Here is a 94,161-nt window from a genome sequence, read left to right on the forward strand (position 1 = left end):
TTACGCGCGCCTCTACAGCGTAAAGAATGCCGGGCAACGCGCGGAAGAACTTCTAAGACAGGTGGAGCTGTTTGATAGAAAGAACGACCTGGCGAGAACATTTTCAAGAGGCATGATACAGCGGCTTTCAATCGCGAGGGCGCTGGTAGCCGATCCCGATTTCATTTTCCTCGACGAGCCGTTCACAGGGCTTGACGTACATTCGGCAACGGTATTTCGCGACCTCCTGCAGATTCTCCACAAAAGGGAAAAAACGGTACTCATGATCTCGCACGATATAGGGATCTCCCTATCGGTTGCAACAAGGATTGCGATACTCAACGCGGGAAAAATAGTTTACAACGAGCAGGCGTCGGGAAAAGACGTCTCTTCAATGAAAAAAATATATCTGGAAAAGCTGGGCCTATGAAAGAGTTCTACCAGGTTACTAAAGCGATACTCATGAAGGATATCAAGACGGAACTCCGCTCGCGCGAATTTCTTGGCAACACCTTCATGTTCGCCCTCCTTGTGATAATAATTTTCAACTTCGCATTCAAGCTAACCCCCGTAAATACCCCGGAGCTCGCATCGGGGATACTCTGGATAGCGTTTCTCTTTTCAGGAACACTCGGTCTTGGGAGGTCGTTCCAGGTGGAAAAGGAGAATGAGTGCATCCAGGGGCTCGCCCTTACTCCGGTTGACAGGACTGCCATATACTGGGCAAAAACAGCAGGCAATATGATCTTCCTGGCAACGATACAGATAATCATCATTCCGGTTTTCATAGTCCTCTACAATCACAACGTAATGGAACATCCGCTTGAGATGATTACCGTGATTCTCCTTGGGGACTTCGGTTTCATGGCGCTCGGCACGATCATAGCCGCCATGTCTGTAAACCTGAAGGCGAGAGAACTCCTCCTCCCTGTGCTCCTCCTCCCTCTGCTAGTCCCCCTGATAATATTTGCCGCCTCGGCGACATCGGCGCTAATACATACAGGGAATCTGGATCTCTTTTATTCCAGGGCAAAATTGATGGCCGCCTTTGATATCCTGTTTTTTGTTGTATCTTCGCTGGTGTTTGAATATATTGTGGACGAATCATGAGTTACTTGGCAGGAGCATACGGAATTATCTGGCTGGCGATATTCGTCTACGCCTTCATAATAGACCGCAAGGTCTCCCGACTTGAGCGGGAAATCGAATCCCTTAAAAAATGATCCAGGAGATCCTTGATAAACCGGGATTCAGGAAGGGGATAGTCGCTCTTTCCGCATTCCTGATACTCTCGGCTCTCTACCAATCACTCATAGGCGCCCCCGACGCACAGGGAGAACCGGTAACATACCGGATACTCTACTTTCATGTCCCCACCGCAATTATGAGCTACCTTGGATTTTTCATTACCTTCGTAGGGAGCATCCTTTACCTGGTAAGAAAGGATATGAGGTTCGACAGGTGGGCGACCGCGGGCGCGGAGCTTGGTATCCTCTTCTGCACCCTCATGCTGTTGACAGGGATGATCTGGGGGAAGCAGAGATGGGGGGCGTGGTGGCTCTGGGAACCGAGGCTCACAACATCTATGGTTCTCCTCGTAATATATATCGGGTATATGGCGCTCAGGGGGATGGTGGAAAACGAGGCGACACGCGCGAGATACGCCGCTGTATACGGCATCATAGGATTCGTGGATGTGCCGATAGTTCACTACGCGATAAAGATGTGGGGGAGCATCATGCACCCTGTAGTGATAAAGGGACCGACTAATCCAGGCATGACCTTCGAAATGCTGATAGCCCTCAGGGTTTCGATGTTCGCCTTTATAGTGACTTTCATAATGCTCTACCTCCTTCGGTTGAGAGTAGAGACGCTTGACGCGCAGATAAGAAAGATCCGCTCTGACAATTCATAAGGGATTTCGCGTATTACTTTGTGATATCATCACAAACTATCCGGCATAAAGCCGACAAAGCTAATACTGGAAATGGAGAATTAAATTGACTGCAATACATATGCACTTGGCGTTGAATCATATGCCGCTGGCAGTACTCTTTATGGGGCTTGCGATGTTGACATACGGAATGAGCAAAAGGCATGGCATATACATCAGGCTCGGTTTCATCTTTTTCGTTGTAGCCGCGGGCTTTACGATCCTTGCATTCGGCACAGGCATAGCCTCCCATGACGTGGCGGAAAGTCTCCCGGGCGTTTCGCATGACCAGGTAAAGCCGCACAGGGATGCCGCAAAAATGGCAATGATGGTAATGATGACGCTCGCCGGTCTTATGGTGGTCGGCCATTATGTGCTCGGCTCAAAAAATGCCCCTCCTCCATGGTTCATGCATTTTTCCTTTATACTCGGTGCCATTACTCTTCTCCTCCTTATGAATGCAGGATTCATGGGTGGACAGATCCGTCACCCGGAACTAAGACCGAATTTCAATATAGGTGGACAGGGGATGTTCCTCGAGGGATTGCAAGGCTACCCTCCGGGATATACCGAAGAGGATATCGCCCTGGATAAACAGAAGAGAATGGAATTCCTCAAACAAGAGAAAGAGAAGGCGGAAAAAGAGGGTATGGGTGAAATGGATCACAGCCAGCACCAGCACGAGGACCACTCGCAACATCAGCACTGATCCCCCGGAAACTGTTTGGTACATCTTGATTAGTTGGTACATCAAGAGTTCAAAATAGGATGTTCTTCCCAACGGTTGGCATTAGCCCAGATGAAAGATACGCAACCGGCAGTATGAAACTCCAGTAAATAGCCCACTCGAAATCTTACGCTATCCGAAATATTTTAATCACAAATAACTATTATACAAACCGTAGGAAAAGTGGGAAGTGATCCAAATGAAAAGAAGGTATAAAAAAAGGGCGCGGTGTGTAAAACACCGCGCCCTAGAAAACGTTCTATAACTTCAATTAGAAGTTGTAGATGAACATTGCGTAGCCCCAGTCGGCTCCGTCAACAGCCTTGCTTCCTTTTCTCTCCTTAACAGCCGCGCCAGGTGTGAACATCGAGTAACCAACTACAAGCTTGGTCGACTCGGTGAGACCCTTTGCAACAGTTATGTCGATCTCGGAACCGGCATCGGTCTCCTTACACTCTGCGATAGGATCATCGTTGGCATCAAAGCACTTGGCGGGCATAAGAGCGCCTGTGCCTACAACGTTAAGCCAGTCGTCGGTTGCCTGTGCAAGTGAGAGCATGTGGTAGTCAAATTTAATTGTCATACCCATCTGCTTGGTCTCAAGCTTCACAGCGATATCGTTCATGTTGCCCCAGCTGAAGAAATCCATGTGACCGTAGTGGGCATGGTTCGTGTGGTTAGGGAATACGAACGTACCGTGAGTGTCGGCTGAATCCTTGGCGTCACCGCTACCGGTGTTGTATTCGATTCCTGCCCTGGTTCCTTCCATCGGGGCGAACCCTGCGGCGATCGACATGGCGGACGCATCCTGCGCAACAATCTTGGAACCATCTGCGCTAACGCCCCAGTCGCCACCCTGAAGGGCATACTCAATTGTGTAGTCGGCTGGACCCGCTTTACCGGCTACGCGTACACCCATGGTGCTAACGTTCCTGCCACCTGAATATTGTATACCGGTATCGGCGTCTGGTGCACCTGCATCAGTCATCTCGGTCTGCCACCTGAGGAAGTAGGCATCGAGATTAAGTCCGGCAACTTTCAACATTGCGTAAAGACCATCAAGATCAACATCAGAAGTGGAATTACCGCTTACATTGTTCTCATCCTGTTTTGCTTTGATGACGTCAACCTGACCGAGGTCGCCAAGATTAACCATCAGTTTGTAAGCGTCATGCGCGCGGGCGTTGTCCTGCCATCCGAGGTGGCCGAGGAGTCTCTGGCTACCGTAAACCAGCTCCTGCCTACCAGCTTTAAGAGAAACTGGGAGACCGGCAAGGTTGTTTACCTGGAAATAAGCCTGATGGATGTCTACAGCTTCACCCTCTCTGCCGTCCGATACGCTGTTGGGCTGTGATGTGCCGGTCTGCAGATCAAAGCCGTTGCTTTGACCCCAGTATCGTGAATCCTGCAACTGGACAAAACCCATTGCATCATCTCCGCCAGTCTTGAAGTTTACGCGTGTCCTCTGACCGGTGAACTCCTTATTGTCGGATGTTTTCGCGTTAAAATCGTAGTTGTTCTTCATTTCTGGGCGTACGCGAATCTCACCGCTGATTTCGACGTCGCCCGCCATCGCCGGTGTGTAGATCACACATACCGCTAGGCTGATCATGGTTATTAAACGTTTCATTTACCCTCCCGCAAAATGTTAAATAAATCTGCTTGAGCATCTCCCCTGAGACACCCCTTCTGTCCCTATACGTCGCTGATTATACAACCTTTACATGTGTAATGCAAAATAACAAATTTAAAAATTTTGTTTCGTTACATCCTACTTTTCCTTTGAATTAGCCAATAAAAAAGAGTATGTTATATGTTCACGAGGAGTGTGCTTCGGCTTCTCCCTTACTTGAAGGGGAGTCGGAATTGTTAGATGGTCGCTTAACGGAATCTTTAAAACCTTAGGAGGGGTTCCATGGGTCGAGAAACTAAAGAAAAAGTAGAAACTGATATCGGGGAAAAACTTACAAAAAGAGATCTGGCAAAATTTGAAGAACTTGTAAAGGAAGCGGGGGCGCAAAGAAAAAGCCTTACTCTCCTCATTGAATACATTCAAAACAACATCGAAAACGTGAACCAGAACGTGACCACGATGAAACAGCTTGAAAGCAAAATTCCTTATTTCAAGGAGTTTACCGATAAAATGTCGGGCAAATTCGAGGAATTACGGAACGTGGAGATTCGCCTTAAAGAGGTGAATTCTGGGATAGAGACAACAAACGAGTCGCTCCACTCAAATAAAAAGATCGCCGACGAGGTCTCCCTCATGGTTGAACATATCAAGAGCAAGATCAAAGGGCTTGGCCAGCAGAGGCTCCTTGTTGAAAAGGCGAACGAAGAGGCAGGAAAACTCAATATCCTTCTCTGGGATATGGAAGCGAAGGTTAAAAAGCTTACCGAAGACAACAAGCAGATAAAGAAAACCGAAGGGAGCATCGCGAAACTCGACGAAATGCTCGACTCGGTTTCTGCAAAGATGGACGCGGTAAACAACTTCAAATCGATGATGAGCGAATTCGAGGCAAAGAACAGGGAGTTCGCGAAAGCCGCTAAGGAGATGGACAACAAGATCCAGCTCCTCCTTGAACAGAAGGAAGAGATGTCCGGTTATACCACCGACATTGAGAAGACACGAGTCATGATGTCTAAACTTCATAACGATGCCGACGAGCTGTTGAGGCAGAACGCGGTTATCAACCAGATGAACAAGGACATCGAAGGGCTGACAAGGGATATGAACTCCATCAGGGTAGAGACAACCCACATCGCCCAGAAGGAAGAGATGGTCAAAAGGGTTGCCACCAAGGTAAGGCAGCTTGAGGAGATGAATTCCGACCTTGAAATAAACTTGGCCCGCGTACGCGAGGACAAGGATTCAATAGCCGCTACGGAAGAGAAGATAAACAAACTGAACATCTTCCTTATAGAGTCTATTGGCGGAAAGATGAAGATACTCAAGGAAGAGATGGGCGCTGTGGAAAACGCCCGAGAAAAAATGACCCGCTTCCAGCGCGATGCCGACGAATTAGACCTGAAAATTCAAAAGTTTAGGGAAGATTTCAAGGTAAGCGAAGAGGTGGAGAAAAAGCTCTCCAAGGTGGCCGAGCTTAATGAAACCGTGAACTCCCAGATAAACGACCTTTCATCCAGAAGGAACGTTATCGACCAGGTAGAAAAGAAGGTTAACGATCTCTCATCGATGGTGATAAACCTCGATGTGAAAATGGAGAGCCAGTTGCAGAGGAAAAACCTTGTTGACAAGCTCGAAAAGAAACTCGACGGCCTCGACTATCACCTTGAGGACGCTACCCTCAAGGTTGAAAAAGTCGGGAAGAAGATCGAGTTCCTCGAAAACCTCGACAAAAAGGTTGAAGACCTGCGCGAGCTAACAAGGGCGGTTGAAGAGAAAATACTCGACATTACACGCGAGAAGAACAGCATCGATACACAGGAGAGAAGGATCAACTCCCTTAATTCCAAGCTGACTGTAATCGAGGAATCGGTATCATCCAAGCTTGCTGAACTGCAGGAAGGGCAGTCCCTCCTGAACAACGTAGTCCAGACAAAGGATGAGATCCTGCCGGTGCTCGAAAAAGTAGATGCTCAGCTGAAGGACCTGAAAGGGAAGAGCGGACTCCTTTCGACAGCGGAAGAAAAGGTAAATAACGTAAACGAAAAGGTAAAGGATCTCGAAAAGAGACTGCAGACCGTACGCGAGGAAGAGGCTCTCCTGATTGAGACGGAGAAGAAAATAAACTTCCTCAGGAACCTGGTCGACAAAACGGACAAACAGATCGAACAGGTAAGCAAAGAGGAATCGCTTATACGCAAGTTCCAGGAGGATATCGCCGTTCTTTCAGGCTCCATAGACGAGCTGAAAACGCAGGAAAAGAAGATCTCCAAACACCAGGATACGTTCAACACGATTTCGGAAAAGATAAGGTCGCTCTCCTCAATGATGGGAGAGGCGGAATCGAAGATGGATATCCTCTCAACAAGGATGAAACTGATCAACAAGACAGAGCAGAGGCTCAACGACCTCAATATTCTTTCCGAGGACATCAAAACCAAGATCAAGGTATTGCAGTCCGAAGAGACGGTTATTGACAAGGCTTCTGAAAAGATCACTCAGCTCAGGTTCCTTCTTGGGGAGCTCGACAACAGGTACGGAACACGTGAATCCGCAGCGAGGCCAAAAGTAAGCGAGGCGTAATCAGGAAAGACTGATAGTTTTCAAGAAGGGCTCCTCCAAACGGGAGCCCTTTTTTTTCGGGGAGGAGTTTAGTTTCTATGAGTATAGGTGTAATTGGCGGGAGCGGTCTCTATGCCATGAAGGACCTTAAAATCCTTAAAAAAGAAAAAGTGACAACCCCTTTTGGCGATCCGTCTGACGAATACGTTATCGGAGAGATTGGCGGGAAAGAGGTAGTATTCCTTCCGAGGCATGGGACCGGGCACAGAATTCTTCCGTCTGAGCTGAATTTCAGGGCAAACATATACGGAATGAAAATACTCGGTGTTTCCAAGATACTGTCGGTATCGGCCGTTGGCTCTTTGAAAGAAGAGATAAAGCCGGGGCATATAGCTTTCCCGGATCAGTTCATTGACAGGACTTTCGCAAGAAACTCCACCTTTTTCGGCAACGGGATAGTTGCGCATGTTTCTTTTGCGGATCCAATATGCAAAGAGACATTGCAGGTTGTCGCAGAGGCGGCAAAAAGGGCGGGCGCGACCATCCACGTTGGCGGAACTTACATAAACATGGAAGGGCCACAGTTCTCCACAAGGGCGGAATCCCGCATGTACCGGAGCTGGGGGGCCTCGGTAATCGGGATGACAAACCTCAATGAAGCCAAGTTGGCCAGGGAGGCGGAGATCTGCTATGTGACTATTGCGTTATCCACAGATTACGACTGCTGGTACGAGGAAGAAGAAGATGTTTCGACAGAGGCGATACTGGAAGTTATCCACAGGAACGTGGCAATGTCGCAGAAGATAATAAAGGAGGCGGTAGGCTCGCTAGGCGAAAGTTGCGGGTTTGGCTGCCATAACATGATGGCAAATACGATAATGACGGATCCAACGAGGATACCGGATGAAACAAAAAAGAGATTAAATCCTATTATAGGGAAATACATAAAATGACAATTAGTTCTGAATTATTTCAAAGCGCAAAAAGGATCATTCCAGGTGGGGTGAATTCACCGGTTCGTGCGTTCAAATCGGTGGGACTTGACCCGATATTTATCAGCTCAGCCAAAGGGAGCAAGATGACCGATGTGGACGGCAATACCTACATTGACTATGTAGGGAGCTGGGGGCCGATGATAGTCGGCCATGCCAATGATGGCGTCCTGGAATCGATATTTGAGACAGCCAGAAAAGGGACTTCATTTGGAGCGCCGACCCTCTTGGAAACAAGGCTAGCTGAACTCGTGGTCAGCTCTGTACCTTCAATTGATATGGTAAGGATGGTGAACTCAGGTACCGAGGCTACCATGTCCGCAATTCGGCTTGCCAGGGGGTATACCGACAGGGACCTGATATTAAAATTTGAAGGGTGCTATCATGGGCATGGAGATTCGCTTCTCGTAAAAGCCGGCTCCGGGGTGGAGACACTCGGGTTACCAGATTCACCTGGCGTACCGGCGGATCTCGCAAAAAATACCATTACAGTCCCATTTAACAACCTTCCTGAAGTTGAAAAGGCTTTCAAGAAACATAAAGGGAAGATCGCCTGCGTAATTCTTGAGCCGATCGTAGGGAACATGGGAGTTCTTCCCCCTAAAAAAGATTTCCTTGAGGGGTTGCGAGATCTTTGCAGTGAGCATGGAACAGTCCTGATTTTCGATGAAGTTATGACAGGATTTCGCGTAGCACTCGGCGGCGCCCAGGAGCTTTACCGCGTAACTCCGGATCTTACCACTCTTGGCAAGATCATCGGAGGGGGGCTCCCGGTCGGGGCGTACGGGGGGAAAAGGGAGATAATGGAAAAGATAGCCCCCGCGGGACCGATATATCAGGCCGGCACCCTTTCCGGCAATCCGCTGGCGATGGCGGCAGGTATCGCTACATTGAACATTCTCAGAATCCCCGGAACCTACAGTATGCTGGAGACCAAGGCGGCAAGGCTGGCAAAAGGGCTCGAAAAAGCGGCGTCGGAAGCTGGGGTAAAGGTGAAACAAAACAGGGTTGGGAGCATGTTCTCAATGTTCTTTACAGAATCCGATGTGTTCGACTACGAATCTGCGAAAACTTCAGATACAGCCAAGTATGCAAAATATTTCGCAGGTATGCTCAAAGAGGGGGTATACCTCGCCCCTTCCCAGTTCGAAGCAGGTTTCATTTCGCTTGCACACACTGACGAAGATATTTCCGACACTGTTTCAGCAGCCGAGCGTGTACTAAAGACTCTTTCCTGATTATGGGAATTGACGGCATTTCCGGAAGGTAGTGCCGTCAATTTTTAGACATATTTCAGCAATCAAACAGCGCTGCTGTAAGTCCAAATAAAACAAATAGCTGACCGAACGGTCAAGCATGCGTATTATGTTTTGTTGTGAACTTGGTCGTTATTTTCCGGATTTTCAAAATTTGTGAGTCCCGACAATCCAAATCCTGTTAATATATATAAGAATATAATATATATAAAAGTAAAAGGCAGGAATTCTTTATTTGAGGTGGACTAACATGAAACTCAGCTACTTGGCTCTAACAATACGCAACGGGAAGAGTTGACGTGTTATCTTGTCGAGCCGCCCAATACCGAAAAATGAACCGTCCGGGCTATAAAGCCTTGCTAAATCAATCTGTTCACCATACCAGTTTATTGATGAGCCGTGGAAGAGGGTCTTTTCGTCATTTGAATTCAAATCGTAACGGGTTAGAAAGTCGAGAGGGTAATCGAGCGGAAGTAGCCATTTTGAGCGATCCCTTGGAAACTCTTCCAGAACAGAGAGTTTTACTGCAGTCTCAATCCTGAAATTGTGAGAGCTTACCCTTGTTAGCGAGCCCATATGGGCCGGGATACCGAGTTCCCTGCCAATATCTTCACAGAATGTGCGAATGTAGGTGCCGGTGGAGACGGAAGCGGAAAAAACCGCTCGATCCCTGGAAAATTCCAGGAGTTCAACTTTATGTATGGTGACAACCTTAGCCTCCCTTTCGACCACAATGCCGGCACGGGCCGACTCATATAGTCTTTTCCCTTCAACCAGCTTTGCTGAGTACATTGGGGGAACTTGCTGTATCTCACCTAGGAATCCTTGCATTGCGCTTACTAATTTTTCCCTAGTAAGTCCTTCGATCGGCCCCTGAACTGTAACTTTTCCTGTGGCATCTTGAGTATCAGTCTCTGAACCAAATATGATCTCAGCCTTGTAGGTTTTCGGCGTTCTATCAAAGAATGGAAATAGCTTGGTTCCAAACCCAATTCCAATAGGGAGTACCCCTTCCGCACAGGGATCCAGGGTTCCAAGGAAGCCCGCTTTCTTAGCGTTCAGGGTCCGTTTTATTCTACCGAGGCACTTGTTGGAGGTTTCCCCAGACTCTTTATAGAAATTGATATAACCGTCCATCTACTCTGGGCTTTCGTCGCTATCGTTACTATTAAGGTCATTTTCACCAGAAATACCCTCTTTTTCCTCAATTTTGTGGAATATTCGATTTATATGATCTGCCTCTTCAGGCAGGGTATCGAGAATGAAATGAATGTCTGGAAGCTTTTTGATCCTCATCCGTTTCCCTAGTTGGCTTCGGATAAATTTAGATGCGCTAACAATACCCTTAAAAGAGTTTTTCCTCTCCAGATCATTCCCAAAGGGGGAGATATATACTTTTGCGTGTTGGAGGTTTTCCGCAAGATCAACTGCAGTTACGGTAATAAAGCCGATACGTGGGTCCTTAACCTCTTCGCGGATAATCGACGCAATTTCCCTCTGCATCACCCCACGAACCCTTTCACTACGTTTAAAAGAGTACATTTTCACCTTTTCCTTTAATATCAATCGAGATTTCAGCGTGAGAGACCTCGGCCTCTGTTAGTCCGCCAATAAATTCAATAAGATGGGTCAACTGACCTTCAATATATGTTCTGTCGTTCCCGACCGTGGCCGCAGCGATATGTGCAACCTGGTGGACATCAAGTTCGCCGACCTCAGAGATGGCAATATTGAAGCGGTGTTTTACCCTGTCCTTTATACGGTTTAAAACGGACCTTTTCCCCTTGAGGGAGCTGTTCCCGCGCAGAACCAGGGTGATGGAACATGCGCCGATATAAAAACCGCCATTCTTCAGCAAGGGATACTACCTCGCGACATAGAGAAAAATATATAAAATACCGTGGTAATAGTGTTCAACCTAATTGGCTCCTTTGTCAGAATACGATAGCAGTAAGGATTTATTGCGAAAAAATATATATAATTCTATTTTTTCTGGAAAACCATTCGCCAATCGGTATCGTTTATCTTTGTAACTTCTATCACCTTGTTCCCCTCATTCTCCATTGAGCGGGGTACATTCTCTGTTGCAGGGTGATGATCGGTTATTATTTCGAGGATTTGGCCACTTTCCATCTTTTCAAGTGCCAGTTTCGACCTGACAAAGGTAAAAGGGCAGTGCTCCCCCTTAATATCAACCGTTTTATCTATCTTATATTCGCTCATAATATATTAAATTATATAGTGACCACTTGGTCAGCTTCAATAATGGCATCCAGAAGACCATCGTAGTTAATGAATTTTTCCGATTTAATGTTCCCGGCATATGCATCATTTTCGAGAAAAAAGCATCCTTTTCTATCAAAATTAGAAGGAAACACAGCATTTTGGGCCAATACGGTTTTCTGTCCTTCTCTATCGACCTTGATTGAGCCCAATAATGATGACTCAGGGTTCCTGATAATCAGCAATCTCTTTTTCATATTTTAAAATCACCATGGGCAACCGCACAATCCATACAGCTGTCTGGAAAGATGGTCACAATTATACCTTTATCTATAGATTCGGCCAGTTTCATTGCCGCCGCAAGAGCTGCGCCGGATGAAGTGCCAACAAGCATCCCTTCCTCCTTTTCGATCCTGGTAACCATATCATACGCCTCTTCCGTTTTTATTGAAACCTTCTCATCGTAGACAGAGGTGTCATAGATACCCGGGATGATTGAGGAGTCCATATGTTTTAGCCCCTCTATGCCGTGTAGTGATTCAGCTGGTTCAACGGCATAGCATTTGACAGATGAGTTCTTGCTTTTCAGGCCACGCGAAGTTCCCATGAGGGTGCCTGAAGTTCCGATACCTGCCAGAAAATGGGTGACCTTTCCTTTGGTTTGATCCCATATCTCATTTGCGGTGGTGTCCCTATGGGCCATCCAGTTAAACGGATTATTGTACTGATCCGGCATGAAGTACTTGTCCGGGTCTTTCAGGTAAATTTCCCGCGCCAAATTTATGGCGCCGTCGGACTGTTCCATAGGGTCCGAAAGTATCAAGGTGGCATCATACGATGAGGCCATTAAACCTTTGCGCTCTTTGCATACGTTTCCCGGTACCACAAGGTTCACCTCGAATCCGAGTATCTTTCCGATAAGGGAGTAGGCGACGCCGGTATTTCCGGAGGTCGAATCGAGTAGGACCTTCCCCTTTTTCAGCTTCCCGGATTTGATACCCTCCTGGATCATGCGAAGTGCCGGTCGAGCCTTAACCGAGCTTCCGGCATTATACCATTCAGCCTTTGCATAAATTTCTATATCCTTCCCTAGATCTTTCGTAATATTTTCGATTTTTACCAAGGGAGTGTTCCCGATCCGCTGAAGGATGGATTCATCAAACTTTGTGATTTTAGGTATAGGTGTCATTGTGTGAGCCATAATACTGTTTCCTAATTAATAATTATGTCCGCATTGTTGATAACTTTTTCGAGTTCGCCACTCAAAAAACTCTCAGGGGTAATATTTTCCAGCTGAAAGGTATCCCCACCATCTTCAACCAAAAACTTCGCCCCCATTTCGCTGAGCATATTTATATTTTTTGTTATGTCTCTAATGCCGACAGCGGCCTCATCGAGATTGCGCAAGGCATTTTTCCCTTTCTCCATAAACACCAGGTTAAGGGAGATATTGCTGTTTATGGTCAATCCTAGGCTCATTCTCAGTTTTTCCGCGAGATGGTTGGTCCCGAAGGGATACTCGTTTAAAACCACAAACACTTCTTTTTTCATATAATATATAAACCTATGTAAGAGCGATATACCTGTCTACATCATAAATCATCTTGGAGTGGTCGTATTGGCTACCATAATGAAACTTATCTGACCGCTGAACCTTGAGCTCATCACTGTTATGAGCGCAGACCGTTATTTTTGCGCCGTCATCGGCAAGCTTCAGGAACTTCTCGTTTGCGGAGTTCAGCACAGCCTCATACATCATGAAGATCTCTACATGAATGCCGCGCTTGAGGGCGGCAGATGAGATACCTTCCACGAGTGTACAATCCTGGCTGTTCGGTCCGCCGAAGAGAAGGAACCCTATACTTTTTACTTCACCCATCGCCTAGCTCCCGGGCATCCCGCAGAATTCGACATAATCTATCAACTCTTTAATTGTAGGCTTCTCTCCACAGATCGGACACTTTGGATCCTTCCTGAGATTCAGTTTCCTGAAATCGGTTTTCAAGGCATCGTATAGAAGGAGCTTCCCTATAAGAGGCTCACCTTCGCCGATTATCAGTTTGATCACTTCGGTCGCCTGCAATGTCCCTACTACTCCCGGCAATACCCCAAGGACCCCCGCTTCCTGGCAACTTGGGACCATACCCGGTGGAGGGGGTTCGGGATAGAGACATCGGTAGCATGGACCGTCGGGAGTTTTGAACACTGTTACCTGACCTTCGAATCTGAAGATGGAGCCATGCACGTTTGTTTTTCCGAGAAGGACGCAGACATCATTAACAAGATACCTGGTCGGGAAGTTGTCGGTACCGTCGACGATTATGTCATAACCTCCGAGGAGTTCCATCGCGTTGCTTGATTCCAGTCTGGTGTTGTGAAGTACAACTTCAACATCAGGATTCATGGAGGTCAGCTTGTCACGCGCGGACTCTATCTTTGGCCTGTCGATATCTTTTGTTGTATGGAGGATCTGCCTTTGAAGGTTGGAGCGGTCGACTACGTCGAAATCTAGAAGACCTATCTTCCCGACGCCGGCCGCCGCAAGATACAGGGCGATGGGGGAGCCTAGCCCGCCCGCGCCTATGAGGAGCACCCTGGCCTTCAGGATTTTCTCCTGGCCCACTCCCCCCACCTCCGGGAGGATGATGTGCCTGGCATACCTGTATATCTGGTCTTCGGTAAAATCCAATTTCGTATTCCTCTAAAAACCTGAAAGGTATCCTTCATGGTCCGCCAAGCCGCCTGCAATCGCAGGGATGATGGAAACAACATCCCCATCCTTAAGCGCGGTCTTGTCGGAATCGAGAAAACGGATATCCTCTTCGTTCACATATATATTTATAAATTTCCGAAGCTCACCCTCTTCAGAGTAGAGACGTTCCTTAATGCCTGGAAAATTCTTTTCGAGGTTTTCTATCGCCTCCTTGATGTTTGCCCCTTCAGCTTCCACTTCAGGTTTTCCACCGGTCACCTTTTGAAGCGGCGTTGGGACCCTAACCTTTATCGACATCTTTCCTCCATTCAATATTAATCCTAGGTTCTAACTTTTTCATATTCATCCAGCCTCGGGTGGATCTCCGGTACCGCCTGAAACTGGTTGTCGAGTGCTTCGAGAGTTTTTAGCCCGTTCCCCGTCACGCAGAGCACGGTCACCTTCTCCGGGTCGAGCCTCCCCTGATCGAGAAGTTTCTTCGCGGTAGCAACAACTACACCACCCGCGGTCTCGGTGAATATCCCTTCGTGGTTGGCAAGGAGCTTCATGCCTTCGACCAGTTCCTGGTCGGAAACGTCTTCTCCCCATCCGCCCGACTCCTTGATAACCTTTATGCCGTAAAATCCGTCGGCGGGATTTCCTATAGCTATGGAGCGGGCGATGGTGTTCGGCTTCTGAGGCTTGAAGTTCGTCCATCCCTCCTTTACCGCCGTAGTGACAGGGGAGCATCCGGTCGCCTGCGCGCCGAAGATCTTTGTCTTGGCGGAGTCTATGAAGCCTAGCCTCTCGAATTCCTTTAGCGCCTTGTCGATCTTCGTGATCAGCGATGAACCGGCTATCGGGACGACGACCTGGTCGGGCGCCTTCCAGCCGAGCTGTTCGGCGATCTCGTATCCGTATGTTTTCGACCCCTCGCCGTAATAAGCGCGGATGTTTATATTCACGAAAGCTATAGGGTACTTGTCCCCTATCTCGGAACAGAGCCTGTTCACGTCGTCATAGGAACCTTTTATCTTGATAAGCTTCGGATTGAAAATCTGGGTGGCAACCACTTTACCTGCTTCGAGATCCGCAGGAATAAAGATATGCGCTTCCATCTTCGACTGTGCCGCCAGGGCCGCGACGGAGTTCGCCAGGTTCCCGGTGCTCGCGCAACCGACAGTGCGGAAGCCGAGTTCCGCCGCTTTCGAGACAGCGCAAGCAACAACCCTGTCCTTGAAGGAGAAGGTCGGGTGGTTTACCGAATCGTTTTTTACGTAAAGATGCTTCATTCCCCACTCTTCGCCGAGGTTCTTCGCGTGATGAAGAGGGGTGAACCCGACGTTCGGTCCGGATGTCGGCTCCTCGTCCAGAGGGAGGAGTTCCTTGTACCTCCACATGTTCTTGCCTCGAGACTCGATCACCTTTTTGGTGAGGACTTTGGCTATTGCGTCGTAATCGTAAGCGACTTCCAGCGGGCCGAAACAGAACTCGCAAACGTGGATCGCTTTCTTCTCGTACTCCTTGCCGCACTCACGGCACCTTAATGCAGTAACGTATCCCATATCTCTTATGCTCCTACCATTGCGTCAGCAAAAAATGAAACGACATTTTGTTCCTTTTTCATCCGCGACGCAACATTTAATGAAGCCATCAGCACAGCGCCGGAGGAAACCCCCGCAAGGAGACCCTCCTCTTTCCTTATCTGCTCGGCCATCGACTGCGCGTCACGGGAGGAGACCTTCTCAACGGAATCGATTATATCCATATTAAGGACAGGGGGAATAAAACCAGCTCCGATGCCGTTGATGAAATGCATGCCGGGCTGTCCGCCGGAAAGTACGGAAGACTCTGCAGGCTCCACAGCGACGATCTTCACATCGGGATATTTTGCCTTCAGGCTCTCGCCTACACCGGTTATCGTTCCGCCGGTCCCTACGCCCGAAACGAACGCGTCTATTTTTTTGTTTCCCATCGCCTTAATAATCTCTTTCGCTGTTTTGTTCCTGTGTATCTCCGGATTGGAAGGATTGTTGAACTGGTCGGGATAAAAGAAACTCTTCTCTTTTTTGCAGAGTTTCAAAACCCTCTCCTTCGCACCTCTCAATCCCTTGTCTCCAGATGTAAGCTCTACTTTTGCTCCGAGCTGTTTGAGCATTTTTACCAATACGGTGTTATCGGTATCCGGCATAACTATCACGACGTCATACCCGGCGCGCCTTCCAAAGATGGTCAGACTGATACTGCTGTTGCCTGCGGTCGGCTCGATTATCGTGCCGCCAGGTTTCAGCGCCCCTCGGTTTTCGCCGTCCCTTATCATGTTCAGGGCGATCCTGTCTTTTACGCTTCTGCCCGGATTGCAGTAATCGAGCTTGGCGTAAATGGAAGCGCCGCCGATATTTACAAGTCGATTGAGCTTCACCATCGGGGTGTTGCCCAAAAGCTCCTCCAGCGAATCGTGTACCATTAAGGCCATCCTTGGGGTTAATTCTAATAAACCCGACTAAATGTGTCAAGATTAATTGGGCTAAATCTGTGTGATCTTATATGGAGATAAATTAAGAGCTGGTATTTAAACTTGAAACTTTAAAACTGATGTAGAGAATTTCACCGCAACAGTCATGGAAAATTTGCCAGAGTACAAACCAGGGCATACAATCGACATCATGATCGAAATAAAACTCGCGAAGACTGCCGGCTTCTGCTGGGGGGTGAAGAGGGCGATAGACCTGACGCTCGAAACATCGCGCAAGAAACAGAAGCCTGTTTACACGCTTGGTCCGCTCATCCACAATCCGCAATTAATAGAACTGCTGGAAAGTAAAAAAATACATACAATCAACGGCGTGCAGGGGTTGGACGAATCCGAAGTGATAATCAGGACACACGGGGTTACACCAGGTTTGCGAAGAGAGATAAAGGATTCGGGGCACAAGATAACCGATGCCACCTGTCCCCTGGTTGCGAGGGTTCAGGGGATGATAAAAAAATATTCCGGACTTGGATTTACCATCGTCATTGTCGGCGACGAAGGGCATGCCGAAGTTGTGGGGCTGAAGGGATATTCAAAAACTTCCGTCCATGTGATCGCTGGACCTGACGACGTTTCAAAACTTCCAGACTGTGAAAAAGTTTTTGTCGTTGCGCAGACGACCTGTGACCAGAAAAAATATCTGGAAGCTGTACAGAAGCTGAAAGAAAAATTCTCAAACGTCGAAGTGGGGGAGACCATCTGCGAGGCGACATATGAACGTCAGGATGAAGTGCTGAAACTTGCCGACGAAGTCGAAATGATAATTGTTGTCGGCGGAAAGAATTCCGCCAACACAACGCGTCTTGCCTCCATCGCAAAAGAGAAAGGTGTGAGGGTGCTTCATATCGAAACGGAGAAAGAGATAAGCGAAAAGGATCTTGAGGGTATAAAGAGCGTTGGGGTAACAGCGGGAGCATCGACACCGAAATGGGTGATCGACAGTGTTATTGAAAAGCTGAAAAGTATTTCAACTCCCGCATCGGGATTCATCGGGAAGCTTTCCGAAGGGATAAAGTTTCTTGTGAAGAGCAATATCTATTTGTCGGCAGGAGCGGTGTTGCTTGCATATACAAATTCCGTTGCGATGGGAATCGAATTGCGTGCAGACATACTATTGATCCCTTTCTCCGGGATACTTTCCACCTATCTTGTATACCAGTTATTGAACTCGTCACAACTTGTCTTGAGCAACAGGAAAAAATATCTCTATCATCTGGAATATAAAAATCTCTTCTGGGTTATGGTGGCGGTTTCATTTGTCACAGGTTTTTATCTCTCTAACCTGATAGGTGTTGCGGCAGTTATTATCTTCTCGTCTGTCGCACTCTTTGGCGCCATATATGGCTTTAGTGAAATTGGAGAAGGGGGGGTATCACGATTATCTCTCTTGAGGGCGATACCTGCTTCCAAAGGGATCTTCTCCGCGCTTGCATGTATTGCCTACACGGTAGCTATTCCATACCTGTCATCCGAGGAGAAGGTAGTCGTTTTGGTTCCCTTTCTTTTTACACTCGGTGTTGCCTATGTAAGGTCGGTGCTCCATGAGTTGAGGGATGTTTCTGGCGATCAGGTATTCGGGAAAGAGGTGATACCGGTTATTCTCGGCGTTGAAAAGGCGGGGCGGATGTTGCTTGGGGTCATTCTGTTTATAGGAGTGGTAATCGTTTACGGGATAGTCTCTGGGATACCCTTTGCTCCCTTGCTCGGGATGTCGGCAGGAGCGCTATACCTCCTCTGGTTTTTAGTTTTCGGAAGGGGGAAGGGGTGGCAGGCATCGCTTCGCTATGAACTCTTTCTGGATGGCCAGTTCTACATAATCGGAACAGCAACAATAATTGCGGGGTTGATTTAAAAAAGGGCTGAGACCGGATGTTCCACGTGGAACATTTATTCTGCGCGGAATTTGAAACAGCTCCTTCCTGCGATCTGCCCAGTAAATGTTCCACGTGGAACACTGCACAAATGCCCATATTATCGACGCCAAATCCTTCTTGCAGAAAGGAAGAGCCCTCTCTACAAAAATCCTGATCTTCTATAGTATCCAGAGCTTTTTCCATCCATTTTCGGCCCCTACTCCAAAGGATATTTTCGCCTTATATTTCCGGAAACAGCGGATTATTAATTACTTCAGGTTTTGCCCGTAAACAGATTTGATATTTTTGTTGCCGATAAAAATAACCGCTGGTACACTTCATCCCAAGTTGAAATTTACTATTGCCATATCGAATCAAAAAGGTGGGGTTGGAAAAACCACTACTTCAATAAATCTTGGTGCGTGTCTTGCCATGTCAGGGATGAAAACTCTCATTATTGACCTCGACCCGCAGGCGAACGCAACATCGGGACTAGGATTGCATATTGATTCCGAGTACAGCATCTATAGAGCATTGATGGGGGAGGGTGCCAGCAACGGCATCATCCGAAGTACAGCAGTCGATAATCTTCAGATAATATCTTCGGACATTAATCTTATTGGAGCGGAGATAGAGCTGCTCTCGATGGATAACAGGGAGTTCATGCTGAAAAAGGTTATCGAGTCTATTCCGGACGATTTTGATTTTGTTATTATCGATTGTCCCCCTTCCCTTGGGGTATTGACCGTGAACGGGCTGACAGCGGCCAACTCGGTTATCATTCCTCTTCAGACAGAGTACTATGCGCTGGAGGGATTGAAACAGCTGATGGATACGATCGAAAGGATAAGGGGGTCGTATAATCCTTCGCTGGAAATCGAAGGGGTGCTCTTTACCATGTATGATGGAAGGACTACCCTTTCCAACCAGGTTGTTCAGGAGGTTCGGTCGCATTACAAAAGCAATATTTTCAAAACGGTCATCCCGAGGAACATTAGGGTTTCGGAGGCTCCGAGTCACGGCCTCCCTATTACGATGTATGATGCGAAATCAAAAGGTGCTGACGCGTATATTGATCTGGCGAGAGAGCTTATAACGAAGCACAGGGATATTCTGGAAAAGTAGAAGAGGAGTAGAGGATTTGTCTACCAGGAAAGCTTTGGGAAAAGGTCTTTCGGCTCTTATGCCGACCCAGGGGGAGGTCGCCTTACGGGTGACCGAAGTCCCTATCGCACAGATCGTCGCGAACAAGTATCAGCCGAGAACGGTATTCAAGGATGATAAGATCCGGGAGCTTGCCGAATCGATAAAGGAGAACGGGATCATCCAGCCGATACTTGTGCAGAGGGTGGGTGACAAATATGAGATCATCGCGGGGGAGCGACGTTTCAGGGCTTGCAGGTATTTAAGGAAAGAAACGATACCGGCGATAATCAAAAGTGTTCAGAAGAGAGAGTCGCTGGCGCTTGCCCTTGTGGAGAACATCCAGCGCGAAGAGCTCAATCCCATCGAAGAGGCGAAGGCCTACAAAATTCTGATGGAGGAGTTCACGCTTACCCAGGAAGATGTCGGGAAGAAAGTCGGGCGTGACCGCTCTTCCGTTGCAAACACTCTTCGTCTCCTGAAACTTCCAAAAGATATCCAGCGAGACATCGAATCCGGCTCATTGACCATGGGGCACGCGAGAGCGATTCTCGCTTGCGAAACAGAACCGGCAATGATGGAGATGCGAAAACAGATCTTGAAGTATGGTCTCAACGTGCGTGACGTTGAAGCGAAGGCGAGAAAAAATAAGAGCGCAAAATCGAAATCCAAGTCTGCATCGCTCGATCCGTTTCTCAGAAATTTTGTTGAGACTATGCAAAAGACATTTTCCACAAAGGTGCATATCAAGCCGAATAAAAAAGGTGGCGGCTTAGTGACCATAGAATATTATTCGACCGAGGACCTTGAGCGAATAATCGAGAGCATCTGAACCGGCTCCAAAAATTTCTTTCATAATCTATTTCGGCTTCAATCGATCTCACCCAAACGTCTATAGCTCTCACTTCTCGTTTGGCGGTTGAGAAATCCGCACTTCTCTATTCGTTCCCTTTCAGCGTGGAGAGGGAGAATAAAGTTGGGACTCCGAATTGGGATTTGACATGAGCGATAGCCGATTATATATATTACCATACGATATTATATATATTACGATATTCGTTTTATATCTCTCCTCCATTTTTTCATAGTTCGTGACAAGCAAACACTATTTTATGTATTCTTGAGTGAGCGGTCTGGTAATAAATCGTAAAGGGGTGGTTCATTGAAATCTGCTGAGATTGGATCGGTCGTCTTTCCGGATATGGTGATGTATATCCTATCTCGACATTGGGGAGAAAACTCGGAGGCTTTATTGCGCTCCTGAGAATAGGTATGATACCCCTTTCTGCAGTAATTTTGGGTTCAGGATTCGTAGAGGAGATGGAATAGCATAAGGATCCTGCGAAGGGGAGTTTAACATGTCCGAACTTCGGACATCATATTGACGGGAGGCACGACGGAAGGTGATGGGGAGTTTAACTGAAATTACAGGGAGCATAGCCGGTTTCTTCTGGGGGACGCCGATGATTGTTCTTCTCGGCTTTACCAGTATCTATCTGACCGTTGGAATGCGTTTCATACAGTTCCGAAAACTGTTCCAGGCTTTTAAAATCCTTTACGGTTCAATTAACAGAAGCGCGGGGAAAAAGGGTGATATCTCCCCCATGCAGGCGCTGACCACCGCCCTGTCCGCGACGGTCGGCACAGGAAATATAGCTGGTGTGGCAACCGCAATAACGGCCGGCGGTCCCGGTGCGCTTTTCTGGATGTGGATCATGGGGCTGGTCGGGATGGGGACCAAGTTTGCAGAGATCCTTTTAAGCCTTCAATACAGAGGGACCGATTCCGAGGGGAGGATGGTCGGCGGGCCGATGTATTACATTGAGCATGGTCTCGGGAGCAGGAAGTTGGCTGTCATGTTCGCGTTATGTGGTGTTGCCGCATCGTTTGGTCCGGGGAACATGGTGCAGAGCCATTCAATAGCGGTTGCGGTAAAGGATCTCTTTGGCGTGGCGCCACTGTTGACCGGTCTGGTTTCGGCATTTTGTGTAGCGCTGATAATTTTGGGCGGAATTGTACGCATAGGCCGGGTGACCGAGGCGCTTGTCCCTTTTATGGCGGGATTTTATATTCTTGGCGGGTTGATCATTTTGATAATGAATATCGCGCAACTCCCGTCGGCTATCTGGCTGATTTTGGAATCTGCTTTCTCGCCGGTTGCGGCGACCGGCGGTTTTGCCGGGGCAACCGTTAAGGAAGCTCTACGTTTCGGTGTGGCGCGGGGTGTATTTTCAAATGAGGCGGGTTTGGGTTCAGCGCCGATAGCCCACGCGGCCGCAAAGACCGACAAACCGTCCGAGCAGGCTCTGATAGGAATGCTCGGTGTATTTATAGATACCCTTGTAATATGCAGTATCACCGGACTTGTGATAGTGGTCACTGGTATGTGGCAGAGCGAATTCAACGGCGCGGAGCTGACTATGAGGGCTTTTGATGCCGGTATGCCGGGGAGCAATTACGGTGGCAAGATTGTCAGTTTCGGCCTGATACTTTTTGCCTTTACTACCTTTATCGGGTGGTCGTATTACGGATTGCAGTGCGTTGAATATCTCCTCGGCCTGAAGACCGCTCTGGCGTACAGATGGGTTTTCGTTGGGGTCATCGTTCTCGGTTCACAGCTGAAGCTCGACCTGATCTGGAATATCGTTGATATTATGGTCGCGATGATGGCAATACCGAACCTTATCGCGCTTCTGGGAATGAGCCGGATGATCTTCAAGACAGTAAACGACGGGGAGGATTTAAGATAATCCCCCGATAGTTTTCAGTGAAACGGGAGGTTTTTGCCGGAAATTCATTCAAAGGGGGAGATTGTTCCCAAATGCTTTAATACTTTATAATTTTCTCAAGGCAAATGCGTTATAGTTGGTGACAATGCGCCATGATAGATGGCAATATGGCGACAGGGCATATAAAATAAATAAACAGAGCGAAAGATACTTGGAGACATGACGAAATGGGAATTACCGATTTCCTGAAAAGGAACACCGGTCCGGATGAAAACACAAAGGCCCATCTGAAGGAAATTTCGATAGGGAATACCGAGATAAATATACATATTGGGAAAGAAAAGACCCTTTTTTCCAGCACGATAGTTGAATTGGATATGGTGGGTGACGAGATACAATCAATTCTGATCGATACCCTTATCCCGGAATCGGGAAACGAACTCCTGAAGAAAAATCCTAATATTCTGGTAGCCTATTTTTTTCGCGGAGCATCATACAAATTTGAATGTAAATTCACCGGCATAAGGAAAGGAAAATACGACTCCCTTAAGCTGTCGGTGCCCACCAAAATTTTGAAAACCGGCGGTCAGAGCTATGAGAGGAGTTCCTTTCGGGCGGCGACGACCATGTTTGCCCCTATTCTGTTCACCATAAACGATATAGAGGAAAAGGCTTCCGATATAAGTACGGGGGGGCTGAGTTTCAATACCTTGCAGAACCTGGAGCTCCTTCATGCCACCGGTGAGGAATTCGATATTGATCTGAAAATACCCTCCCAGAATGTTGAAATGACGCTAGCCGCAAAGGTCTGCCTCTTTTTGCCCAGGGTGGTTACCGTGAAGAATCAGCGAAAAAACCGCTGCGCGTTGCAATTCACAAAATTGAGGCTACCGGAGGAGGAGGCTATCTCTCAATACATAATGGAGAGACAGCGCGAAGACCTCCAGAAAACAAGAGCGGAATAATTACTGCTCCTTTTCGGTTTCACTCCTCCTTAATATCTTCGTTTTCTTTCCTTGAGCGGTATTTTCCAAGTAAACTTCGGTTATGTTAAAAAAACCGTTTTTTACCGTCGCGGTTATCGCGGGGATAATATCCGGCGCGTTTGTTGGGTTCCTCTTTGCCGAATACTCACAACTTCCGGATATCAGGGGATTGCAGGAATTCAGGCCGCCGATTGTAAGCAAGGTATATTCGGATGACAACCAGCTTGTCGCGGAGTTCTTCGAGGAGAACAGGAGGCTTCTCAAATATGAGGATATTCCCAAATCCGCGATAGACGCCGTCCTGGCAATCGAAGATCACAAGTTTTTCAGCCATAAAGGTGTTCGCATCGTCAGTATCCTCCGCGCCCTTTGGGTCGATATCAAGTCGATGGGTTATGTTCAGGGGGGTAGCACTATCACGCAACAGCTTGCCAAGACGCTATTTCTTACTCCGCAAAAAACATTTTCGAGAAAGGTGGAGGAGTTGCTCATCTCTTTTCAGCTAGAGTTACAGTATACAAAGGAGGAGATATTAACTTTTTATTTCAACCAGATATATTTTGGCGAGCTGGCATACGGCCTTGAAGCCGCCGCTCAAACCTATTTCGGTCATGAGGCGAAGAGTCTTTCTGTCTCCGAGTCGGCGCTATTGGCGGGACTTCTAAAGGGGCCTACAATCTATTCCCCATATAAAAACATGGTGGCTGCGGTTTTCCGAAGGAATCTCGTGCTTCGAAGGATGTACGAAGAAAGTTTTATCAATGAGATCAATTATAAAATTGCAGTGGCGGAACCTGTAAGTCTTGTTCCGAAAGAGAGGAAAAATATCGCCCCCTATTTTATCGAGGAACTCCGCATGAGTGTTGAGAAGAAAGTCAGCGGCATCAGGCTTAGAAAGGAAGGATTCGAAATATTTTCAAGCCTTAATATCGAACTTCAGAAAATAGCAGAGAAGGCGGTTGAGAACGGTTTGCTTGCAATAGAATCAAGGGTAAGAAAGAGAATGGGTGGGGAGTTGCCTGAAAATTATCATCCAGTACAGGCCGCCCTGGTAGCGATTGAGCCGGCGACAGGTGAGGTAAAGGCTCTAGTCGGTGGAAGAAATTTCGGTGAGAGCGAGTTCAACAGGGCGACAATGGCGCTCAGGCAGCCAGGATCCGCCTTTAAACCGATTGTATATCTCACCGCACTCGAACAGGGGTATACGGCATCAAGCATTATCATCGATTCACCCGTTATATTTAATGAGGATCAGATAGGGATGAGATGGAAACCGGCCAATTACTCGAATAAATTTTACGGCCCGGTCACCATAAAAAGGGCGCTTGCCGATTCTCTCAACGTCGCTACCGTGAAACTCTATCTTGACCTTGAAAAAGGGAGTGTGATCGAAATGTCGAAACGGCTTGGAATAGACAGGGAGTTTAAGGATGATCCCACGCTTTCGCTCGGGAGCGGAGAGGTAACGCTTTTGGAGCTTGTCAACGCATATTCGACTTTCGCCAATTATGGCATCAAAAATAACCCTTCGTTCTTTAGGAACATAAGTTCGGAAAGTGGCGATAGGCTTCTTGAATTGGAGAAAACGTTTTTTGAGGCGATATCTCCTCAGAACGCATTTTTGATAACGACATTCCTGAAGGAGGTCGTACGGAGTGGAACCGGAAATATCGCTCAGGATGCGGGGGTGAATGTTGCCGCAAAAACAGGGACAACGGACAACTTTACCGATGCGTGGTTCGTGGGATTTTCCCCCGGTCTTGCTGTCGGCGTATGGGTTGGTTACGACAATGCCGGATCGCTTGGGGAGGGTGAAACCGGGGCGATGGCGGCCGGCCCTATTTGGACCGAGTTCATGTCATCCGCCCTGAAGATAATCGGCGATGATCCCTTTGAGATTCCAGAAACGATCATTGCGGTTGATGTAGATATCAAGACCGGGCTTTTGGCAAATCATGAATGCGGAGTTTCGGAGAGGCAATATTTCATAGTTGGGACGGAGCCTCGCGAGCTCTGCGGTGAAATAAATGGCGAATAAGTTAGAATTGAATAATATTTCTAAAGTATAATTTAGAAACTTTTTGAAGAGTATTTAATAGGAGAGAAGATGAAGTACCGATATTTCTGGATTTTTGCGTTTGTTGGCTGTCTGTTCATTTTTCCGCAGAACTCATTTTCCGAACAGGTTGGAAAAGCCGGATCAGGCTCGGCGGCTTCCGATGAAGAGCTTGGAACCGGCGAAGAGGTCGCATTCCTAAAAACTTCGCTTGGAACTATAGTTATCTCATTTTTTCCAGAAAAGGCCCCAAAACATGTCGAAAACTTCAAAAAACTTGCAAAAAAGGGATTCTATAACGGCACATATTTTCACAGGGTGATTCCCGGCTTCATGATCCAGGGGGGAGATCCGAATACCAAGGATGAAGATCGCACAAATGACGGAATGGGGGGTTCCGGGACGCACCTTCAGGCGGAGTTCAATGATATCCCTCACAACAGAGGGATCGTTTCGATGGCAAGGAGCAGGGATCCAAATTCGGCAAGTTCTCAGTTTTTCATCATGGTCGCCCGTGCCCAGCATCTTGATGGTCAATACTCCGTCTTCGGGCGAGTGAGAAGAGGGATGAAAGTGGTAGACAAGATAGTTAATGCAAAAAAAGATCAGTATGATAACCCGGTTGAAAAGGTAATCCTGGAATCGGTCACGATCCAGAAGATGTAGAAAATTCTATAATTTTTAAATTTTAGGCAGGGATATGGCAAAAAAGAAAAGTGAAAAACTAACCGACGGTAAAAGCGCTATTTTAAAAACTACACTAGGCGAAATTGAATTGGAGTTTTTACCCGAAAAAGCACCGAAACATGTAGAGAATTTTATTAGCCTCGGGAGCGAAGGTTTTTACGATGGTACCTACTTTCATCGCGTGATCCCCGGCTTCATGATCCAGGGTGGGGACCCCAATACCAAGGATGGTGATCGCTCAACCGCAGGATATGGCGGATCCGGCAAAAATGTCGACGCGGAGTTTAACGATACAAAACATGCAAGAGGCATAGTTTCGATGGCGAGATCGCAGGACCCGAATTCTGCAAGCTCCCAGTTTTTTATAATGGTTGCGGATTCCCCGCATCTCGATGGACAGTACTCGGCCTTCGGGAGAGTTACAAAGGGGATGGATGTGGTAGATAAAATTGTTTCATCCGAAAGGGACGACAGGGATAATCCTCTCGAAAGCATATTTATTGAATCAGTGACGATAAAATAAATACGGGTTCCGATTCCCTTTCAATAATGGAGTTCGAGGGTCATTGCCGAAACTTTTTCCTTTTTCAGGATTCCGCCCCACTCGGTAATGGCTTGAACTATTTTATCGAAGTGTGTCCCTTTTGGTGACAGAAAGTATTCCACTCTCGGGGGAGCTTCAGGGTAGATAGTCTTTATTATTATCCCTTCCCGCTCCAGCTCCTTGAGTCTTGTGGAAAGAATTTTCGGGCTGATCCCTTCCAGGGCGTTTTTTAGTTCGTTGAATCGTTTTTTCCCTGAATGTAATTCATGCAGAATCTGTATGCTCCACCTCCCTTCCAGTATGGCGACTGCCTTTTTGAAGTTGTCGGTTGAAGTATTTTCGTCTTTTATATCCATTTGTATTTGTTATTATATTCCCTGTTTATACCGGTACCAATAAGATACTATCGGCTATTATCACATAAACTTTGCAATTTTTGTCGATTTTTTTCCTGGTTTGATCCGTTCAACTATTCATAATCGAACCAGTGACACGCTATTTACTGTATCAATATTTCAAATGTTGCTATTCGATAAATTTTAATTGGGATTTTTCCAAAATATTTTTTGGCGAATGGTGCAAAAGCAGATGAACTGTAACATAATTTTTGTATAAATAGGCGTAAATCGAATAACTAACCGTTCGGTCAGCGAATATGCTTATTTTACTGTTTCCGCTTCGTGTTTCGGGTTTTTTATTTGGCGCTATTTTTTGGGGATTGTTTGATCCTGCAAACTCCGTCCCTAGATATTTTTCTATCGCTCCACCTTTTCAGCTATTCTTTACCAATGGGCGAGCAAGATTTTTCGACTTTCACAAACTTCACCGACAGCTCCGATTGGTCAAAGCGGATAGGGTCGGCCATATCCGAGATACGGTCAAAATGCAGAAGCGCAACCACAGAAAAGAGCGATCTTCTCCTGTATGCCTTCGATGCCACAAAACGTACACACCTTCCGGATTGTGTCGTCTTCCCGGAGGGTGCTGAAGAAGTTTCGGCAGTCATGAAAATCTGCTCGAAGTACAAAATCCCTGTCACCCCTAGAGGGGCCGGGACCGGTTTTGCCGGTGGCGCCGTTCCGATATCGGGAGGTGTCGTTCTGGTATTTACGAAAATGAACCGAATATTGAATCTCAACCGTGAGAGTCTTTTTGTGGAAGTTGAACCCGGGATTGTGAATGCCGAGCTGGGCGCACTCCTTGCCAAGGAGGGGTTGTTCTACCCCCCCGATCCCGCTTCGCTAAAAAGTTCCACTATCGGGGGGAACGTTTCGACAGGGGCCGGGGGTCCGAGCGCGGTGAAGTATGGAGTCACCGCGGATTATGTAATGGGATTAACCGCGATCCTCCCGAATGGGGATATAATCGAGACAGGAATAAAAACCGAAAAAGGTGTAGTTGGGTACAACCTGACAAAACTGCTGGTCGGCTCTGAAGGTACTCTCGGGGTTATCACAAAGATCCGATTGAAGGTGGTGCCGATACCTGAGAAGGTTTTCACTTCTGCCGTATTTTTTCCGGGGAGAAGGGAAGCGACTGATGCGGCAATTCTGATACTTCAAAAAGGGATCAGGCCGAGGACACTTGAGTATATTGATAAAACCGCGTTGAATTGTGTAACCGAATTCACCGGTTTGGTTCTCCCTTCCAGAGGGGAGACAATGCTCCTTATAGAAACCGACGGGAAAGAAGAGAACGCGAAAAGGGAGATGGATGATGTGGAAAAGATCTGTCTCTCCAGCGGTGCTGTAAAATTCGATCTTGCATCTACAAAAATTGAGGCCGAGAAACTTTGGGAGATCAGGCGCTCCATCTCCCCTTCACTGCGGAAACTGAGTCCGACCAAAATCAACGAGGATATTACCGTACCGCGGAACAGAATTGCCGATCTCATGGAGCGCCTTGATCGGCTATCGGAAAAAAGCGGAATACCAATCGTAAACTTCGGCCACGCGGGGGATGGGAATATTCATGTGAATGTAATGACGGATCAGAACAAGAAAGACGAATACCGTCTTGCGTTAGAAATAGTGGACGAAATATTCGATATTACGCTTGAACTGGATGGAACCATTTCGGGGGAACATGGGGTAGGGGTAGCGAAAAAACCTTACATAGCAAAGGAGCTTGGTAGAGGAACCATAGAGATCAGCAAGGCGCTAAAGAAGGCCTTTGACCCGGATAATATCCTCAATCCCGGAAAAATCTTCCCTTGACCAGAAATCTGTTTTCCTAAAGTTTTCCTTCCAATTAAATTTTACAGAGCCGATTTGCACCCTTCCGTATTAAACTATAGTTAGCAGGAGCGAGCCGGGAATGGCAGCACTGTTTTGCAATCGATTCCCGGATCTCTATCCATGCAGGAGGAGCAGTTTGGCAAGCGGGCAGGAGAACAAGAAGGAGCGCTTAACTCTGGCGAAGATAATTTCCCTCGACGAATGGAGGGAATCGCGGGGCGAAGGGAACCGCATCAATGCTATGCCGTTCAGGCTGATGCGGATGAAGGTAAAGAAGGTAGCCTCCGCCTCGGAAAGGGAGCGTGCTTTCCATGAGCCGGGTGGGAGGGAGTCGACGGAGCTTGAAAATATCCGTATCGCCAATTATCTAATAACCGTTGCAACGTCGGTAACGGATAAAAAGGAGAAGATACGCCTCGCGGAGGAGGCGATTTCGGTTTTTCCTCACTGTTCAGCCGCGTTCAATATCCTTGCCCTCGAGAAGGCCAGAGGCGCTGTCGAGAAGTTTGGTTATTTCAAGAAGGGTGTGGATAGCGGGGAATTTTTCACCCGTACAAATATAGCCGATTTCGGGAAGAAGTATTCTGAACTGGAAAGACATCCATACCTCATCTCATTGAAGGGGGCAGGGGATACCCTCTGGGAAATGGGGGAGCATGAATCTTCTCTCGGCTATTACTGGAAAGTTATTCGCCTCGACGAAAACGACAAGCTTGGCGCTGTGCAGATCCTTGCCGCTCGATTGCTGGAGCTTGGGAAGGGGTTTGTCCTGGATAAATTTTTATCTACAAGCTACGGGGATAAAGGTGTTGCGCTCCCTTGGGTAAAGGGGCTTCACTATTTTAAAGAGGGTCGTTTCGAGGAGGCGCACGATGAGATTTTGTTTGCCTTGAAGAACTTCCCCGGTGTTTTCCACTATTTATCCGGTGAAAAGGATTTGCCTAAAAAAATCCCGCCATACGAGGAGATATCGGGCATGATGCTCGATGCATGGGCCGGGTCGTTACTGAAGGAGTTGTGGCACGGTTCACCAGCGGCTTTGGCATGGCTCAAGGGGATACGGAAAAACCTTCATCATTAAAAAATCGAAAAGATATTCCGGAAATATATCTTTCGCTTACCGATTCAAGTTCAAAGCAGAAATGTTAAAGCCACAGTTCGCTATTTCACTACACGATATTTTATCTGCACAAATCCGAATTCATATGATTTCGTCTCTATCTTTCTAAGTTTGATATCGGCGGGCAGAGGACCGAACAGCCTCTGCTTTCCTTAATCATCGTCATCGTGATCGCGGCCCCGCTTGAATAGTCTGAAGTCATGTTCGTCATCGTCATCGTGTTCCCGGCTTTTTCTTTCGCCTCCTCGACCTTCCCCCTCATGTTCCCTTCCGGTAGGGTGGCATTTCACGCAGTTCGAATAATCCCTTATCCCCTCTTCGCGATGCTCTCTGGCTACGCTTCTTTCGGTATGGTCGTGACACCCGGAATAGCAGTCATATTTATCAAGGGATACCGGATGGCACGTTTCACATGTATTTGTTTTCCTTTTTGAGCGGTGCTGTATGGGGAACCGGTGTTCAAAATCGGCTGGTTTCCATTTTTCCGTGTAGTGGCATTTGCCGCAATTTTCTTTGGTTGGGAAATGTTTAAGAGTGAGCTTGTGGCAGGAGAGGCAGTCGCTCCGACGGTTCAATTCCCTGTGATCGAATTTAGCCGGCTTCCATTTTTTTGTGCCATGACATTTGCCGCAGTTCCCGCTGGTCTGGAAATGTTTAGGCGTCAGTTTGTGGCAGGAGAGGCAGTCGTCTTCAGAGCGGATCTTTCCATGATCGAATACAGCCGGTTTCCACTTCTTCGTAGAATGGCATTTGACGCAATCTTCCCTCGATTCCACATGCCGAGCCGGCAACTGGTGACATGTAAAACATGCGGTACCGGAGGTGAGTGATGAATGGCTGAAAGAAATTGTCTTCCAGTTCTTTGTACCGTGACAAAGTTTGCAGTCATCCTTTGAAGCCATATGTTTTAGCGGCAGTTTATGGCAAACTTCGCAACTGTCATTACTGCCGAGAGTTTTGTGATCAAAGGAGGTTACCTTCCAGTTCTTGGTTGTATGGCACGCTACGCAGGTAGCCGTGGTGATGACATGCTTTGCGGTTATCGGATGGCAGGATTGACAGTTCCCGTCCTTGCCGACAACGGCGTGGTCGAATTTAGCGGGTCGCCAGGCATCCATCACATGGCAGTTCTTGCAGTCCTGAACCTTGACGGCAGTATGTTTCTCACCGAGGCGGTGGCACTCAAGACAGTTGGTATCCTTGCTGATGTTTTGATGGGCTTCAACGGTCGTGATCTTGGCTGTCGTCCCCTTATGGTCTGTATGGCATCTCAGACAGCCGTCAGTCTTCAGGTGCCCGGTGAAGATCCCCTTTTTTTCTCCCCAGGCGGCATTATCGTGGCATTTTGCTGATGTGCAGGAAACTCCGCCCGGCTCTTCGAAGGTCTTATGGCAATCTCCACAATCCTGTATATTCGCATGTTTCGCATGAAGGTCACCGGGGGAATAGAACCTGTCCGGGAAGAGGGAGAAGGTAGCAAATATTATCAAACCTAAAAGGGCTATAAGAGAAAGAACCGATTTTGTATTCATCCAAATTTTCCTGCGTATTCGAAGTTGTGGTGAAAAGTAATTATTCTTTGCGTCTCTGTTACTTTTACATCAAACATAAATTTCTTTGCAAGAAAATATGCTTTTCATTTACATAATATTACAAATCGAGAAGATACTCAAAAAAGGTCGGAAAAACTCCAACAATCTGTAAACCCAGGTTTGGTATATAAATATCACTTTACCGCAATTTATGTAAATTGCGATTTAAGCAGTTCAGGTAGCCGGTTCATGGATGATCTTTGCAGGGTGGATCATTGCGGTCTGATTATATTGGATATCAGAATCAATAACCTAATGTATTTGGGCTGAATTCTACTTATAATACCTCGCATGGTTTTGGTGTTGGACAATTACGATTCGTTTACCTACAACCTCGTCCAGTACCTTCTGGAACTGGGGGAGGAGGTCAAGGTTTTCAGGAACGATGAAATAACCGTCGATGAGATGGAAGAGATGAAGCCGAAAGGGATAGTTATCTCCCCCGGTCCATGCACTCCAAAGGACGCGGGTATCTCGATTTCAGTGGTAACCAGGCTCAAAGGGGTATTTCCGATTCTCGGCGTCTGTCTCGGCCACCAGTCAATATGCCAGGCTTTCGGCGCGGAAATCGTCAAGGCGGATAACCTGATGCATGGCAAGACTTCGCAAATTACCCATGATGGCAAAGGGATATTCAAAGGGATCCCTTCACCCTTTACAGCCACCAGGTATCATTCACTTGTTGCCCGGCGGGATACCATACCGGACGAGCTGGAGATAACCGCGACAGTGACAGGGGAGGATGTCGTCATGGGGGTCAGGCACAGGGAATACAATATTGAGGGGGTTCAGTTCCATCCGGAATCGATTTTGACCGTTGAGGGGAAATCGATATTGAGGAATTTTCTTGGCAACTGTTAAGGCAGTAGGAGGGGAGGAGATATGGATATAAAAGAGGCTATTTCCAAGGTAGTCGGCGGTGAATCTTTGTCAGAGGAGGAGATGGTCGAGATCATGGAGCAGATCATGTCCGGTCTCGCTACCCCAGCCCAGATAGGGGCCTTTCTCGTGGCGCTGAGGCTGAAAGGTGAAACAATTGAGGAGATTGCCGGGGCGGCTATCGTCATGAGGGAAAAAGCGGTGAAGATCGCCCATCCCCATCTTTCGGTCGTCGACACCTGTGGGACAGGCGGAGACAGCTCGGGGACCTTCAATATTTCAACTACCGCCGCTTTCATAACAGCCGGTGTCGGTCTGCAGGTGGCCAAACATGGGAACCGCTCGGTATCCAGCCAGTCGGGGAGCGCCGATGTGCTGAAATCGCTCGGTGTGAATATCGAGGCCGATGTCGGGAAAGTGGAAAAATCACTCGATAAACATGGCATAGCTTTCCTCTTCGCGCCGCTACTCCACTCCGCCATGAAGCATGCGATAGGACCGAGAAAGGAGATAGGTATCAGGACCATCTTCAACCTCCTCGGGCCGCTGACCAACCCAGCGGGGGCCAAACATCAGGTGATAGGGGTGTACTCAGATTACCTCACGGAACCGCTCGCCAATGTCCTGAAAAGGCTCGGAAGCCAGCATGTTTTCGTCGTTCACGGTTCGGATGGCCTCGATGAGGCTACCCTCACAGGGCCGACGAAAGTCTCGGAACTGAAAGACGGCGTGGTAAAGAACTGGACACTAAATCCCGAGGAGTTCGGCTTTACCCTATGTAAAAGCGAGGATTTAAAGGGGGGGGACCAGAAGGAAAATGCCACTATTACCCTCAATATCCTGAAAGGTGTGGAGAAGGGGGCGAAAAGGGATATCGCTATCCTAAATTCTGCGCTTGCCATTGTCGCCGGAGAGGGGGCTCCCAATCTGAAAGAAGCTATCGCCCTGGCAAATAGGTCGGTTGACAACGGAGCGGCACTAAAAAAGCTGGAAGAGCTACGGGAAACCTTTAATTAGCGTAAAATCATCTGGTTAGCCGATTCCATGGATGTGAACGGCCTTAATATATTTGTAACCCGCTGAATTATAAGGCGCAATATTTAACGGATGTCAGGCATAAGTTATCCACAGACAAACTGTGGATAACTTTTTCGAATTCCAAATTTAAAGATAAAAACCGCAAATCTTGATCGTTATTTTCGAAAGATTTTTTCGTTTTATATCAGATTGAAATAATAGGACATATAACGCTGACCGATTGGACAGCAATATGTCAGTCTAGAATCACGGGCCAGAGGCGCTTTTATTTGAATTTGGATATTACGGCATTCAATATATAATATATAATACTATAAAACCGACAAAGATACCCAAATGAAATAGATTTGATATACTCGTAAAATAATCAGTGAGTTAACAATTAAAAGTAGAAGGAACGCCATTCCCGCCGCCGTTCTGCGGTATATACATCATATCCTACTAAAATACTAGAGATGCTAATACAGGTAGATGCGCCATATACGTATCGATTGCGTAGCAACGTTTTAGGAAAATGTAACGTATGTGCCTCTACTTCATAAAGTGAAGATAGCTATAGTATTGAAATCTAAAGCATTTTTCGTTGGCACGCCAGTTGCAACTTATCTATCACAAGACATAAGAAAGGCTGAAAAGCACAAACATTAACAAAACATCAGGAGGTTTCAAAATGAGAAAAGTAACTGCTTCAGTATTGGCTCTTGCATTGGTCGTTGTTCTCGGTGCAGGCGCTTCGCAGGCAATTGAGCTTCGCGGAAAAAATATACTGGTTGGCCAGGACGCATTCAGCTGGATGATTTACAACACCAGCACGAATCTTTGGGATAAATACTAATTCCCAAAGAGCCAGGCTCAACCAAGAAAATAGAATACACAACCAGCCGGAACCCTGGAATCGCATCATGACTTGCACATACGGGTTCCGGCATTTTTTTTATAAAGCGTCCTGAATCCGGGACCTCATTCCCCCTTCTCCGCCGAATAGTGCGAGATATTGATTCCCAATCGGGAGTACTGGTATCCCCACTTTTCCTATAGACTAGGTACAATGAAAAAGACCAAGGTAATTGCCACCCTCGGGCCGGCATCGAACGATTCGTCTACCATTAAAAAAATGATCCTTTCAGGAGCAGACATCTTTCGGATTAACGGGTCGCATACCCCGAGGGAGAAGATAGGGGGGATCACATCACTTATCCATTCCATTGGGAAGGAGCTTCAACGACCAGTCGCGGTGATGCTCGATCTTCAGGGCCCAAAGATCAGGGTAGGGGAATTTCCGGGTGGGAGCATGACCCTAAAAAAGGGTGACAAGGTGATACTCCAGACCACATTGAAAAAGGGGGACGGGACGTTCATACCGGTTCAATATCCCGAGTTCCATAACGACGTTGAGGCAGGATGCCGCATACTTCTCGACGACGGCAATCTTGCGCTCAAGGTTATCTCCAAGAAGGGGAAGAGAGTTGCGGCCAAGGTTCTTTTCGGCGGTGTTCTTAAAGACAAGAAGGGGATAAATCTCCCCGAAGTTTCCATATCGGCGGAACCGATCACCAAGAAGGATTACGGCGATCTCCAGGCGGGGCTGGAAGCGGGGGTCGATTTTGTCGCCCTCTCCTTTGTGAGGAGCGGCGGCGATATCGCCAAATTAAGAAAGAGGATCAACAGGACCTCGCCATCGGTCGAGATAATCGCGAAGATAGAGCGCCACGAGGCGGTTGCAAACATAGCGGAGATAATTTCCGAGGCTGACGGGGTGATGATAGCCCGCGGAGATCTGGGAGTGGAGCTCCCTGCCAGCAGGGTTCCGGTCATTCAACTCGATATTTTGCAGAGGTGTTTCTATCTTTCCAAGCCGGTGATTGTCGCAACGCAGATGATGGAGTCGATGATCACCAACCGGCGCCCAACACGCGCGGAGGTATCGGATGTGGCCAACTCGGTTCGGGCCTACGCCGATGCGGTAATGCTCTCCGCCGAAACAGCGACAGGGAAGTATCCGGTCGAGGCTGTATCGCAGATGACCGCCGCCGCTCTTGAGATGGAGAGGTACCAGCATTCGAAGCACAGGATACCGCCGTGGGAGTGGAGGCGCGAGATGCTCCCCCCGACCGATAGGGCGATAGCCTACTCCGCCTGCAGGCTTGCGGAGCTTCTGTCAGCGAACGCTATTATCGCTATCACCGAGTCGGGGCACTCCGTGAAGCGGGTTGCCTCCCCTCATCCGAACGTGCCGATCTTCGCTTTTACCCGGCACGAGGCGACGATGCGAAAACTTTCGCTGGTGCGTGCGGTCACCGCGTTCCATCTCGAATTCCAGAACGGATTCTATAAAACAGTTTCCGAGATCTTTAAAATCCTCAAGAAGAAAAGGTTTTTAAAGAACGGCGATAGAGTGGTTATCACGTCCGGCATACGAATGGGGGTAAAGGGGAGCACAAATCTTTTGGTAGTGGAAGAGGTGAAGTAGATATTCCCTATTGCGTGTTATCGATGAACCTGTCGATATCCTTTATCAGCTTGTCGTAATTCGGATTGAACGTAAGGCGGCGCAAAACATATTTATATTGGTTCATGATCCCGGTTTCGCCGTACCAGATGTCGCGCCCCCCCTGCCTACATTCCAATAATTTCTTTGGATTTTCCAGATAATGGATACAGTAGGCGTAATCACCGTATCTCCCGTAGTGAGGGTCATCAGGAGGAATTGTAATGGATACATGGGAGATGTCGGCTATATGCTCATCCGGAAAAAAACTGTTCACCGCGAAAAGGCGTAGATCGCCAAACCTCTGTTTCTTCGGAGATACCATATATACATATCCTCTGCTTTTCGGGGATGTCGCGCTTTTTTTGAAAAAGCGTATCGACTCCCATGGGTCGACTGTCGTATCGTCAAGTGAAATGACCATGAAAACGGGGGTATCGATCTCCTTCCCGCTCTGAAGAAGCATTTTCACTTTTCTGGTTACTTCGTATACCTGAGCGACTCCATTCATGCTTATTGATTCATATTTTGCGTAGTCGGCGTCTTCATGAGTAATCAGCCAACGCTTGTAAAAGGAGACCTTTTCCGCGAGCGGGGTAAATATTGAGTTGATCCTTACCGCCGGAGAAAAGAGGAATATCCCTTTGAACTCCCCTCTGTGCTTCAGCGCAGAGTGAATGGAAAGGGTGCCCCCTGTGGAGTAGCCTCCGATAAACAAGTTATCCACCCTGTTGCGAAGGCGATAGACGCCGTATTCGGTCGCCTTTAGCCATTCCACGTGAGAGGTGTTGATGATATCGGCGGGAACCGTTCCATGTCCGGGGAGGAGGATCGCCCTAACGAGAAAACAGCGGGAATGAAAATGTTTTGCTATGCTTTTTACAAGGTATGGCGAATCGAGAAATCCATGGATAAGCAGAATTCCATTCTTATATTTACCAGGAGCCTCCTGGGCGCATTCTTTACCAGGTAGGAGTTCGAAAGGTGAGACTGCATCCATTATCTTTTCAAAGTTTTCGTCATTTAGGTCAGTTCGTGCCTTGGCTATCATCCGCTCACTCTGCTCGATGTACTCCTTAAACGGCTGTTGAGGTTGCGAAGTGAATTTAGTGTTGAGTCCCGATTTGAAATACTGTTTCGGAGTGGAGGAGCATCCGGCAATGATCAATGCCGTCAGAACAAGGAATGAATAGTACCGCATACTGTTACATCGGCATTTTTGGTAAATCACTTGATTACCGAATTGTGATTTGCAGGTTTTATTCAAAGGTTAATTTGGCCCATGTAAATGTTGTGCCAGCAAGTTTAAAAAGAGGGTGTGTTTTACGCTTTGCCCGTGTTGTCGTCCACGAAGTAGAGGAGTGTGCCTCCAGCTATGATGAGGAGACCAGTCGCCATGATGCCGAGCCGTACGCTTCCGGTGAGAAGGCCGACCGATCCCATCAGTACCGGACCGAGTATCGAGGCGAGTTTTCCAAGCGCGTTGTAGAATCCGAAAAATTCACCTGCCTTCTCAGAGGGGATGAGTCTGGCAAAAAACGCGCGGGAGAGTGATTGCACACCGCCGATAGCAATTCCGATTGCTCCGGCCAGGAAATAGAACTCCCATGACGAGGACATGAAGTAGCCCCATATTACCGCGATCGTGTATATGGCAAGGCCGGGGTAGATCCCTTTTTTCGGGCCATATTTTTCACCGATAATTCCGAAGAGATAGGCGGCGGGAAAGCCTACGAATTGAGTGAGAAGTAGAGCCGATATGAGGGTATCGCTTTTAAGACCGATGTCGATACCGTATGCGACAGCCATTTTATTCACCGTGTATACCCCATCTATATAGAGCCAGTATGCGAGGAGAAAAACGAAAACTGTTTTATGCTGGCGTATGCTTTTGAACGTTTCTGCCAGATGTTTAAACGCGCTCTTTACCAGAGCCGCACTGTAAACTACACCTGTCCGCGGCTGTTCCGTTACGAAGAGGAGTAGGGGGATGGAGAATATGGCCCACCATATCGCCACGGAGGCAAACGACCACTTCACCCCTTCGGATGAATCGGCAAGGCCGAAAGTAGCGGGTGAGAGGACCATCGCTACGTTCAGAGCGAAGAGGAGCCCGCCACCCAAATAGCCGAGGGAGTAACCGATTGCAGAGACACGTTCCAGTTTATCTTTTGGAGAGACGTCGACTATCAGGGCATCGTAAAAAATGTTTGCGCCGGAGAATCCGGTGATTGCCATGATGTAGATGAGGAGTGCAATCTGCCAGTTTCCCTTGGCAATGAAAGGGAGCACGCCGGTCATGACTATCGCCATTCCGGCAAAAGCGAGAAGATGTTTTTTCTTGAACGAGCCTTTGTCGGCGATCGTTCCCAGCACGGGGGCGCATATGGCCACTAGGACGGAAGCGGCTGAATTGGCGGCGCCGAGCCAAAAAGTGCTCTCCACGGCATCGGCGTCCGCGCTCCAGTACTGTTTGAAAAAGATCGGGAAGAAACCAACTATGACAGTGGTGGAGAAAGCGGAGTTTGCCCAGTCGTAGAATGCCCACGAGAGCATTTTACGGTTGTCATTCGTGGAAGAGAGCATCGACACTTTTAGTCCGTTTTTCCCGGCAGTCCCAACATCGCATGATATTACCCGGTCAGGCTCAGGTTGGCAAAAAAGGTTATCGGGCCAAATCGAAAAGGACCCGGATAAAACTGCTATGCAGAAGCAGCTACTTTTTTGCTTCTCTTTCTGTCCTCTTCCTTCAGATGACGTTTCCTGATCCTAAGCGCGTCGGGAGTTATTTCAGCAAGCTCGTCGTCGTTAAGATATTCAAGGGTCTGCTCCAGCGACAGTATTCTTGGAGGTGTGAGCTTTATCATATCGTCGTTTCCGGCGGCGCGGGTATTGGTAAGCTTTTTTCCTCTGCATACGTTTACGACCATATCAACCGGTCTGTTGCATTCGCCGACGACCATACCTTCGTAAACATCCACGCCGGGGCCTATGAAGAGTTCGCCCCTGTCGGAAAGTTTTTCAAGTGAGTAGGCGCTCGTCTTCCCTTCGTCCATGCTGATAAGGACTCCGTTTGAGCGGGAAGGGATCGGCCCTACCCACGGAATGTAGTTATGGAAAGTATGGGTAATTACGGCGGTTCCCTTGGTTTCGGTTTGCAGTTCACCGTAAATTCCAAGAAGGCCGCGGGCCGGTATCGTGAATTCGAGCCTCTGCCTGTTATCCGGCATCGCTTCCATGTTTTTAAGTTCGCCTTTTCTCTTGCCGAATTTTTCTATCACCTTTCCGGCGAAATCTCCATCGACGTCGACAATGGCAAACTCCTCAGGTTCAAGTCGTTGCCCATCCTTTATATGCGTGATAACTTCCGGTTTTGACACGGAAAGTTCGTATCCTTCCCTCCGCATCGTTTCGATAAGGATGGAGAGATGCAGTTCGCCCCTGCCGGATACCTTGAAAGAATCCCCTTCGGTACCTTTTTCATATTTCAGGGCGAGATTGCTCTTTACTTCCCTTTCGAGGCGTTCCTGCAGATGCCGGCTGGTAACCTTGTCCCCCGACCTTCCGGCGAATGGGGATGTGTTCGGAGAAAAGTTCATTGAAATGGTCGGTTTGTCTACTATGACCGCGGGTAGAGGCTCCGGCATGTGAACATCGGCAAGGGTTTCGCCTATCTCGAATTCCTTGCACCCTGCAAGCATGACAATATCCCCAGCCAGTGCGAATTCGGCCTCTTTTCTGTTCAGTCCTTCAAACGTAAATATTTTCACAATAGGGGATTTGATTATGTTCCCTTTCAGGTCGATTCTTGCTATCTCCTGGCCCACCTTTACGGAGCCGCGGTTTATCTTTCCAATAGCCATCCTTCCGAGATAGTCGCTGTATTCGGCTGATGTAATAAGCATCTGGAATGTCCCTTTTTCATCAACTTCCGGCGGGGCGACCTTTTCCAGTATTGAATCTAGGAGAGGTTCCATGTTTGTTCCCGGTTTTGTATGGTCGAGCATTGCGAAGCCACCTTTTGCCGAGGAGTAAACTGTGTGGAATTCTAGCTGTTTGTCGTTGGCCCCAAGAGAGCCAAAAAGGTCGAATACCTTGTTCAGCACCCAGTCCGGTCTGGCATCGGGCCTGTCGGTTTTGTTAATGACCACTATCGGAGCAAGGCCGAGCTTCAGCGCCTTTTGCAAAACGAATCTTGTCTGGGGCATCGGGCCGTCAACGGCGTCTACCAGAAGGAGTGCGGAATCCACCATACCAAGAATTCTTTCCACCTCCCCGCCGAAGTCGGAGTGGCCTGGGGTATCAACAATGTTTATCTTCACGTTCTTCCACCGTATGGAAGCGTTTTTCGAAAAGATGGTTATTCCGCGTTCCTTTTCAAGGTCGTTTGCGTCCATTACGCGTTCGTTCACTTTTTCGTTGGCGCGGAAGGTTCCCGATTGTTTCAGAAGGGCGTCGATCAATGTGGTTTTACCGTGATCAACGTGTGCTATTACGCAAATGTTTCTAATCTGTTCCTTATGGGACATATATGTTGCTCCAATATGATGGTGTCTATACCAATAGTCTAAAAATAATTAATCGGGAAGTATAGCACTTTTTGAAGACGATTGTCGAAAAACGTTAGATCAGGTATCGCCTTATCCTTGGAATGAAATCGTTGATAACGATCGGTTTTGTAGCGAAGTCGTCGGCGCCCAAGCGTACTACTCTGTCACGTGTTTCCATATCGGAATTCGAGGTAAGAATTATGACCGGTGTATGGGCTGTATCGGGATTGCTTTTAATGAATTCAAGAACCTTCAGACCGTCCGTCTTCGGCATCTGCAGGTCGGTTATCACGAGGTTTGGTTTATGTTTGGCAATTTTTTCCATAGCTTCTTCACCGTCATTTGCTTCGAGTACAACAGTGTTCAGGCTTAATATTCTTCCGCGAAGGAGCGTGCGGATAAATTCCTCGTCATCGACAATAAGTACAACCGGTTTCACTTCAGGCAGTTTCGCGGTAAAAACGCTTCCCTTTCCAGGTTTGGAATCGATCTCCAGCACACCGCCATGCGCAAGCATGATGTCGTAACTAAGGGGGAGTCCCAGCCCTGTGCCTGTTTCACCGGCTGTACCTTCTGTTGATGTTTTCCGGTCGTAACTGAAGAGATGATTGATCCTCTCCGGTTGTATGCCGGGCCCGGTATCGGAAACGGCGATTGCGCAAGGATCCCCTTCCGGCACGAAGATCCTGATGGTATCCCCCTTTGCGCAGAATTTAATAGCGTTGGAAATAAGGTTTTGTATCACTTCCTGAAAAAGGGCTTCATCCGCGTATATGCGGGTACGCGTAGGAATTTCATGTTTAAGTATTATCCCCTTTTTCCCGGCGAGAAGTTCCAGATCGTGCGAGACCTTTAACGCAATAATTGAGGCGTCCAGAAACCGCAGTTTTGGCGATATCTTTCCGCTTTTAATGCGGCTCACGTTGAGAATTTCCTCTATGAGTTTTATCATGCTGTTTCCGCTTTTTATGGCCCGCGCAACGATATCCCTCGAAAAGTCATCCAAACCTGCGTTTTTGCCATCGTTCAATAGCTCAAGGAATCCGATCATTGTGGAGAGCGGAGAGCGAAGATCGTGCGCCACCAATGAGATGAATTTATCTTTTAACTTTGTGGCTTCTTCAGCTTCGTTTTTCGCGAGGCGCAATCTTTCTTCGTTTTTTTTCCTTTCGGTTATATCCCTTATTATCGAGATAACACCTTTTTTGTGTTCCTCGTATTCAACGAAGCTTGATTTGACCTCAACAGGAACGTCATTGCCGTTTTTGCAGACAAGTGTTCCCTCAAACAGCGATACACTACCCCCTTGGGCGTCTTTCAATGCTTTATCGGCAAGCTTGTACTGCTCTTTGGCGATGAAGTCGGTAAATTTTTTCCCTGAAAACTCCTCAAATTCATGCCCGATGATTTGAGCTAACTGCCTGTTCGTTTCGACTATATTTCCATCCGCGTCGGTAAGACATATCCCGTCCCGCGCGTCATGCACCAGTGTGCGGTATTTGTTTTCGGATACTATCAAGGCGTCTTCCGCTCTTTTTCGCTCTTCTGTAATTGCGGAAAGCTCCTCGGCGAGCATGTTAAGTCCCGTGAGGATCGCGTCGAGATCGTTTCCTTCATCGGAGGGAATTCCGCGCGCGTCAAGTTCGCCGGCGGCGAGACGGAATATGAGGTCGAGAATGTTGTCCATTCCCTTTTCCGATAGATGTTTTACCATTTTATCCATTCCTGAATCCTTCCAGCCATTCCAACGCGCTCTTTTCGGAGGTAAAAACCTTGGTGGGGATAACGGATTTTCCAAGGGATAAAAAGAGGTTTCCGAATAGGCGGCTTAATGTTGATTGAACCAGATAGGCTGAAGCAATGCCGGCTCTTGGTCTATCATCTCTTCCAAAATATTTTCGCACGTCCCTTGGAAATGTTTTCATGCTGCGGATATCGATAAGTGCCGGGTAAAGTTTTCCCTTTGATTTCTCAAAGATAAGTTCGATAAGTTCCCTCAAGTCGCTAACGGTGCCTTCAACATCCTGTTTGACAAGTATTCTAAGGATTCCGTCCTCCTGAAACCAGAAGATCGCGATCCTGGTTTTAAAAACCGAAATCCCTTCGGGTGGGGAGATTGAATCATGCGTCATTTAAAGACCTCCAGCCATTCGATCGCTTTTTCTTCAGATGTAAAGAGTCGTATAGGGTGGTTTGGCCTGTTGAAACCGATAAAGAAATTCCCTATCAACATAGATACTTTGGAACCTCCAAGCAGAGCGGCGGCAACTAAGGAAACGGCGCGTCCTTCGTTTTGATAAATGTTGCGCGCACTCTTCGTAATCGATCGTATATTGCGTCCATCGACTAGAATAGGGCATCTTTTATTTTCCTCAATATTCATCTGATTAATGAAGGAAAGCATCGCTTCCACGTTTTCCTTCGCCGTGTCTTCGGTCTCCTCCGCGCTGGGCAAAAAAGTCTGGCGTAAAATTCCATCTTCGCCAAGTGAAATGTTGGACGTTTTGGTGAGTATGTCCGGCAATTTATTCTTGTTTTTCATATGAATCCTTTCAACCAGTGTACCGCCTCCAGCTCGGAAGTAAAAATGCGAAAAGGCAATGTGGGTTTATTGAATTTCAGAAAAAAGTTTCCAATAACTTTTGTGGCTGGGGATGACGTTAGCAGTGCTACCGAAGACCCGAAATTGGCTACTTCCTCCCCCGCATAATATTCACGCGCTTCCCTTGTGATTGATTTCAGTTGGCGGATGTCTATCAGCACCGGGCGTTTTATCCCTCCGCTTGCCTTCCAGACAGTCGCTACATTTTCCCTTGCGTGTTCAATCCTTTCCTCGGCTCCCTTGTGGTCTACCATCCAGATTATTCCGTTTTCGTCGAGCCAGATGTCGACTGTGTCGGTAACATGCTTGTCATAAGTTGTCATATCGGTATTAGTTGTTGCTGCCGGATTTAAGTTCATTTTTTGCCTTTAGTTCTTCTATAAGCATGTTGAGAGCGGTAATTACGGCGTCAAGTTCGTCCCCCCTGGAAGAGGTATTGCCGCGAACATCGTAATTGCCGCTAGCAATATTGAATATCAGCATGTATATCTCCTCAAGTTTGGGATTGTTTGATATTCTTGTCTTATATTTCACTTTTAAATTCCTCTCAGCCAGATTAGCGCGTCTTTCTCCGACGTAAAGAGTTTGATAGGGTATGTGGTCCTGTTGACCCTCATGAAGAAATTTCCTATTAGCCTGGTAAGTGGAGAGTCGACCAGTATGGCGCAAGCTTTGGTTATTTTGCTGGCTTCTTCCCCCGCGTAATATTCGCGCGCTTCCCTTGAAATCGAACTCATGCCTCTGCAATCTATCAGGGCGAGAGTTTTGCTGCCTCCGCAGAGTTCCGCGCAGGCGGCGATATTTTCAATAGCATCGGAAAGGCTCTCTTTTGAGTTCGGAAGGTTTACTCGGCGGCCGATGCCGTCGTCGCCAAGCCACTGCCTGGCGGTACGGGTAGTTATTATTCGGCTGTTGACGTTATTCATGTTCATCCAGAGATATGTCTTTTAATCTTTTTCGTTTTCATATGAAAAATCCCTTCAGCCACCCTGTTGCATCATTTACGTTTTGAAAAATCTTCAGCGGGTAGCTCGGTTTGTTAAGTCCTAGAAAGAAATTCCCTATGACACGCGTTGTGGACGATTCGACAACTAGCGCCACTGCGTTACCCACGCGAGGCCTGTCGTCACTTGCGAAATATTGCCGAGCTTCCCTCGATATGGATTTAAGTTTGCGTATATCGATGCATACAGGCAATATTTCCCCGCCCCTGATTTTCAAAATGGTGCTGATTATCTCCTCTGCGTCCGCCAGGTCAACCTCGGCGTTTTCGTTTATATTTACGCGGCTGATATTGTTTTCATCTATACAGATGCAACTGACGCGCGTATTTATCGTATTCATTGTTTTCTGGGTAGTTGGTTGCTAAATTCATTAATCTGAATCACCGATACCCTTGTTTCAATTTGAAAGTCCCTCATATGATTATCCTATTTTTCAGTTTCCTGTTTTGCTTTAAGTTCTTCAGCCAGCATATTAAGGCCGGTGATAATTGCATCCAGTTCGTCCCCTTTGTTGGATACTTCTGCGCGAGATTCCAGATCACCTTCGGCAAGGTTCATAATGAGGTCGATTATCCGGTTGAAGCGGGGGTCATTCTGATTTATTTTTTCCATCTTCATTTGAGGAAGCCTCCCAGCCATTGGAGCGCCGCGTTCTCGGTGTAAAACAGTTTTGTAGGGATATTCGGTCTGTCAATTTTCAGGAAAAAATTTCCGATAGCTGATGTCAGCGGGGAGCCGACCAGAATGGCGCATGCCGGCCCCAGTTCCTGGGCGATGGATGCGTAATGCCTTCGCGCTTCACGGGTCGTGGATTTTATGTTTCTGATATCCGCAAGCGCGGGGTGTATTTTTTCAGGCGATAATTTCTTTACGGCGGATGAAAAGGCCTGGGCGTCCTCCAAGGTTTCATTTGAGTCAGGGCGGTTTACACAGCGGATTATCCCGTCATTACCAAGCCAAATGGACGCTATGCGCGTTTGGATGACTTCGGACGCAATGTTCATGGTATTTTCAGTTGTCATTTCATAAATCCTTTAAGCCATTTCATTGCCGACGCTTCGGTATGAAAAAGTCTGGCAGAAAAATCTGGCTTATTGATTTTCAGGAAAAAATTACCGATGGCGGAGCTCATCGGAGAGCCGACCAAAATTGCGCAGGCAAGACCGATATATTTTCCTTCCTTCGCGAAATATGCGCGCACCTCGTGATTTGTCTTTTTCACGTTTCTGATATCAATTAGCCCGACGGAATTGCCGCCTGGAGCAAATTTTTTCAAGGCGTCGATAAATTCCTTCGCATCATCCAGCGTCTGCTCCTCCCCGGGGAGAAATTGCGACCAGACGATGCCGTAGTCGTCGCTCCAGATTTTCCATACGCGAGTTTTTACTACCTCTTGCGTATCTTTTTCCTGGGCGGAATGAGGACTCATTGCATGCGCCTTTCAACTATTTCTCTTTTGATGGTTAGCGTTTTTGATATTGTAAAAATATTCTCTAACAAACATCCTTCAGATTTTGCCCGTTTAAAGATCTCGTTGGCAAATACCATCGCAGTATTCATTTCCATCATTCCATCCCCAAGAGCCAGTCGGAGGCTTTTTCTACGCTGTGAAAAAGCTTGACCTTATAAAGAGGGGTGTTTACCCGAATGAACATATTGCCGATTACCGCGGTTATGGGAGAGCCTACAAGAATAGCGCACGCGCCTCCGTTGGCCGCCTCGAAAACCTCCTTGCTTGCGTAATAGTCGCGTGTCTCCTTGTCTGTAGATTTAAGCCCCCTGATATCTATAAGAGTATGGTGTTTTTCATTGCCGGTGATAGATCTTATCGCCGATATCATTTCCCTGGCATTTTCAATCCGTTCTACGACTCCTTCTAATACCGTGTACCTGATTATCCCGTTATCATCTCTCCAGACCTTTCCGTTTCTGAGAACGATTTCAGTTTTTTCAGTTGAACCATTCAGCACGATAATTTCACCCTTCCGGATTCAAAATTATTTCTGGCAGACTGTTCATATGACTTCGAATCTTTCATGTCATGTTGTTTGGATTGTATCTTCTGACTGGAGGTCATGCGAAACTTCATTATATGAACCCTTTCAGCCATGAAATTGCGGAGGATTCGGATGAAAATAGTCTGAGCGGGAAAATCGTCTTGTTGATCCGCATATAGAAATTCCCGATTACTTTTGTTAGCGGGGAGCCGACGAGGATTGCGCACGCTTTGGTTACCTCAGCGGTTTCCGGTCCGGAGTAGTATTCTCGCGCGTTTTTGGTAATCGATTTGATATTTCTGATATCTACCAGCGCGACCCCTTTTTTTCCATCCATCAACCTTGCTCCAGCGGCGATATTTTCCATGGCGTCCTTCAATGCTTCTTCGGCGCCAGGGTGGCTTTCCATCCTGATGATTCCGTCATCTCCCAGCCAAATTCTTGTTGTGCGGCAGTGAACGTCAACAGCTACCATCATATTTTGAGGTTCCGTTTGTTTCTCACTATCGAAATGATAAGTATATTGCCTGATTAAGCATGCAAATGTTACATATTGTTTCAGAATGCTGTAAGGAACCTCTCCTCTCTTTCTTATAATATAGTTGCATTTTAGCAGTTTAGGAAGATTTAGGCATCCTGAGATTCATTTTGGGAAAAGAGGGAATTCGGTTACAATCTCTTAATACTACTTAAATTTTCACCTATTAACCTTTTTCAGGAGAAAACAGCATTGGAAAAACTTGATATCGAATCGGTTAGGTGGGGGCTTGTTCTTGCGTTACTGAGCATACTCATGGGGGTTTACCTCGGAATACATTTCGGGAAGAGCGAAGATGACATCAAGAGTTACTTGAAAGTAAAGGCCGCCGCCTCGACACATTTCGCCGACGATGAAGCGAAAATAGAAAATGCTGTCGCTGACGGCTGGAAATATCTCAAGCGTTCGCATGAACATTTCCAGGGCTTGGGCGCGATATCGATCGGGCTTATGTTTGTCATTGCGGGGAGCTGGCTTAAACCACTTTTTAAAACGCTTTTATCCATTGGTGTCGGTTTGGGAGGTTATATTTATCCCCTTTTCTGGTACTTGGTGGCCTACAGCGTTCCGGAGGTGGGGAAGCATGCCGCAAAGGAATCACTCGCTTTTATGGCGCAGTTCGGTGCGGGTCTTTTCACGGTTTCGTTTTTCTGCGTGTTCCTCGTGGTTCTTCTGTACGCGATTTTCCGGGATGATCTGCCGTCCTTTGTAGAGCCGCTCAGGGAATAGTTTCCGGTTATTTTCAAATTCATAGCCTCCGCCACAGGGCGGAGGTATTTTTCTAAAAGAGAGCCGCTTTTAAAGTCTCTATTGCTGTGCTTGAGAGTCCGGCCATTACAGGGGCAAAGAGGATCGTTATATTTGCGAACGATTCTTTGAGTGAAATGAACACCCCGTTCTCCTTTAGCCATTGAGTTCTATGCTCGGGAGTGCCAGCGGGATTTTCCAGATAGTAGATGGAGTCCCCCCTCAATTCGAAAATATATGTTGCGGGGACATACATGGAAAGCAAAAGCATGGTGTAAAAGAAACCCTTTACCGAAGTGTGTGCGTTAACTATTTCGGTCATCGCTTTTGCGTAGTTTCCGGAGATGAACATCTGTGAGGGGAGTGACGCGATCCATCTGTCCGCGAAATATATAGCCGCTACTCCAGCTACAAGAAGTGAAGCGCCAAGGTAGAGGAGAACCATCAGTCTTTTTCTCTGGATCCTCAGGTGTTCGATGATCCTGCTGTTGTCACCGTCGGTTTTTATAAGAACGGCGCAAAAGGCCGAAATAAGAAGAAATATCGCGAAGATCGAAATGCCAGACTGCAGTCTATTGATCATCTGTACGTTGACCTGCGAATATTTTTCAAGAGTGGACAGAAGGTTTTCGATAAGCGCGTATGATCTATAGGTTTGGGAATTTACATAAAAAAGAACAATCCCCGGCACCAGGATAAGCAAGAAGGCAAGGCGAGGTCTGCTGATGTCTGCCTCTGCCAGGGAGGCGTGGATAAAAATACAGCTGACAAAAATCGTTGTAATGAAAAAGAAGGTGACCGTAAGTTCAGAGAAATAGTATAGAAGGCGGTTTTTAAACTCTGTCGCGATTATCTCCGGGTCGGTTGCGAATTTTGCGAAGGTTGGTATGTCAATATCGTTGCCTATATTTGCCAATCTGAAGGATGGATCTGCAAGATTTATCGCCGAGGTAAAGATTGCATCAAGGATGAAGACCGTGATCGCGCCGAGCGCCGGGAGAAACATAACCGGCTGTCTGGAACAAAATGAATATAGTGATTTGAGCTGTTTCAATATGTTAATTCCCGGTACAGAAAAAAAAAGAATTCCCCAGCGACCCGCAGGCAACACACGGTGAAAATTATACCGAAAAGTGATTAATCTAGCAACTATGCAAAAATAGCAGTATTTTATAAATCTGAATTCATTGATAAAAGGGGAGTTCTTTTGAGTTTTAACGGTTTTGTATTCGTGCCGATACTGCGAGGAAACAGCTTTACTATTGAAAAAATAGAATTTATACTTTCATAAACGTTAGAGGTATATATTGAAGAAAAGTTATTCACAGCCCCCGGTAGGTTTAAAACTAGGTACGAAGGAAGCGGACGTCCTTATCGAGGAATATACTCCGCTGGTCAAGTTTATTTCACACAGGATAGCTGTACGCCTCCCCCCGCACATTGAGCTGGATGATCTGATAAGCGCCGGCGTCATGGGGCTGATAGATGCTATCGGAAAATTCGATCCTACCAAGGAGACCCAGTTCAAAACATACGCCGAAATAAGGATACGCGGCGCTATCCTGGACGAATTGCGCGCGCTGGACTGGGTACCGCGTTCCGTCCGCCAGAAAGGTACGGAGATCTCAGGCGCATATGCCATTGTTGAACAGCGTCTCGGGCGCCCTGCCGAGGATCATGAGGTTGCGGCGGAGCTAGGATTTACGCTAGAGGATTTCCACAAGCTTCTGGCCGACTCACAGGCGATGCCGATACTCTCCATAGAAGAGCTGGGCGGTGTAAACAAGGATGGCGAGAAGCGGGACATCATGGAGATAATCGCCGGGTCTACCGATAACGATCCCCAGATACTTGCAAGGCTCAATGAGGTTCGAACGATCATCGCTCGCGCCATAGACCAGCTCCCCGAAAAGGAGAGGCTCCTTGTTTCACTCTACTATTACGAAGAGCTTACAATGAAAGAGATAGGGGAGGTTTTGGGTATTACCGAATCCCGCGTATCACAGCTCCACACACGCGCCGTGATGAGGCTGAGGGGCAAACTTCTGAAATACATCAGCGATGATGACGACCTGCGCGATTAGCCAGGTTTTTCCTTTTTCTTTCTCCGATCTTCCCACGCAACATGACTTCCCGGGGCCGGTGATTTCCCTTCTCATGCCGAGCGGGATAGCCTTCATATAACGATAATGGAACGCTTCCCGATAGATAAAGTCGTGAATATCCTTCGCGAGGAGATCCCGAAGTACAAGGAGCCGATAGTCGGGAAGTACGCGAAGGAGCGCTCCCCGTTTAAGGTGCTGATATCAACTCTTCTATCTCTCCGCACGAAGGATCAGACCACTGCCCCGGCATGCGACAGGCTTTTCGCCGTGGCAGATTCACCGGAGAGACTGGCGGCGCTCCCGCCATCGAAAATAGAGAAGCTCATCTACCCGGTAGGTTTCTACAAGGTGAAGGCGCGGACAGTGATATCGGTTTGCCGGGTACTTCTCGAAAAATATGACGGCCGGGTGCCCGATTCACTCGACGAGCTTTTGACCATCAAGGGGGTAGGGCGGAAAACCGCCAATCTCGTAGTTACGCTGGGGTATGGGAAGCCGGGTATCTGCGTGGATATCCACGTCCACAGAATTTCAAACAGGTGGGGGTACATCAAGACCGCCGTGCCGGACGAATCTGAGTTTGAGCTGAGGAGGATCCTCCCGAAAAAGTTCTGGATCGAATACAACGACCTTCTCGTTACATACGGCCAGAATCTTTGCGTCCCGGTCTCTCCGTTCTGTTCGCAATGCAGGATAGAGCGGTATTGCAAAAAGGTCGGGGTAAAGAGCAGAAGGTGAAGCAAAACAGCTTCAAAATTACAAAGCCGGAATTAGCATGCAGGTTTTCAAATTTTAGGTTTATCATAAAGTGATAAAGGTCGGAGTTGTTCATGATTGATTACTACAGGATATTGGGTCTAAAGCCGGGCGCCTCGCTTGGTGAAATAAAGAAAGCGTATCACAGGTATGCCTTTCATTTTCATCCCGACAGGAACAAGGAGAAGGGGGATCTTTTCCTTGTTGTAAGAGAGGCTTATGACAAGCTTCTTCATATGGCTGGCGACGACGAGGAGAAAGTGAAAAAGGGAGAGCGGTCCCCTGGTAAAACGGAAAAAGAGCCGCATCATGTGGTTTCCAAGAAACCGAAAAAAGCGGTTCACAACATGTCGTTTGTCAGGGAGAAAATAAAGAAAAGAGCCTCGGTGAATTTTTACAAGCACCGCGTTCAGAAGGTTATCCTCGAGCATAAGCAGTGCGTTGTCTGCCGGGGTTATGGCGTTGTGGAGAACAGGTTTCATCTCGCGGAGAACTGCGAAATCTGCGGCGGTACAGGCAACCACAAGGCGATCCTGAAATAATCAGCGACACTTCACGTTCACTTTCAGCCTGTTTTTCACTCACCTTTGAGGTAGGAGATATTTTCCCTGCTAAACCGTAGAGGTTCTATCCCGAAAGATTTGATGTATTTCGTTTCGGGTACGACGTTCCCCTCCACCAGCATATCCGTCTGGTCCACCGTTGCGGGGAAGTGTGAAAACCGCCCAAGTAGCGAGACCACGGGGCGAACGAGACCGTAAGGAACTGGGAGTTTTATCCGCCGGTTGATACCCGCCCCGTCGCAGATCATATCGAGCAGTGTGCGATAGTTGAACCTGTCACGCCCCCCCAGATGGTAAATATTCTCCCCGAAGCCTCCGTTCTCCACTGCAAGGGAAAATACCCTCGCAACGTCCGTTACATGAACAGGCTGCATCTCGTAGCGGCCATTACCGAACAGTACGGCGACCGGGGAGCTTTTTAGGACGCCTAGCATCTGTGTGCAGAATTCGGTTGCGCCTGCTGGCGGTTTGCCGAAGATTAACGATGGCCGGAATATCGTCAGTGAGAGGCGAGTCGACATTAAAAATTCCTCACCTCTAGCCTTGCTGGACTGGTAATTTGAAACGCCGTTCATTCTCGCGCCGTTCGCGCTCATCTGAACCCATCTCGAAACACCCGACCTTTCCGCTTCGTAGGCAAGGTTCTTTACCGCTTCGAAATGGAACCTTTCGTACGTTATCCCTCTAGCAGGAAATTCGCGGATTATCCCCACAAGGTTGATAACGGCGTCGCAATCGGCGGTTTTTCCGGCGATGCTTTCGGGATGAAGAAGGTCGCCCGAAACGGTTTCTACCCCTTCGCTCTTCGGGAAGCGGCTCGTATTCCTCACCAGAAGGCGAACGTTATGTCCCCGGTTGAGCAGTTCGGCAACCAGGTAGGAGCCGACGAAACCGGTTCCCCCCGCGATGAAAATTTTCATATATTTTCCTGGAGTATAATGTGTAAACAGCTTTTATTTATTTTAGCACCGTAAAGGGTTAAAATCTCACCGAGGGACTATGGAAACAAACGAAAGACAGAATACAACCAGCAACGATATTGTGGATATAGTCGGGCTCCTCGAATCGGGCTGGCAGATATACAGGAAGAGCTGGAAAAAGTTTTCGGGAGCGTCGTTCCTTTTTCTCCTGATATTCATCGGCGCTTCGCTCATTCACGATTTCATCGGCCTTCTTTTCATGGGGCCGATGACCGCTGGAATTTTTCTTTTCACCGGCGAAATGATCGCGGGGAAAGATCCGCAGCCGTCGAGAGTGTTCGAAGGGTTCAGGTGGTTTTTGCCGTCGGCGATCGCGAATCTGGTGATCTCGGTTTTTGTCATTCTCGGTCTCTGGCTTCTTCTCATTCCAGGTTTCGTGTTTGGTGGGTGGTATCTTCTCACATACCTGTTCATCATCGACCGGGGATTTGATTTCTGGAGCGCAATGGAATCGAGCCGGAGAGTCGCGTTTCGGGACATGCTCGGGATGACGCTCTTCTATGTAGCGCTAGGGGCGATCAACGTAATCGGCGCCTTGCTCTTCGGAATCGGGATACTGATTACCTTCCCTGTTACGACGATAGCGACCTATCTCGCCTATGAGAAGATGGTAGGGGTGGAGAGTATCGGCAAAGGAGAAGAGCCTACCACGATGCCCGGTTCGGGTGAGACAAATTTTGCGGAACCTGTAGCAGAAACTAAGAGCAAGGCCGAGGGAGAAGAACAACCGGGGCAGTAGCTCAGTTGGGAGAGCGCAGCGTTCTCAATGCTGAGGTCAGGAGACCGAGCGAGAGTGACCGTTTATTCCATGTATTTCCATTATTAAAGATGGATCTATAAATTAATCTTGTCTTACTCTTTTTCAGGGACTTTGATTGCGTGGCGAAGCTCCTCTTCAGAAGGTGTTTCAAAAATGGTTTCGCAAAAATCAAACTGACCCCTTGTAACAGTAAGGGAGTAGGTATCCCCTTTATCCTTATTTCGAGCTGATACACGTTCCCACCTGGTAACTACATTTACTTGAAGATAATGAAGCTGTGGCATTGATCCAAATTCTTGGAGCGCGTTAATAAACTTTTTCCTCTGAGCCAGCGCAAAAAAACCAAGGTCCAAAACGATTTCAATTTTAAGTTTAATCAGCTCTTTGCATAAATAAAGAATTTGTGTTTCGCAACGGTTAACTCTCTCAATCATCCATTGGTATTCAATTGGGTCCTGTATATCTGGACCGTATAGATTTTGCATCCATTCATCAATGGAAAACCGGGCTGCCCCAATGTTTTTTGCCAGTTCAAAAGAGTATGTAGTTTTGCCGGAGCCGGTAGGCCCGCATATCAGGTGCACTCTAGTCATAAAATATTTCCTTTAAAGGGAAATCCGTTTGCCTGCCGTGATTCTATTTAAGGTATTTAGGATTATAAACAAAGCACACACAATATATAGCAAATAATAGTGATTGGCTGTTCGTTTAAAGAGGGGGGTAGTTTAGGGCGGGATGGGGGACCCGCCCTAAACTTTATATTGAGGGTGGCAGTTAAGTGTGCTTATTGACTTTGATTTCTATTAAATATTCGTCCTCATGATCTCCTGGTACGCTTCTATCGCCTTGTTGCGTATCTGCAACGTCATTCTAAAGGCGAGGTCGGCCTTGGAGATGTTGATCATCGTTTCGTGTATGTTCTTGTTCCTCCCAGATGCGAGGTCTTCCACCGCGCGGTCGGCGTTTATCTGGAGGTCGTTTACTTCCTGCAGAGAATCTTTCAGTACGTCACCGAAACTCTGCCCGCTCACTTTTTGTTCTCCCGGAGCGGGGAGTTTCAGGTGCTCGCCTAGAGGTTTGAAGGAATCAACTCTCAAATTCATTTTCTATTCCTACCTTGTTTCCGTGACAGCGGCCCTGATTATCCCGCCGCGTTTAGTCATCACTGTAATTGCCGCGTCGTACGCGATCTTTGTTTCTGAAAGGGTCGTTACTTCCTTGTCGAGGTCTACGTTGTTACCGTCTATCCTCCCCTGCGAAAAATCAATGGTCAGCTCCGGTTCCATCGAATTGAAATCCGGCTGTTGCGGGGAGATATGCTTTGAATGCGTAGCTTTTATCTGCAGAAAATCGGTAGAGGTGACGCTTTGAAGGATGCTTTCAAACTCGACGCTCTTCGCCTTGTAGCGGGGGGTCTCGGCATTGGCAATATTTGCCGCCGTCATAGCCGCTTTCTGCGAGTTGAAATCGAGGCTCTTCTTTACGACTTTCGGAGCCCTGTCACTAAATAGCAAATTGTTTATAAAACTCATAATTACCTCTGCCCGCTAATAGAGCAACAACTATGCCAAGTTAAAGCGGTATATAAATCAATGAGATAGAGGTTTATGGCTATATATCAGGTGACAGAATTTCCTCAAATTTGCGGACAAACCGTCAAAATGTGGTCGCTATCAAGGAGTTCAGATAATCAGATGTAAAAGGAGTCCTGCGAAAGAGAAGTAGATAATCAGCGAAGAAATATCGACCAGGGTGAGGACTATCGGTCCCGCGCCGAGCACGGGGTCGAGTTTCAGTTTTTGCAGAAGTATCGGGATGAGCGTACCTATGGTCGATGCGGCGCACATAGCGAAGAAGAGGGATAGACCAACGATTATCCCAAGTCCGGGATTTTGGTTCAGCCCCCACGCGATGAAGCCTATAAGTGTTCCGCAAAAGGTTGCCATAGCGAGGCCGACCCAGAACTCCTTGATGATGAATTCAAACATTCCGTCAGGGTCAACCTTGCCGAGCACGAGGCCCCTTACGACGATAGCCGAGCTCTGTGTGCTGACGTTTCCGCTCATGCCGGTGATAACCGGGATGAAAGCGGCGAGCGCGATGACATGCACCAGGGGGGCACCCATCATTCTGATTATCCCCGCCATCAGTATCCCCCCAGAGAGGGAAGAGACAAGCCACGGGAGGCGGTATCTTGCGGCGTTGATCCATGACCCGTATTCAAACTCCTCGTCGTTCGTACCTGCCATTTTCAGAAAATCTTCCGTACTCGCTTCGGTGATAACATCGAGCACGTCGTCGTGGAGAATTCGTCCCAGCAGTTTTCCGTTTTCGTCGGTAACCGCAAGGGAGATGAGGTCGTATTTCATAAAGGTGTTCGCAACCGCCTCCTCGTCGGCGGTGACTGTCACGGATATCGGATTCTTATCCATAATTTCACGAATGGCGATCTCCGGTTTGTAGAGCGCGAGTTTGCTGAGCGGAACAATGCCGACAAGTTTTTCTTCCCGATCGGTGACGAAAATAAAGTGGTACTCTTCTATCTCTTCGATCTTTGACCTTATAAGCTCGACTGCGTCGCCACATGTCTGGTCTTCCCGCAGGGAAACCATCTCGGTCTGCATTATTCCTCCCGCTGTCTCCTCGTGGTACTGCAGGAGGTGGCGCACTTCATGGGAGTCCTCCACCGGAAGGTTATCAAGAACTTTGACAGCCTCTTCCTCCGGCAGGTCTGCCACGAAGTCGGCCGCGTCGTCGGAATTCATCTCGCTCACGATGCCGGTGAGCTGTTCCGTGCTCAGTTTTTCGGTTAAGAGCTCGCGTGATTCATCGGTGAGGTCTATCAGAATTTCGGAAGCTACTTCTTTCGAGAGTACGTTGAAAAGCTTTACGGACTCATCCTCTTCAAGATGCTTCTCTATGATCTCAACGATATCGCCCGGATGTAGCTCCGCAACCAGCGAGCGGAGTTTTTCAGGGCGGTCAAGATTCGCGATAAGGATTGCGATATTGTCGTCATTGATCTCAAAGTCCGCCATTGGTTGATTATATTCCTTGCCAGCCTCTTAAATACAGCGGAAAAGAGAAAGGGACAGGTGCAATGAGGTAGTAATATCAATATGTTGCGCGCAGAAAGCGGGATATATAAATTTAAATATGCATAGGTTTGGCAACGCGTTCGTCATGTTGGCAAATATTATCGCTTTACTATGTGGTGCGGTACGTTGTAGAATTCCTGTTTTTATATCGAAATGGAGACCATAAAGACATGGCAATGATATGTGAAGTATGCGGAAAAGGGCCGATGTTCGGCAACAACGTCAGTCACGCGCATAACGTGACGAAGAGGCGTTTCAATCCGAACCTTCAGTCCGTTCGCGCACTTGTGGATGGAACTGTAAGGAAGATGAAGGTTTGCACCAACTGCATTAAAAGCGGGAAGGTGACAAAGGCTCCGAAACGCGTTATTCCTCTGAAGGTTGCTACGGAGAAGACCGCCGCAAAAAGCTGACCCTCAAAAAAGTTCATACCAGAAACGGGTAGACCCCCATATTTCCCTATACAGAGCGTATGGGGTACGTCTCCCATTTCCCTCCCATGAAACAGAGATAGATCCTTCCCGAATGCCTTTTAAAACAGGCGAGGGAAGTGATCTGATCTGTATTGTCTAAGCTATTTCATACGGATGAAAAGGGGTTGAAGGGAGCGTTATATCTACTCGGGAGCGTGGCGTGCTTTTATATCACTTTTACTTCAAGGCCGAACCGGGAGAGGTAGTAGGTCATCAGCGCGGCGATGTTTTTCCGGTTGATGGAGTAGTAGATCTCTTTCCCCTCCCTTTTGGTCTCAATGACGCCCGATTTTTTCAGCACGGCGAGGTGATGGCTCACCGACGGCTGTTTCATGGAGAAGTGGGTGCATATCTCCGATACGTTCATTCTCCGCTCCAGGAGGAGTTCTAGGATCTTCATCCTGTGCTTGTCGGCAAACCCTTCAAAGAACGCGCGTATCTGCGTGTCGATTTTCTTTTCAGTCTCTTTGATCTTTGCCACGTCGGATATGATACCAGAAGGGATGAGGCTTGTTACAGTTCCATTCCTCTTTCGGTTTTTTTGATAACTCCGACATCCTTCTCATTTCATACGCATTATGTGAATACGCCCCAGGCAAAAGCCTCTGCTACCAAGTAGGAGCTACTTCAGTTTGCTGGAGAGGGTGTTGCGGTTTATGCCGAGTAATTTCGCGGCGGCTATCTTGTTCCCCTTCGTTTTTTCGAGCGCCTTCCTTATCAGTTTCCCTTCAACCTCTTCCACGACGCGTTTGTAGATACTCTCTCCCCCTTTTTCGATCTCGCGCGCAAGCCAGACATCCAGTTCGGCGGGGGATTCCTCTTCCGGCGGTGAAAAGCTGGAGGGGAGAAGTATGTCATCGTCGGTCATTACGATCGCGCGAGTTATCGTGTTCTGCAGTTGGCGTACGTTGCCCGGCCACGCCCTTTGCGAAAGTTCATAGAGCGCGGTATCTGATATTTTCTTCCCTTCGCCGAATTTTTTCGTGAAGTAGCGAGCCAGTATTTCTATATCCTCGATCCGTTCACGAAGCGGGGGTACCTTTATCGAGATGACATTCAGGCGGTGATAAAGATCTTCGCGGAACTCGTTCTTCTCCACCATTTTCTTAAGAGGTTTGTTGGTCGCGGCGATGAACCGCACGTCGACTTTGTCAAAGTCATTTCCTCCGACGGGGGTGATCTTCCCCTCCTCAAGGAAGCGGAGAAGTTTTGCCTGCATGTTGAGCGGGGTGTCGCCTATCTCATCCATGAAGAGCGTTCCGCCGTGCGCTTCGCGCAAACGCCCCGGCCTCTCCCTGTCGGCACCGGTGAACGCGCCTTTAACATGTCCGAAGAGCTCGCTTTCGATAAGGTCCTTCGGAACGGCGGCGCAGTTCAGCGTGACGAACGGTTTTCCGGTCCTGTCGGAAAATTCGTGGACGTTGCGCGCGACAAGCTCCTTGCCGCTTCCGCTTTCGCCGGTGACGAGGACTGTGAATTTGGATGAAGCCGCTTTTCCGATCTTTTTGTAGAGCTTCTGCATCGCGGGGCTGTTGCCGATTATCTCGTAGTCGGTCTCGTCGACCGGCCTTGTGTAGGGATCGAGTTTGGAGGATGAGATGAGGAGCCTTCTCTGCTCCAGCCGGTTCAGGATCTCTTCTATCTCTTTCAGGTCGAAAGGCTTGACGAGGTATTCAAAGGCCCCTTTTCTCACGGCGCGGATGGCGTTCTTCATCGTCGATTCTGCGGTCATTACCACGCTTGTCCCTTTGGCGCCTTGCTGTTTTATCCATCCAAGCAGGTCGAGACCGTTTCCGTCGGGCAGACGGATGTCGAGGAAGTGTAGTTGGTAATGGGTTGCTTTCAGGGCGGTCTTCGCGTCCTCAACTCTTTCTACAGCATCGACGCTGAATCCTCTGCCGGTGAGGAATTTCGAGAGGACGAAGCGTATCGACGATTCATCTTCGACTATCAGTATTCTGCCGGCGTTTGGCATTTAGTCTTTCGAGTCGGAGGGATCCTCGCGTGATTCATGCCCCGGTAGAAGTTTTGAGCCTGACGATTTGGCGGATGTTTCGGCATGTTCATCTTCGATCTCATCCTGGATAGGTTCAGGCGGGATCTTTTTGAAATTGAGAAGTTCCTCGTCCTGCTGTTTTATGCGCCTGCTGAGTTTTTTGATCGTATGTCTCAGTTTAATCTGTTCTACAAGGGTGACCAGGGCGGTAATGATCGAGCCTATCGCGGCGGCACCGAGCACCGCGAAAGAAAACGGCATCGGCCCGATGGTTTTATCAAGGTAATATTTGATGATGACGCTTGGCTCCATATTCTGGAGAGCGAACAGAACCAGTACTATCAGGATAGCAAGTGCGAATAAAAATTTCAGTGCAACCACAAATTTCCCTCCATGTGGTTATCAGCGGGATACATATTGACCGAACCGGGAAAATTTCACCCCTTTTTCTTTCCGGTTCCAGAATCGCCTTTGCCACCTTTGGGCTCTGATTTTGTTTCTCCCTTGGGAGGCTCTATATCATCCTCATCCCGTTCTTTGCTTTTTTCTTCCTTTTTTGGGGCTTCCTTGCGTGCTGCGGAAGGCTTTGAGACTGGTTCATCTTCCTTCGAAAGGGCGCTTTTCGTTTTTTCCCATACGGAGGAAACTTCGGTTGCCATTACATCGCGCTCCGAAGCGGCCTGGATTTTCAGCGACTCAAGTAGTTCGTTGATCTTTTCGATTTCCGAATCAATACCGTTAATTTCTTCGATAATCATTTTTATCTGGTCGTTTTCAGCATTGACAGGCTGAGATGCCGCCAAAAGGTTGAATGCATTCTGTCCCAGCCGTGTGAAGGCATCCTCTTTTTTGTTCTTGAAACTCACCTCTCGCAGTTTTAAAAGGACTATATCCTTCTGTTCCTTTGTCTGTCCAAGAAGCAAGCCGCCTATTTTTTTAACGTCTTCCCACATGATATTTTTCTCCTATTCCTGTAGGGTCTTCAGGAGGTCTTGAGCCTCGCTTTTGAGCTTGATGATCTTTTCGAGCTTTTCAGGATTTGCCACAAATTTCGATTCGGCATCCTCCAGCAGTCCTATGGTCTTGATAACCTCTTTTTCAAGGTGTCTGAAATCAGCGATGGTCGCTTGAGAGGCGACTGATTTTGTTAAAGTATCAGCCGTTGGCAGACCCTTTACATCCCCGGTATTATAAAAATATGCCCCGGCCATCGCAAGAACCAGAATCCCGGCTATCAAAAGAACGGTAAAATTTATGCTATCTGAAGATGACCTTTCTTCAAGGTCATCCCCCGGACGCACGGAGTAAACCGGCCTGTCGTAGGTGGTTTTTTTCTCCCGCGGCGGATTATTTTTCCCGACAGTTCCCTGAGGCGGCAGATCTACATATCCGTAATCTTCGCTTTCACTTGCCATAGCGTTTATATTACAGTAAAAAACAGGTTCTTTCACTGATTTAATATTCGCTCTGCCGACAAAAAAAAGCTTGGAATTTTCTGGGTTTTAACAAAATTTTCGCCAATACCGAAAAAATCATTTCAGTTTTGTAAGCGTTTATTGAATCGACTTTTCGCGCGGCTTCTCTAAAATAATATGAAAAAACCGCTTTTTTGCGCGGCAGGTTGATATCAAATGCAATAGGTATTAAACTAATACCAATTAATTGACAGGAGGCAGGCAAATGGCTAGCAACCCAGACAGGGAAATGGAGAAACTTTCCAGGGCTATCGTAGAGGCGATACTTGCGTCTGATGATGTAAAAAAGTCTCTCGAGAAACTTCAGCACGTCGATAGCAGTACCTATAAAAGTTTGATGGTCTTCATGCTCCGTCTTGATTCGCTGTCGGATTTCAGAAATAAGCTCTCTTCGGATATTTCAGATATGGATGAGATGCCGGATCTTGAAATGGAGAAGGGGGATGAGATCGCCATTCCAAAAAAGAGGAAAGTGCGAAAAAGCGCCGACAAGGTGTTCCTCCCGGATATCATTGACGGAAGGATCATCTCCGGTAGCGAAAAGAAATTCCTCGATTTCCTCGCGGACAATTTCGATCAGGATACCTGGCTCAGGGAACACGGTCTGACCCTGGACTGAGAGCCCCCCTCAGGTTCGCAATTCACTACCCCGCCATGCAGGATAATTGCGTTTAAATATCTCCCTCTATGGCGGGTTGCCAGTTCTTGAAATTGTTATATGGTATGTTTTGGGAATCTCGCATCTCCGTTGCGCAGAGGGGATCAGCCTAATGCCAATTTTATTTTTGAAATAATCGCCTGTTCCGTGAACGGTCTCCTGACAATGTCGGTACTAAGCCCGGACAAGGTAGTCTCTCCGATCTCGTCTTCACCCTGCTCGGCCAGTATTAAAATCAGCACGTCACGAAATTCGTGGTTTTTTTTCGCCTGCTCAAGAAATACATATCCAGATTCGGTGGCAACAGGGTAATCGACGAAAACAAGGTCCGGGCGTCTCTCCTTGACGGTGCCGAACGCCCTTGAGCAGTCGTCCATTTCAATAACGTCAACTTCTTCAACTGCAAGAATGTCCGCAATGAATTTTCTGGATTCGGCATTTTTACTTATTATTATCGCAAACGGTTTCCTGTCGGGTATGACGATCCTGAAAACACTCCCCTGGCCAAGAACAGACTCAACTTCCAGATCTCCGCTATGCGCTTTTGTTATGTCTTTGCAGAGCGGGAGGCCAAGTCCTGTTCCTGTTTCGCCGGCAGTTCCGGCGGTAGAGGTCTTTTCCTCGTAGTTGAAGAGATTTTTACGCCTGTTTTCTTCTATTCCTATCCCGGTATCTGAAACGGCGATGACCTGCATCCCGCTTCTGCCCGGCTCAAGAAATATCTTTATCGTATCCCCGCGCTTGCAGAATTTGATGCTGTTTACGAGCAGGTTCTCTATGACCTGCTGTAAAAGGGCGGGATCACCAAATATCCTCGCGCCATGCGGGATATCTATCTTCAAAGATATTCCTTTCATCGCCGCGGGATCGCTTATCGTAAAGTTTATCTTCAGTACCATCTGGTACAGGTTGAAGAAACGCATTTCAGGTCTTAATATCCCTGTCTTTATTCTGTTGATGTTCAAGAGATTTTCAGTAAGTTCCAGCATGTTTTTGGTGATTGAAATGGAGTTCGCAAGGAATTTCTCCGTCTCCGCTTCGTTGCGGTTCTCTCCGACCATCCTGAGGTATGAAAGGAGCGTGCTGAGAGGCGCGCGGAGATCGTGGGCGACAAGAGATACGAATTTGTCCCTTAGTTTGGTGGCCTGTTCGGCGTTCTCTTTGGCGGCCCATAGCTGAAGCTCAGCTTTTTTTCTTTCAGTGATATCTGTAAAGGCTCCTATCTGGCCTGTCTGTTTTCCTTCGGAATTGAATACCGGCCCGCCTGACACGACGACTTCCCTTTTGCTTCCGTTTCTTCCAACCAGCGTCACCTCATAGCTGGAGATTATCCCCATCTCCCTTTTTTTGCTCTCTTCATTTATCCTTTCGAGGCTTCCGATTGTGAAGAAGGAGTGGAAGGTCTCGTTTTGCAGCTCTTCAGGGCTTTCTATCTCCAGCATTTCGCACATGACGTCGTTCACATATACGGTGTAACCATCAGTCGTTACGTTCCAGATGCCTATCGGGGCATGGTCCGCGAGCGCCTTGTACATCTGCTGGCTGTCTATGAGCGATGCTTCTGTCGCTCTGCTTTCAACCGCGAACTGGATGGAGTGGTGGAGGAGAGGGGGTGTGAGCATCCCTAGCACCAGGTAGTCGGATACCCCCATTTTTCTGGCGGCCAATTCGCGGCTGGTATCCTGTTTTTCAACGATCATCAGCGTAGGGATTTTCTGGTGCTCTCTTGTGAGCTTTTTCAGCATCGTGAATTCCTGTTTGCCGTCGACGAAATTCAGGATGATCAGTCCGACCCCATCAAGGTCGGGTTCCTTTGAGAAATCCTTGTAGGTGCGAATTCCGAGTTCGTAGGCTCCCTTTTTCATTTTCTTGAAAAGGGATGCTATCTTTCCATGTGCCAGTACAGTTTTTTCCAACAGAATAATTTTCATATCATTCCAGAGCTTTCAACATACATTCAGTTCACAAGCTTCTGCAAAGGCATCACGGTGAATTGTCGTGCAGTTATAGTCGATTTCCGGTTCCCCCCGTATCTATAGTAATTCCGCATCTTAGCAGATTGTTGATTTGAAAAAAAAGCGGACTGTTTCAGGGTACCTTTTATAAGTGGTGGATATCGGCTGTAATTTGTTCTTGTTGCGCGTGGTTTGGTTATTAAATAGACTAGCCTGAACCGGCGGAAACGGATTTTGCGAATGTTGCCGGTATTGTTCCATTTTTCAGGAGAAGATCCTTGACTGATATAAAAGGCTACCGGGTGAAGATAGACGAGCTCGACAGGAAGATTGTCGAACTTCTGAATGCGCGCGCCGAAATGGCGGTGGAGATAGGCAACATAAAGTCGCAGGAAGGAAAGGAGGTCTACGACGCCAAGCGGGAAGTAGAGGTGATGAAAAACCTCAAAAAGGCGAACAGGCTGATCCCCGATGAGTCGTTGCGCTCCATCTATCGTGAAATTATTTCCGCTTCAAGGTCGCTTGAGAAGAGGGATGTAGTCGCTTTTCTCGGGCCGGAAGGGACCTTTTCGCACGAAGCCGCGATTACGGTTTTCGGCAGTTCCTGCGAGTTCTTGCCGGTCTCCGATTTCGAGACGATTTTCAGCGAAGTGGAGAAGGGGAACGCCATGTTCGGCGTTATTCCGGTTGAAAACTCCATAGAGGGGATCGTCCCCCGCACGCTTGACCTCCTTGCGGAATCGAATCTCCTCATATCGGCGGAAATATCGATCAAGGCGAACCAGAATCTCGTCTCGAAGGAGAAGAGCATTTCGTCGGTTAAAAAGCTCTTTTCGCATCCTCAGCCGCTGGGTCAGTGCAGGAAATTCATCCTCAAAAACCTTCAGGGGGTGGAGGTAAAGGAGACTCCCAGCACGTCTGCCGCCGCGAAGCTGGCCTCGAAAACGAAAAACTCAGCCGCGCTGGCGTCTTTGACCGCTTCCCGTATCTACGGCCTTAATGTGCTGAAGCGCAATGTGCAGGATCATTCAAACAGCATGACCAGGTTCCTGGTGGTGTCGCGGCTCCCCTCAGGGAAGCCCGCCGAAGGGGTAAGGACCAGAACGTCAATAGCGTTCAAGCTGAAAAACAAGCCAGGTGAGCTTTACCGCGTGCTGGGGATTTTCGAGAAAAACAGTATTAACCTCACGAAGATCGCCTCCCGCCCGGTGCCGAGCGATACATGGGGCTACGTTTTTTATCTTGATTTCGAGGGGCACAGGGATGAGAAAATCACCGCTTCCGCACTTGATGAACTGGCGCAGATCGCCGATGACCTGAAAATATTCGGTTCGTACCCGATGGAGCAATAAGAAGAGGATGGATATGAAAGAGGAACTGAAGCGTCTTGTACCGCGTTATATATGCGATATAAACCCCTACGAACCCGGCAAGCCGATCGAAGAGGTGGAGCGGGAACTCGGGATAAAAAATTCGCTAAAGATGGCGAGCAATGAAAACCCTCTGGGGCCGTCGCCAAAGGCGGTAGCGGCGCTTAAAAAGGTAGCCGGCAAGGTTCACTACTACCCGGAGGGAGGCTCTCCCTACCTTCTTGCGAGCCTGGCAAAAAAGCTCTCCGTGGAGCCGGGGGAGATAGTGTTCGGAAACGGGTCCAACGAGGTGATAGAGCTCCTCATGCGCTGTCTCGTGACAAAAGGGGACAACATAGTCGCAAGCAGGCACGCTTTCCTTGTATACAGGCTGATAGCCCAGGGGATGGGAGCGGAGACGCTGGAAGCGGAACCTTCGGAAAATCTGGGTCACGACCTCGATGCGATGGCAAGGCTCGTGAACGATAAAACGAAGATAATATTCGTGGCGAATCCGAACAACCCGACAGGCACATATGTGAACAGGGCGGAGCTTGAAAGGTTTTTAAAGTCTGTTCCCAAAATACCGGTCGTGCTGGATGAGGCGTACTACGATTATGTGGAGGCGCGGGACTATCCCGACACATTGAGCATGAGGAAACAGTTTCCGAATATCATATCGCTCAGGACCTTTTCAAAATCCTACGGTCTTGCCGGATTGCGCATAGGGTACGGCGTCGCTGATGCCGGGCTGATAGGCTATCTGAACCGGCTGCGACAGCCGTTCAATGTGAACATGATGGCACAGGCGGGCGCTCTCGCCGCGCTTGGCGACAAGGCACACCTGAAGAAATCGCAGAAGGTCAATTCCACCGGGAAGAAACAGTTATACGGGGAGCTTGGCAAGGCAGGGATAGCATACGTCCCTACCGAGGCGAATTTCATACTGGTAAAGGTCGGAAGCGGCAGGAGCGTTTTTCAGAGCCTGCAGAGAGAGGCCGTGATAGTGCGGCCGATGGACGTTTACGGCCTCCCGGAATATATCAGGGTTACCATCGGGAAGAAGGAGCAGAACGCCCGCTTCATGAAGGCGCTTAAGAAAGTGATGGGGCTATAGGTTTCTGGATTGTATTGAAGATATTTTCTCCGACCTGTTATTGGGAATAGACGAAAAAAAAGGAGCTGCTGTTGGGAGAGGGCACCGACCTCTCAAGCCCACGCTAAAAGATTGGCTCCCCTATGCGCTTTAACCGGGCCAAAGCAGCTCTCATTTATTTTTCACCTATATTATATAACAAGTTGCGTCATATACGCTAGAAATATCGCGAGCCGCGATCTGGTGAAGAATCTCTCTACGACCTTTCATCCAGAAGCGAGAGTTTCATCTCTCTTGGTACGCATTTAATTCTCCTTTCTAGCGAGTGGGCCTCGCTTTTAGTCATCATCCCGCTTTTTTTCAGGAGCTTCACCGGGAGTCTCGTTCTTGTATATTTCGCCCCTTTCCCCTGATTGTGCGTCTCTATCCGTTTTTCAACGTCGTTTGAGACGCCGCAGTAGTAGGTGCCGTCGGCGCACTGCACGATGTATACGTACCACCCTTCCTCGCTTCCGCCGGTTTTAGTCTCTCCCTTTAGCCGGGTGTAGAGGAGATAGAGAGCTTCGAATACGGTTCGCTCCCGATTGTACGAGCGGGAAGGCCCCAGCAGAAGTTTTTCACACATCTCACCATTCACATCGGAAACGGCGACATATATTAGGCCGACAGGTTTCTCTTTCGAGCCTCCCCCCGGCCCGGCGATCCCGGTTGCGGAAATGCCGAAATCCGACCTCATCCTCTCCCTTACCCCTCGCGCCATTGCCAGAGCAGTCTCTTCCGAAACGGCGCCATGCTGTTTAATCGTCTCGCCGGGGATGCCGAGCGCCTCGATCTTCACTCTGTCGCTATAGGCGATGATCCCGCCAAGAAAATAGTCACTGCTTCCGGGGAGAGATGTAAGCGCCTCGCCTATCCCGCCGCCGGTGCATGACTCCGCGACCGAAAGGGTCTTCCCCGCCTTGCGCAGCATCTTTCCGACAACATCTTCAATATTTTCGTTGCCGTACCCCCAGATGCGGTCTTTGATGTTTGCCGTTAGAAGTTTTTCAGCGCTTCTCAGTCTGGTTTTTGCTTCATTCGCCGATTTTCCCGAAACGATGATCCGTATATCGGTCCTTCCAGCGTGGGGGAGAAAGGCAACTTCTGCATTTTCCAGAATGTTGTCGAGTGAGGTAATCTTTTTCATCAGCTCGGTTTCCCCGGCGACGGTTCGGAATGTTTTTTCAAGAAAATGATTCCCGCCATGCGGGATGATCTTTTTTCCATGCTGTTCGATCATACTCTTCATCTCGATCGGCACTCCGGGGAGGAGTAGGACTTTTTTGTTAAAAAAGAGTCCAGGCGCGACTCCGGCGCGGTTTTCCAGAGCGATGGCGTTATGCGGTATCTCGGCGTAACTTCTGTTCACCAGAGGAACCTTGCGCCCCCTTTTGCGGAAGAATTTTTCCACCTGTTTCTGAACGGTGGGGTTGTATCTGGTTTTTGATTTGAAGAGTGAGCAGACCGCGTTTTTCGTAATGTCGTCGTGTGTAGGGCCGAGTCCGCCCGTTACTATCAGAAGGTCGCACCCCTTCAGAGCGCGCCTTACGGCCGATTTGATGGCGTCCGGTTTATCGCCAACGGATAGGATTTCGTCGATATGATATCCCCGTGTGAAAAGGTAGCGGGAAAGGTAGGCGGAGTTCGTATCGGTTATTTTTCCGGTCGTTATTTCGTTGCCGACAGTGATTATCCGCGCTGTCTTCCCACTCTTTTTAGCCGGCATAAGACAGCTTCATTTGCGTACTTTATCTGTCCTGAATAAAAGCCACGTTATCGCCTATATCGATTTCCTTGGTGGAGGCCGTCACTATCGCGGTGGAGCTTTGGTCCCTTACGGTGACAACCATCGCTTTTCCGGCCCGGTTCTTAAATCCGAATTTTTCTTCGGGCCCCCCTTTTTCGAAGCTCTTCTGGATCGCGAAAACATCACCTTCCCTCACGCCGTGATCCCTCCCTACGTTGAAGTAGACCATATCGTTGATGGAGCCGAGCCTGTTATCAAGACCAACGGCGACTATCTTGCCCGAGATCTTCGCCTCCCTAACCGGCCTGTCTTCATCCATAGTCGGGAGGTAGACTTCGAACTTCGGGATTATGTAGTCTCCAAGTACGATCGAGCTGAACGCGCTCGTGACAACGCATGTGGCGGAGTGAAGTTTGGTATCCTCTTTTTTGAAGAGCCGCTCGAAAAATCCGGGCTTTTGAAGTTTCGGTTCGTTCACGTCGATTACCTTCATCTCCCCGATGATCGAAATAAGGTTGCCGAAAGGTTTTCCGGTGTCGGGATCCATTACTACCCTTATCTTTCTGTAAATGTAAAAAGAGTCGTTCTTTCTTACCCCTTCGGAACTTCCTTTGTCGATAAACATGATGTCATTTGTAGCCAGATCCTTCGTTCCGTCCTTTGCCTCCACTATCTGTCCGAACGGATTGTCGTGCACGCTTACGAAGCCGGCTGAAAGAAGTTCAACATGCCGAACGATAGGTTTTGTCTTTTTATGGAAAAGATTTTTCGGCAGTTTCGTGGTTCGTATCTCCCCGAGTATCGGAACCTGCTTTTTCGACTCCTTAACCTCTATCCCCTTTCTGCTTTTCAGTTCCGCGGCAAAATTGACCGACGATGCGGCCAGGACAAAGGCGAACCCAAGCATTATTTTTTTCATCCCTAGAATTATACAGGATTTGGGCGCATAGATAATGCGGGATGAATTTCTTAATAACCTCTTCAGAAAGGTGACGATACTGGTTTCATCGGGATTGACCCGGGAAATGGGTGCAGAAGTATTTCGCCTGGGGTTTTTCCAAAATTGAAGAGAAGAAGCGTATTTTGCATTAATGGATTGCTTGTATTTTTTCCCATGCTGTCATACGATATTGAGATGAAAAAAATAAGGGTCTCAGACCTTGCGAAGAAGAAAAAGATACCTGCGTCCCAGGCGGTAAAGATGTTGAAAGAAAAGGGTTTGACCAAGGTTACCGCTTCGACGCTAGTCGCGGCCGACGCGCTTGAAGGAGCGAACTCGGTGGAGAAAAAAGAGAGCGCGGTGATATCGCATATCTTTCCCCCTATCGGCACATCAGGCTCGCTTGCTTCGCAGGCGCTGCGTATAAACGAATTGAAAAAAGAGTCCGATCCAGGGAAGAGCGTTATGAAAGAGGCAAAGCCGAAGAAGAGCGCACCTAAAAAGGAAGCGGCTTCCGCTCCGACTGCGGAGAAAAAGGCTTTACAGCCACCTTCCGGGGGAAAACCGAAAATGCGAGCCGATATTTTCGCCGCGATAGCGGCTGTGGTAGCGATAATCCTCCTCGGATTGATGTATGTGGGGCAGAAGGCCGACCGCGCGGTGATGAAGGAGCTTGGCGCAAGCCTTTCCGAGATCAAAGAGACCGTAGCGGGGCTTGAAAAGGGGATCGCTGAAAACCGAAGCGCTGTCGAGGGAGTTGATAAAAAAATCGAAGCTGTCGACCTGGCTGTTCTTTCCCTTGAGGTTCGGTCGCAGGGGGCCGTTCTTAAATCACTCTCCGGCAACCTTAAGGATTCTCTCCGCGTCAGAACACAAACCTTGGCCGACGGTCTCGCCTCCTTTTAAGCCGGTCACTCTACTAAAATGGGATTCAACTGTGGAATAATCGGTTTGCCGAATGTCGGTAAATCGACACTCTTTAACGCGATCACATCTGCGGGCGCGGCGGCCTCGAATTTCCCTTTTTGCACAGTGGAGCCAAATGTGGGCCGGCTCCCTGTTCCCGATGAAAGGCTCGACAGGCTGGCAGAGATAGTGAAGCCTCAGCGCGTGCTCGCCACCCAGATGGAGTTTCTCGATATCGCCGGACTTGTAAAAGGTGCAAGCAAAGGGGAGGGGCTCGGCAACAAGTTCCTGAGCCATATACGAAGCGTGGATGCGGTCGCCCATGTGGTGCGCTGTTTTGAATCCGACGATATTACGCACGTCATGGGGAGCGTGGACCCGATCCGCGATATAGAGATAATCGAAGCGGAGCTGATGCTTTCCGACCTTGAGAGCGTGGAGAAAAAGATCCAGGCTCTTCGAAAAGGGGCCAAGAGCGGGAAGAAGGAAGATGTTGAATTCCTCGCAAAGCTGGAGCCTATTGAGAAAGGTCTTCAGGAGATGAAGCCTGCGTCAATGACCGGGGGTCTTGATATTCTCGACCAGCTTCCGCTGATAACCGCCAAGCCTGTGATGTATGTAGCGAACATGGGGAGTGCTTCGGATGAGAACGGCAAGCATGTGAATGCCGTCAAGGAGTACGCGAAGTCGAAGGGTGCGGCGTTCCTTTCGATAGTCGCCCAGGTGGAAGCGGAGATAGCCGAGCTTCCACCCGAAGAGCGCGCTTCATACAGAAAAGAGCTGGGGCTTAAGGATGCCGGCCTTGATGCCGTTATCAAGAAGGGTTATGAACTGCTCAACCTCATCACATATTTTACCGCAGGGGTAAAGGAAGTTCGCGCGTGGACAGTTCTTAAAGGCTCCACCGCACCGGAAGCGGCGGGAAAGATTCACACCGATTTCATAAAGGGATTCATCCGGGCTGAGGTGACCGCTTACGATGATTACGTCGCCTGCGGAGGAGAGCAGGGGGCCAAGGAAAAGGGGAAGATGCGCCTGGAGGGGAAAGAGTACATCGTAAAGGACGGCGACGTCATTTATTTCCGGGTCAACGCTTAAAACCTGTAAGTGCTTTAGTCGACAAGATCCAGAATCGTCAGTATCTGATAGATCATCGATCTTTTCTCCGGTTTCTGTTTCTTTATCAGTTCCAGAATTTTTTCAAGCTTGATATCGGGGAGTTTCTGGGAGGCCTTTGGATCCAGATCTGAAAAGAGAAAAAGTTTGTAGACCTCTGTGTTAAAGCCCCGCGCAATTTTTTCAATATTGTTAATGGTGAGGTTTCTTTCACCTCGTTCCACGGCCCCTATGTATGCGGGCTCTAGCCTGGATTTTTTTGCGAGCTTCTTTTGGGTTAATCCGTGGATCTTCCTTAGCTGCTTCATTCTTTTTCCAAAATTTATATTAAGTTTTTCCATGTTGTACATTTTTCTTTTGGGTGGTTGATGTTACTAAAAATATTTCATACGGCATCCCGACTGTATTATTTGGCAATTAACTTGGTTTCAAAAGCTGGAATTTTTTTTTATTGTAAAACAGACCCATTTTTCCCATTAGTCTATAGAGAATTGAATAAAATTAAAAATATTGGCAATATATATATATTTTAGTGTTGCATTTTAATACATATATGATGTATATTAACGGTTTGTATAACTGGTTATGTATATTTTCGGGGGTGATCTTGCGTTTCATGCTGGAATTTCGGCTATCGATTATTGCGGATCCAGTATTTGACTTTTTAATGAACGAGAACGGGAAAAATTAACGGGGAGCAACAATACCAATCGAATGAAAACGGAAGATTATCAAATTCTGTTTTCATTTTTTTTACATTAATGAAGATGAAATGTTTGTAAATACTGAAAACGAAGAAGAACCGGAAGAGTACCCATTATTTGAAAATAAAAAGGTGCTTGTTATCGATAACAGCTGGGTTCAAAGAATATTTTTGAAGCTGTGCCTGAAAAAAATAGGAGTTTCCATAACCGAGGCAAGCACTATCCGGGAGGGCATGGAATTCCTGGAAAATTTTCAGCCCGACCTGGTCTTATCCAATCTCGTAATGGATGAATTGGATGGATTTGACTTGTTAACCATGCTGAAATCTCATGAAAAACATTCAAGGCTTGATGTAATAATTATGGGCCCTCCGTTTGAGTTTGAACTGGAGGAAAAGGCGCTGAAGCTCGGGGCATTATCATATATCCCCAAACCGGTTGTCGCGAAGGAGATCATTACGCTTGTATCGAAACATCTGTCGAACGGTGAATTTTTTGGGGAAGGAAATGCTTGAGGCTCGAAAGTGACTGCCGATTTCCATATACAAAATATTTATTGAAGTAGATTTGACCGATTGTTTGGATTTGAATCCCGACCCCAAATGCTTTTTGTCTGACTAAAAATGTAAAGATGCTCGGCGCGAATCGCTAATTCTCTAATTTACAAATAGTTGCAGGTATAGATCTGTCAGGAATTCGTCATGAAAAAGTGAAAGAAGCGCTCCAATCGCCAGAAAGGGGCCGAACGGGATCTTGGTTTTTCTCCCCTTCCCGAGAATGATGATGCTGGTAATACCAACTATCGAACCGATGAACGAACCGAGGAAGATGGTGAAAAGGACCGATTTCAATCCGAGGAAGGCTCCTATCATTGCTATCAGTTTTATATCGCCCCCCCCCATTCCTCCTGGGACAAGCAGAGCAAGAATGAAAAAAAGCGCCCCTCCAGATACAAGGCCCCAGACGGAACTTTCAATACCAATCGGAAGGATCAGCCACGCGAATAATAGGCCGAGCGGTATGCCGGGGAGAGTTATTACATCCGGGATTATCATGTGGTCGAGGTCTATGAATGTGATCGCTATCAACGAAGCGGAAAAAAACATGTACACGATAGAGGCCGGAGTTACCCCGAACTGGTTGTATGAAGAGAGGAAGATGAGGGCGCAAATAAATTCCACGAGCGGGTATCGTGGAGATATCCCGGCTTTGCAGTCTGGACATCTACCTCTTAAAAGAAGGTAGCTGATGAGCGGGATGTTGTTCCACGGCTTTATCGATGCGCCGCAATTGGGACAGGATGAGCGGGGAGTAACGACAGACTTTCTCTCCGGCAGTCTGTGGATGACTACGTTCAGGAATGAGCCTACAGACGCGCCGATAATGAAAAAATATATCTGCATCAGACCGATGTTATAAAGGGGTGAAGTTGAGATCGGATTATCCCCTCTAAAAAAGTTTCCGTTTATTGATTGCCTTCAATATGGCATCGCTTCCGAACCCCTTGCCTGCCAGGAAATCATATAGACGTTTTTTTATATGTATCGGTGAAAGCCCATCCTTCATCCGGCTCATTTTTTTCTCGATAAGGCTATGTAACTGATTTTCCGTATCTTCAGGGTTCGAAAAGATCTCCGCAATCGCCTCATCGGCAAGTTTTCTATCGACCCCTTTCTTTATGAGTTTGTTCATTATGTAATTCGGCCCGACCTTCCTGTTGCGCGACAGCGAGCTTCCATACAGAGTTGCGAACTTCCTGTCATTCAGGTATCCGTCATCGACCAACCTGGAGATTACTTCTTTTATAGTATCCTCCTCAAAGTCCCTTTTCTTGAGGGCCTCGCGGATCTCAAGTATCGACCGATCCCTTCTGGCCAGAAGTCTATAAGCTACATTCATCCCTTTTTGAAAAGGAGACGACATGGCTACTTTTTGGATTTTGCGGTTTTGCCTGTCGTTTTCTCTTTCGGTTCGTTACCGTTGTCGGGCGTCTGCGGCTTCAGTTTCTTGGCGGTCCCAAGCCCCAGTTTTTCCCTCAATTGTGTTTCCAGCTTGGCTGTGAGTTCAGGATTTTCCTTGAATGTGTTCTTGGCCTGTTCGCGCCCCTGCCCGATCTTTTCGCCGTTATAAGAGTACCATGAGCCCGATTTTTCAATCGCACCATGTTCCACGCCGAGGTCGATCAGATCACCAAGAAGGGAGATGCCGGTGCCGAAAATGATATCGAATTCCGACTGTTTGAAAGGGGGAGCCAGTTTGTTCTTCACCACTTTCACCCTCGTCCTGTTTCCGATAACGTCCTCTTTTTCCTTGATGGCGCTGATCTTTCGGATATCAAGCCTGACAGTTGCGTAGAATTTCAGGGCGTTTCCCCCGGTTGTCGTTTCAGGGCTGCCGAACATTACGCCGATCTTCATCCTTATCTGATTGATGAATATTACGCATGTGGACGATTTCGAGATTATGCCGGTCAATTTGCGGAGCGCCTGGCTCATCAGTCTGGCGTGTAGACCCATGTGGCTGTCCCCCATGTCACCCTCTATTTCGGCGGCAGGTGTGAGTGCGGCTACAGAGTCGACTACAACAACGTCGCAAGCCCCTGAACGTACAAGGGTTTCGACGATCTCAAGCGCCTGTTCCCCTGTATCCGGCTGGGATATGACCAGGTTTTCCACATCTACACCGAGGTGTTTCGCGTATTCCGGGTCAAGTGCGTGTTCGGCGTCCACGAATGCGGCTATACCGCCGTTTTTCTGCGCGTTGGCAATTATATGAAGGGTCAATGTTGTCTTACCCGATGATTCAGGCCCGAAGATTTCGATCACTCTCCCCCTCGGTATCCCCCCTATTCCAAGGGCGTAGTCGAGAGAGATGGCCCCGGTGGGGATGACATTGTCCGCCGAGAATTTCGGCCCGTGATCCCCAAGGAGCATGACGGAGCCCTTGCCGAAATTTTTTTCGATCTGGGAAAAGGCCATATCAAGCGCCTTTTTCTTGTCTACCGGAATATCGCTCATTTCTCCCCTCCCGCGGAAAGTTTCATTTCTGCCAATTCTGTATATATTGCGCCAGTAGGATTCAGCTCGCTCTTCATCAGGAAGATCTGCTTAACGTCGATCTTCGCCAAACCTCTTTTGTGAAACTGACGCATTTTCATAATCAAACTGCTCTTAGCCTTGAAAGATTTTACCCGACCGAGGGTGATATGGGGGAAAAATTCTCGCTGTTCCTCCTCAAACCCGAGCTTCACCAGTTCCTTTTCTGCCAGTTCCGCCAAATCCTTCAACTTGTCGACTTCTCCCCCCAGCTCCGCGCAGACTATTCGTGGGTAATGCGGATTTGGGATAAGTTCCAAGCCATTTACAGCCAGAGATATCGGGCCTGTTTCGCGCGCAATTTTTTCAACAGTTTCAGTGATCTTTCCTATCCGTTCGCTTTTCACGTTCCCGAGGAATTTGAGTGTAAGGTGTAGATTTTCCGCATGGACCCAACGCACATCCGCTCCGGTTTTTGCCAGTTCAGCAAGCACCCCCCCCAGGGCGGCTTCGGCCTCTTTTCCAGCCTTTACAGCAACGAATGCACGTACCGTATCCATGGCATACTTTATCATTTCCGGCATTGAAATTTCTCAAACATGAAAAAGAAACTGATTTATGGAATCGGGATACCGCTCGTTGGGGTCAATAAATTGATTTATATTGTTTACCAGTTTGTTTAGTATTTGGTGATGGTATATTTCAGCAGTCGAAGAAGGCTCTTAATGGTTGGCGAGAGTATGGAGCTTGGCCTTGAAGTATCTTCCCGTTTAAACCGGTTTTTCGAGAGGCTTTCCATAAACCTCAAGATAGATTCCGTGAAGAACACCGAACGGGCTGTTCTGATGATGAAGTATTATGAGTATGATCTTGCCATTTGGCTTGCGTCTGAAACGAGGGGGGAGGACGTATCGCAGTTCGTAAAATCACTCGATGAAAGCGAAAACCGGATACCGCTAATTTTTATCGCACCAAACGAGAGCGCGGGGAACTGGGAGGCTGCAGGGCGCGTAGGCGCGGGGAGCCTTTTCACAAGGGAGACCCTGGACGGAATGCCGAAGGTAGTCGACGAGGCTATCCTTGAATACAGGTCGGGGGTCGAAAAGTATGACGCCATGAAAGATCTCCTAAAATCGGCTCAGGAGCTGAAAGAGGTCAACGATGAGATAGTCCATCAGTCCTCAAAGATATTAAGGAACAAGAAGGAGGAGGAGGAGGAGCGGAGGAAGCTTGAGATACTCCTCGATTTCAGCCAGGGGATTTTCATTCTCAATCTTGATAGGCTCATTGAGACATTGAAGGAGCGTCTCCCCAGCATTTTCGGCGTGGAGCTGTTTTCCATTTTCACGCTTGATGAAAACAGGCTCAAACTTCTGGCTTCCAACCATCCGCAGTCCGGCACCAGCATAAAATCCGAGGTTTTGCTGGAGGATTCTCCGCTGATGAAGGAGGCACTAGACAGCGGAAAACCTGTGCTGGTGAACGATTTCGCGCACTCCAGGTTCAAGACTGAAAGCCGCGCAAAGTATCGCGATAACTTCGCCATCTCCATACCGATCTTGATGGATGGCAAGCCTATCGGCGTGCTGAACATGAATGGCAATAGGGAAGGCTTCTTCGATCATCCCGACATCACGTTCATTCACCTCGGCGTCGACATTCTCGCAAGTGCGATTTCAAACGCGATGCAGCATAACCGGCTGGAAGAGCTTTCCATAACTGACGGTCAGACGGGACTATACAATAACAGGTATTTTTATCGCGTACTTTCCGCCGAGTGGGAGAAGTCGAGGAGGTATGACAGGCATTTTTCCCTGATAATCGCTGACATTGATTTTTTTAAAAAGGTAAACGACACATACGGCCATCTTTCCGGCGATCTAATATTGAAGGAGTTTGCTGACGTGCTCGTAAGCAAGGTAAGGAAGGCCGATACGGTTGCGCGATACGGAGGCGAAGAGTTTATCATAGTGCTTCCGGAATCGGATAAATCCGATGCCGCTTTGATGGCCGAGAGGATGAGGAAAGAGATAGAAGCGTCTACTTTCAAGGGTTGTGACAATGCGGATATAAAAATAACATCATCTTTCGGCGTCGCCGATTCCCGAATGCTGGGTTTGAAACGGGGAGAAGATGTTTTGAAGATGGCGGATAACAGGCTTTACATCGCAAAGAACGGCGGTAGAAATATGGTAGTTACCAGCGATAAGGAGAGCCCCTGATCCGGGGAGGAGTTATTTACTTGTTCTGGTAGAGGAGCTTGTTGGTTTCGGCAAGTTTCAGCGCCAGAGCTCGTGTCAGGTTACGGTAGATCGCCGCCATCAGCTCGGGCTTATCGTTTATCGATTTTTCCGAGATCTCGAAAAGTATTACATCGGAAATAGTTCTGGCCGAGGCGGTTCTGTTGCCCGATCCCTTTTCCCCTCTCATGGCAAACCCCATCTCCCCGACAAGATCGCCAGCCGATAGTTTCGTAATGGTTTTCTTTTTGGTCTCGGTGGAGGAGCTGATCTCAATATATATTTCTATCTCCCCCTTGATAATTACATGGAAGCAGTCGGGAACATCTCCCTTTGCGTACAGAAGGTATCCCGGCGGTCTGTTAACAGGTTTGACAGTTGAAAGGAATAAATTCAGGTCGCTATTGCTGAAATTTTTCAGGAATGGAACCGAATCGCGCAGCTTTTCAAGTTTGTCCAGGCTCATCTTCTTTCAGCTTTCTCCCACAGCCGGGTTTAGTCAGTTCAAACCGTTTTCCCATTCATTTAATTTAACAGTATTGGTCCCATGCAAAACGGGACGTGACATGGAAATTAAAATTTCTGCAATCCTGTTAATAGTTTAATGTTGTAAACTTAAAACCAGACACACGACTATTTTAACAGGGGAATTTAGGATGTCGATATTTTTTACTTTTTTAGCGTGTTACATAGCCGGTTCAATTCCGACCGCGCTTGTCGCGGGATATCTGTACGGTGGAATTGACATTCGAACTACCGGGAGCAAAAATGCCGGTGCTACCAATCTCTATCGCTCATTCGGGCTGAAACTCTATGTTCCGGTATTGCTTCTGGACATGTTCAAGGGTTTTGCTGCGACGTTGTGGCTCTCCGCTCTAACGGATCCCGAACCCCTTACTGCTTTGCAAATGCAGATATTTTGCGGTATAGCGGCTGTGTTTGGGCATATTTTTACGGTTTTTGCCAGGTTCAAAGGGGGGAAGGGGGTCGCGACCGCCGCCGGAATGATGCTGGCTCTCATTCCCGCGCAGGTGCTTCTGGCACTTGCGGTTTATCTGGTGATCACTTCTGCCACCCATTATGTCTCGCTTGGATCGATTGGTGCTTCCGTTTCCCTCCCGGTAATATTCTTTCTTGAATATGCTTTTGGAGGGAGTTCATATGAATGGGAGATATACGCTGTTTCAGCCGTGCTGGCCGCCCTTATTATAGTTACTCACCGCTCGAATATCGGCCGTCTTCTCCGCGGGGAGGAAAATAAAACCTACTTTTTTAAAAGGAATTCTGTCTGACCCTGAATAATAAGATATATAATATTAAACAATGATTCATAAACAGGAAATATCTGCCCTCGTTGTTGATGATGAAGAAGTTCTGCGCCAGATGGTGGCGAGGGTTCTAAAGTCGATGTCTATCAAGGCGGATAGCGCCGAGGACGGCCTGATTGCTCTGGACAAAATTAGCCACGGCAGATACGACTTCGTCATCGCGGACATCCGTATGCCCAACATGGACGGGATGCAGTTGCTGAAGGAAGTAAAGCGGAACTACCAAGATCTCGATTTCATCATAATGACAGCGCACACATCGCAATATTCATTTATTGACGTTGTGGAATCAGGCGCGAACGATTACATAACCAAGCCTTTCAGCGTCGAAGAGCTCAAAGCGAAGATCGAGCGCGTCCTCCGCGAAAGGCAGACCATCATGGAACTCCTCGACAAGACGAAAAAGCTGGAGCTGGCATACACCGAAATTCTTCTGCTCAAGGATCAGGAGGAAAAAATCTGCACGGAGATCAATTACGAAAAGGAATTTCTTCAGGTCGAAATAGAAAAACTGAAGAATGATAACGCCAGGCTCAACGAAAAAATGAAGCACCTCGGAGGTAGAGAAAAACTCTGATGAGGCGTTTGCCCAGGCTCGGAGTCTTTCATTGCGAGGCCTAGCTGAAAACCATATCTTCCATAACTGACATCGGAAAATTCTCCGATTCTGCCGCCAGGAGCGGGAAAACATGCGGCTTTGTTCCTACGCTCGGCGCGCTTCATGAAGGCCATCTCTCACTTATAAAAAGAGCAAAGAGGGAAAATGACAAGGTCATCGTTTCCATCTTTGTAAATCCGCTCCAGTTCCGAAGCGATGGATACAGGAAATATCCGAGGGATCCGAAAGGTGACGCGGAAAAGTGCCGCAAGGCGGGGGTCGATCTCCTTTTTGCGCCGAATGCGGAGGAAATTTATCCCGACGGTTTTTCGGCTTCGCTGGAGCTCCCCGCGCTCTTCAAGGTTCTCAAGTTCCAAAAACTCGAGTGGCATTACCGCGGAATGTTGCTAATAGTGCTAAAATTTTTCAATATCGTCCGGCCCAGACGCGCTTATTTCGGCATGAAGGATCCCCATCAGCTGGCGCTTATCCGCAAAATGGTCGACGATCTGAATGTTCCGGTTGAAATAGTGCCCTGTCCTACCGTAAGAGAGAGGGACGGTCTGGCAAAATCGTCGCGAAATCTGCTATTGACCCCGGAGGAGAGAAAAGCTTTGCCGGTAGTCTATCGTGCCCTGAAAAGCGGGGCCGAGATAATGGCGTCAAAGGGGGCAAAAGGCGTTGATTCCGCTTTTGTGATAATGCGTGAAATTTTCAGGAGCGAACCGCTTGTAACGCTCCACGGTCTTGAGATCCTCTATGCCGATACACTTATGCCTGTCGGTTCCGAAGCTCACGGTGAAAAAGTGCGCGAAGCATTCTGTGCCGCGACCGTTTTTGCTGGGGGGAAGAGACTTACCGACAACGTTCGATTCAAGATAAAGCCGATTTGAAAACGGTCTTTTATTTTATAAGCGGCCACGGGTTTGGCCACGCGGTTCGTTCGTCACTAGTGATCAGAGAACTCGCCAGGCTCGGCATCAGGGTGGAGATATTCAGCTCTATACCCAAAAGGATATTCGACAGCAAATTACACGGAGTCGACTACGGTTACCACCATGGCGAGATGGATATCGGAGTTGTGCAGAGTGATTCGATTTCAATAGATGTCCCCGCGACATATGAAGCCTGGTCGAAATTTATCGATAGCCGGGAGAGCTGGATCGACCGTTATCTTGGGCTGTGCGGAAAACTGAAACCCTCCGCGATAGTTTGCGACATCGTTCCGTTTGCGATACCGCTTGCCCTGAAAGCGGGGCTCCCTTCCATTCTCGTAGCCACCTTTACATGGGACGCCATTTTAAATTTCTATGCTGACGAGGACGCGCGCTTTGAAAAACTTTCGAATGAATTGTTGCGAATATATTCCGAGGCTTCTCTAATGATTAGCACACCGCTATCGTTCGGCTTGCCGAAGATAGCGGAATCTGTCACGGTCCCTTTGATCGGGGCAAAGTGTGAAGTTGGGGAGACTGAAATCCGTAAAAAACTCGGTCTCGATGAAAGGCCGGCCTTTCTTGTCAGCTTCGGAGGACTTGGCTTGAGCGGCATTGAACGCCTGGGGCTGAAAAGGATGAAAGATTACCAGTTTCTTTTTCTTGCCGACAGGAGCCAGAGTGATGGAAATCTGATCACCTGTGACAACGCCGCAGTTTCCCACGAAGAGCTGGTAAAAATATCCCGCGCCGTTATCACCAAGCCTGGCTATGGAGTGTCGACAGAGTGCATCTTGAATAGAACAGCGATGATCTATACATCAAGAGGCAAATTCGCCGAATACGAACCGCTTGTCGATGAATTGAAAAAGTACATCCCAATGACTTTCATTTCAAACGAGGAGCTCTTTTCCGGCGGACTGGCCCTCTTGCTTGTAAAGAGCATGGAATTCGTTCCCGGCCTACGCACAGATGAGGGGTCAGGTGCGAAAGAAACTGCTACTCAGATAAAAATGAGGTATTTATAACTTCTTCGTAATATTACATAACAGCAATGTAACATGATGTGAGTTCTATGCGCGGTTAATGATGATAATTTGGATTGATAACCTATTGTAATCGTATTGGTTATAGGCTATCGTAATATGACAATGTGTGTTCGCGGGGCGGTTTGTTTGGAAGTATTGGACTCCCTGTCAAACCTGATACACTATTATGTATGGAAGCGATGAGGCCAAATGACAAAACTTGAGTCTGCCGGAAAAAAGCTGGTTGTAACTTCTCTGGTTATTTTAATGACCGGTATGTTCTTCCTGATAATGGGGACATACGAAAATTTTGAGGAGAGCTATTCCAACCTGATAATCCCCTCGGCTATAATTCTCATCGCGTTATCTTTTTTCCTGAAGCATGTATTCGAACTCCTCGGCCTTATCCGTGAAACCGAATCGCATCTGCATCTGAGCGCCTCCGTGTTTGAAAATTCTGTTGAAAGCATAATAATCACAGATCCAAGAGGGAGGATCGTTTCAGTTAATCCCTCTTTCACCGAGGTAACCGGTTATACAGAAGCGGAGGTTCTCGGGAAAAATCCCCGGATACTAAGTTCCGGCAAGCATGAGATGGATTTTTATGAAAAGATGTGGAAGGCGATTCTCGACAAGGGGCAGTGGAGCGGTGAGATCTGGAACAGGAGGAAAGATGGCCTTGTATTTCCGGAACAACTCTCCATCACAGCGATAAAGGATAAAGGGGGGAAAGTTACCCACTACGCCGGAGTGTTTACGGATATCTCCGAGCATAAAAAACATGTTGAACTGATCGAGTACATGGCGTTTCACGATAATCTTACTGGACTTATCAACCGGCTCACTTTCTACGATCTCCTCCAGGTAGAGATAGCCCACGCAAAAAGGTATGGCTACACGACCGCGGTAATGTTCCTTGACCTCGACTATTTCAAAGAGGTTAATGACAACTATGGACATAATATGGGCGACCTGCTATTGAAAAAAGTCGCGAAGGATATTAGGAACTGTCTCCGTTCGGGCGATACTGTGGCCCGTTTTGGCGGCGACGAATTCACCGCGCTGTTGCCTCAGTTACGGAAAGATGAGGATTTCAAGCTGATCGCCTCAAAAATAGTAGACCTTTTCAAGAAACCTTTTAATGTAAACGGTTATGACCTCCGTCTTGGTGTAAGTATCGGCATTGCTATCTATCCGACTCATGGAGATGACGTCACTTCCATCATGAATAAGGCCGATGACGCCATGTATTACGTCAAGAACCATGGCAGGAACAATTACCGGCTTTACGACGACACCATTCCAAGGAAATCCGGCAACAAGATAAGCGTTTGATATTCCGTAAATTGGTGGACTAGACAGTATCAACTCACCAAAATTTTCCGATTCTCTCATAACTTCTCCAAAGACAATCGGCTATACTGTTCAACAAAAGGGAGAATAGGAGAATTTCCATGGCCCACAAGAGGCTTGAAACGTTAAAGGAGATAGTGCTTCTCCAGGACAAGATGGGTCAGTATTTTGAGGACAGCGCCTACTCTGTTCCTTCCATCATCAGAACATGGGCGCCGCCCGTAGATCTGTATGAAACGGAGGAGAGTATTCACATCATCGCGGAGCTTCCCGGTGTTGATGAAAAGGATCTGAAGATCGAGGTTCGTGACAATGTCATAACCATCCAGGGACAGCGGAAGTTTTCAACCAGAAGCGGCGAGAGTTTTATTCAGGTTGAAAGGAATTACGGCCCGTTTCAGAGGACTTTCCGGCTACCCGCATCCGTGCAGGAAGAGATGGTTGTCGCTGAATTCAAATTGGGATTATTAAGAATTAAAATGCAGAAAGTGGAGCGGCAGGGCCAGAAATTTATCAGGGTCAACGTTACGTCAAAAGGTTTATGAGCAGAAAACTAATCGAGAGTTGCCGAGAGTCGGCATTGCGCAACGAAAAGATATCCGAACAGGACGCGCTGGAGCTGATAACCCTCCCACGGGAACATATCATGGATCTGATTGCCGCCGCCGACGCGGTGAGGCGGAAGCATAAGGGGAACAGAATATCCCTCTGCTCAATTGTGAATGCCCGTTCGGGCAGGTGCGGCGAGGATTGCGCCTTCTGTCCGCAGTCGGTTTTCAGCAAATCGGAATCTCCGGAATACGCTCTCATGGGGGCAGATGAAATTGTCAGCGCCGCCGAGAAGGCGATTGGCGACGGTGCGCACAAATTCGGTATCGTCACGAGCGGCAAGGGGCCGGAAAAGAACAACGGCGATTTCGAAAAGATAATCGCATCCATCAGATCCATGAAACAGAATGTCGGCATTCACAGATGTGCATCGCTCGGAGTTATCGATTCGGAACAGGCGGTTGCTTTGAAGGAGGCGGGGCTGGATGAATTTCACCACAATCTAGAAACGGCAAGGAGTTTTTATCCCAAGATCTGTTCCACGAGGGACTACGACGAGAATGTGGCAACCATTGCCGCCGCGAAGAGTGCCGGACTCAGGGTCTGTTGCGGGGGGATCTTGGGTATGGGAGAGACCCCTGTCCAAAGGATCGAGCTGGCGTCGGAGTTGAGAGAGCTTGGTGTAGATTCGATACCGCTTAATTTTCTAAATCCGGTAGAGGGGACGAAGCTCGAAAAGAGCGAAAGGCTCAAGCCGCTGGAGGTTCTGCAGATAATCGCCGTATTCCGCCTTTTTTTGCCCGACAGGGATATAAAGGTCGCGGGGGGGAGAGAGGTTAATCTTCGAGACTTGCAGTCGTGGATGTTCTTCGCGGGGGCGAATTCCACGATGGTCGGCAACTATCTTACCACTACAGGAAGGAATGCCGAGGACGACGTCAGAATGGTAGAGGATCTGGGACTAGAGGTTGTCGGAAGGGGATAGGATACGCGCTTTTCCTTTCATCGCCGAATACGGTTTCAGGTGGCAAAAAGGGGAGCGTGATGTTTGGCGATGAGATCCGGGAACTCAGGGAGCAAAACCTCCTTCGCCAGGTAAAGGTTTTTGAATCGTCCGACGGCAGGGTAGGGCGTATCGGCGGAAAAGATTACCTCATCTTCTGTTCAAACGATTACCTCGGTCTATCACATTCCAGGGAGATCAAAGACGCCATCCATAAAGGATTGGAGGAGTACGGCGCTGGTTCCGGCGCGTCGCGCCTCGTTTCCGGCACGCTCACTCCCCACAGGATGCTCGAAGAGAGGCTGAGGGATTATCTCGGATTTGAGTCGGCGCTCCTCTTTAATTCCGGGTACGCCGCGAACACCGGCATCATCCCCTCAATTGCAGGGAAAGGGGATGTTATACTGGGGGACAGGCTCAACCACGCCTCGATCGTAGACGGATGCCTCCTATCGCGTGCCGAGTTCAAAAGGTATCCTCATCTTGATATGTCCGTATTGGAAAAACTCCTTTTGGAATATAAAAACGCAAAAACAAGATGGATCGTAACGGACGGCCTTTTCAGTATGGACGGCGACATCGCTCCGCTTGCGGAAATTTGCCAACTGGCTGATAAATATAACGCTAAAGTCTATCTCGACGATGCCCACGCATTCGGTATTCTTGGTAAAAATGGTCGGGGTACGGCTGAGCTACTTGGGGTGGAAGGGGGGATAGATATTCATGTCGGAACGCTTGGCAAGGCCGCAGGAGTAGCAGGCGCATTCGCGGGTGGCAGCAGGGAGATGACCGATTTTCTTATGAACAGGGCGCGGTCATTTATATTCTCCACCTCGCTCCCCCCTGCGCTCGCCCTCGGTGGGGCAAAGGGAGTTGAGCTACTTTCCGGCTTTTCGCACGGGAGGGAAATGTTTTTAAGTGGCGTTAAATCGTTCCATAATCTACTAGGTGTTATAGGTTTGGTTGCACCATCGAATAGTTATATAATACCGCTAGTTACGGAGGATGCCGGAAAAGCGGTCGAAGCGGAGAAAGTTTTTTGGGAACGGAACATTTATTTACAGGCAATTCGACCACCCACCGTACCGAAAGGCTCATCAAGATTGAGATTGACCCTTTCCCTGAATCAGACCTCTGAAGACAGGGAAAAGGTACTTGGTGTCCTTAAAGATAACCAGCATCTTTTTGCCAGATGAACAGGAGTAGGGAAGATTAAGAGAAAAAAGATATTGATATTCGACAAGGATGACAAAGCCAGGAATATCGTAAATATAATGTGCCACAAGCTGGGGCTTATAAATGTCATGGCCGCCGGAACCAAGGAAGAGTTCGATACTTTGATCAAACAGAATCTTGAGGCGGATTTAGGCATGGCTTTTGGCGGCGTAAAGCCTCTGCCGCGTGTCAAGGTCGACGCGATAATCATAGACTGGGAAACAGCGGAAAAAGGGCTGGTTACATTCATAAAAACATTCAAACAGAGATTTTCAGGGAGGTTCGGGTTTCTCGTCCTATGCGGGGAAAAGCATACCGAGAAATTTCTTCTTGCCTCAAAGGCGGGAGCGAACGCGTTTCTGAAGAAACCGTTTTCAATGGATCTCCTCAGGGAGAAGCTCGAAATGGTGCTCCTCGGCAAATCCGAGCCGATAGTACAGGGATTCAATCTGCAGGGTGCCTCTACGAAATCAAGCAAGCAGGGTTTCGGAGAAAGTCCTTTTTCGTTTCAGCAGGCTGTTGAAAAGAAAAAACCTGCCATATCCCCTGCCGATGCCGCTCAGCTTGCCAAGGATGCGGAGAACCTGGCGAAAAATGTACCCTTGGCGAAACAGAGGGTCGTTTCGGCTGAGGACTTGAAAAAGGGTGTCGGGGCAGGTGTTTCCTTCTATACGAAGGGTGGGGGATTGAGGAGCGACAAGGCGGTAGCCACACTCATCAACGGAAGGATAGACGGGCACTACCATCAGAAGGTGAACGTAATTGGCGGTGGAGAGAACTGTTTTTGGGCCAAGGAGCAGGAAGATGGCTTGGTACGCCTCGAATATCTCAATTCGCTAGGCAAACCCACCGGCGTTGAGGCTAAGAAGATTTCAAGGGACGAATTCATGCACACCTTTTTCCTCTGCGAAGAGGTCGGGTGCGCTATCCTCAAAAGGCTCGGCCAGTGGACCCCTAAGGAGCAAAACAAGTAAATTTGGCTGTGATAAATATTCCCCGATTGGTATAATGGCAAGATGAATAAAAAATCCTTTCTGTATCTGTTCTCGCTTGGGATTTTCTCTTTCTCTTTTTCCTGCAGCAGTCTCTTTTATCAGCCAAAGTCAGGTTTGATCTACAATCCCACCGATTACGGCTACCAGTATCAGAGTATTGATTTCCAAAGTCTTGACGGCACCAGTCTGCACGGATGGTATTTCCCGGCAGACAAGAAAAAGCAGGAGCTTGGCACCATTATCCAGTTCCACGGTAACGAAGAGAATATGACTAGCCACTTCTCTTCGCTGGTATGGCTCACGCGCGAAGGCTACAACCTCTTCACCTTTGATTACCAGGGCTACGGACAGTCGAGAGGGAAGCATAACCAGAAAAACCTGAACAATGACGCGCTCGCGGCCCTGAAATGGGCATACGACAAAAACATGGAAAGGGAGCGGCAGCTTGGAAGCGACATGAAGTTTATAGCCTACGGACAGTCCATAGGCGGAACGGTGCTCCTCCATGCCGTGCCACAGTTCTCCAACAAGAAGGAACTTAGCGCGGTAGTTTCCGAGAGCGCCTTCTATTCATACAAAACGATCGCCAAGCAAAGGCTTGCGGAGAGGCGCGAGACCTGGATTCTCCAGCCGTTTGCATATCTTTTCGTATCGGACAAATACTGCCCCATTAAGAGGGTCAAGGAGATATCTCCCACCCCCCTTCTGGTGATTCACGGCAATTCGGATGAAGAGGTCCCCTTTTCACACGGTGAAAAGATCTTCGAAGAAGCCGGGGAGCCGAAAACATTCTGGGCCGTTCCGGGCGGGATGCATATCGACGCAATGACTGAAGGGAAGCATGGCGGAAAATTCAGGCAGCAGCTTTTGGAATTCTTCGCCGCTCTGTAAACGCGGTACCGTTCACCCCTTTTCCGGCACTACTCTGGATATTCTCAAATATTCTGTCGCTGTCAGCTGTATCTCTTCGACCGTTATTAGAACGTAATCGCTGTCGAGCTTATACTCCTTTGCCGGCTCGCCGTTATGATACGCGATCCGCTGAAAGACGTAGATATTGCTGAATAGGTGCCGTTTCAATTCATTTATGAATATATTTTTGTTGCTGTTTGCGTGGGCGAAGGAGATCGCTCCATAGTTGAATACGGTGAACTGTCCAGGACGGTCTACGATGACCATCACGTTCTTTTCCCCGGATTTTTCCAGAAAATCGTACGACATCCTCGCGTCCCGCGGAAGGGTAAGCTGGTTCATGAATCTCCCTTCGACAGCCAGCGGATGATAGATGAGAAAAACAGCAACCGCCAGCGGGAGAAGGATTTTGCCGTCGATGATATCCCGCTTGAAGGTCTTCATGAACACAGGCGAAAGGGAGCTTGCGATCGCGAATACAAGGAAGAACCGCGCGTTTGCGGGGTGATCGTAGTTCCCCAGAAAGTGCGAGAGGAAGATGACAAGGTTAAGCGAGAGCGCCCCTAGCAGAAAGACAGCGAAATGCATCTGATAGTCACGCTCGAACGATATCTTTTTCCGCGCCACTCCGAAAAGGAACCCTGCGAGGAGCACAAAAGCAAGGATGTGGAGAATGTTCGAGTAGGGGAGGAAGAAGGAAAAATCGAACTGTTTTGTCAGGAATGTTTTCGTGTGGTTCATAAAGTGTCCTATCCCGAGTACCGGAGTGCCGGGGGGAGCTTCGAATTTCCCCTGCGATAGAACGCTTTGCCAGAAAAACGGCAGGAAAAAAAGAGGAGTGAGCGCGATGACGTTCTTGGAAGATTTCACTAGTTCGAGCCTGATATATCCGAAAATGTAGAGGCCGACCATGATTACGATAAAAAAGATGAACGACTCATAGCGGATGTTGGAAAAGACAAGAAGGTTCAGCCAAAGCATGGAAAAATATTCCGGCAATCTGTGCTTCATGAAAAGAAAAAGTGAAATAAGCGACAGGAAAAAGAAAAGGGTCGAAAGCATGTCAAATCCCGCGGAAGTGGAGCTGAATGCGACTATCGGCACCGAAGCAACGAAAAACTGCGATGATAGCGCCGTGTTTTCGTCTAGAAACCGGCTGGAAACCATGTACACCATGCAAAGGAAAATAAAAAGTACCATGGCGTTTAATATGTAGAGGTTGTTCACGCTGTAGCCGAAGCTCGTATGAAGTATGTTAGCCAGAAACGGGAACACAAGCGGACGCTTCGGAACCACTGTCGCAAGCGAGTTGTAATCGTCGTAGTAATACTTTCCCATCGTGACATTTACCGCGCTTCTGTTTTCCGAGAATGATTTTGATATCGAAACAAGATTCGTTTCATCGCTAAGAACCCTGAATTCAGGTTTTACCGAAAGGAATGTTATCGCGGTCAGTATCAGCGCCATGATAATCCCCTTTTTCGATCTGGCCAGGAGCTGGCCAGCCGCGAAAGACGATTTATTCAGGAAGATGGCGATATATGTCCCCCAGGTCAGTAGCATGAAAAGAATAAAGTAATACGACCCTTTTGTGAAAAGCACGTGCATTGCGCCTTTGATTGTCAGCGAGACAAAAAGCAGAACGGCAAACGCAGCAAGGGGGATTGCGTATATCCACTTTCCTGTTCGAGCCTGGAGAATTTCCATGAGAATGTATTTTAGCGTTTGCAAGGTGGCTCTGCCATACAAAATCCCCTTGCGGGGTTTCATGGTGGTAAAATATGAGTAATATTTGGAGTCGAAGTACCTTAAATAATTATACAGTTCCTAATAGTTGGAGAATCCAAAGGTGGGTGAATTCGCTGTAAAGCCGTGGCACATCTATGAACCGACGGATGCTATCAACGAGCTTCGGACGGATGTTTCCAAAGGTCTGGATGCGGTGGAGGTCTCCCACCGTCTTGCGAGCCACGGCTACAACATGCTGAAGGAAGAGCCGCGCGACGCATGGTATGCGGTTCTGATAAGACAGTTCACGAATCTGCTGATATTCATACTGGTGGTCGCCGCGCTTCTCTCTTTTTTCATAGGGGAGGTAGTCGACGCCGTTACGATAATGGCGATAGTCGTATTGAACGGCCTTCTCGGCTTCGCGCAGGAGTGGCGGGCCGAGAACGAGCTTGAAGCACTAAGAAAGATGCTTTCCCCAAGATGCGTTGTATTGCGTGAGGGACGTCTAGTGGAGATAGACGCAAAAACTTTAGTGCCGGGTGACATCGTACAGGTGGAAACGGGCAATCACATTCCGGCGGAGTTGAGAATAGTCGAATCGCTCAATCTGAAGATGGACGAATCATCCCTCACGGGGGAATCGGAATCGGTTGAGAAGTTCACCCCGCCAGTGGCGAAGGATACTCCCCTCGCGGAGAGAAGTTGCATGGCGTGGATGGGGACGATCGTCACGAACGGTCGCGGACGTGGGGTAGTCGTTGAGACCGGGATGTCCACGGAAATTGGAAGAATCGCAAAACTTACGCAGACGGTCGATACTTCCGAGACGACGCTTCAAAAACAGCTTTCAGAGCTTGGCGCGAAGCTTGGGTATATTGCTCTTGCCGTTTCGATAGCAATCGGCTTGGCTGGAATACTTTTGAAAAAGGGTGTGCTGGAGATGGTCATGCAGGCTGTCTCCCTCGCCGTGGCGGCGATCCCCGAAGGCCTCCCTGCTGTAGTCACTATTACCCTCGCCCTCGGAATAAGGACGATGGTGAAACGGAACGCCCTTGTAAGGGGGCTACACGCGGCTGAGACGCTCGGCGCCGCTTCCATCATCTGCACCGATAAAACAGGGACGCTCACAAAAAACGAAATGACCGTTAAAAAGGTCTGGACGGCGTCGGGCGAGTTTGATGTTACCGGCATCGGATACGACCCGAAGGGGGAGTTTACGGCTGGCGGCAAGAGGGTAAGCCCGAAGGATCATCCCGACATGCTTGGGGTGATTGAAACTTCGGTGAAATGTAATCACGCAAAACTTGTTATGGAGGATGGTGAGTGGTTGATTATCGGCGAGCCGACAGAGGGGGCGCTGGTGGTAATGGGTCGCAAGGCCGAAATGACCTATGAACAAAACGGAAAGGCATTTGCGGAGTTTTCATTCAATTCACAGCGTAAACGGATGACTATTATCGAGAATACCGGTACGGCGAAGGTAGCCCATGTAAAAGGGGCGCCCGAGGTAGTGTTGAGCCAGTGCGTAAGGATACTCCGCAACGGCGTTGAAACTGAAATGACCGCGGCTGAAAGGGAAAAGGTACAGGAAGCTTTTACCTCCATGGCGAGGGAGGGGCTAAGGACCCTGGCGTTTGCGAGGCGGACGCTGGATGCCGGGCACCCGCTTAAGGAGAATGATGTGGAGAGATCGCTTACGCTTCTGGGGATAGTTGGAATTATCGATCCACCGCGCGAAGAGGTCGCAGGGGCGATCAAGCTGGCAGAATCGGCGAAGATCAGGACGATTGTGATAACGGGTGATTCCCCCGATACCGCGAGAAACATTGCCGAAAGGATAGGGCTTCGCGTAGAGACGGTCCTGACCGGGCCGATGCTGGAAGAGATACCGGATGATGAGCTGGAGCAAAAGCTGAAAGGGGAGGTTCTTTTCGCCAGAACCGCGCCCGAACACAAAATGAGGATAATTAAAATTCTTCAGCGCCACGGCGCGATCGTAGCGATGACCGGTGACGGCGTGAACGACGCCCCCGCGCTGAAGCAGGCAAACATCGGAATAGCGATGGGGATAAGAGGGACCGACGTGGCGAAATCGGCTTCCGATATTATTCTGCTCGACGACAATTACGCCTCCATAGTAAACGCGATTGAAGAGGGGAGGAGGCAGTACGACAATATTCAAAAGTTTGTCCGCTATCTCCTTTCATCCAACATGGCAGAGGTCTTGGCGATATTTGCCTGCCTGATGTTCGGCGGAGAGCTTCTCCTTTTTCCGGCGCAGATATTGTGGATGAATCTCGTGACAGACGGGATGTCCGCCATCGCGCTCGGATTCGAGCCGCTGGAAAAGGGGACTATGAGCCGCCCTCCGCGCGAGGTCAATGCGCCGATACTGTCGGGGAAAAGCCTCTGGAACGTCCTCTTTCTCGGCTCCGTTATGGCCGGGCTGACACTATTCTTTTTCTATTATTATCTTGACGGGAATCCAATAGGGAGGTTCGCGCACGCCAATTCGGTGGCGTTCACCGCCCTTGTGATCCTGCAGCTGGTAAATGTTTTCAACTTCCGTGCCCTTCATGCACCGCTTCCGGTGGTCGGTATTTTTTCAAATCCGTTACTCCTCCTGGCGGTGCTCTTTTCCATCGCCCTTCAGCTGATGGCCGTATACACGCCATTTTTGCAGAATGCGCTTCATACGGTCCCCCTTTCGCTTTACGACTGGGCCGGCATTTTGGCGCTCTCATCAATAATTTTCCTTGTCCCGGAATTTTATAAATGGTTCCACTGGAAAGGAGCAGTCACACGGTAGTTGCCTGTAAGGATGACTCTCCGCTGATTTGAAAATCGGAGAGTGAATATTTTTGCTTTTTGTTTCGCTTCGCTCCTTGTTGGGGTAGGGCAAAATGTGTAGAATCAGCGGATGTTGATTTTGCCTGCTATTGATCTGAAGGGGGGAAAATGCGTCCGCCTCATTCAGGGGGACATGGACCTTGAAACGGTCTACTCCGACGACCCGGTCGACCAGGCTAAAAAGTGGGAATCCGCCGGGGCGAGGATAATCCATATAGTCGATCTCGATGGCGCCGTTCACGGGATACCGAGGAACGGCGAGCTCATCAGGCAGATCTGCAAGGCTGTGAAGTGCAAGATCCAGCTTGGAGGCGGGATCAGGGATATGGAGACCGCCGATGCCTATTTTGACAGCGGCGTGGAGAGGATAGTACTCGGCTCGCTCCTCCTGAAAGACCCGAATATCGCCGCGCAGATGGCTGTCAAATACCCTAAAAGGATAATCGCAGGTATCGACGTGAAGGAGAAGCATGCCACGGCGGACGGATGGACAACCACCTCAAGCCTTACAGGTACTAGCATCGTGAAGGCGTTGAACGACTGGCCCCTTGGAGGTGTTGTGTATACCGATATCTCCCGCGACGGGATGATGCAGGGGGTGAACATGGAAGGTCTCAGCGAGATGGCAGAAGTGAGCAAACATGAGGTGATCGCCTCTGGTGGCATTACCACCATGGACGACCTCGAAGAGGTTTCAAAAGTGGAAAATGTAGGGGGCGCGATAATAGGTAAGGCGCTCTACAAAGGGACCATCGACCTGAAAAAAGCAATCAAAGAGTTTCAGAAGTAGTGCTTACCAAGCGGATAATTCCTTGCCTGGATGTCAAGGACGGGCGGGTCGTGAAAGGGATCAATTTCGTCAACCTCGTTGACGCGGGGGATCCCGTGGAGTCGGCGGAGGTGTACGACGAGCAGGGGGCGGATGAACTCACATTTCTCGATATAACCGCTTCTCACGAGAAGAGGGACACGATAATCGATGTGGTAAAAAGAACCGCCGAAAAGGTGTTTATGCCTTTGACTGTCGGCGGAGGGGTAAGGAGCGTGGAGGATATCCGCAGGCTCCTTGTGGCTGGCGCGGACAAGGTAGGTATAAATACCGCCGCAGTGAAGAATCCGGAGTTCGTACGGGAGGCGGCGAACCGCTTTGGGACGCAGTGCATTGTAGTGGCTGTCGATGCAAAAAGGACGAACGGCAGCTGGGAGGTTTTCACCCACGGCGGGAGGGAACATACCGGGCTGGACGCCATCGAGTGGTGTAAAAGAATGCGCGATTACGGAGCTGGGGAGATACTACTCACAAGCATGGACAGAGACGGAACCAGAAAGGGATTCGATATCGAGCTGACTAAAACGGTTGTGGATTCGATAGATATCCCGGTGATAGCCTCGGGTGGTGTAGGGAACAAGGAGCACTTCTACGATGGATTGGTCACAACAGGCGCGTCCGCAGCGCTCGCCGCGTCGATATTTCATTTCGGCGAGGAGACCGTAGGGAACGTGAAGAAATTTCTTCAGGAAAAAGGGGTACCTGTACGGATATGAAAAAGGTTGAGATCAAATTCGATTCAAAGGGGCTGTTACCCGCTATCGTGCAGGACGCGAAATCTGGAAAGGTTCTCATGATGGCCTGGATGAATGAGGAGAGCCTCGAACTCACGCGGAAAAACGGTTTCACATATTTCTATTCCCGCTCAAGGAACAAGATATGGAAGAAGGGGGAAGAGAGCGGAAATGTTCAGAATGTCATAGAGATTAAATACGATTGCGACGCCGATGTTATTCTTGTTTCGGTTGAGGCCGCCGGCCCCGCATGTCATACGGGGGAGGAGACATGCTTTTTCAGGAGCATTGAAAACGGCGACCAGGTGGAGAACTGCGCCGAGGTTTCGGATGATGCCGTTCTCAACCGCGTTTACCAGACGATCCAGCACAGGAAGAGGGAGATGCCGGAAGGCTCATATGTAGCCTCCCTGTTCAGAAAAGGGGACGCCTCATATCTGAAGAAGATAGGTGAGGAAGCTACGGAGTTCGTTATCGGCTGCAAGAACGGGAACCGGGATGAGATAATCTACGAAGCGGCGGACCTATGGTTCCACACTCTGGTCGCGATGGCGGCCCATGACGTTTCGCCGGACGAGATAATGGCGGAGCTTAAGAAGCGGTTCAAGTAGTCCCCTCTGTCGAAGAGATCTCGCGCTCCGCGTAAAGAAGATTCATCCCTTGCACCGGTTTTGTTGAACCGGCAAAATCATTTTGTGAAATATAAGAGAAGTTTGGGACGGGAATCTACCAACACTGGGAAAAGGGGATATTAGAAGCAGGGTTCCGTATTCAAATCCCTGTTGTCGTTGCATCTTGGCACATTGAAAGTTCCCGTGAACCTTTTCAGGTTTCCGCACTGCATCTGTGAGCGGTATGTGAAGTTGAATGTCCCTATCACGCGTCCCCCTACAGGGCCGTAGCCTGAAATAACGGTATATCCGTTATTTATACTGCTTACATCTCCCGGATTTGAGCATCCGTCAGTTGACGCGTTAAAAGCACCGTCCCAATCTCCGCCATCGGTGATTGTATCCACATTTACATAGCTGGAGTTCGAGGTTCCGCTGCCGACAGAGTATGTCCCCATCTCTTTCCCGGCAAAACTGATCTGAATGTTATAGGCGTGCGTCCCATCGTTGAGCTTCCTACCTCGCAACCATATCAGGGTGTTGACGCCGTCGTAGTCGGCTGTTCCGATATCTCCATCCGCGTTGCTGAAGTCAAATTGTGAACCGCCGTAATATGAAATCGAAAAAGAGCTGTCTGGCCCGGTATCGGTTGGTCCGTCGCCCCCTTCAAAAAATCCGCACCCTGAAACGGCAATGCTTAAAAGTAATACCAAAGAGGCCAATCGCATGTTTCCGTCACTCCAAAATTTCATTTAAAAAAGTATACCCGTTACAAGGTGACATCGGCAAAAAAAAAGATTTCCATTAGCCAATTTTATTTAAAAATACCTAAGGAGTTGAATAACCACGTTTAAATATTTCACTGTACTTCAATTACACGATTTATAACGGAGCATAGCCAACCATTCGCTCAAGAATTCTATTCGGCCAGTTTTTTCATTTGCGGAGTGAACTTTTTAAATAGCGCCCCCCGCTTTCTGGAGAAATATGAGATCAGCTTTTTGCCGGTAGGGAAAAATTCCTTCACGGAGTTCCCGAAATCAAGCCCATGGCAGTTGTTGCTGGAAAACTGGCTGCAAATGGATGGCCGTCTTTCGTACACGGAGCAAAGGCCATGCCTATCAAGCATATCGCACCGGTTATGAAAGACTACGCTCCATCCACCATCTTCGTCTAGATTGAGGTCGCAGTTCTCATGATAAACATACCAGAGCAGGTTCTTAACATCCTTTACCGAGGTCGGTTTATCTACGGTTATATTCAGATAGGTACAGCATTTGTCACACTTCGAGCAGTCGTGTGTTTCATCGAGAACGTCTGCAGTGTCGCGCGATTTCACTATCACTTTCTTGTTTTTTTGGAGTGAAGGGCCGTTGCCGTTCCTGGCCGCCTTCTGAGTCGCCGGATTGAGTTTTTTAAAGAGCGCTGGGCGATGCTCTCTCAGATAGAGAAGCAGGTCTATCTCCGTTGTGAATCTGAATTTGGCGACATCGTTAAGCGATCTCGGTTTCTCGCCGTGCATAAGGCAGTTCTCCGGCTGGTCCGAGCTTGCCAGACAGCGGGTGCCGGAGAGTTTAGAGCATTTTCCTTTTACGACTATGTACCATTCGCCATCGTGACCGATGATAACTTCGATGTTTCTGTGATAGATGTACCACAGGAACGATTCAATACCCCCTTTTGAGCGCGGGTAGTCCATATCAAGGCTTATGTAGTTGCACGGCATATTGCCGTCAGCAGGATCGAGTATCTTCTTTTCCTTTTTCATGTCAACTTGCTATAAATTAGGGTTAAAGTGATTTTCATACGGCTTATAAGGATAAAGTAATATGAGGCAAATGAAAAGGACGATTAACAGCGCAACCATTGAGATAATAGAAGGGGATATCACCCTTCTTGATTGCGATGCCATAGTTAATGCCGCAAACGACCGCCTTATCCTGGGGGGGGGAGTTGCCGGAGCGATAGCGCGACGCGGCGGGCCCTCCATTCAGCAGGAGTGTGACAGGATAGGCGGGACGTTTGTAGGGGGTGCGGTCATAACAGGCGGAGGGAAGCTGAAGGCGAGACACGTGATACACGCGGTCGGTCCACGCATGGGAGAAGGGGACGAGGACGAGAAACTCCGAAACGCGACGATCAATTCGCTGAAGGCCGCTGACGAGAACGGCCTAAAGTCGAT

At 48.3% G+C, this 94,161-nt stretch carries 102 protein-coding genes and 1 pseudogene; 50 read left to right on the top strand and 53 right to left on the bottom strand.

What is annotated here, in order from left to right; translation table 11 throughout:
• From OEY64_05565 to OEY64_05585, 5 genes are all read left to right on the top strand, one after another.
• Nucleotides 1-409 (top strand): ATP-binding cassette domain-containing protein (locus OEY64_05565; protein ID MDH5542413.1); only part of this gene is annotated, 409 nt, incomplete at its 5' end.
• A complete protein-coding gene (locus OEY64_05570; protein ID MDH5542414.1) occupies nucleotides 406-1,089 on the top strand; it encodes a heme exporter protein CcmB in 684 nt (227 codons plus the stop codon). The genes OEY64_05565 and OEY64_05570, both read left to right, overlap by 4 nt.
• Nucleotides 1,086-1,202 carry a CcmD family protein gene (locus OEY64_05575; protein MDH5542415.1) on the top strand — a complete coding sequence of 39 codons (117 nt, stop codon included), beginning with the start codon at nucleotides 1,086-1,088 and terminating at the stop codon, nucleotides 1,200-1,202. The genes OEY64_05570 and OEY64_05575 overlap by 4 nt, the downstream gene beginning before the upstream one ends.
• Nucleotides 1,199-1,894: a cytochrome c biogenesis protein CcsA gene (gene ccsA, locus OEY64_05580; protein MDH5542416.1), complete on the top strand. Its 696-nt coding sequence runs from the start codon at nucleotides 1,199-1,201 to the stop codon at nucleotides 1,892-1,894. The genes OEY64_05575 and ccsA overlap by 4 nt, the downstream gene beginning before the upstream one ends.
• An 85-nt stretch (nucleotides 1,895-1,979) precedes the next feature.
• Complete coding sequence (locus OEY64_05585) at nucleotides 1,980-2,621, top strand: hypothetical protein (GenBank protein ID MDH5542417.1); 642 nt, start codon at nucleotides 1,980-1,982, stop codon at nucleotides 2,619-2,621.
• Nucleotides 2,622-2,910: 289 nt separating this feature from the next.
• Here OEY64_05585 and OEY64_05590 read toward each other — a convergent pair whose 3' ends face one another.
• Complete coding sequence (locus OEY64_05590) at nucleotides 2,911-4,269, bottom strand: alginate export family protein (protein MDH5542418.1); 1,359 nt, start codon at nucleotides 4,267-4,269, stop codon at nucleotides 2,911-2,913.
• Between the two features lie 285 nt (nucleotides 4,270-4,554).
• Here OEY64_05590 and OEY64_05595 point away from each other — a divergent pair, with 285 nt between their 5' ends.
• The 3 genes from OEY64_05595 (at nucleotide 4,555) to hemL (ending at nucleotide 9,061) form a co-directional block, all read left to right on the top strand.
• Entirely contained in the window at nucleotides 4,555-6,852 is a 2,298-nt protein-coding gene (locus OEY64_05595) for a hypothetical protein (protein ID MDH5542419.1), read from the top strand.
• Nucleotides 6,853-6,929: 77 nt separating this feature from the next.
• Entirely contained in the window at nucleotides 6,930-7,784 is an 855-nt protein-coding gene (gene mtnP, locus OEY64_05600) for an S-methyl-5'-thioadenosine phosphorylase (protein MDH5542420.1), read from the top strand.
• The gene (gene hemL, locus OEY64_05605) at nucleotides 7,781-9,061 is read left to right on the top strand and encodes a glutamate-1-semialdehyde 2,1-aminomutase (GenBank protein ID MDH5542421.1); all 1,281 of its coding nucleotides are present in this window, start codon (nucleotides 7,781-7,783) and stop codon (nucleotides 9,059-9,061) included. Before mtnP ends, hemL begins: the two co-directional genes overlap by 4 nt.
• A gap of 279 nt (nucleotides 9,062-9,340) precedes the next feature.
• Here hemL and truB read toward each other — a convergent pair whose 3' ends face one another.
• From truB to OEY64_05665, 12 genes and pseudogenes are all read right to left on the bottom strand, one after another.
• Complete coding sequence (gene truB, locus OEY64_05610; GenBank protein ID MDH5542422.1) at nucleotides 9,341-10,216, bottom strand: tRNA pseudouridine(55) synthase TruB; 876 nt, start codon at nucleotides 10,214-10,216, stop codon at nucleotides 9,341-9,343.
• Nucleotides 10,217-10,621 carry a 30S ribosome-binding factor RbfA gene (gene rbfA, locus OEY64_05615; GenBank protein ID MDH5542423.1) on the bottom strand — a complete coding sequence of 135 codons (405 nt, stop codon included), beginning with the start codon at nucleotides 10,619-10,621 and terminating at the stop codon, nucleotides 10,217-10,219. It lies immediately after the preceding gene.
• On the bottom strand, nucleotides 10,608-10,937 hold the full coding sequence (locus tag OEY64_05620; protein MDH5542424.1) for a DUF503 domain-containing protein: 330 nt from the start codon (nucleotides 10,935-10,937) through the stop codon (nucleotides 10,608-10,610). The genes rbfA and OEY64_05620 overlap by 14 nt, the downstream gene beginning before the upstream one ends.
• A 125-nt stretch (nucleotides 10,938-11,062) precedes the next feature.
• Nucleotides 11,063-11,302: a sulfurtransferase TusA family protein gene (locus OEY64_05625; GenBank protein MDH5542425.1), complete on the bottom strand. Its 240-nt coding sequence runs from the start codon at nucleotides 11,300-11,302 to the stop codon at nucleotides 11,063-11,065.
• An 11-nt stretch (nucleotides 11,303-11,313) separates the two neighbouring features.
• The gene (locus OEY64_05630; protein MDH5542426.1) at nucleotides 11,314-11,559 is read right to left on the bottom strand and encodes a hypothetical protein; all 246 of its coding nucleotides are present in this window, start codon (nucleotides 11,557-11,559) and stop codon (nucleotides 11,314-11,316) included.
• Nucleotides 11,556-12,503 (bottom strand): cysteine synthase family protein, encoded by a 948-nt coding sequence (locus OEY64_05635; GenBank protein ID MDH5542427.1) that lies wholly within the window; start codon nucleotides 12,501-12,503, stop codon nucleotides 11,556-11,558. Before OEY64_05635 ends, OEY64_05630 begins: the two co-directional genes overlap by 4 nt.
• Nucleotides 12,504-12,514: 11 nt before the next feature.
• On the bottom strand, nucleotides 12,515-12,853 hold the full coding sequence (locus OEY64_05640; protein MDH5542428.1) for a DsrE family protein: 339 nt from the start codon (nucleotides 12,851-12,853) through the stop codon (nucleotides 12,515-12,517).
• Nucleotides 12,854-12,866: 13 nt separating this feature from the next.
• The gene (locus OEY64_05645; GenBank protein MDH5542429.1) at nucleotides 12,867-13,181 is read right to left on the bottom strand and encodes a hypothetical protein; all 315 of its coding nucleotides are present in this window, start codon (nucleotides 13,179-13,181) and stop codon (nucleotides 12,867-12,869) included.
• Between the two features lie 12 nt (nucleotides 13,182-13,193).
• A pseudogene (gene moeB, locus OEY64_05650) lies at nucleotides 13,194-13,991 on the bottom strand (molybdopterin-synthase adenylyltransferase MoeB).
• Between the two features lie 12 nt (nucleotides 13,992-14,003).
• Nucleotides 14,004-14,312, bottom strand: coding sequence for a MoaD/ThiS family protein (locus OEY64_05655; protein MDH5542430.1), 309 nt, complete (start codon nucleotides 14,310-14,312; stop codon nucleotides 14,004-14,006).
• 23 nt (nucleotides 14,313-14,335) lie between these two features.
• Nucleotides 14,336-15,559: a threonine synthase gene (gene thrC, locus OEY64_05660; protein ID MDH5542431.1), complete on the bottom strand. Its 1,224-nt coding sequence runs from the start codon at nucleotides 15,557-15,559 to the stop codon at nucleotides 14,336-14,338.
• Between the two features lie 5 nt (nucleotides 15,560-15,564).
• Complete coding sequence (locus OEY64_05665; protein MDH5542432.1) at nucleotides 15,565-16,470, bottom strand: cysteine synthase family protein; 906 nt, start codon at nucleotides 16,468-16,470, stop codon at nucleotides 15,565-15,567.
• A gap of 145 nt (nucleotides 16,471-16,615) precedes the next feature.
• Between OEY64_05665 and ispH the strand changes: the two genes are divergently transcribed.
• The 8 genes from ispH (at nucleotide 16,616) to OEY64_05705 (ending at nucleotide 26,504) form a co-directional block, all read left to right on the top strand.
• Complete coding sequence (gene ispH, locus OEY64_05670; GenBank protein ID MDH5542433.1) at nucleotides 16,616-18,379, top strand: 4-hydroxy-3-methylbut-2-enyl diphosphate reductase; 1,764 nt, start codon at nucleotides 16,616-16,618, stop codon at nucleotides 18,377-18,379.
• Between the two features lie 349 nt (nucleotides 18,380-18,728).
• Nucleotides 18,729-19,505, top strand: a complete 777-nt coding sequence (locus OEY64_05675) for an AAA family ATPase (protein MDH5542434.1) — start codon at nucleotides 18,729-18,731, stop codon at nucleotides 19,503-19,505.
• A gap of 16 nt (nucleotides 19,506-19,521) precedes the next feature.
• Nucleotides 19,522-20,355 carry a ParB/RepB/Spo0J family partition protein gene (locus OEY64_05680; protein ID MDH5542435.1) on the top strand — a complete coding sequence of 278 codons (834 nt, stop codon included), beginning with the start codon at nucleotides 19,522-19,524 and terminating at the stop codon, nucleotides 20,353-20,355.
• A 574-nt stretch (nucleotides 20,356-20,929) separates the two neighbouring features.
• Nucleotides 20,930-22,273 (top strand): sodium:alanine symporter family protein, encoded by a 1,344-nt coding sequence (locus tag OEY64_05685; protein ID MDH5542436.1) that lies wholly within the window; start codon nucleotides 20,930-20,932, stop codon nucleotides 22,271-22,273.
• 206 nt (nucleotides 22,274-22,479) lie between these two features.
• A complete protein-coding gene (locus OEY64_05690; GenBank protein ID MDH5542437.1) occupies nucleotides 22,480-23,217 on the top strand; it encodes a flagellar brake protein in 738 nt (245 codons plus the stop codon).
• Nucleotides 23,218-23,299: 82 nt separating this feature from the next.
• Entirely contained in the window at nucleotides 23,300-25,276 is a 1,977-nt protein-coding gene (locus tag OEY64_05695; protein MDH5542438.1) for a PBP1A family penicillin-binding protein, read from the top strand.
• Between the two features lie 69 nt (nucleotides 25,277-25,345).
• Nucleotides 25,346-25,960 (top strand): peptidylprolyl isomerase, encoded by a 615-nt coding sequence (locus OEY64_05700; GenBank protein ID MDH5542439.1) that lies wholly within the window; start codon nucleotides 25,346-25,348, stop codon nucleotides 25,958-25,960.
• A gap of 34 nt (nucleotides 25,961-25,994) precedes the next feature.
• Nucleotides 25,995-26,504 carry a peptidylprolyl isomerase gene (locus OEY64_05705; protein MDH5542440.1) on the top strand — a complete coding sequence of 170 codons (510 nt, stop codon included), beginning with the start codon at nucleotides 25,995-25,997 and terminating at the stop codon, nucleotides 26,502-26,504.
• Nucleotides 26,505-26,524: 20 nt separating this feature from the next.
• Here the strand turns inward: OEY64_05705 and OEY64_05710 are convergent, their stop codons facing one another.
• Nucleotides 26,525-26,881: a helix-turn-helix transcriptional regulator gene (locus tag OEY64_05710; GenBank protein ID MDH5542441.1), complete on the bottom strand. Its 357-nt coding sequence runs from the start codon at nucleotides 26,879-26,881 to the stop codon at nucleotides 26,525-26,527.
• Between the two features lie 432 nt (nucleotides 26,882-27,313).
• Between OEY64_05710 and OEY64_05715 the strand changes: the two genes are divergently transcribed.
• Both OEY64_05715 and OEY64_05720 read left to right on the top strand, forming a co-directional pair.
• Nucleotides 27,314-28,741, top strand: a complete 1,428-nt coding sequence (locus OEY64_05715; GenBank protein ID MDH5542442.1) for an FAD-binding protein — start codon at nucleotides 27,314-27,316, stop codon at nucleotides 28,739-28,741.
• A gap of 157 nt (nucleotides 28,742-28,898) precedes the next feature.
• Nucleotides 28,899-29,843 carry a hypothetical protein gene (locus OEY64_05720; protein ID MDH5542443.1) on the top strand — a complete coding sequence of 315 codons (945 nt, stop codon included), beginning with the start codon at nucleotides 28,899-28,901 and terminating at the stop codon, nucleotides 29,841-29,843.
• A 191-nt stretch (nucleotides 29,844-30,034) separates the two neighbouring features.
• Here OEY64_05720 and OEY64_05725 read toward each other — a convergent pair whose 3' ends face one another.
• Nucleotides 30,035-31,414, bottom strand: coding sequence for a cytochrome c family protein (locus tag OEY64_05725; protein MDH5542444.1), 1,380 nt, complete (start codon nucleotides 31,412-31,414; stop codon nucleotides 30,035-30,037).
• 351 nt (nucleotides 31,415-31,765) lie between these two features.
• On the opposite strand from OEY64_05725, the gene OEY64_05730 reads away from it, so the two are divergent.
• The 4 genes from OEY64_05730 to pyk all read left to right on the top strand — a co-directional run bounded on the left by OEY64_05730 (nucleotide 31,766) and on the right by pyk (nucleotide 35,861).
• Nucleotides 31,766-32,335, top strand: coding sequence for an aminodeoxychorismate/anthranilate synthase component II (locus tag OEY64_05730; GenBank protein MDH5542445.1), 570 nt, complete (start codon nucleotides 31,766-31,768; stop codon nucleotides 32,333-32,335).
• Nucleotides 32,336-32,356: 21 nt separating this feature from the next.
• On the top strand, nucleotides 32,357-33,370 hold the full coding sequence (gene trpD / locus OEY64_05735) for an anthranilate phosphoribosyltransferase (protein MDH5542446.1): 1,014 nt from the start codon (nucleotides 32,357-32,359) through the stop codon (nucleotides 33,368-33,370).
• A 691-nt stretch (nucleotides 33,371-34,061) separates the two neighbouring features.
• Nucleotides 34,062-34,226, top strand: coding sequence for a hypothetical protein (locus OEY64_05740; GenBank protein MDH5542447.1), 165 nt, complete (start codon nucleotides 34,062-34,064; stop codon nucleotides 34,224-34,226).
• A 213-nt stretch (nucleotides 34,227-34,439) separates the two neighbouring features.
• Nucleotides 34,440-35,861 carry a pyruvate kinase gene (pyk, locus tag OEY64_05745; GenBank protein MDH5542448.1) on the top strand — a complete coding sequence of 474 codons (1,422 nt, stop codon included), beginning with the start codon at nucleotides 34,440-34,442 and terminating at the stop codon, nucleotides 35,859-35,861.
• A 7-nt stretch (nucleotides 35,862-35,868) separates the two neighbouring features.
• On the opposite strand, the gene OEY64_05750 is transcribed toward pyk, so the two are convergent.
• The 15 genes from OEY64_05750 to OEY64_05820 form a co-directional block, all read right to left on the bottom strand.
• Nucleotides 35,869-37,080, bottom strand: coding sequence for an alpha/beta hydrolase (locus OEY64_05750; GenBank protein ID MDH5542449.1), 1,212 nt, complete (start codon nucleotides 37,078-37,080; stop codon nucleotides 35,869-35,871).
• Nucleotides 37,081-37,202: 122 nt separating this feature from the next.
• A complete protein-coding gene (locus tag OEY64_05755) occupies nucleotides 37,203-38,465 on the bottom strand; it encodes an MFS transporter (protein MDH5542450.1) in 1,263 nt (420 codons plus the stop codon).
• 116 nt (nucleotides 38,466-38,581) lie between these two features.
• Entirely contained in the window at nucleotides 38,582-40,408 is a 1,827-nt protein-coding gene (gene typA, locus OEY64_05760) for a translational GTPase TypA (protein MDH5542451.1), read from the bottom strand.
• Nucleotides 40,409-40,502: 94 nt separating this feature from the next.
• Entirely contained in the window at nucleotides 40,503-42,152 is a 1,650-nt protein-coding gene (locus OEY64_05765) for a response regulator (GenBank protein ID MDH5542452.1), read from the bottom strand.
• On the bottom strand, nucleotides 42,145-42,561 hold the full coding sequence (locus tag OEY64_05770; protein MDH5542453.1) for a hypothetical protein: 417 nt from the start codon (nucleotides 42,559-42,561) through the stop codon (nucleotides 42,145-42,147). Before OEY64_05770 ends, OEY64_05765 begins: the two co-directional genes overlap by 8 nt.
• A complete protein-coding gene (locus tag OEY64_05775; protein MDH5542454.1) occupies nucleotides 42,558-42,971 on the bottom strand; it encodes a hypothetical protein in 414 nt (137 codons plus the stop codon). The genes OEY64_05770 and OEY64_05775 overlap by 4 nt, the downstream gene beginning before the upstream one ends.
• On the bottom strand, nucleotides 42,968-43,390 hold the full coding sequence (locus tag OEY64_05780; GenBank protein ID MDH5542455.1) for a hypothetical protein: 423 nt from the start codon (nucleotides 43,388-43,390) through the stop codon (nucleotides 42,968-42,970). Before OEY64_05780 ends, OEY64_05775 begins: the two co-directional genes overlap by 4 nt.
• Nucleotides 43,362-43,565 carry a hypothetical protein gene (locus OEY64_05785; GenBank protein ID MDH5542456.1) on the bottom strand — a complete coding sequence of 68 codons (204 nt, stop codon included), beginning with the start codon at nucleotides 43,563-43,565 and terminating at the stop codon, nucleotides 43,362-43,364. Before OEY64_05785 ends, OEY64_05780 begins: the two co-directional genes overlap by 29 nt.
• Before the next feature lie 2 nt (nucleotides 43,566-43,567).
• On the bottom strand, nucleotides 43,568-43,957 hold the full coding sequence (locus tag OEY64_05790; protein MDH5542457.1) for a hypothetical protein: 390 nt from the start codon (nucleotides 43,955-43,957) through the stop codon (nucleotides 43,568-43,570).
• Between the two features lie 37 nt (nucleotides 43,958-43,994).
• Complete coding sequence (locus OEY64_05795) at nucleotides 43,995-44,375, bottom strand: STAS/SEC14 domain-containing protein (protein MDH5542458.1); 381 nt, start codon at nucleotides 44,373-44,375, stop codon at nucleotides 43,995-43,997.
• Nucleotides 44,376-44,461: 86 nt separating this feature from the next.
• Nucleotides 44,462-44,653 (bottom strand): HAMP domain-containing protein, encoded by a 192-nt coding sequence (locus tag OEY64_05800; protein ID MDH5542459.1) that lies wholly within the window; start codon nucleotides 44,651-44,653, stop codon nucleotides 44,462-44,464.
• Nucleotides 44,650-45,057: a hypothetical protein gene (locus tag OEY64_05805; protein ID MDH5542460.1), complete on the bottom strand. Its 408-nt coding sequence runs from the start codon at nucleotides 45,055-45,057 to the stop codon at nucleotides 44,650-44,652. Before OEY64_05805 ends, OEY64_05800 begins: the two co-directional genes overlap by 4 nt.
• Entirely contained in the window at nucleotides 45,054-45,464 is a 411-nt protein-coding gene (locus OEY64_05810) for a hypothetical protein (GenBank protein ID MDH5542461.1), read from the bottom strand. The genes OEY64_05805 and OEY64_05810 overlap by 4 nt, the downstream gene beginning before the upstream one ends.
• A 136-nt stretch (nucleotides 45,465-45,600) precedes the next feature.
• On the bottom strand, nucleotides 45,601-46,005 hold the full coding sequence (locus tag OEY64_05815) for a hypothetical protein (GenBank protein ID MDH5542462.1): 405 nt from the start codon (nucleotides 46,003-46,005) through the stop codon (nucleotides 45,601-45,603).
• A 118-nt stretch (nucleotides 46,006-46,123) separates the two neighbouring features.
• Nucleotides 46,124-46,510, bottom strand: a complete 387-nt coding sequence (locus tag OEY64_05820; GenBank protein ID MDH5542463.1) for a hypothetical protein — start codon at nucleotides 46,508-46,510, stop codon at nucleotides 46,124-46,126.
• Between the two features lie 252 nt (nucleotides 46,511-46,762).
• On the opposite strand from OEY64_05820, the gene OEY64_05825 reads away from it, so the two are divergent.
• Complete coding sequence (locus OEY64_05825; GenBank protein ID MDH5542464.1) at nucleotides 46,763-47,299, top strand: hypothetical protein; 537 nt, start codon at nucleotides 46,763-46,765, stop codon at nucleotides 47,297-47,299.
• Nucleotides 47,300-47,351: 52 nt separating this feature from the next.
• Here the strand turns inward: OEY64_05825 and OEY64_05830 are convergent, their stop codons facing one another.
• Nucleotides 47,352-48,371 carry a hypothetical protein gene (locus tag OEY64_05830; GenBank protein ID MDH5542465.1) on the bottom strand — a complete coding sequence of 340 codons (1,020 nt, stop codon included), beginning with the start codon at nucleotides 48,369-48,371 and terminating at the stop codon, nucleotides 47,352-47,354.
• Nucleotides 48,372-48,624: 253 nt separating this feature from the next.
• On the opposite strand from OEY64_05830, the gene OEY64_05835 reads away from it, so the two are divergent.
• From OEY64_05835 to OEY64_05845, 3 genes are all read left to right on the top strand, one after another.
• Complete coding sequence (locus tag OEY64_05835) at nucleotides 48,625-49,401, top strand: FliA/WhiG family RNA polymerase sigma factor (GenBank protein MDH5542466.1); 777 nt, start codon at nucleotides 48,625-48,627, stop codon at nucleotides 49,399-49,401.
• A 105-nt stretch (nucleotides 49,402-49,506) separates the two neighbouring features.
• Nucleotides 49,507-50,160 carry an endonuclease III gene (locus OEY64_05840; GenBank protein ID MDH5542467.1) on the top strand — a complete coding sequence of 218 codons (654 nt, stop codon included), beginning with the start codon at nucleotides 49,507-49,509 and terminating at the stop codon, nucleotides 50,158-50,160.
• Nucleotides 50,161-50,252: 92 nt separating this feature from the next.
• Nucleotides 50,253-50,720: a J domain-containing protein gene (locus OEY64_05845; protein MDH5542468.1), complete on the top strand. Its 468-nt coding sequence runs from the start codon at nucleotides 50,253-50,255 to the stop codon at nucleotides 50,718-50,720.
• A 35-nt stretch (nucleotides 50,721-50,755) separates the two neighbouring features.
• Here OEY64_05845 and OEY64_05850 read toward each other — a convergent pair whose 3' ends face one another.
• On the bottom strand, nucleotides 50,756-51,661 hold the full coding sequence (locus tag OEY64_05850; GenBank protein MDH5542469.1) for an NAD(P)H-binding protein: 906 nt from the start codon (nucleotides 51,659-51,661) through the stop codon (nucleotides 50,756-50,758).
• 79 nt (nucleotides 51,662-51,740) lie between these two features.
• Here OEY64_05850 and OEY64_05855 point away from each other — a divergent pair, with 79 nt between their 5' ends.
• On the top strand, nucleotides 51,741-52,460 hold the full coding sequence (locus tag OEY64_05855) for a hypothetical protein (GenBank protein ID MDH5542470.1): 720 nt from the start codon (nucleotides 51,741-51,743) through the stop codon (nucleotides 52,458-52,460).
• A gap of 113 nt (nucleotides 52,461-52,573) precedes the next feature.
• On the opposite strand, the gene OEY64_05860 is transcribed toward OEY64_05855, so the two are convergent.
• The 4 genes from OEY64_05860 to mgtE form a co-directional block, all read right to left on the bottom strand.
• Nucleotides 52,574-53,074, bottom strand: coding sequence for an ATP-binding protein (locus OEY64_05860; GenBank protein MDH5542471.1), 501 nt, complete (start codon nucleotides 53,072-53,074; stop codon nucleotides 52,574-52,576).
• Nucleotides 53,075-53,284: 210 nt separating this feature from the next.
• Nucleotides 53,285-53,584: a flagellar hook-basal body complex protein FliE gene (gene fliE / locus OEY64_05865; protein ID MDH5542472.1), complete on the bottom strand. Its 300-nt coding sequence runs from the start codon at nucleotides 53,582-53,584 to the stop codon at nucleotides 53,285-53,287.
• Between the two features lie 9 nt (nucleotides 53,585-53,593).
• Entirely contained in the window at nucleotides 53,594-54,013 is a 420-nt protein-coding gene (flgB, locus tag OEY64_05870) for a flagellar basal body rod protein FlgB (GenBank protein MDH5542473.1), read from the bottom strand.
• Nucleotides 54,014-54,163: 150 nt separating this feature from the next.
• The gene (mgtE, locus tag OEY64_05875; GenBank protein ID MDH5542474.1) at nucleotides 54,164-55,519 is read right to left on the bottom strand and encodes a magnesium transporter; all 1,356 of its coding nucleotides are present in this window, start codon (nucleotides 55,517-55,519) and stop codon (nucleotides 54,164-54,166) included.
• 230 nt (nucleotides 55,520-55,749) lie between these two features.
• On the opposite strand from mgtE, the gene rpmB reads away from it, so the two are divergent.
• Entirely contained in the window at nucleotides 55,750-55,992 is a 243-nt protein-coding gene (gene rpmB, locus OEY64_05880) for a 50S ribosomal protein L28 (protein MDH5542475.1), read from the top strand.
• Nucleotides 55,993-56,218: 226 nt separating this feature from the next.
• On the opposite strand, the gene OEY64_05885 is transcribed toward rpmB, so the two are convergent.
• The 5 genes from OEY64_05885 to OEY64_05905 form a co-directional block, all read right to left on the bottom strand.
• Nucleotides 56,219-56,533: a metalloregulator ArsR/SmtB family transcription factor gene (locus OEY64_05885; GenBank protein ID MDH5542476.1), complete on the bottom strand. Its 315-nt coding sequence runs from the start codon at nucleotides 56,531-56,533 to the stop codon at nucleotides 56,219-56,221.
• Between the two features lie 141 nt (nucleotides 56,534-56,674).
• On the bottom strand, nucleotides 56,675-58,027 hold the full coding sequence (locus OEY64_05890; GenBank protein ID MDH5542477.1) for a sigma-54 dependent transcriptional regulator: 1,353 nt from the start codon (nucleotides 58,025-58,027) through the stop codon (nucleotides 56,675-56,677).
• Nucleotides 58,028-58,429, bottom strand: coding sequence for a LapA family protein (locus OEY64_05895; GenBank protein MDH5542478.1), 402 nt, complete (start codon nucleotides 58,427-58,429; stop codon nucleotides 58,028-58,030).
• Between the two features lie 56 nt (nucleotides 58,430-58,485).
• Entirely contained in the window at nucleotides 58,486-59,001 is a 516-nt protein-coding gene (locus OEY64_05900; GenBank protein MDH5542479.1) for a hypothetical protein, read from the bottom strand.
• 12 nt (nucleotides 59,002-59,013) lie between these two features.
• Complete coding sequence (locus OEY64_05905; GenBank protein ID MDH5542480.1) at nucleotides 59,014-59,499, bottom strand: hypothetical protein; 486 nt, start codon at nucleotides 59,497-59,499, stop codon at nucleotides 59,014-59,016.
• A gap of 229 nt (nucleotides 59,500-59,728) precedes the next feature.
• On the opposite strand from OEY64_05905, the gene OEY64_05910 reads away from it, so the two are divergent.
• Nucleotides 59,729-60,142 (top strand): hypothetical protein, encoded by a 414-nt coding sequence (locus OEY64_05910; protein MDH5542481.1) that lies wholly within the window; start codon nucleotides 59,729-59,731, stop codon nucleotides 60,140-60,142.
• Nucleotides 60,143-60,285: 143 nt separating this feature from the next.
• On the opposite strand, the gene OEY64_05915 is transcribed toward OEY64_05910, so the two are convergent.
• A complete protein-coding gene (locus OEY64_05915) occupies nucleotides 60,286-62,097 on the bottom strand; it encodes an ATP-binding protein (GenBank protein ID MDH5542482.1) in 1,812 nt (603 codons plus the stop codon).
• 317 nt (nucleotides 62,098-62,414) lie between these two features.
• On the opposite strand from OEY64_05915, the gene pheA reads away from it, so the two are divergent.
• Nucleotides 62,415-63,488, top strand: a complete 1,074-nt coding sequence (pheA, locus tag OEY64_05920) for a prephenate dehydratase (protein ID MDH5542483.1) — start codon at nucleotides 62,415-62,417, stop codon at nucleotides 63,486-63,488.
• 13 nt (nucleotides 63,489-63,501) lie between these two features.
• On the top strand, nucleotides 63,502-64,602 hold the full coding sequence (gene hisC / locus OEY64_05925) for a histidinol-phosphate transaminase (GenBank protein ID MDH5542484.1): 1,101 nt from the start codon (nucleotides 63,502-63,504) through the stop codon (nucleotides 64,600-64,602).
• Nucleotides 64,603-64,837: 235 nt separating this feature from the next.
• Here hisC and OEY64_05930 read toward each other — a convergent pair whose 3' ends face one another.
• Nucleotides 64,838-66,346 carry a CinA family nicotinamide mononucleotide deamidase-related protein gene (locus OEY64_05930; GenBank protein MDH5542485.1) on the bottom strand — a complete coding sequence of 503 codons (1,509 nt, stop codon included), beginning with the start codon at nucleotides 66,344-66,346 and terminating at the stop codon, nucleotides 64,838-64,840.
• Between the two features lie 22 nt (nucleotides 66,347-66,368).
• Complete coding sequence (locus OEY64_05935; GenBank protein ID MDH5542486.1) at nucleotides 66,369-67,286, bottom strand: hypothetical protein; 918 nt, start codon at nucleotides 67,284-67,286, stop codon at nucleotides 66,369-66,371.
• A 216-nt stretch (nucleotides 67,287-67,502) separates the two neighbouring features.
• Between OEY64_05935 and OEY64_05940 the strand changes: the two genes are divergently transcribed.
• Both OEY64_05940 and ychF read left to right on the top strand, forming a co-directional pair.
• Nucleotides 67,503-68,213 (top strand): translation initiation factor IF-2 N-terminal domain-containing protein, encoded by a 711-nt coding sequence (locus OEY64_05940; protein MDH5542487.1) that lies wholly within the window; start codon nucleotides 67,503-67,505, stop codon nucleotides 68,211-68,213.
• A gap of 18 nt (nucleotides 68,214-68,231) precedes the next feature.
• A complete protein-coding gene (gene ychF, locus OEY64_05945) occupies nucleotides 68,232-69,311 on the top strand; it encodes a redox-regulated ATPase YchF (protein MDH5542488.1) in 1,080 nt (359 codons plus the stop codon).
• Between the two features lie 14 nt (nucleotides 69,312-69,325).
• Here the strand turns inward: ychF and OEY64_05950 are convergent, their stop codons facing one another.
• Nucleotides 69,326-69,637 carry a helix-turn-helix transcriptional regulator gene (locus tag OEY64_05950; GenBank protein MDH5542489.1) on the bottom strand — a complete coding sequence of 104 codons (312 nt, stop codon included), beginning with the start codon at nucleotides 69,635-69,637 and terminating at the stop codon, nucleotides 69,326-69,328.
• Between the two features lie 464 nt (nucleotides 69,638-70,101).
• Here OEY64_05950 and OEY64_05955 point away from each other — a divergent pair, with 464 nt between their 5' ends.
• Nucleotides 70,102-70,548 carry a response regulator gene (locus tag OEY64_05955; GenBank protein ID MDH5542490.1) on the top strand — a complete coding sequence of 149 codons (447 nt, stop codon included), beginning with the start codon at nucleotides 70,102-70,104 and terminating at the stop codon, nucleotides 70,546-70,548.
• A gap of 141 nt (nucleotides 70,549-70,689) precedes the next feature.
• On the opposite strand, the gene OEY64_05960 is transcribed toward OEY64_05955, so the two are convergent.
• Genes OEY64_05960 through thpR form a run of 4 tightly spaced genes read right to left on the bottom strand, consistent with a single transcriptional unit; the run spans nucleotide 70,690 to nucleotide 73,652 of the window.
• Nucleotides 70,690-71,436, bottom strand: coding sequence for a prepilin peptidase (locus tag OEY64_05960; GenBank protein ID MDH5542491.1), 747 nt, complete (start codon nucleotides 71,434-71,436; stop codon nucleotides 70,690-70,692).
• Nucleotides 71,437-71,482: 46 nt separating this feature from the next.
• Nucleotides 71,483-71,932 (bottom strand): recombination regulator RecX, encoded by a 450-nt coding sequence (locus tag OEY64_05965; GenBank protein ID MDH5542492.1) that lies wholly within the window; start codon nucleotides 71,930-71,932, stop codon nucleotides 71,483-71,485.
• 26 nt (nucleotides 71,933-71,958) lie between these two features.
• Entirely contained in the window at nucleotides 71,959-73,050 is a 1,092-nt protein-coding gene (gene recA / locus OEY64_05970) for a recombinase RecA (protein MDH5542493.1), read from the bottom strand.
• On the bottom strand, nucleotides 73,047-73,652 hold the full coding sequence (gene thpR / locus OEY64_05975; protein ID MDH5542494.1) for an RNA 2',3'-cyclic phosphodiesterase: 606 nt from the start codon (nucleotides 73,650-73,652) through the stop codon (nucleotides 73,047-73,049). The genes recA and thpR overlap by 4 nt, the downstream gene beginning before the upstream one ends.
• A gap of 141 nt (nucleotides 73,653-73,793) precedes the next feature.
• Here thpR and OEY64_05980 point away from each other — a divergent pair, with 141 nt between their 5' ends.
• Nucleotides 73,794-75,290, top strand: a complete 1,497-nt coding sequence (locus tag OEY64_05980; protein MDH5542495.1) for a sensor domain-containing diguanylate cyclase — start codon at nucleotides 73,794-73,796, stop codon at nucleotides 75,288-75,290.
• A gap of 16 nt (nucleotides 75,291-75,306) precedes the next feature.
• On the opposite strand, the gene OEY64_05985 is transcribed toward OEY64_05980, so the two are convergent.
• Nucleotides 75,307-75,774: a cyclic nucleotide-binding domain-containing protein gene (locus OEY64_05985; GenBank protein MDH5542496.1), complete on the bottom strand. Its 468-nt coding sequence runs from the start codon at nucleotides 75,772-75,774 to the stop codon at nucleotides 75,307-75,309.
• 190 nt (nucleotides 75,775-75,964) lie between these two features.
• Here OEY64_05985 and plsY point away from each other — a divergent pair, with 190 nt between their 5' ends.
• From plsY to OEY64_06035, 10 genes are all read left to right on the top strand, one after another.
• Nucleotides 75,965-76,600, top strand: coding sequence for a glycerol-3-phosphate 1-O-acyltransferase PlsY (plsY, locus tag OEY64_05990; protein ID MDH5542497.1), 636 nt, complete (start codon nucleotides 75,965-75,967; stop codon nucleotides 76,598-76,600).
• Nucleotides 76,601-76,631: 31 nt separating this feature from the next.
• On the top strand, nucleotides 76,632-77,213 hold the full coding sequence (locus OEY64_05995) for a response regulator (protein MDH5542498.1): 582 nt from the start codon (nucleotides 76,632-76,634) through the stop codon (nucleotides 77,211-77,213).
• A gap of 71 nt (nucleotides 77,214-77,284) precedes the next feature.
• The gene (gene panC, locus OEY64_06000; protein ID MDH5542499.1) at nucleotides 77,285-78,127 is read left to right on the top strand and encodes a pantoate--beta-alanine ligase; all 843 of its coding nucleotides are present in this window, start codon (nucleotides 77,285-77,287) and stop codon (nucleotides 78,125-78,127) included.
• A complete protein-coding gene (locus OEY64_06005; protein ID MDH5542500.1) occupies nucleotides 78,124-79,197 on the top strand; it encodes a hypothetical protein in 1,074 nt (357 codons plus the stop codon). Before panC ends, OEY64_06005 begins: the two co-directional genes overlap by 4 nt.
• 210 nt (nucleotides 79,198-79,407) lie before the next feature.
• Nucleotides 79,408-80,532: a diguanylate cyclase gene (locus OEY64_06010; GenBank protein ID MDH5542501.1), complete on the top strand. Its 1,125-nt coding sequence runs from the start codon at nucleotides 79,408-79,410 to the stop codon at nucleotides 80,530-80,532.
• 119 nt (nucleotides 80,533-80,651) lie between these two features.
• Entirely contained in the window at nucleotides 80,652-81,095 is a 444-nt protein-coding gene (locus OEY64_06015) for an Hsp20/alpha crystallin family protein (GenBank protein MDH5542502.1), read from the top strand.
• Nucleotides 81,092-82,084 carry a biotin synthase BioB gene (gene bioB, locus OEY64_06020; GenBank protein MDH5542503.1) on the top strand — a complete coding sequence of 331 codons (993 nt, stop codon included), beginning with the start codon at nucleotides 81,092-81,094 and terminating at the stop codon, nucleotides 82,082-82,084. Before OEY64_06015 ends, bioB begins: the two co-directional genes overlap by 4 nt.
• A gap of 59 nt (nucleotides 82,085-82,143) precedes the next feature.
• Entirely contained in the window at nucleotides 82,144-83,298 is a 1,155-nt protein-coding gene (locus OEY64_06025; protein ID MDH5542504.1) for an 8-amino-7-oxononanoate synthase, read from the top strand.
• Nucleotides 83,299-83,331: 33 nt separating this feature from the next.
• Nucleotides 83,332-84,291, top strand: coding sequence for a hypothetical protein (locus OEY64_06030; GenBank protein MDH5542505.1), 960 nt, complete (start codon nucleotides 83,332-83,334; stop codon nucleotides 84,289-84,291).
• A gap of 42 nt (nucleotides 84,292-84,333) precedes the next feature.
• Complete coding sequence (locus tag OEY64_06035; protein MDH5542506.1) at nucleotides 84,334-85,203, top strand: alpha/beta hydrolase; 870 nt, start codon at nucleotides 84,334-84,336, stop codon at nucleotides 85,201-85,203.
• Nucleotides 85,204-85,215: 12 nt separating this feature from the next.
• On the opposite strand, the gene OEY64_06040 is transcribed toward OEY64_06035, so the two are convergent.
• Nucleotides 85,216-86,955, bottom strand: coding sequence for a glycosyltransferase family 39 protein (locus OEY64_06040; protein MDH5542507.1), 1,740 nt, complete (start codon nucleotides 86,953-86,955; stop codon nucleotides 85,216-85,218).
• 118 nt (nucleotides 86,956-87,073) lie between these two features.
• On the opposite strand from OEY64_06040, the gene OEY64_06045 reads away from it, so the two are divergent.
• From OEY64_06045 to hisIE, 4 genes are all read left to right on the top strand, one after another.
• Nucleotides 87,074-89,764 (top strand): HAD-IC family P-type ATPase, encoded by a 2,691-nt coding sequence (locus tag OEY64_06045; protein ID MDH5542508.1) that lies wholly within the window; start codon nucleotides 87,074-87,076, stop codon nucleotides 89,762-89,764.
• Between the two features lie 111 nt (nucleotides 89,765-89,875).
• Nucleotides 89,876-90,595, top strand: coding sequence for a 1-(5-phosphoribosyl)-5-[(5-phosphoribosylamino)methylideneamino]imidazole-4-carboxamide isomerase (gene hisA / locus OEY64_06050; protein ID MDH5542509.1), 720 nt, complete (start codon nucleotides 89,876-89,878; stop codon nucleotides 90,593-90,595).
• Entirely contained in the window at nucleotides 90,595-91,350 is a 756-nt protein-coding gene (gene hisF / locus OEY64_06055; protein MDH5542510.1) for an imidazole glycerol phosphate synthase subunit HisF, read from the top strand. Before hisA ends, hisF begins: the two co-directional genes overlap by 1 nt.
• The gene (hisIE, locus tag OEY64_06060) at nucleotides 91,347-91,979 is read left to right on the top strand and encodes a bifunctional phosphoribosyl-AMP cyclohydrolase/phosphoribosyl-ATP diphosphatase HisIE (GenBank protein MDH5542511.1); all 633 of its coding nucleotides are present in this window, start codon (nucleotides 91,347-91,349) and stop codon (nucleotides 91,977-91,979) included. Before hisF ends, hisIE begins: the two co-directional genes overlap by 4 nt.
• 140 nt (nucleotides 91,980-92,119) lie before the next feature.
• Here the strand turns inward: hisIE and OEY64_06065 are convergent, their stop codons facing one another.
• A complete protein-coding gene (locus tag OEY64_06065) occupies nucleotides 92,120-92,731 on the bottom strand; it encodes a hypothetical protein (GenBank protein ID MDH5542512.1) in 612 nt (203 codons plus the stop codon).
• Between the two features lie 167 nt (nucleotides 92,732-92,898).
• Nucleotides 92,899-93,747, bottom strand: coding sequence for a YkgJ family cysteine cluster protein (locus OEY64_06070; protein MDH5542513.1), 849 nt, complete (start codon nucleotides 93,745-93,747; stop codon nucleotides 92,899-92,901).
• A gap of 61 nt (nucleotides 93,748-93,808) precedes the next feature.
• Between OEY64_06070 and OEY64_06075 the strand changes: the two genes are divergently transcribed.
• A partial coding sequence (locus OEY64_06075) for a macro domain-containing protein (GenBank protein MDH5542514.1) occupies nucleotides 93,809-94,161 on the top strand: 353 nt, incomplete at its 3' end.

The organism is Nitrospinota bacterium, assembly GCA_029881495.1.
Classification (GTDB): Bacteria; Nitrospinota_A; UBA7883; order JACRGQ01; family JACRGQ01; genus JAOUMJ01.

What these genes read in the sequence shown, in the direction of transcription:
- OEY64_05570 (MDH5542414.1), top strand. Translation starts at nt 406, where the DNA reads ATGAAAGAGTTCTACCAGGTTACTAAAGCGATACTCATGAAGGATATC.
- OEY64_05575 (MDH5542415.1), top strand. Translation starts at nt 1,086, where the DNA reads ATGAGTTACTTGGCAGGAGCATACGGAATTATCTGGCTGGCGATATTC.
- ccsA (MDH5542416.1), top strand. Translation starts at nt 1,199, where the DNA reads ATGATCCAGGAGATCCTTGATAAACCGGGATTCAGGAAGGGGATAGTC.
- OEY64_05590 (MDH5542418.1), bottom strand. Translation starts at nt 4,269, where the DNA reads ATGAAACGTTTAATAACCATGATCAGCCTAGCGGTATGTGTGATCTAC.
- OEY64_05595 (MDH5542419.1), top strand. Translation starts at nt 4,555, where the DNA reads ATGGGTCGAGAAACTAAAGAAAAAGTAGAAACTGATATCGGGGAAAAA.
- mtnP (MDH5542420.1), top strand. Translation starts at nt 6,930, where the DNA reads ATGAGTATAGGTGTAATTGGCGGGAGCGGTCTCTATGCCATGAAGGAC.
- hemL (MDH5542421.1), top strand. Translation starts at nt 7,781, where the DNA reads ATGACAATTAGTTCTGAATTATTTCAAAGCGCAAAAAGGATCATTCCA.
- truB (MDH5542422.1), bottom strand. Translation starts at nt 10,216, where the DNA reads ATGGACGGTTATATCAATTTCTATAAAGAGTCTGGGGAAACCTCCAAC.
- rbfA (MDH5542423.1), bottom strand. Translation starts at nt 10,621, where the DNA reads ATGTACTCTTTTAAACGTAGTGAAAGGGTTCGTGGGGTGATGCAGAGG.
- OEY64_05625 (MDH5542425.1), bottom strand. Translation starts at nt 11,302, where the DNA reads ATGAGCGAATATAAGATAGATAAAACGGTTGATATTAAGGGGGAGCAC.
- OEY64_05630 (MDH5542426.1), bottom strand. Translation starts at nt 11,559, where the DNA reads ATGAAAAAGAGATTGCTGATTATCAGGAACCCTGAGTCATCATTATTG.
- OEY64_05635 (MDH5542427.1), bottom strand. Translation starts at nt 12,503, where the DNA reads ATGGCTCACACAATGACACCTATACCTAAAATCACAAAGTTTGATGAA.
- OEY64_05640 (MDH5542428.1), bottom strand. Translation starts at nt 12,853, where the DNA reads ATGAAAAAAGAAGTGTTTGTGGTTTTAAACGAGTATCCCTTCGGGACC.
- OEY64_05645 (MDH5542429.1), bottom strand. Translation starts at nt 13,181, where the DNA reads ATGGGTGAAGTAAAAAGTATAGGGTTCCTTCTCTTCGGCGGACCGAAC.
- OEY64_05655 (MDH5542430.1), bottom strand. Translation starts at nt 14,312, where the DNA reads ATGTCGATAAAGGTTAGGGTCCCAACGCCGCTTCAAAAGGTGACCGGT.
- thrC (MDH5542431.1), bottom strand. Translation starts at nt 15,559, where the DNA reads ATGGGATACGTTACTGCATTAAGGTGCCGTGAGTGCGGCAAGGAGTAC.
- OEY64_05665 (MDH5542432.1), bottom strand. Translation starts at nt 16,470, where the DNA reads ATGGCCTTAATGGTACACGATTCGCTGGAGGAGCTTTTGGGCAACACC.
- ispH (MDH5542433.1), top strand. Translation starts at nt 16,616, where the DNA reads ATGGAAAATTTGCCAGAGTACAAACCAGGGCATACAATCGACATCATG.
- OEY64_05685 (MDH5542436.1), top strand. Translation starts at nt 20,930, where the DNA reads ATGGGGAGTTTAACTGAAATTACAGGGAGCATAGCCGGTTTCTTCTGG.
- OEY64_05690 (MDH5542437.1), top strand. Translation starts at nt 22,480, where the DNA reads ATGGGAATTACCGATTTCCTGAAAAGGAACACCGGTCCGGATGAAAAC.
- OEY64_05695 (MDH5542438.1), top strand. Translation starts at nt 23,300, where the DNA reads ATGTTAAAAAAACCGTTTTTTACCGTCGCGGTTATCGCGGGGATAATA.
- OEY64_05700 (MDH5542439.1), top strand. Translation starts at nt 25,346, where the DNA reads ATGAAGTACCGATATTTCTGGATTTTTGCGTTTGTTGGCTGTCTGTTC.
- OEY64_05705 (MDH5542440.1), top strand. Translation starts at nt 25,995, where the DNA reads ATGGCAAAAAAGAAAAGTGAAAAACTAACCGACGGTAAAAGCGCTATT.
- OEY64_05710 (MDH5542441.1), bottom strand. Translation starts at nt 26,881, where the DNA reads ATGGATATAAAAGACGAAAATACTTCAACCGACAACTTCAAAAAGGCA.
- OEY64_05715 (MDH5542442.1), top strand. Translation starts at nt 27,314, where the DNA reads ATGGGCGAGCAAGATTTTTCGACTTTCACAAACTTCACCGACAGCTCC.
- OEY64_05725 (MDH5542444.1), bottom strand. Translation starts at nt 31,414, where the DNA reads ATGAATACAAAATCGGTTCTTTCTCTTATAGCCCTTTTAGGTTTGATA.
- OEY64_05730 (MDH5542445.1), top strand. Translation starts at nt 31,766, where the DNA reads ATGGTTTTGGTGTTGGACAATTACGATTCGTTTACCTACAACCTCGTC.
- trpD (MDH5542446.1), top strand. Translation starts at nt 32,357, where the DNA reads ATGGATATAAAAGAGGCTATTTCCAAGGTAGTCGGCGGTGAATCTTTG.
- OEY64_05740 (MDH5542447.1), top strand. Translation starts at nt 34,062, where the DNA reads ATGAGAAAAGTAACTGCTTCAGTATTGGCTCTTGCATTGGTCGTTGTT.
- pyk (MDH5542448.1), top strand. Translation starts at nt 34,440, where the DNA reads ATGAAAAAGACCAAGGTAATTGCCACCCTCGGGCCGGCATCGAACGAT.
- OEY64_05750 (MDH5542449.1), bottom strand. Translation starts at nt 37,080, where the DNA reads ATGCGGTACTATTCATTCCTTGTTCTGACGGCATTGATCATTGCCGGA.
- OEY64_05755 (MDH5542450.1), bottom strand. Translation starts at nt 38,465, where the DNA reads ATGCTCTCTTCCACGAATGACAACCGTAAAATGCTCTCGTGGGCATTC.
- typA (MDH5542451.1), bottom strand. Translation starts at nt 40,408, where the DNA reads ATGTCCCATAAGGAACAGATTAGAAACATTTGCGTAATAGCACACGTT.
- OEY64_05765 (MDH5542452.1), bottom strand. Translation starts at nt 42,152, where the DNA reads ATGGATAAAATGGTAAAACATCTATCGGAAAAGGGAATGGACAACATT.
- OEY64_05770 (MDH5542453.1), bottom strand. Translation starts at nt 42,561, where the DNA reads ATGACGCATGATTCAATCTCCCCACCCGAAGGGATTTCGGTTTTTAAA.
- OEY64_05775 (MDH5542454.1), bottom strand. Translation starts at nt 42,971, where the DNA reads ATGAAAAACAAGAATAAATTGCCGGACATACTCACCAAAACGTCCAAC.
- OEY64_05780 (MDH5542455.1), bottom strand. Translation starts at nt 43,390, where the DNA reads ATGAACTTAAATCCGGCAGCAACAACTAATACCGATATGACAACTTAT.
- OEY64_05790 (MDH5542457.1), bottom strand. Translation starts at nt 43,957, where the DNA reads ATGAATAACGTCAACAGCCGAATAATAACTACCCGTACCGCCAGGCAG.
- OEY64_05795 (MDH5542458.1), bottom strand. Translation starts at nt 44,375, where the DNA reads ATGAATACGATAAATACGCGCGTCAGTTGCATCTGTATAGATGAAAAC.
- OEY64_05800 (MDH5542459.1), bottom strand. Translation starts at nt 44,653, where the DNA reads ATGAAGATGGAAAAAATAAATCAGAATGACCCCCGCTTCAACCGGATA.
- OEY64_05805 (MDH5542460.1), bottom strand. Translation starts at nt 45,057, where the DNA reads ATGACAACTGAAAATACCATGAACATTGCGTCCGAAGTCATCCAAACG.
- OEY64_05810 (MDH5542461.1), bottom strand. Translation starts at nt 45,464, where the DNA reads ATGAGTCCTCATTCCGCCCAGGAAAAAGATACGCAAGAGGTAGTAAAA.
- OEY64_05820 (MDH5542463.1), bottom strand. Translation starts at nt 46,510, where the DNA reads ATGATGGTAGCTGTTGACGTTCACTGCCGCACAACAAGAATTTGGCTG.
- OEY64_05840 (MDH5542467.1), top strand. Translation starts at nt 49,507, where the DNA reads ATGGAACGCTTCCCGATAGATAAAGTCGTGAATATCCTTCGCGAGGAG.
- OEY64_05845 (MDH5542468.1), top strand. Translation starts at nt 50,253, where the DNA reads ATGATTGATTACTACAGGATATTGGGTCTAAAGCCGGGCGCCTCGCTT.
- OEY64_05850 (MDH5542469.1), bottom strand. Translation starts at nt 51,661, where the DNA reads ATGAAAATTTTCATCGCGGGGGGAACCGGTTTCGTCGGCTCCTACCTG.
- OEY64_05855 (MDH5542470.1), top strand. Translation starts at nt 51,741, where the DNA reads ATGGAAACAAACGAAAGACAGAATACAACCAGCAACGATATTGTGGAT.
- OEY64_05860 (MDH5542471.1), bottom strand. Translation starts at nt 53,074, where the DNA reads ATGACTAGAGTGCACCTGATATGCGGGCCTACCGGCTCCGGCAAAACT.
- fliE (MDH5542472.1), bottom strand. Translation starts at nt 53,584, where the DNA reads ATGAATTTGAGAGTTGATTCCTTCAAACCTCTAGGCGAGCACCTGAAA.
- flgB (MDH5542473.1), bottom strand. Translation starts at nt 54,013, where the DNA reads ATGAGTTTTATAAACAATTTGCTATTTAGTGACAGGGCTCCGAAAGTC.
- mgtE (MDH5542474.1), bottom strand. Translation starts at nt 55,519, where the DNA reads ATGGCGGACTTTGAGATCAATGACGACAATATCGCAATCCTTATCGCG.
- rpmB (MDH5542475.1), top strand. Translation starts at nt 55,750, where the DNA reads ATGGCAATGATATGTGAAGTATGCGGAAAAGGGCCGATGTTCGGCAAC.
- OEY64_05890 (MDH5542477.1), bottom strand. Translation starts at nt 58,027, where the DNA reads ATGCCAAACGCCGGCAGAATACTGATAGTCGAAGATGAATCGTCGATA.
- OEY64_05900 (MDH5542479.1), bottom strand. Translation starts at nt 59,001, where the DNA reads ATGTGGGAAGACGTTAAAAAAATAGGCGGCTTGCTTCTTGGACAGACA.
- OEY64_05910 (MDH5542481.1), top strand. Translation starts at nt 59,729, where the DNA reads ATGGCTAGCAACCCAGACAGGGAAATGGAGAAACTTTCCAGGGCTATC.
- hisC (MDH5542484.1), top strand. Translation starts at nt 63,502, where the DNA reads ATGAAAGAGGAACTGAAGCGTCTTGTACCGCGTTATATATGCGATATA.
- OEY64_05930 (MDH5542485.1), bottom strand. Translation starts at nt 66,346, where the DNA reads ATGCCGGCTAAAAAGAGTGGGAAGACAGCGCGGATAATCACTGTCGGC.
- OEY64_05935 (MDH5542486.1), bottom strand. Translation starts at nt 67,286, where the DNA reads ATGAAAAAAATAATGCTTGGGTTCGCCTTTGTCCTGGCCGCATCGTCG.
- OEY64_05940 (MDH5542487.1), top strand. Translation starts at nt 67,503, where the DNA reads ATGAAAAAAATAAGGGTCTCAGACCTTGCGAAGAAGAAAAAGATACCT.
- ychF (MDH5542488.1), top strand. Translation starts at nt 68,232, where the DNA reads ATGGGATTCAACTGTGGAATAATCGGTTTGCCGAATGTCGGTAAATCG.
- OEY64_05950 (MDH5542489.1), bottom strand. Translation starts at nt 69,637, where the DNA reads ATGAAGCAGCTAAGGAAGATCCACGGATTAACCCAAAAGAAGCTCGCA.
- OEY64_05955 (MDH5542490.1), top strand. Translation starts at nt 70,102, where the DNA reads ATGTTTGTAAATACTGAAAACGAAGAAGAACCGGAAGAGTACCCATTA.
- OEY64_05960 (MDH5542491.1), bottom strand. Translation starts at nt 71,436, where the DNA reads ATGCAGATATATTTTTTCATTATCGGCGCGTCTGTAGGCTCATTCCTG.
- OEY64_05965 (MDH5542492.1), bottom strand. Translation starts at nt 71,932, where the DNA reads ATGAATGTAGCTTATAGACTTCTGGCCAGAAGGGATCGGTCGATACTT.
- recA (MDH5542493.1), bottom strand. Translation starts at nt 73,050, where the DNA reads ATGAGCGATATTCCGGTAGACAAGAAAAAGGCGCTTGATATGGCCTTT.
- thpR (MDH5542494.1), bottom strand. Translation starts at nt 73,652, where the DNA reads ATGCCGGAAATGATAAAGTATGCCATGGATACGGTACGTGCATTCGTT.
- OEY64_05980 (MDH5542495.1), top strand. Translation starts at nt 73,794, where the DNA reads ATGGTTGGCGAGAGTATGGAGCTTGGCCTTGAAGTATCTTCCCGTTTA.
- OEY64_05985 (MDH5542496.1), bottom strand. Translation starts at nt 75,774, where the DNA reads ATGAGCCTGGACAAACTTGAAAAGCTGCGCGATTCGGTTCCATTCCTG.
- plsY (MDH5542497.1), top strand. Translation starts at nt 75,965, where the DNA reads ATGTCGATATTTTTTACTTTTTTAGCGTGTTACATAGCCGGTTCAATT.
- OEY64_05995 (MDH5542498.1), top strand. Translation starts at nt 76,632, where the DNA reads ATGATTCATAAACAGGAAATATCTGCCCTCGTTGTTGATGATGAAGAA.
- OEY64_06010 (MDH5542501.1), top strand. Translation starts at nt 79,408, where the DNA reads ATGACAAAACTTGAGTCTGCCGGAAAAAAGCTGGTTGTAACTTCTCTG.
- OEY64_06015 (MDH5542502.1), top strand. Translation starts at nt 80,652, where the DNA reads ATGGCCCACAAGAGGCTTGAAACGTTAAAGGAGATAGTGCTTCTCCAG.
- bioB (MDH5542503.1), top strand. Translation starts at nt 81,092, where the DNA reads ATGAGCAGAAAACTAATCGAGAGTTGCCGAGAGTCGGCATTGCGCAAC.
- OEY64_06025 (MDH5542504.1), top strand. Translation starts at nt 82,144, where the DNA reads ATGTTTGGCGATGAGATCCGGGAACTCAGGGAGCAAAACCTCCTTCGC.
- OEY64_06035 (MDH5542506.1), top strand. Translation starts at nt 84,334, where the DNA reads ATGAATAAAAAATCCTTTCTGTATCTGTTCTCGCTTGGGATTTTCTCT.
- hisA (MDH5542509.1), top strand. Translation starts at nt 89,876, where the DNA reads ATGTTGATTTTGCCTGCTATTGATCTGAAGGGGGGAAAATGCGTCCGC.
- hisIE (MDH5542511.1), top strand. Translation starts at nt 91,347, where the DNA reads ATGAAAAAGGTTGAGATCAAATTCGATTCAAAGGGGCTGTTACCCGCT.
- OEY64_06065 (MDH5542512.1), bottom strand. Translation starts at nt 92,731, where the DNA reads ATGAAATTTTGGAGTGACGGAAACATGCGATTGGCCTCTTTGGTATTA.
- OEY64_06070 (MDH5542513.1), bottom strand. Translation starts at nt 93,747, where the DNA reads ATGAAAAAGGAAAAGAAGATACTCGATCCTGCTGACGGCAATATGCCG.